A 95,322-nucleotide genomic window follows, 5' to 3' on the forward strand; every position below is an offset into this window, starting at 1 on the left:
AGGCTAAGAACGGTAATGATCTTACCGCCAGAACCTTCTAGAAAGTCAGTAAATTTTGTGAGCGCCGGATCAAAGGTATTGTCCGCGCCTGCATAGGCAGCCGTTGCACATAATAGGGCTACAGTTGCTGGAATAAGGTAATCGGATGCACGGCGGCGTGTTTGGGTGTTGGTATTAGTCATGGAAAATCACTTTCGCTTGAGAAACATGAAACAGCATGTGTTCGCTGTATGTTCTTTGTGCGTCAGTGATCCGCCTGTAGGAAAACAGGAAATGGAAAATTGTGGGTCTTCCAAACAAAAAGCGACAATTTGGAGGGAAGTTGGGTAGCGACGAGCAGCGGCTGCGCTCGTATGGTCCGGAACTGTTCAACACAGCACGACTGCTGCGCCAGACTGAACAGAAACTGGTTTCATTTGAACAGGAAATCTGAATCAGGTGATTCGCAATTTCCTATTTGTTCTTTATATGTTCTTTTCGTTTTCCTACAGGTGGGTGTTCAAGATATCAGGTGATTCGTTCCCTTAAAGACAGGATGAATGACATGACTGAAACCAATGGAATTTCCGAAGCACATATTAAAGCCGGCGTATCTATGCTGCTTAATCAGGCCGCCTCGACATCAGGCCGTTCTCAAGTGCGCATTGCAAGCGAGGCGGCAATAGACCGGGGCACGATGCGGCGCATCTTGGCGGGCAAACGCGAAGCCACGGTGAGCGAGGTCTTGCGTATACTATATGGTACGGGAGCATCGCCGCATGCCCATCTGCTTCTTTATCTCGCAGCAGATCAGGGCAGGGCTTCAAGCTGGTTGCAGACAGACCTCGCACTTTTCTTTGAAGAACTGGTCCGCAATCTGCCCAGTGCTTTGGAAACGCAACTCGGTGATCGCCTCCATGATGTGAAACCGCATTGGGCGGGCGGGACAGCGAAACGCGTCGCGCGATTGCTCGCTGAGCACATGGACGACCTAGCCCGAAAAGATGCACTTTTGGGTGATGGCCTTAATCGGACACATGGAGGCGGATATGCTTGATGTTGAGTTAAACAAAGCGGCACAATATCCGTCCGCGCGATTGCTACGTCTGAAAGATGTCCAGCACCGCGTGGGGTTAGGGCGATCTACAATCTATCGCTGGATGGATGAAGGGAAGTTTCCTCGGCCCCATCCAATAAGCAATCACAGCATCAGGTGGCTGGAGAGTGATGTCGATGACTGGATAAGCTCGAAGGTGGATGACAACCCTGATCGATGATGGGCTATGCCACAGACCGCAATTGAAAACCTATCTGCTGCCGATAAAATCATTTACAAAGGGACACGTTGAATATCGCCTTCTAGCACTGTCGTATTTTCGGGATACCGAAGGCTTGAAAGATGCAAGGTTCATGAAAAATTCTGATAATAGTCTCGAACCGGTGCTTTTCCTGAGTTCAAGCCGGCATCTCAATCACCAACGAAACCATTCACTCAAATACAGACCATCCAATAGCCTTTGTAAAATGTTCCAAGGCGATGGAACCCACCAACGACGTGCCGGCCTCATTCAGGCCCGGCGACCAAACTGTAACGGCACCGCGACCTGGCGCAATGGCAAGGATGCCGCCGCCAACACCACTTTTGCCGGGCAAACCGACGCGAAAAGCAAATTCTCCAGAATTATCGTAATGACCGCATGCCAGCATGACGGCGTTAATCTGCCTGCAGTGTTCCGCAGAAATAATTCGCTTGGAGGAAATTGGATCATTCCCGCCAAACGCAAGAAATAAGCCGCGCGCGCCAATTGACGACAGGACATGGAGATAGCGCATTGACTAAAATAAACGTCGAGGCTGGTCTCAACCGGATGGTTGAGATTTTTGAATGCCGCCATGAAATGCGCTAGGCTGCGGTTTCGGGAACCGGTTCCGGCCTCAGATTTTACGACATGGTCATTGATTGAAACAGACTTGTCGTTGGCGCGTCCTTTCATGAACTCTAGGATATCAACGATGGTGGCATTAGCAGATCTGCCATCTATCAATCGATCGGTTGTCGCAATCGCACCTGCGTTAATAAGCGGGTTGCGCGGTTTGCCGCATTCAGTTTCCAGTTGCACAATTGAATTGAATGGGGAACCTGATGGCTCCCTTCCAACAGAGTCCCATACAGCGTCACCGAGGCGTTCAAGGGCGAGTGTCAGGGTGAAAACTTTTGAAAGGGACTGAATTGAAAATAGCTCATCCGCATCGCCGGCACAGCAAAATTCGCCATTTGGCAAGGCAACGGCTATCCCGAATTTCGAAGGATCTACTTCAGCCAGAGCCGGTATATAATTGGCGACGCGCCCTTGACCGCAATAACGTCTTGCAAATGTAAAAGCAGCATCAATGTGGTTTTGGATTTCCTCAGACATTTATCTGCCTTTCTCTTGTCTTAGAGCCTTGCCAGATAAAGGACGTTTTCATCTATATAGCTATCGTCAATTTTAATTATCTTTTCGCAGCGATGCCAGGACAGTACATTAAATTACAAACGCAATGGAATGATTAATGCCATAGTTGCTGACGGCTGGGTGGCGCGTTCGCCATCTTAAACAATCATCTGCCCAGCAATCGCTTAATCATCAGGATTATTGCCTTTCGCATTGACGCATTGCTGTTCATGACGGTGGCAGTAATGTAGATGGCAGGCACTGGCTTTTTCGGTCAGATATTCGGCACGACGGTCAAAGTAATGACACTGATTCTGCTCCAGATATACGGTGTCGTCATGAGCGGAACCTATAACTGGAATCTGACCGATTCAGAGTTTTCGCAGCTGGCGTGAATTGTTGCCCTCGGCAGTGAGAAGCTTGCCCTGCCTTATCTGTTATTCTTTTCAGGCCAGTTTTTTAGTGGCCAATCGCCAAAATTCAGACCAGCTTGACGCGGATTGATGCAGCTGTCCTGCTGCTCTGTCATGCACACAGCATATTCTTTGCCATCGACGCTGACACGAGTCGCTTTTCCTTTGGCGTCCTTACTGACAATCTTCACACCGCTGTCGACCGTCTTGTCTGCTGTACTACCCGATTGTGCGGCTGCACCGGTTGCTGCTAATAACGATGCCATAATCACGGCGGTACAATATTTCAGTTCAATCATTTTTCGGCTCCTATTCACCATTGGATGTAACCGACAAAAGATAGGCTCATCGTAGAACCAAGAGTCTGCTCATCGATTGTTTTAGCTTCTAGCTAAAATATCGCCTCGAAGGCAATAAAATTTATGGAGACTAACATCCATCATGTGGAGAATGCCATTTAATACATGCTGATTGCTAGTTTTTCTTTACGGTGCTGATAAAATCGCAATTAACTTGGGTCGAATGCGTGGCAGTGTTTTATTCAGAAACGTTTTTTCCAGAAAATCGCCTCCTATTCCCGGCAACAAAAATTGTCGAAGATCAGACCAGTAAATAACATTTGTGCGTAATCTGACGGAGATTAAGTCAGATGCTGCAACCATACTGAACCGGCGAAGTAAGCGTTCAAGCTTGTGATAAGAAATTCCGATTCAATGGCTTCTGTAATTGCTGTTTAGGCAGAACAGTGAAACTATAGGTATTTTGCGTCATAGTCGGCTAAAAATTGGTATTATTCAGCGTTTTTGATAGCCGGTAGAAGAACGTTGACATAGGAATAGGGTATCTCAATTCCCAACTTGTCAAAGCGTTTCTTGATCAACTCAAACATATCAAATTTCAATTGTCTCGCCGCTTGACTGTCTCTGCACCGGATGCGCAAAGAGAAATCAATGCTCGAAGCACCCAAAGATGTTACAGAACACCTGATAACCTCCTCGGATAACTCATGCTGGCTTGCGACATCAAGAATAGCGCTTCGAGCAATATCTATGTCCTCGGAATAACCAATACTAATTGGAACGATGCAAATCACATGCTCTTCGATGGCGCTCAAATTAACCAGAACCTGTGTAGAAATTACGGAATTTGCAATCACAATTCGGCGGTTATCAAGTGTTGTTAGGATGGTGTAGCCAAGCGTTATCGATTCTACCGTTGCTATTTCAGCATTGGTTTCGCCGTTACTGTTCGGGGCAACAATTTGCATCCGGTCTCCTACACGAAACGGTTTGTACATCAGCAGACTAAACCCGGCTATCAGATTGCCAAGTGTACTTTGCGCGGCCATTCCAATCACCACTGACGCGATACTGGCACTCGCTAACAGAGCAGTGCCTAGGCTATTAAGCGCTGGAACCGTATGTGCGTAGTACATCAAAACGAGAATCCAGATCGCAAATCGTCCAAACTGTTTCATGAAATGCAAGGTGGTGAGGTCGGTCTGCTCTTGTCGCCTTATTATACGGCGCATAATGCGATTGAATAAGGACGATAATATGAGGCCGATGATCACAAATAGAGCCAAACTCAGGAGTGCCTGTTCCCAAGAGCCTATGTTAGCCGTAATTGTATTGAGTTCTTTTAGCATCTGGCATCCATAACCGGATCGGTAGCGAACTGAAAATAAATATTCTGCAACTTCATTAGTCACTCACAACATAATTGTTGAGTGGTTTTGGTGCGCTCTGCCTGATGCTGGTGACGCATCCTTGAAAAATGAACTTGGCCGCTTTGGTATAGCATAACGCTCCGGTCACCGCTATTTTGAAAGAACTATCCTCCATATGTCGCAAACTCGCGCTACGAATAATCGATCGGAGATTCTGTCCGGCTGGACACGACAAACAAGTCACATATAGAAAGTATCTTCCAATTTTACTGTTCAGCTGCAAATAGTCAGATTGTACTTCGATTTGCAGTTACGATTTAGTCAATTGACACTTCTTTTGATCAAAAGGACAATTTCTCATAGCTGACACACGTGGACAAGCTGGCCGCGATTTGACGCAGGGTCCAATTTTCACAACCTTGCTGCTCTTTGCGTTGCCGACGCTGGGATCATCTGTACTGCAATCGCTCAATGGTTCTATCAATGCCATCTGGATCGGCCGGTTTCTTGGCGAAGCGGCGCTGACGGCAACTTCCAACTCCAATCTGGTTATGTTTCTAATGCTCGGAACGGTGTTCGGATTTGGCATGGCCGCAACGATTTTGGTCGGTCAAGCGATCGGGCGCGGTAATATTGAAGATGCCCGCAGGGTCGTAGGTGTCGCTGCATTCTGGTTCTTTTTATTTCAATAGCAATAGCCGCTATCGGGTGGATATTTACGCCCGAGCTGCTCCATCTTCTCGACACACCAGCCCCGGCTGTCCCGCTTGCCACGGGCTATTTGCGGGTGATTTTCTTGGCGATCCCCTTCATGTTTTTCTCAATTTTCTGATGATGGCGCTACGCGGGGCAGGCGATTCCACTACGCCGCTCATATTTATGGCGCTTTCTGCTGTTATCGACACAGCGCTTAATCCAATTTTTATTCTTGGTCTTGGACCTGCACCTAAAATGGGCATTACTGGTTCGGCCACGGCAACATTCATCGCACAAGGCATGGCGCTGATAGGTATGATAGCTTATATTTATACTAAAGATTTGACGATCCGGCTGCGCGGAGCAGAGTTGCTGTATATCAGGCCGGTTAAAAACTATCGCTTAGCATAATCAAAAAAGGCTTCCCGATGGGGCTCCAGATGCTGGTCGTCTCCGGGTCAGCAGTTGTGATGATCGGATTTGTCAACGGTTACGGGATCAATACGGCCGCAGCATATGGCGTCACTGCTCAACTCTGGAGTTACATCCAGATGCCGGCCATGGCGCTCGGCGCTGCCGCCTCTGCCATGGCGGCGCAAAATATTGGCGCAGGCAAGTGGGATCGTGTTTCGGCGATTACCCGATCTGGAATAATGGCAAATATTGCTCTCACCGGATTTTGGTGGTGGTGATCTACTTCGCTGACCGGTTTGCACTCGGGCTTTTTCTTGATTCTTCAAGTCCCGCGATCCCCATAGCTGAACATATCAATAGCACCGTCAGTTGGAGCTTTATTCTCTTTGGGGTAATGATGGTGACGTTCGGAACCGTGCGCGCCACCGGGGCTGTAATCATGCCACTGCTGATTATCGCATTTTCGATGATCGTAGTGCGGATTGGCTTTACAGTTTTGATGAAGCCTCAGTGGGGCGCTGATGCTATTTGGTGGTCCTACCCGGTTAGTTCCGCATTTTCTATGGCAATGGCTCTTTGCTATTACCGGTTTGGTGGTTGGCGAAAATCTTCAATGTTTGCTCAACCAGACCGTACGCTAGAGCAGGAAGCCAGCGTTCCGGTTGAGCATGCGGCTGATGTTTCCAAACCAAGCTGGGTTGCAATCGACTAGCCTTGGTAGGTATATTCTGGCGTTTTTATTTTGATCGCGAGCACTATTTAATATCGACACACATATAGGATTTATGAGTGGATTTTATATCGTGAACCATCTCAAGGTTCATAATTATAAAATTGCGAGCAGCTGTAAGAACTCTAGTTCTAACGCTTCAATTGTGTCTCGCGATAGCCGCAATATGGTTTCTGCGGCTTGTTGTTATTCCAAGTCCTTCGCATGAAGATTAACGAAAGCGTTCCAAAAATGGGTCGGGATTAAAATCGTGTAATGGTACATCATCATTACCCCAATAACGGGTAATGGAATGGGCGTGAACATCTTCACCACCCATCTTCTCGAGAAGTTGTAGAATCTCCTTCTCTTGGTTATCATTTTGTACCCGGGCCCAAAGTAATAAACCGCCTGCGGCCAATTGCTCTTCCATGTATTTAGCATGGTGATCACCAATGGCATGAGCAAACAGCCCGCCAACGCCCGCTCCAGTGGCAGCGCCAGCCGCCGCAATCAGGGCGGCAAATCCAAGCGTGCCACCTGAGGCAACAACGGCCAATCCTGCGGCTATTCCGCCTATATAAGTTGGCAATCCTATAACTGCGGCTCTTCCTTCAGTTACGTCATGGCGACTTGCAAACAGGTTTTGCGGAACGCTCCGTTCATCCTCTAAATCGCCTGAAGAATTGTACAGATGCCCAAGTTTCTTCTTTACTGCATCATGGCTTGCAATCATCGATATATCGGCCCGGTCTACACCCTGCTCTTGAAGCGCATCCACCGCGTTTTCGAACTGATCAGCGTTAGTGAAACGTGATACAACTTCGCGTACGTCGTAAGTCTCAGTAGTTTCGTCAGGTTGCGTCATTTGGAATCTCCTGGCTTAGATTTTGGTCATATACCGGTGTTAAGACGATGGAATTGTATTGTGCGTGAAACGGTAAACGGCTTGGCAGTGACGGATTGCAATTATCGGAACATATTTGATCTTCGCATTAATCATTTTTTTGAGCATTTCATCCCACTTGATAGTGCCTTCTTTTATTACCTTTCCTTGAATTTCGTCAACAGATCTTTGTTTCAATTTTGTTCAAAATTTGAACTGGTTTCGAACTTTATGGCTGTTTCTTTCAACGACTACGCAATGATAAATGCTTCTAAACTTGCCGATAACCAGCGATAATCCGGTAATTTTACTTGTTTTCGAAAAGCTTGGCAAAAACCAGTATAGCCTATTTTCCGGTTCAATGCCAAAATCAGCCAACGAATCAGAGTATCTTCGCGGCCTAAAGGTGCGCCATTGAGAGCGATCGGAAGTTTAAGCGGAAAGGGATTTCATGGAAAAATTATAAAAATATCCGATGATTTTTGGAATATTCGCGGTACTTTTCGCATCGGCGGGATTGTCAATATTGGTAATCACTCTTCGCTAGTAAAGTTGGCAAACGGCCGATTTGTTTTTTAGATAGCTATGCATTTTCCGGCGAGGTAGCTGTTGAACTGAATAATATCACTGGAAATGGTAGCAAATTAGAGGCGGTTATTAATTTGCATCCATTCCATACCGTGCATGTTGAGGCAATGCATCGGCAATTTCCTAAAGCAAAAATGTATGGCACGGAAAGGCATCTCTCGAAATTTCCTGAATTGCCGTGGGAGACCATGCGATCAGAGGATCCCGCTTTGCATGCTCAATTTTCAGATGACTTTCAATTTTCCGTGCCAAAAGGTGTAGACTTTATTTCTGCCGATGAAAATGTGCATTTTTCATCGGTTCTTGCCTACCACCTCACTTCAAAAACTCTCCATGTTGACGACACCTATATGTACGCGCGATTACCAGCCTTGGCACGCCTGGCCGGCTTCTCCGATGTTACAAAATTTCATCCTACACTCGCCAAGGCGTTGGAGCCTCGCATGGGTGCAGCACAAGAATTTCGGAAATGGGCTGAAGCGCTGAATATTACTTGGGGCGAAGCCCGCAACTTATGCGCTGCGCACTTGGCCACACTTTCCGCAGAAAAAATAATGGCGCATCCGTCCAAGAGCGTCTGCGCGATGCCCTTCTTGATGTCGAAAGCACTCTAGCCAGTCATTATCGAAAGTACGGGTAGTGTCGCGGTTAAAACATCACCAAGATATTGAGCAGATATATCCTAGTTTCGCAATTAGCTGCTATCTGTTTTCAGAAAAAGCTACAAGGGCTGGGGGTGCAGACAGAATTTGTCAGATCTTAAGAGAACCTAGCAACCCATTGCTGCTTGCGCGCGGCCATTAGTTTAACCACCAACATGGCGGCTTGAAGAATATATTGAAACAGGCATGTTGAATGGAATTTCGAGCTGCAAGCTCTAAAAAAGCAGGACGCTTTATTACCATTTCGGCAATTTATGTAGTACCAGATCCTAACGATGGATTTCACGGTTTCGACAAAGCTACATCTGTCTAAAATGTAATTCAAAGGGAGCTGTAAGATAACTTTTTCCCCCTCGCATTGCTATTTGCACACATTGCCATTGTTTTAACAATTTCCCTTCGCATCCTTCTACGCGAAGACTTACGCCCGCCTGCTCGACTAGCTTGGTTGATGACCATTTTCGTCCTGCCCTATGCGGGAGCCCTGACATATTTCTTGTTTGGTGAAGCCCGGTTTGGAAAGAAGGTACAAAAAGACCGACGGAGCATAATTGCAGATATAATAGAGAAGGGGTTAGACTTAAACAAAATAATCCTAGAAAATAGGGCCGTCGTTGATCCAAAATTTCAGTTGCTAGCGCGCTACGCAACTTCCATCAATATGTTCACGCCTGTTGAAGGGAATAGCACATCGCTCATGCGTGATGCCCAAGATACAGTCGCACATTTGGTCGCAGATATAGACAATGCCAAGACGCATATACATGTCCTATATTACATTTGGTTAAAGGATGTGACTGGTACCACAGTGGCCGAAGCACTAATGCGAGCTTCGAGGCGAGGGGTCACATGCCGAGTTATGGTCGATGGGCTCGGATCGCGTGCCTTCATAAAGTCAAAACTATGGCAAGCAATGCAAGTATCTGGCGTAAGAACACAAGTCGTCCTGTCGGTTGCTCACCCTATTAAATCTGCTTTGTTCAGTAGAATTGACCTACGCAATCACCGAAAGATTACGGTTATCGACAATCAAATTACATATTGTGGCAGCCAGAATTGCGCTGACCCTGAGTTTCTTATCAAGGCTGAATACGCGCCGTGGGTCGATATTATGTTACGCATAACCGGCCCAGTAGTGGCGCAGAATCAGCTGCTATTTGCAACAGACTGGATGTATTATCATCCTGAAGACTCCCTTGAAGATTTTTCAAACCCTATACCCAAAGCAAACAAAGGCAGCTGTATCGCACAGGTTGTGGGAGATGGTCCAACTAGCAGGCACGGTGCATCGTCCCAATTATTTACTGCACTAGTAGGAAGCGCGCATGATACTTTGACAATATCAACACCATATTTTGTGCCCGATAGTGAAATTGTTTCGAGTTTATTGGCTGCTGCACATCGCGGTGTAAAGGTTTCGCTTATTTTCCCAGCTCGAAACGATTCATGGATCGTTGGAGCCGTTAGCCGCAGTTATTATAAAACATTATTATCGGCCGGAATAAGGATCTACGAGTATGTCCCCGGGTTATTGCACGCCAAAACCCTCACAATTGATAGTCAAATAACCGTAGTTGGATCAACAAATTTGGATTTACGAAGCTTTGATCTGAATTATGAAAATGATCTGCTGTGCTATTGCGCGCGCACCGCTGCTGCGGTTCAGGTGCGCCAAAATATATATATTGATGATTCAGATAGCATCACACTAGACTGCGTGGGGAGGTGGTCAATTTGGCGTCGGATTTGGCAAAACGCCATGGCAACACTGGGGCCAGTGCTATAAAATATTCTTAAATCATGTATTTTCGCCAAATACGTCTAGCACGATAATCACATCGCCATATGCATACGCGACGCCAAATTGCCCAGAATCCATACCGTTCCTAGCACAATGATCAGGATCACCAGCGTAGTAAACAATATCAGGTCCAAGTCTTCGCGCTTCTGGCGGCTACGGTCAATATGCAGGAAAAATCGCAAATGAACGATCAGTTGCGCGAGGCCTAAAACACCGACGAGTAGGAGTGTGTTACTGGGGGACAAACCTGCTTTGAGAGCGCCCCAGAAGGACAAAGATGTAAGCAAGATCGCGAGCGCGAAACCGATCAAATAAGTGCGCAAATCGCGATGATAAGGGGCACGTTTATCCATAGATCCAGCCTCCAAAATAAACGATTGAGAACATGCCTACCCAGATCAAGTCAAGGAAATGCCAAAATAGTGCAAAACGTATCAACCTCGTTTTGACTTTAGTAACCAATCCGAACCTTGATATCTGAAGCAGCAGTATAACTAGCCACAAGCAGCCCATTGAGACATGCAGCCCGTGGAGAGGGACAATTCCAAAGAAGGCCGACAGATAGCCACTGCGCGTTGGACCGCCGCCCTGGTCGATCATCGATTTGAAATCAAACACTTCAAGTGTGAGGAAAGTCAGGCCGAGCAGCAAGGTTATAAACAACCAAAACCGCAAGCGGCTGAGGCCAAGATTATATTTGAGTGCCAGTGACGCCATGCCTGCGGTTAGCGAACTCAACAATAGTACGCCAGTTTGCAAACCCAGTGATGTAAAGTTGAACAATTCCTTTGGACCAGGACCCCCGGCAGTTGCCCCGATCATTGTGATGTAGATCCCGAACATGACCCCGAACAGGACCAGATCGCTCATCAGAAAAACCCAGAACCCGAAAATGGTGGTTCCCGTTTCTTCGTCATCCATTTCCGGATGTGGGAGCAGGTTGAGGCCTGGGTGGAGATGCATATCTGGCTGTGTCATCTTAGCCCTCCAACTCGGTCTTGGCATAGCCTGATTAGCAGGAGCATATTCCTGATCGCGGTCTACTGGCGTGATGCTGTGGACCAAGGAGAGCCAAGCCTCATGATCCTTGCGGACCTCATCTGCCGGAATTACCCTCTCATTGTCGATGTCAAAGGACCACCAAATTACAGTTAGTATGATGGCGGTGGTGGTGAAAACGAGGAGCCACCAAATCCACCAAACGGCGGCGAACATCCATATCCCGCTCAGCACGCAGACGATGAAGCCTACCGCTGTGTTTTTGGGCAGTGTGATATCCTCATAGGCATCTTCGCTGGATTGGTATGCGCGGCCGGTAATTTTCGCATCAGCGAAATCATCCCGCTCCTGAACCTGAGGTATAATTGCGAAGTTATATTCCGGCGGCGGCGCGGCAATAGACCATTCCAGTGTGCGCGCGTCCCAGGGGTCACCTGCAGGCACGCGGTTTTGATCGCGTTCGGTAATTGAAACTTTTAGCTGTACTATAACGCTGATCAGCGCAGTTAAAATGCATATAGCCCCGATTGCCGCCACAATCATATAGGGGACGAAATCAGGATCAGTATAGCTAACGGAGCGTCGGGGCATACCCATTAATCCCACCACATAGAGTGGCATAAAGGTGAGAATGAAACCGACAAACCACAGATATACAGATCGCCGACCCCAACGATCATTGAGGCGGAAACCGAAGGCCTTTGGGAACCAGTAGTTATACCCTGCCAACAGGCCAAACAACACGCCTGGGATCAATACATTGTGAAAATGGGCAACAAGAAACAGTGAGTTGTGAACCTGAAAATCGACCGGTGGATTGGCCAGCTGCACCCCGGTCAGTCCGCCGATCACAAACAAGATAATAAACGCTATGCCATAGAGCATTGGAACCGAGAAACGCACCCTTCCGCGATACATGGTCGCCATCCAGTCATAGACTTTTATGCCAGTGGGAATAGCGATCAGCATCGAGGCAATACCAAAAGCAGCATTGATCAGCGCACTTTGCCCCATGGTGAAAAATGGTGCAGCCAGACAGTGAAAGACAGGACTGCAATGCTCATCGTTGCGATCACCAATGAGGGATAGCCATAAAGCCGCTTAGCTGAAAAAGTGGAAAAAATTTCAGAGAAAATACCGTAAGCGGGTAGCACCAGCAGGTAGACTTCGGGGTGACCGAAAAGCCAGAACAGGTTCGGGAAATTCATCATATTCCCGCCCAGATCATTGGTAAAAAAGTGGAAATCCATATAGCGATCAAGCGCAAGAAGGATCGCTGCAACGCTAAGCGGTGGCAATGCAAAAATCATTAGCAGCGACGAACAGATGACCGTCCAGCTAAACAATGGCAGGCGCATGAAAGTCATGCCAGGCGCCCGCATTTTATAGACCGTCGCGATGAAGTTTATCCCGGTTAGCGTCGTGCCGGTACCAGAGAAGACAATCGCCCATATCCAGTAATCCGGTCCGACGCCCGGATTGAATACTGCCCCGGTGAGAGGCGGCAGAGCAGACCATCCGCCAGTTGCAAACTCGCCGACCACCAGAGATACCATTAGCATCATTCCGCTGGCCACGGTCAGCCCCAAACTAATCTGGTTCATTACCGGGAAGGCGACGTCGCGAGAGCCTATTTGTAGCGGGAGCAAATAGTTGATCAGACCGGCCACAAAAGGCATGGCCACGAAGAAGATCATGATCGTGCCATGTGTGCTGAATAGTTGTGCAAAGTGGTCAGGTTCGAGAAAGCCCCCACTCAAACCAAAGGCCTGCTGAGAGCGCATAACAACGCCTTCGATCACGCCGCGCGTCATCATCACCAACGCAAAAGCGATATACATAATACCAATTTTTGTGATCGGTACTAGTCAACCAGTCACGCCACAATGGCCCCCACAGGCGGTAACGCGTCAGGATGAAGAGAACTGCCGCCGCGCCGACAACCACGATGCTTGCAGCTGCACTGGCAACAGCTTCATTGACGCTGGGGGACTCTATAAAAGCTGTGAAAGGCAGCGCGTCGATCGTTAAGCGCCCGAAGATGTCCTGATAAGTCATTTTGCTGCCTCCCCGTTCACAGAGGCACTAAATTCCTTGGTACCTGGCTGTTCGCTTCGAATTATGGGTTTACCATCATGGTATCGCATCACAACCTTGTGAAACAAGTTTGCATCCGGCAATGTGAAATAGACGACGCCATCAGGGACTTTATTATTTGCAAGCGTCGCATGTGCTTCAGCAGTGCTACCGCGCACTGCCAGTTTTGCATAAGCATCCTTGCTGAGTGGAATTCCTTCCGCTTTAACTTTGGCAACCCATGCATCAAATTCAGCAGGTTCCATCGATAGCGCTTTGAACTTCTGATCGACAAAGCCAGTGCCGTTATATTGCAGGTTTTCGCCTTCAAATTCGCCGGTCTGGTCCGCCATTACATGCAATTTTGTGGTCATACCCGCCATGGCATATATCTGTCCCGCCAAAGACGAAATGATGAAAGATTGCATCACCGTGTCTGACGTCAGCGTCATCGCGACCGGATGTTCGACCGGCATGGCCATTTCCCCGACTGTTGCGATGCCTAGGTCAGGATAAATGAACAGCCATTTCCAATCCAGTCCGATGACCTGCACATTGACCGTCGGATTAGAACTTTCAATCGGGCGATAGGGATCAAGATTGTGTGTTGAATGCCACAAATGCCACGACATGATACCGACCAATATCGCTGGCACACCCCACATCGTAATTTCCAGTGGCAGTGAAAAATCCCAAGTGGGTTTATAGTCCGGCCCCCTTCGATTTCGCCGGTATTTTATCAGAATCACCGGCAAAAGAACAAACACCGGGATAATTGCGATCATGGTCAGCGCCGTCACTCGAATAAAATGCGATTTCTGGTCCGCTGCAATCTGGCCGGTCGGATCCATAAAGCTGTCAGACTGGGCGTAAACCGGATCGGCGCTAAAGCCGTATAAAGCCAGGAGAGCATATACTGTCAGCAGTGTTAAGGTGGTAGCAGTTTTTGCTATCATGGATGTCCTCTCACGCATGGTTGGAACGCAACATATATTGGCATAGCACCCTACGTCACATTGGCAAAATCAGGCAGCTCAAACTCCTTAAACTCTTGCCATAATCCCGTTTGATCTTGCAAAAGTCAACACTCAAACTATGCTTTCAAAAGTTTTTGGCTATGCTGACCTACATAGCTGCACTTCGATTCTAGATAAGGTTTACTATGGCCCGTACCTTTTTTTCATCGTTAGCATTGGTGGCATTTTGGCGATCGCTTTGCTGCAGTTGCTATGGCCACCAATCCTATGGTTGTTGCTGCTGCTGGTTCCATTCATCCTGATCGGCACATATGATCTGACCATCGCTAAGCATAATGTATTGCACAATTATCCGGTCATTGGACATCTGCGGTATATGCTAGAATTCATCAGCCCGGAAATTCGCCAATATTTTATTGAAACCAACGAAAGCGGACGGCCATTTAACCGGATCACCCGCGATCTGATTGAAGCGCGCGCGAATGATGGCGACGACACCCTGCCGTTCGGTACGCAAAGCGATATTATGGATGTTGGCTATGCAAGAGCCAATCATTCACTCGCGCCGAAACAGGTGGCGGAGACCGAAGGGCGGGTGATGCTCGGGGGAGATGCTTGCAAGCAGCCATATTCTGCTTCGCGCCTCAATATATCCGCAATGAGCTTTGGCGCGCTAAGCAAAAATGCAATCCGGGCTCTTAATGCCGGTGCAAAACTCGGTGATTTCGCACATAATACCGGTGAGGGCGGTCTTAGCCCCTATCATTTGCAGGAAGGTGGTGATGTCTTCTGGCAGATCGGGACAGGTTATTTCGGGTGTCGCAATAAGGATGGCAATTTTGACGCCGCTAAGTTCAATGAAAATGCCAACAAACCCAATGTGAAGGCGATTGAAATCAAGCTCTCTCAAGGGGCAAAGCCATCGCATGGCGGCGTTTTACCCGCAGCCAAAGTGAATGAAGAAATTGCGCAAATCCGAGGAGTGGAACCACATAAAGATGTAATTTCTCCGCCTGCTCATACTGCGTTTACTACGCCGACAGGCTTGCTAGAGTTTGTCCAGCAATTGCGTGAGGAGACGGCTGGCAAGCCGATTGGTTTCAAGCTCTGTATTGGCAACCGCTCAGAGTTTCTGGCTATCTGCAAAGCAATGCTAGAAACTGGTATTCTCCCGGACTTCATTACTGTCGACGGTGCAGAAGGGGGAACTGGAGCGGCGCCAGTCGAATATTCTGACCGATTTGGAGTTCCGATAAATGAAGGGCTGACGTTCGTCCGCAACAGTTTGATTGGCGTTGGAAAACGGGACAAAATCCGTCTGATATCCAGTGGTAAAGTTGCAACGGGATTTGATATGATCGAGAAGATCTCACTCGGGGCAGATATGTGTAATTCTGCCCGGGCGATGCTATTTTCGATTGGCTGTATTCAGGCGCTGGCTTGTAACACCAATAAATGCCCGACTGGGATCACCACGCAGGACCCTTGCGCACTAAGGCAGTCAATGTTGAGCTCCGCAAATACCAAGTTGCCAATTATCATCGTCGCACGATGCAAAGCTTCACCGAAATGCTCGGCGCTATGGGTCACATTTCTGCAAGCGAGCTTACACCAGCAAGCATTAAGCGACGGATCGGCAACGAGCGAGAGCTAAGCTACGCTCAGCTTTATCCCAATCTCGATCAAGGTAGTTTGCTGGGCCAGGACATTCATCCTGAGTTTGCTGACGATTGGGTTCGTGCTTCGGCTGATCGATTTTAAGCTGGTGGCAATTAATCACAGCCGAAACCACTAAGATGGGAGCGAGATAATGAGCAAGAAAAATGTGTGCGAAGTATTGTTGGATATCCTTGCAAATGCCGGTGGACGGCAGATTTTCGGTGTAGTTGGTGACGCCCTAAATCCATTTCTCGAAGCAATGCGCGACGACGAGCGGTTTGAATGGAAAGGTATGCGACATGAAGAAAATGCAGCCTATGCTGCATATGCTCAGTCTCATTTGACTGGTGGGATTGGTATTTGCGCCGGAACAGTTGGTCCTGGCGCGCTGCACCTGATCAATGGTCTTTACAACGCTAAGCGCGAAGGAGCCGGTGTGATAGCGATTACCGGTCAGGTTGCCCATAAAGAACGTGGCACAGGATATCATCAAGAAGTCAATCTGGAGAAAATATTTGATGATGTCTGCGGTTATCAGGCGATCATCCATACACCAGAACAGATACCGCGCCTGGCACAGATTGCGGTGCAGCGCGCGCTATTGAATCGAGAAGTTGTTAGGATTGAGCTTCCCATTGATGTCTCTGAACAAGCAGTTCCAAGCCTACATCAGGTTCACGAGCTGGTGAGAACGCCGTCCACTTTGATCCCGCCAATTGTACAACTTGACCATGCAGCCGATCTCATCAATGACGGAAAGAAAATTGCCATCTTTGCTGGCGTTGGTTGCCGCGAGGCCAAGGATGATGTCATCGCTTTGTCAAAGCGTCTTCACGCCCCGATCACTCATACCCTAAAAGGCAAGGACATCTTCGACTATGACGATCCCAATGTCGTTGGAATGACGGGATTAATTGGCAATCCCGGCGGCTATCATGCAGTCAACGACTGCGATGTGCTGATCATGCTCGGGACGGACTTTCCTTATGAATGGTTCCTGCCAGAGAAAGCAAAGATCATTCAGGTTGATCGCAGCATCAAGCACCTTGGACGTCGTGCGCCGATTGCTGCCGGATTACTCGGAGATGTGAAAGCGACGCTCGATCTCCTATTGCCAAAATTGATCAAAAATCTGACCAGAAGTTCGTTGATAGTCAGGTCAAATTATGCGGCAAGTGGCTGGTCCATCAGGACAAGGAGGCCAGCGTCGACCGGGCGATGGAGCCTCTCCATCCACAAATATTTGCGCGTCAAATTTCCGAGCAAGCCGCAGATGATGCAGTGTTTGCGATGGACATTGGCGAATGCACAGTCTGGGTAGCGCGCCAGACTCGAATGCAAGGTGATCGGCGTATGGTCGGCTCCTTCAACCACTCGTCCTTGGGATCGGGATTACCATCGGCGTTAGGGGCTTCTGCACTTGATCCGACCCGTGAAGTTTGGGCATTTTGTGGCGATGGCGGGTTCGCGATGGCGATGCAGGATTTTCTTTCAGCTGTTCGCTATGACTGGCCTATAAAAGTGATTGTGTTCAACAATTCTACGCTTGGCTTTGTGAAGATGGAAATGGAGGTGGCGGGCTATGCGTTGAATCCCGCTGCTACTGATCTGATAAATCCCGACTTCGCTGAATTTGCCAAGATTTGCGGCGGAGACGGCGTGCGCGTTGAACATGCCAAAGACATTCCCGCAGCCATTGCCAAGGCCAAGTCCAGCACCAAACCGTTTATCATCGATGCTGTCGTGACCGATGGCGAACTGGTTATGCCGCCAAGCATACAGGCCGATATGGCTTGGGGTTTTGGTATGTCAAAACTAAAAGAGGGAATCCTGCTCACCAAGGGCGAGCATGTCCAATGGGATAATTGGGTCAAGGAGCTTAAAGCGAAGATTTAAACCTTAGGAGAAATATCTTATGTTAAAATCAATGATATTGGGATGTGCACTTTTAGCTGTTACTTCGCTACGCCTGTCCAAGCCGAGACTTCAGCTCAAGATGTATATGGTGATTGGGAGCTCGAGGGCGGCAAGCTGAAAATTCGAATTTCAGATTGCGGAAATAATACACCTTGCGGCGTTACTACCTGGATCGCGGGCGATGCAAACAACGAAATCCGCGATGTTCACAATCCTGATCCAGCATTGCGCGGTCGTCGCTTGATCGGCTTGCAAGTTCTGTATGGCTTTAGGGCCGAGGAAGGGAAGTGGATGTACGGTCAGGTCTACGATCCAAAGATTGGTGAAACTTTCAGAGCCACGCTAGAGCGGCAACCAAATGGCGTGCTTAAGATGGAAGGTTGTTTCGGCCCGTTTTGTAAAACTGAGATATGGTCCAAAATATAAATTTGGTCGAACAATTCAAAACTAGAACGTTTGCTGCGTACCAAAACTATTTCAAAGGAGATAAACATGACACTGCCTGATGAAACTACCGAAACGTATGAAGTTCGCGAAGTTGTATCCCGGTTCACAAATGCAACAGAATTTGAGGATGCAGTCGAAGCTGTTGAAAACCACGGCATTGACCGCGCAGATATCTCAATGATAGCCAGCCATGATGCTGTTCAAAAGAAATTGGGGCATCACTACTCCTCCCTATCACAAATAGAAGAAGACGGTTCCGTTCCGCAAACGTATTTGCCTCTCGCCACGACGTTGCGGAAGGCAAAGCGGCGGCCATTGGTTTGCCGACATATATCGGCGGCGCCGGTGCAGGCATTGCAGTCGTAGCAACCGGTGGCACCGTTGCTTTTGCAGCTTTAATCGCCGCGGCCGGCGCTGCGGCCGGCGCGGGGATCGGTGGACTAATCGCCCACGCTATCGGGAAGCACCATGCGGATTATATGGAAAAGCAATTGATCGATGGCGGATTGTTACTTTGGGTAAGAGTTAAGGATGACTCACAAGAAGCGGAAATTATAGAACTGTTGAATTCTCTTGGCGGAGAGGATGTACATGCCCACTCAATTACACGTTATTGGGGCACGAATGACGTTCCGTTACATGATTTTGACCCAGATCCATTTCTGGAACGCTTTCGATAGGCGAACTTATATCGGTAAGGAACAGAATTTGTTAAATTGGAGGAGTCATAATCCATAGTTTGTGACATTGTGTGCTGCAAATGTCATAGCAACTCTTAAAGCTGTTGCGACAAAAGGTGGTAGTTTTGAAATACATGACATTCATCGGTAAAAACACCGAATTTTAACCTGGTACAGCTGAGGATATGTGCTGGGCTTAGGTTCCAGCCTGGAATGTTTCAGCTATTGCCAGCAAGCCCAGGCATAACAGCCAATATACCATTGGTTATCATTTCAACCGCGATTGCGAGTAATATCATGCCCATTAGTCGTGTCATGATTACGCGCATAGTCTCAGTCAACACCTTGCCGAAATAGGATGCAAAAAGAGCACTGCGAAAAGCAGAAGCAGTATCGCGGCAATCACCAACGCGACCGGTGCCATCGCGCCACCACTTCCCGAATGACTCGTATAGATAATGATCGTTGCAATAGTGCCGGGTCCGACAATCATAGGAAATGTTATAGGATAAAATGCAAGGCCGGAAAGGTTGGCCATATCCTCTTTTTCCGCCTTCGAACCATGATGGGATGTCGACTCAGAACCATTGAGCATAGACCACGCAATATGGGCCAGCACCGCTCCACCAGCTATACGAAATTGATCAACGGTGACGCCAAAAAACTAATGATCTGTTGACCTGCCAATAGAATAACAGTGCACATTATCGCTGAAAAGATGACAATCTTTGTCGCCAAAACGCGCTGTTGCCCAACTGTAAACTCGGCAGTAAGTGCCAAGAAAATTGGCAAGTTTATAAACGGATTCATAATGGCAAAAAAGCGCCAAAGGCTTTTACAAGCGTTGCCTCATCCATCCGTATCCCCTTTCCCGATTAGCAGCCGTTATTTGATATACCTAATTCACGAATAGAATAATAGTCAAAGACGAAATGGATCGCCCGTTATCTTAGCAAACCGTACATAACAATTGATCATTGCTTTGAATCTGTGCCTCCCTTTTTCAAATTGTAACTGTAACGCTATTCCGCGATCGGTTTCTTGGCAATTGGTATAGCTCAACAAAGTATTTCCAGATGATAGAGGTTGGCTTGCAAGGTCAGGTATTCAGCCAATAAGGCGAATATTAAAAATAGTTCATAATCTCGAAACATGTCCGAAATGTTCCAATCTTTAGATGGGGGTCATATCTCCGGTCGATCATTATCTGACGGTCAGCCGGACAATCGGAATAACAAAATGTCAAAGGATTATCAATGAACAGGAAATTCGAACCCGGATATTTGGCTCTCTTTGCGTCCACCGCTATAGCTGGTGTGGCTGGATGGGGATTGTCCTCAATTGATGCGACGGATACTTCGAACATCGAATCGCAAATGTCTAGCGTCACAGGCAAGCAAGCCTCGCTCCAACCGATAAAGATGCAATCCAAATCTGGTAGCGTGGCTGATGTTGTTCAAGCGGTGCAACCTGCCGTTGTTTCGATTACGGTTGAACAAAAAACTCGAACTCTAGCTTTGGTTTCACCGGCCGGGGAGGCGGTTCTCTAGAAGATATGATGCGCCAATTTATGGGTCGCGGTAGCGGTCAACAACCGGTACCCCGTGAAAAATCCAAGGCTCTGGGATCAGGGTTTTGATTAGTAACGATGGATACATACTGACCAACAACCATGTCGTTGAAAATGGAAACAGATTCTTGATCGAATTTTCCGATCGCAGTGTTGTTGAAGCCAGTCTTGTAGGCGGCGATTCCGAAACAGATATCGCAGTTCTCAAAGTCCCCGCAAAACCGTCCATAAAACCGCTATCTCTGGCAGACTCCAATCAACTGCGCACAGGAGAAACTGTGATCGCTATCGGCAATCCATACGGTGTGGGTCAAACCGTCACTACAGGCATCGTGTCGGCTAAGGGAAGGTCGCTTGGGAACAGCAATTATGTCGACTATATCCAAACTGACGCTCCGATTAATCAGGGCAATTCCGGTGGCCCGCTATTGAACGCCGCTGGTCAAGTCATTGGAATTAACACGGCGATCTATTCTCCAAGTGGCGGGTCGGTCGGGATTGGCTTCGCGGTCCCCTCCAACACCGTCAAACGGATAGTTGGCCAGTTGAAGAAAAATGGCCGCGTCACAAGAGGCTATTTGGGTATTGGAATTCAGGATGTCACGCCCGCAATTGCTTCGTCGATGGATCTGGCAAAATCGGAAGGTGCCATTGTTACCGCCGTTAGCAAGGGCAGTCCATCTTTCGGAAAGCTGAAGCCTGGAGACATTATAACAAAATTTGACTCGATTCCCATTCGGACAGCTCGGGATTTGAGTAAGGCGGCGGCGTTTGCAGAAATTGGTGAATCTACAAAATATCGGTGATCCGCGGCGGCAAGAATGTAAACGTCAACCTCGCGCCGAGAAGGTTAGCTGGAAAAGTTGATAGCCCGGTATCTGTCGATGCATCAGGTGATAGCGGAAATTCTCCCACGCTCGGTGTGACCATTGCCCCGCTGGCCAATGCCAGACCAGAATTGGGCGGTGTCTCTGATCAACAAGGGGTTATGGTGACAAGCGTTGAGAATGACGGGCCAGCGGAACGTGCAGGAATTCGAGCAGGAGATATAATTGAACGGTTCAATCAGGCACTTGTAACCAGCCCTACGGACCTGGTGACTGCATTGAAGAACAGCAGAAAGAAAATCGTACCTGTGTTGGTTAATCGCCAAGGTGCCAAACAATTTATCACCATCAAATTGGGATAGACAATGGATCCGACCCTACCTCCATGAACATGGAGGTAGGGTTTTTCGACAAACTTCAAAAAACTGATAAGGTTGGTTATGAGTTACAAAATCCTAGTCATCGAAGACGACCATAAGACGTCAGACTATATTGCCAAAGGGTTGGGCGAAGAAGGTTATACTGTGGATCAGTCCACAAATGGCCAGGACGGATTGTTCATGGCATCCGGCGGCGCTTATGATGCTATAGTGCTGGATCGGATGCTCCCAAAGATGGATGGAATGGCCGTATTGAAGGCAGTGCGAGCGGCAGATATCAACACGCCAGTGATTATTTTGTCAGCCCTTGGAACGGCTGATGACCGGGTCGAAGGATTGCTGGCAGGATCCGATGACTATCTGACCAAACCATTTGCGTTTGCAGAATTGCTTGCTCGGTTGATGCTGATGATCCGAAAAGGTGGAGCCGAAAAGACAGAAACCATTCTTGAATGCGGAGACTTGAAACTTGATTTGTTGTCGCGAAAAGTGAGACGCGGGGATCATGAGATTGAATTGCAACCGAGGGAGTTTCGTTTGTTGGAGTATCTAATGCGACACGAAGATCAGGTAGTTACGCGCACTATGCTGCTTGAAGGCGTGTGGGACTATCATTTTGATCCGGGAACAAATGTGATTGATGTGCATATTAGTCGATTGAGGCGCAAAATTGATGATCAAGCTGACTTCAAACTGCTGCATACCGTTCGCGGGGCGGGATACCGGCTTGGTACAAATTAGAGCTGGCAAATGATATCAAGGCTTAACTCTTATTTTGGGTCGACGATCAATCGTCTCATAATGGCAGTTTTTTTGCGTTGGTGGTTCTTAGTGGTGCCGTGCTATTATATGTTAACAACGCCAGTCAGCGGACATTGGAGAGCGAGCAGCGGATGTTCGCCATGCAATTGCACGATAGCTTGTTAGTGCAGTATCGCAGTGGAGGACTAAACCGCCTCGCGGTTGAAATCGAAAAACGGCTGCAGCTCAGTCAAAACCGAGATTCAGTCATTTTGCTCATATTGCCAGATGGCAGAACAATAGCCGGAAATTTGACGTTTTCCGACGAAATTGGCCGGATTTCGGAATCCTGGGTGGTAAGAGATCTTTACCGTGTTGGGTCATCTAAATCCGAACCAATGGGTATTACAACAACCTCGCTCCCAGGTGGCGCGCGCTTGTTGACCGGGCACTTGCTGAGTGCCGGGCAACAGTTAAGCCGGATCAATCAAAATGCGATGATAACAGCTATCATCCTCGCAATCCCCATTTCGCTCGTTATCGCTTTCTTACTGGCGCGAATGATCAACAGGCGGTTATCCAAAATTGCTTCAATCACCAAAGCCATTGAGCGTGGCGATATGAAAAGCAGACTTCCAGTCGGAAAAGATGATGGTGTATTTGATCAGTTGAGTAACGGGATAAACCAGATGCTTGACAGGCTCGAAATTGTTGTATCAGAGCTTCGACTAATGACCGATGGACTGGCTCATGATTTGCGGTCGCCGGTTACCCGGTTGAAAGCAACTATCGACCAAGCGCTGGTTGAGACAACGGATGAAAATGCCGTCGATACACTTGAAAAATATCGGTCGAATCCGAACATCTTCTGAGCATGCTATCTACGGCGCTCCAGATAAGCCGGGCCGAGGCAGGGATCGGCAAAGACCGGTTCCAGAATGTTTCAATATCTCAATTGCTAATTGATTTGTCAGAAATATACGGGCCTTTGGCTGAAGAACAGGGTGTTGAAATCGTTGTTAGGGCTCCCAAAAATTTGAACGCCGAAATCCATCGGGAGCTAATCAATCAAGCTCTGGGCAATTTGATCGAAAACGCGCTGAAATATGCAAGTACGGCTGACGAAATAGTTCTAGATGCGGAAGCGACCGATGATGGATTTATATTGATCGTTTCCGATAATGGTAGCGGTATCCCAGACGAACAAATGGCTAAGGCGTTAAAACGATTTGGCAGACTTGATCCCGCTAGGCAGGAAAGCGGTTCAGGGCTGGGACTATCATTGGTGGAAGCGGTTGCGAAACTACACGGCGGCGGTCTGCTGCTAAAGCAGAATGCTCCTGGATTGAAAGTGGAAATATTCCTAAAAAATGCCGACAATAACTTCGGTTAGTCGCAACTCATCTGGGTTGCAGATAACGATGCAGTCCGCATAGAATTGTTACAAATTTTTAACCGTTGGCCCACTTCATGGTCATCATGAATCGCATAAAAGAAAAAAGTGACGCGAACATTGGGTTAAAATTCGTTTCATAGCATAGCCACGATGTCTTTGAGGGCACTCCTCCCTTCCAAAGGATTGTCAGCCCCTGAAATGGCAGTCCTGCTCGAAGGCATCGTGGTTCTATGTGCACTTTTCGGATTCTTAAAACTTGTCGTGCGTTTTTACGCCGTGCTCAGGAGCAGCCTGATTTGGGAAACTCGCGCACGCGTCCGTCGTTAGCGGAATTGATTGCAAGCTCGCTTCTCCAACCTTGGCTCCGCGTAGAAAAATTAATGACCATTCATAAAAAAATACGCCGGTTTTGTAGCCAGCGCTAAAAGCCTTGTTTAAACATTCGTCAATCAACCGATAGAGAATGAAAGCTAGATGCCAGTCAATTTAAATGAACCCGTTTTCGCGAACAAAGGTTCGATTGCAAAAATCAGCAAGGAACCCAGAAAGCGTCTAACAAAATGCCAAATTACGATATCAACATATACCTTAGTCTAAAGAACTTGCATCCTTTTCACCGCCATTGATTTGAGTAGGCAATGACGCGGCGCGACATATGTCAATTTGGCGTATTGTTTAAAGGTGATATTTCACTCGCTAGAGTGTCTATTTCAACTTTGTATTTCGATCTTTCGGAGTCTGAAATCTGTCCGCTTATTTTAGAGAGTACCTTTTGTAACAGCGAAACGAGCGCTTCGGCTGCACCATAAGTGTCGCCGGCAAGCGTGGCTGATTGAGCGGAGTCAAAGTCTTGCATAAGAAGCTGAGCATCTTCAACTGAAACAAACCCCGAAAGCATAGATATTGAAGAGCGCAGAGGTTGAAGGTCCATTGGTTGATCGCCAGACCCACCTTCCATTGCATTGTGAACAAGACGGAATGCGCGATTGATAATCTGCCCTCCGATAACTTGCTGAGGATTGCCGGATTCTTCAGAGCCATCTGGAGCCTTAACGGTAATCGTGCTTACTTCCCCTTGGGGGCTTATCTCGGCTTGATAGTTATATTTCTTACTCGGAAAAGAGGCGGAAAACCCGTTCTCAGATTTCGAAAATTTTAACTTCCCCGAATTGCCCGATGCTAACTTTTCTGCCGCTTCAAGAACTTTCAAGGGGGGCTGCACGTCTTGGGAGGATGAGCTTGCATCAACATCAGCTGGATTTGGGTTTTCTGAAGTGCAGGCAAGCAAAAGTAAAGTTGGGCAGGCAACTAGCGCTACAACCCGCAGTTTTCGAAAAGATATAAGGCGCATATTAACTCCTATTGAAAAATTTCAGCACTGAGTATGCCAACTTGAATAATCTACCAATTTCGATTGCGTAACTCTCGAAGACGGGACGGCCAGCAAATAACTGATCGCATCTCCCAATTCAATCCGGCACTGCGAGATTGAAAATCTCGGTACCCGATCATTTTTAAATAGAACTATTGTACAGTCTCGCTATCTTCAATTTCTTTGTGGGCGGAAGCGAATGCGTCGCGAACCCACTTTTCGTGAGCGCTCTCTAAGTTCGTCCGCAGAACATCACCTCCATGTTTTGCAAGCTTTTCGATAACACGATCAGAAATAGTATTCGGTACCATTATGAATAGCGCTGCCTGCTCAGGTTTGAGCATCGAGGCAATGTCTTTCATGAATTTGTTGCTAATACCGTAATCCGACAATGCATTCGCCAACGCGCCGGAGGCGGCGCCTGCTAGAACGCCAATTATCGGCGCAAAAAGACTAAGCCGATAAGTAGCCCCCAAAATGCTCCGCCGCTAGTAGCTGCCGTCCACCTGTTGACCATTTGGTTGAGCTTTACTTTGCCTTTATCGTCCACGTGGGCAACAACAGCATCCGATACTTCTACAAGATACTCTTGAGACATCTGAAAAAGGTCAAGGCGGGCCTCCTCCGCTGTATTCTCGTTGTCATACCCAATTACAATAAGTTCTGACATTGTTTCTACCTCTGATTTAATTCCGCAGTTTGTAGCAGGATTCGCGGTATGAATACTCCAACATCCACCAAAGGCAATTATAATTCGACGCAATTATGATCGGCTTTGGGCAGCTTCAACCGCGTCATCTTTCGACCGAATCGGGAGAACTTTCTAAGGAAAACAGCAGATTATGCTGAATCCAATCAATTCATTACAATCGAATATTACAATTAATTAATGTGCGATCCAACTCTACGTCAGGTTTCCGAGGCTAAAAGAACGGTATGGCAAGGATATCAGGGTCGATATCCACTTGTCATTACTAGGTCACGATCCCTTCGAGAGAGATCCTCCCTTCCTATGGTCTGGATCATCCCCCCGATGAGACAGCCCTACTCGGAGGGGTCGTGATTACAAGCAACCGCCTCTGGAGCTTGAAACTGATCTGGATTGCATTGTGCGGTCCAGGTATAGCTGGTTCACCATGACCGTAAGAAGGGCCGAAAGCTGGCCTAAGGTTTACTACCAAACTTAGAAAATTAAATTGGCACGGGCATTTCGCATCCTATCATCCGGACAGATTATATGTTCGGGTTTTGATTTTGCTATATGCAAATTCAATTAGGAACGATGCTAGGATCATTCCGGCCAATATCCAAAGGTGGTACCGCGTGTCTTCGACGCGCCAGACCTGCCATATCAATGCTCCAAAAGCGACAGCAGTGGCAATCATTCCTACTAAGGAAATCCATGCCCGGCTTTCCATTTCTTTTGCTTTGCGGACGGCAACCAGATTGACCGCAAAGAAAATCAGCAGAAACCCTGCACTTCCCATCGTTGCAATGGCGTTAAGCGGTAAGAAATTGACCAAGGCCAATGCACAAACCGCGTACAAAAACATGCCTTCAAGTGGTTGCCCACGAATATTACGTTCCAGTTCTCGCGGAAGTTCACCGGATTTCGCGATCGTGTAAGTTAGCCTGCCTGCCCCGTAATAGGTGGCATTAATCGCCGATGAGGTTGCCAGCAGAGCGGCTATCGTCACTATGATTCCAAACGGCCCCATAATACTATGTGCTGCGAATGACAGCGCTGAATCAGAATTCGCCGAGATTTGATCGAATGAAAGATGGCCCAAAACAACGATCGCAATTAGGACATAAAGTACGATGGCAATCAGAACGCCGCCTACATAGGCAATGGGCAAAGTCCGTTTTGGATTTTTGATATCTTTCCCCGCGTTGGCAATAAGTTCAAAGCCTTCATAGTTTAAGAAAATGATCATTGCTCCTGCCAATATTTCGATGGGAGGGGCGTAATCTGCCGGTGCCATCTGGCCCCAATCCAGCGGCATTGCGAGACCAACAACTATGAAAATTAGCAACAGTGCCATCTTACCTATGTTGAAGATATTCTCCGATCGTACGACGAGATCCGCACCAAAAGTATTCACAACCGCCAATGCGATCAACAACCCACTGGCAAAAACCTGGATGGGCAAAGCAAGGTGGTCCGGCGCCAACAAAGTCGCCGCATAGCTACCGAACGCATAAGAATAGACTGCAAGCAAGACCATGTAACTCATGGAGAGCAGAATATTGATCGCGCCAGAAAATAGACCGGGTCCGAAACCGCGCAGTAGAAATTCCACCGTACCCCCAGAACTGGGATATTTGAGTGTTAGGCGCAAATAGGAATAGCTCGTCAGAAGGGCTACAATACCTGCGACAATAAAGGCAACTGGCGCAGCGCCTTTGGTTAACTGGACGGTCAAGCCGGTGACAGCAAAAATACCCCCGCCAACCATCCCGCCAATGCCAATGGACAGCGCAGTCAAAGTACCGATTTTCGAAATCTCTGTTTTGTCATTCTGGCCCGTTCGTAAATAATAAGATTCAGATGTAGAACGCTTCCACATTGCTAATGCATAGAAGGAATTGCAGCATGATTTCAACAGTGAGCGAATTGGCGGTGTCCTATTATGCGCATTCGCTACGTTCAATGGAACACTTTCAGACTAACGACGGAAGAGGGCCTCGAGCTGCCATAAATGTCTTGTTGGACGGCATGTATGCCTGCTTTGGCGCCGAAAATGTAGGCAAAACGAAAATCTATAACGCTTGCTTCGCCCTATTGCCCAGGGATTGACCTAATGGTAATTTGAGCGCGGCCGAACTGTACATATTCCAGATGAAATTGTTAAAATCATGGACGTAGTGCGCGATTGTCAGTTTTTAGTTACTGCCTAGGTTTTGGGCCAAGAGGCCATGTAGGAAGGATAATTTATGCTACCCCCAAGAATAACATTGCCGCTGGCTCACCGGTTACTCGGAAGCGATTCAAAGGCCCTCGACAGTGAAGAAAAAGAGTCGTTGAAGGCATCGCTGAGCGCAAACCGATTAGTGCGGATGCTGGCGAATTGGCTGAGCAGCGAGACGGTTTCTGGGATAGGTCTGCCGATAAGGTCGCAAAAGTCGGAGGGTCTTGGCCCTTCATCTTCGGCTTTTTTATCTTTCTTATGGCGTGGGTTGGAACGAATTCCATCTTTCTCGCCAAATCAAGTTCTGCATTCGATCCATATCCCTACATTTTTCTTAATCTGGTTCTTTCCATGCTAGCTGCGATTCAGGCGCCGATCATTATGATGAGCCAGAACCGCCAAGCAGAAAAGGACAGGATCGCTGCATCGCACGATTACGAAGTCAATTTACGGTCCGAAATTGAGATATTGAGTGTACAGGAAAAATTGGACATCTTGCGGAATGAGCAACACGTGACTTTGCTTGATCAACAGCAGGAAATTCTGGCATTGCTTCGCGACATAAAAGGTCGCGATGCATAGCGGAATTTCGGATTGTCGGCATATTGTGTATTGGGTAACCTCGTAGAGAGGCGGCCGGTCTGCTTGAATATATCCGCGTAGGCTATCGGTGAGGGTAAACGCGCCGTGCGTCGAGGTTCGATAAAAGCAACTTTTAGCAAAGAATACAGCAATGGCGCTGATAGCCTTTCTTGCTCAGAATTTGCGGCCAAGCTATATCATTTTTATCATGCCTTAGAGTGCGACGCGTGAGTACGAGGCAATAGCGACGAAAAAACGCTGGATCATTGCTGAGATTTGAGCATAATTATGTGAAGCGGCAAACAAGGAATAATACCATGGCTAACGAAAAAGACTTACCACACTCACCTGGTCCAGCTGGTGGATGGGGATCGATGACCGGTATTGCTGAGACGTTCGGAGAGACTTGGCCTACGCCCACCGCTCTTGACAGTTTACGGCGTTTGAACAAACCAAAGGGTGTAATGTGCAGCAGTTGTGCTTGGCCTAAACCTGTCAACTATTCCGCGTTCGAATTCTGCGAAAATGGTGCCAAAGCTACCTTATGGGAACTGACAAGTGCTCGTTGTCGCCCGGAATTCTGGAACGATCATACGGTAACAGAACTGCGCGATTGGAAGGATCACGATCTGGAAAAGACCGGCCGTCTAACACACCCGATGAAATATGATTCCGATAGCGACCGATATATAGCGGTTAGTTGGGACGAGGCGTTCACCGAAATCGGCGAAACGCTCAAACCGCTCGATCCGGAAGCTGTTGTTTTTATGCTTCAGGCCATGCTGGTCTCGAGGCATCCTATCTTTATGCCTTATATGCGAGGTTTTTTGGCAATAACAATCTGCCACAGAGTTCAAATATGTGCCACGAAACCACTTCGGTTGGTCTCACTAAGGTTATCGGCTCCCCGGTTGGAACAATCGTATGGGAAGACCTTGAAGAGACCGATTGTTTCTTCTTTTTGGCCAGAATCCCGGAACCAATAGCCCCCGCTTCCTGCACCCCCTGCAGGAAGCCAAAAAGCGCGGTGCCGCAATCGTCACCTTTAACCCCATTATTGAACAAGGTCTGGTATCTTTCGTTAACCCACAAAGCCCACTGGATATGCTAACGGGCAATGAAACAAAAATTTCAGATCAATATCATCAACTAAAGTCTGGCGGCGATGTAGCCGCCATAATGGGCCTCTGTAAGGTTGTTTTGGCAGCTGACGATCTCGCAGTTGCAAACCGTGAAAAGCGGATTCTTGACACTGAATTTATCGAACAACACACAATTGGATTTGACGCCTTTCTGGATACGGTGCGGGCTACAAAATGGGCCGACATAGAAAAAGAGAGCGGGCTGACACGTGCCGCGTTAGAAGAAGCTGGTGAGACCTATATTAAGGCTGAGAGAGTGATTGGCGTTTATGGGATGGGGCTAACACAGCACACTCATGGGGCTCTTAATATTGCGATGTTGGTCAATCTGTTACTGATGCGCGGAAACATCGGACGGCCAGGTGCGGGGTGCTGTCCGGTACGCGGCCATAGCAATGTGCAGGGCCAACGGACAGTTGGAATTGCCGAAAAAGCACATTTGGTGCCCCTGGAGAAGTTGGAGGCGCTGTTTGATTTCAAACCCCCGACCAAGGATGGGATGAATGTGGTCGAAGCGGCCGAAGGGCTATTTGCTGGCAAGGTCAAGGCGTTCATCTGTTTGGGCGGGAACCTGATGCGGGCAATGCCTGATCTTGACCGGATGGAGAAACATTGGCCGGAGCAGGACTTGACCGTAATGATATCCACCAAACTCAATCGTAGCCATTTGTTTCCAGCCAAGAAGGCGTTCATCCTTCCATGCCTGACCAGGACTGAGATCGATGAGCAGAGCGGCGGCAAACAAGCGGTTACCACTGAGGATAGTTTCTCCATGATCAACGGTTCGGTTGGTCACCGCGAACCCGCATCACCGGATCTTAAAAGTGAACTAGCTATTGTGACGGGGATGGCGAAAGCCTCACTTACACCCAACCCTAAGGTAAAATGGGACGAATGGACAGCAGATTACAGTCTGGTACGGGACCTTATTGAAGCAACCTATCCAACTGATTTTCGGGATTTCAATAAACGAATGTTCGACGCTGGCGGGTTTTACCGGGGCAATGGCGCCCATGAACGTATCTGGAAAACTGAGAGCGGCAGGGCTGTATTTACCGATCCAGGCCGACTTAACTCTCTCGGCTTTAGCGATGCGCCTGATCGCTACCGTCTACTAACGATGCGATCCAATGACCAATTCAATACTACGATCTACGGCTATTCTGATCGTTTTCGCGGGATCGAAGGTACACGCGATGTTCTGCTGATGAACGAAAAAGATATTGCTGAGGCAGGTTTACGGATGGCCAGTTGGTTCGGCTTACAACAGATATAGACGACGGCGAGGATCGCAGTTTAGGCGGTTTAAAATTGACGGCATATAAAATTCCGCGCGGGACGGTCGCCTCTTACTACCCGGAATGCAATGTGCTGGTTCCAATTACCCATCATGATCAGTTATCAAAAACGCCGGGATCAAAATCTGTCCCTGTACGGATCGAAGCTGATTTAGCAGAATGACCCACCGTTCAATGCCCGCGATAGTAGTCCTGGTGACACCACAGAGGTCATTCTTGTTGTTCAAAAGTGCCTTGGGACACGGCGCGCTGAAAGACGGTAATGCCTATTGCTAATCGCGAACGCGCAGATGGGGCGTTCGATCAGTTGAGCGAGGCTTCGGATTAGGATTATGAGGCAACCATATGTTAAATGACATGATCAATATCTGCCCCCTCGGTAGAATCTTTTTCGGTCTGCTGTCGTTGGCATGTGGAGCCAAGCACATGAATTACACGGCTCTGTATTTAGAATGAAACTTATGCCAGCTGAAAATGATAGCGCAAAATCAAAGTGTAGGCAGCGCGGGGGGTGGAGGTCGTTTGGTTTAGGAATATGTTCAAATTTGGCTAGAGGTGAAATTTGGTCGCACTGCGCAAGTGTGGGCTTTTTCGGATTTTTATCTATCTTTCCCTTGATGGCAGTTTTCGTGCTCGTTTATGGTCTCGCTTTTTCTGCGCCGGAAATAGAGGCGCATATAGCCGCGTTCAGACCCTTCCTGCCAACCAACGTTTATTCGGTGCTTGCAGCTCGATTAAAAGACCTTTCGGCTTATCCAGTCTCGCATATGACAGCAGGATTGATTATAACGTCCTTGGTTTCACTTTATATGGGATCGCGTGGCACTAAATATACCATTTTCCTTATCAAAGTAGTGTATCATGAGTCTGCCAATCGTAGCTTCTTTCGCGAAATAATCGTGGCATTGATAGTGACATTGGGGGCTTTGCTCGTCCTCAGTATCGCACTCGCAGGATTGGCGATCGCCCCGTTGTTGACTCAGCACTTTCCATTTCCAGATGCTATCAAAACTGCAATATTCTGGGGGCGGTGGCCGATACTCGCCTGCATGATATTTGTTAGCATCATTATTCTCTATAATGCTGCATCTGTAAACGGCGCGCGTCCATTTCGGGCGCATGCTGCCGGAGCAGCCCTTGCCGCTGTTCTTTGGCTCATTCTTTCCGTCGGATTTTCTTACTACGTTTCTAATTTTGGCCGCTATAGCTTTATTTTTGGAACGCTTTCAGCGGCGGTCGTGCTCATGTTATGGATCTATTATTGCTCTATTATTATTGCACTTGGTGCTGCTGTGAATTACCAACTTGAGACCGAATCAAGGTGAATTTTTAGCTCAATCCCATATCGCCCTAGAGTTTTAATGTGCCTTAAGAGCAAACGATTAATGAACGGACGAAGCGCCGATGGCCAACGCAACTGGCGCATTATTTACGATCCTGACTTGGTTTGTTAACTTGTGTAGCTTTTTAGACTTCTATCAAGTCTGTGGCTCTCTAATTTTTAGGTATCTAGCAAGGTGAATTAGGCAATACTGGATAAGAGTAAGGACTGGTTAAAAATGAGGATTTGAAAGAATCTAAATATTTTAAGCGATTGCCATCCAAAGTTGCAACTTGTGCGCTTCTTCGATTATGCATTTTTGCTCAATTTTTAACTATTTACTTTACGAAAATAATTTTGCTGCCTAAATTTTGTTTAGCTTTAGAGACCTTAGATTAGGATTTACCAATCGCATTACCTCTGACGTCTTTTGACAAGGCATTTCGAAGGCTGATTGACCTTGCTAAACCAATCGGTACAGAAATTTTGCCATTGGAGCGAACCGGAAGGCGCCGCTTAGCTGATCCAGTAACGGCACTTGTTGATTCACCCGCAAGCGATTTATCGGCTATGGACGGTTACGCTGTCAAAGAGCTGAAAAACCTTAGCTGGCATATTACAGGAGATAGTTATGCAGGTGAGGCTGATCCCCCGCCACTCAATTCGGGTGAATGCCGATATGTAACGACAGGAGCCAGAATTCCGGAAAATTGTCAGTCAGTTATTCCGCATGAATTAGTTGAAATCCTGCGAGATAAAGTTTCACTCAGTGGGCGGCGCCCGCAAAATCTCATATTAGACGGAAGGGAGAAGAATTTAAGGTTGGTGATCTAGTTGTGGAGATTGGTACCATCATCACACCCCAAGTAATGGTTGCTTTAGCAGCGTGTGACGTCCGGGAGGCTAAAATATGGAAAAGAGCCCGATTATCGGTTATTGCAACGGGTAAAGAATTAGTTCCCCCTGGAGAAGCGAGCATAACGCCAAATAGCATTCCTGACAGTTTATCAGAAGCTTTGTTATTGCTTGGGCGACAGTGGGGGGCGATACCCATGGCTAGCGTCCGCGTTGACGATGACCTGTCAATTGTTGAAGCCCAAGCCAGAATTGCTATAGCCAATAGCGACATTGTGGCGGTTATTGGTGGTGCTTCGGCAGGCAAGCGGGATTACGCGAAGAAAGCATTTCGCAAAGCAGGTACACAACTCATATGGGAAGGCGTGTCAATGAAGCCTGGTAAACCTGTATGGATGGGCAAATCAGGATCTACATTCGTGTTAGGACTTCCGGGAAACCCGACTGCGGCAATAACGACCGCACGATTATTTTTAGTGCCTTTGCTCAAAATATTGGGCGGAACGCACAAATCCAATGCGTTATGCTGGTCTGAAATACCACTTGCTGAAGATTTTGAGTATAATTCTGATAGATTGGCTTTTCTGTCCGCTATTTTTCGTGACGGAAAGGTATCAATAGAGAAAGATCAACGCTCTTCGGGTCAGATCAGACTGTTAACAAGCGATGGTTTAGTCCGGGTTGAACCTGGATCCGGTCTAATAACGGAGGGAACAGGAGTGCCTTTTCTTGCTTGGTAAAAAAACCTTTCAGTTTTGGGAGCCGTGCTCGCTGGAGGACAGGCAGTTCGCTTCGGTCGGGATAAGCTTTCTGCGGAACTTAATGGAGCGACTTTCTTGCAATTAGCACATCGTGCTGTTTTGGAGCAGGTAGATGAAGCGGTAATTTGCGGGCGAAAAGTGAGTAATGAAATTGCAATTGTAGATTGGCCATCTTCAAGGCTTGGTCCACTTGGAGGATTATGTGCGGCGATGAGATATGCAGTAAATGCTCGATTAGATTATGTCTTGAGCATACCAGCCGACACTTATCCAGTTCCGAAAGATCTGATTAATTTGCTGTCGGGTGAAACGCCTGCAGTATTCTATAATCATTGGCTATTTGGTTTTTGGCCTAGCGCTTACTTTCCTGCTTTGGAGAGCTACCTAAATATTGGACAAAGATCCGTAAAAGGTTGGCTTCGTAAAACCGCGCCCCGGCTCGTTGATGATTCCCTGTTTAATCTGACAAATGTGAATACTGTGTCGGACTTAAACGCACTTAAAGTAAGTTTGAATGGCATCGATGTCTGAAGATAAAACCTCTCTAAGCGACGAAACTGAGAACCAACCACCTTCAGGGACAGAGTTTATGGCTACATCTGTTTTGACTTTCGGTGACGGCACATTAAAGAAAATTGAACGCTGTGTCCCGGTCGAATGCCCAATTGCATTGGAATATAACGGTATTGGCTACGCCGTAATGATGGGAACGCCGACCGATTTGCAAGATTTCGTAATCGGCTTTACAGTTTCCGAAGGCCTAGCCCCCGCTCACGATATTAGCGATCCTGTCATCTTTGAAACTGACGGTGGATATGTAGTCCGCTGTAATCTCCCGTCCGAATCACTTCCGAAAATACTAGCTCGTGCCAGGACGCGTGTTTCTGAAAGTGGTTGCGGGATCTGCGGGATTGATTCGATTGCTGCCGCTCTCGCGCCCCTGCCAAATGTGTCAAACCCACCTCAAGTCACTCCTAACTCCGTCCATCAGGCTTTGGAAGCTCTTTACGATCATCAACATATGGCGCGCGCCACCGGTGCCAGTCATGCAGCGGCTTGGTGCTCAGCGCATGGAGCAATATTATGTGTCAGGGAAGACGTTGGCAGGCATAATGCTTTTGATAAGCTGATTGGCTCCGTCTCACAATCTTCCCTCAATCTCCGGGAAGGGTTTGCTTTACTGTCAGCCCGTTGCAGTCAAGAATTGGTGGAAAAAGCCATCCGGGCCGGCATAACTATCTTGGTGACAATTAGCGCACCGTCAAGTCTTGCCATAACACGAGCGCAGGAAGCCGGACTTACTCTTATCGCACTTGCGCGGAGCGATACAGCGTTAATACTTAACGACCCTCACAGTTTGTTCACTTAGGTATGAAGTGAGAAAATTGCTGCGTTCCCTAAACCACATCCACTAATCAAATTTCAATATGGAAATCGTTAGAACACATTGCGATCTTACTGAATTTTCAAAATTAGCATTGGATTTTTGTAAGTTTGAACAACCTGAAGCCCACCGTCTCTATTAGCATTTTCAGTTACGGTTCATGCTCAGCTGGGATCCAATAGCCTTATCTGCAATTGCGTCTCTAAATGTTCTGAACCTATCAAATCGCTTTCCCCTTTTGCCCCGCATGATCAATAAAGTATCCGAGATATTTTTTCTAGGATCTGTGTCACTTGGGCGTGGGTATCCTCGGTCAGTCGCAAATAGGTCACGCGCTTGTCGTGGTGACTTGGTACACGATTGATATACCCTCTTTTCACTAAGACGCCGATATATCGGAGTGCGGTCGTTTTTGGAAACAACATACCCAACGTAATATTTGACACTGTGACTTTCCGGCCTTTGCTTTCGGATGTGTAGAGACTGACCAGAATAGACCAAGCGTGATCTCCCAAAGATGCCAAGTCCTCTCCCATGATCGATTGCCTTGATTGAAATATTTCATCCAATTTATTCGCGATGGTACATGGTAGTGGACGCGAAATAGAGTGTCTTGTTTCTGCCGGTAAGGATGACACCAAATGCCGAACACCATCAGCAAACTGCCTTAGCGCTTCTACCTCTTTTTGCTTATTGATTTGACTGGCGCGAAGGTCCTCCAATATTGAGAATGATGGTTTGGCAGCAGTTTGCGACATTTCGTAGTCCATATTCTTGTTGTTGCTTCCAACTATTATCGTAGCAGCGGAAGCTAATATAGGGAGCGGCTAGTCAAATGAGTGCCGTCTGGCCAATAATGCTTTCTGATAAGATCATTGAATTTCCAAATACAAATTATCTATTTGACAAGTAAGGGCTTTTAGAAATTTGATATGGCGAAACTGTCAAATGGCACAAAGCTTCTGTTTGTGTTAATGGCAAGTAGTTTATCAATATAACGGGGCATCTGGCTATATGGACAAACGAGCCTTAGATTTGACGTACAAGGACTTGCAGACTTTTCTCGCGGTGGCTGAGGCTTCGAGTTTCAGCGATGCGGCAGAAAACCTGAATATATCCCAACCCTCGATCAGCAACCGGATGAAGGTGCTGGAAGAGAAAATTCAGCGGCAGCTCATCATTCGGGATACCAGATCGGTTTCGCTGACACACGAGGGAGAGAGATTCAAGGAATACGCCACCAAAGCAATATCAGCATTGTCGGAGCTGTATGACGAGTTTCACGTAAAAGGAAAGAAAAGAGCGAGCAAAGTCACGGTGGTTGCACCGATGTTTGGTTCCGTTTTGATTCCGCCGCGGATCGCTACCTTTCAAGATAAGCATATCGGAATAAAGATTATTTTGACAGTTGCGTCAGGGGATGAGACGATCGATCTGGTCGCCAAGGGCAAATGTGATATGGGGATAATTGCAGAACATACGCTCCCTCCGGAACTTTACTTCGAACCGCTGTTATCAGAGCAGTGTCAAGTGATCGCTCCTATCGATCACCCATTGCTCGATCAGCGCACTGTCGAAATGGCAGATCTGCTAAAATATCCAATTTTGAGTCCAGATGTGCATATTGTGCTGCGAAATATGATTATCTTGGAAGCAGAAAAATTAGGAGTTGAACCCATATTCGTTCCGGGGGCTTTTGAGGTTGGGAATTTTGTGACTGTACTGGCGATGGTTCAAGCAGGCCTCGGGATTTGCATTTATCCGACCAAAATTATCCCGGAACAGTTTCTTTCAGTAGTCGGTTGCAGCGATATTGCTGACTGCAATATTGAACGGGTATATGGGTTAATATTACCGCAAAACCACCAGTTATCATCTGCAGCAAATTTGTTTGCCAATGAACTTAGAAGTTTGAAAACCCTATGACGGGCGCGCGATAATAATCAGTTTTCGCCGCTAGCCAAAAAATATCCTTCTACAATTGATTGAACATCCCATAAAAATTTTAACCCATCGACCTTTTATCCGTGCTAATGTGAGATATTACAAAAAGGTCGCAAATTGACAAAACCGGTACCAGAGAACTTTGATTATACTCGGGCAGTAGACGAACTTACGCTATTGCTGCAGCATGTATTGCAGGCGCTCGATGAAATGGAAATGGATCGCGCCGCGATCAGTGTCAATGAAGCGGTGGTTCATCTTGCCGCACTGAAAAAGACACTCGAAAGTAGTGACGACACCAAAGCCGTTTCGGCCGCTGCATTCCAGATAATTGAACAGATCACAGTAGGATTGCCAATTCCCAAAAATGTCGATTTTGGTTGATTGCTCTCAAAATTGGCGAAACCGCAGAGGCGATTATCTCGCTTCAACTGACTGATTTTTGAAATAGTCGAGTAGATTGTCAACTGAATAAGAAACCAGATATCGCCTCATTGCGCTGCGCGTCGTTGTGGACGTTTGCACGATTGTTTTGTCGTGAGGGATCGATATCAGTAAGGTCTGGAACTATATTGAAGTAGAATAATGCAGACGCCGACTAAGAGTTCAAACCGAAGGTTTCTTCAGAATTCGATATATAGCGTCGTAAATCTGACTTTGCTGATCGAAAATCGCCTTATTCATATCAGCATGGGACAGGCCGCCTTTGATCACTGTAGCGCGTACAGCATTCCCACTAGCCTTGAGCGCCATCTCAAACTCTTTGGCGCTAGCGATTGCGTCGGGCCGAGTTTGGGTAGCGTATAAGTAAAAGGGCGAATAGTCTCCGTTTCTAATCACTTGTAGTGTTGGCGAAGCGGCTTTCAGCCCGCGGCGACTTTTTCCAAAGGTGTAATATTTCTGCTGGTTGATCCAGCGCGAAAGCTTCCCGGATCTTGGCAATGTTAGATTATAGGATGCAGAATCAATCGCAAATATCGCTTTGTAATGACTTTTGGCAGCTCTATGAGTCGTTGAATTGCGATTTTCTATCTCTGCCATAGCTACCAGATGAGCGCCTGCTGAATGTCCCACTATAACCATATTCTGCGGATCACCGCCGTAACGCGATATATTTTTTGAAAGCCAATCGGCAGCGGTTCTGAGATCATTTATATTATCAGGAAACTTATTTTGAGGCCCCAATCTATAGTTCAGTGCTGCGACAATGATGCCTTTGCTGCGATATGCTTGCACATCCTCAAGCTCCAGCCGATTCTTGTTCCCCCGTGTCCAGGCACCGCCATGGACATAAACTAGCACCGGAATTGATGCATGTTTTGGCGTTGCGCTCTGGGGCAAATATAGATCGAGCTTTTGACGATCAGCACTGCGATCTCCAGCATAAGGCAGATCTTTGAAGGTAACGGAATTATTGCGGAGGTCGGCAGCAAACGCTGGGGTTAAGGCGAATGTCACAAACACCAGATAAAAGACAAATAGTCCCACTGTTCTATGTTCTGTTCTAAGGCCATTTTTCATACAGACCGACTCCAAAAGCGGTAAACTTATTCGTGAACTCTGATAATTGTGCAATTAACGGAGCATGACCGATTGGCACGACGTCAACGATTTTCATTCGTTTCGATTCAGTTTTTAATCTGGCGGCGCGCGCCTCTATCGAAGACTGCTAGCAACCGTTTTCGGGATATTGCGTCCGTTCGCAGTTACACAACTACTTAACGCAATCCGCGAGCCAACAAGTATTCGAACTTTGGATCGGCAGCAATTGTCAGTCACACATCAAACTTTCACGCAAGGGGGTTTTTCCAGTAGCCTAAAAAGTTGGTGTTTTCTCATTTGCTACCCGTAATGCTACCCAAGTTGCATATATTGCAACTTAAAATTCCTGGGGCGTAGAAAATTGTTTATTTTCAACATATTATGGTGAGCCCTGCTGGGTTCGAACCAGCGACCTACTGATTAAAAGTCAGTTGCTCTACCGACTGAGCTAAGGGCCCCTCATATGGCCGGTGCAGTGCGCCAGCGTCGGAAGCGCTTCCCTAGGGGCGCTTTGTTTCGTGGTCAAGCCGCTTTGGCGCTTTTTTCCCTGTTTTCTGGGTCGCCGGTTGCGGGCGTCAAGTTGCGCCATTGTCCGGCCGGTCAGGGGATCGCGCCAGTCGCCCGCGATTTCTGCGGCGGGGCGCAGGACAAAGCTGCGTTCGCGCATCAGCGGATGGGGGATGACGAGGTCCGGTTCAGCGCTGGCAAAGGCGCCGCCGCTCCACAAGATGATGTCCAGATCGAGCACCCGCCGGGACCAGGCCTGGCCGCGGCGACGGCCGAATTCTGATTCGATGCGCTTGAGCAGAGCCAGCAGGGTAGGGGGAGCCAGTCCCGTTTCGATGATCGCGGCGGCATTGGCATAGCTGCGCTGGGACGGACCCAACGGTCGCGAGCCGATGGTCGACGAGGTCTCGAGCAGCGTCAGGCCCCGCGCGGCCAGGTGCTGCCCTGCCGCGGCTATGACGGCGCGTGGCGGTCCAAGGCGCTGGTGGCGCTGGTTCGAGCCGAGAGCGATTAGATAGAGCATGGCGGCAATCTGGCTCCTGTGCGATGCCCGAAGGACGCGGCCGGAACAAATGGTTCCAAGCGGGCGGATCGGCTGCTATCATGAAATGAATGCAATGGAAATCAAGGAGAAGCTTCGTGGGTCAGCAACATATCGGTTTGTCGGGCATGGTTTTGTTGTCGCTTGCGGCTGCCGGGTGCAGCCAGGAAGGCATATCTCCCGGCGAAGTCAGCGGCAATGTCGCGCGGGCGGAGCTGGCCGGAGCGGACGGCACGCCATATGGCGAAGTGATTGTCGCCCAGGGTGACAATGGCCTGCTCGTCAATATCCGGGCAGAAGGCATGTCGCCGGGACCGCACGGCGTGCATATCCACCAGACCGGAAAATGCGAGGGGCCCGACTTCAAATCTGCAGGGGGGCACTGGAATCCCTCGGCCAAACAGCATGGCTTCGATAATCCGCAAGGCGCGCACGCGGGAGATTTCTTCAATCTGGACATTGGTGCCGACGGCACCGGTGCGCTGGAGGCGACGATATCGGGCGCCTCGCTGAGCGAAGGCGAGGACGCGTTGCTCGATGCCGATGGCGCGGCATTTGTTGTACATGAGGGTGCCGACGACCTGAAGACCGATCCGTCCGGCGAAAGCGGCGGCCGGCTGGCTTGCGGCGTCTTTGTTGGTGGCCGCTGACTCCGGCTTTCTGTCAGTAAAATATAGAGTGGTTTGATGAGTCAGTCTGTCCTGTTCGTATGCCTCGGCAATATTTGCCGCTCGCCGCTCGCCGAAGCGGCATTGCGGCAGGAATGCCTGCGTCTGGAACCGAATATCATCGTCGATTCTGCCGGCACCGGAGACTGGCATGTCGGGCAGCCGCCGGACGAGCGGGCGCAGGCCGTGGCGGCGCAAAATGGGGTGGATATCGGCCATTTGCGGGCGCGCCAGGTGAAAGCGTCGGATTTCCGCGATTTCGATCATATCATCGCGCTCGACAACCAGAATTTGCGCGATCTGGAGGCCCTGCGGCCGGCCAGGGCGGTTTCGCAGCTTTCGCTGCTCTTCGACCATGTTGCGGGCCGGGCGGGCGAAGATGTCGCGGACCCTTATTATGGCAGCGAACGTGATTTTGAACAGACCTGGGCAGAAGTGACCGAAGCGGCCCGCAATATCCGCCAGTGGCTGGCCGCCGGCTGAGGATCCGGGCGAGGCGGGAGAATGTTACCAGCGCGGCGCGGTAGTCCTGTGCCGGAGTGGAACAGGGTGGGAAACGGGGTTTGGCGCCGTTTGTCGCGCGGTATAAGATATTGTCGATAATTTGCCGGGGCAATAGATGCCATCTATCGAATCCGTCGGGAATATTTTGGCGAGCCATGGCGGTTTCCCTTGAAAAAGGCGCGTTCTTACCCGATATTGAAAGCTGTAGAGCCGGTTTGTCGGCTCGCTAATTTGAGGAGTATGCAATTATGGCTTGGCAAGATCCAAGAACAACCTTCGGGCAGGCCCCTGTGGGCACCGCTCCACAGACGCAGGTCGCGTTTGATGCCGGCCTGCGCAGCTACATGCTCAAAGTCTATAATTATATGGCCAGCGGCGTGTTGCTCACCGGCATTGTCGCGATGCTGTTCGCCAGCTCCGGTCTCGCGCAGGACATCATGTTCGGCGGCGGGCCGCTGAAATGGGTGATCATGCTGTCGCCGCTTGCGATTGTTTTCGCGATGAGCTTCGGGCAGAATAAATTCTCGACCTTCACGCTGCAGGCGATGTTCTGGGGCTTTGCCGCTCTGATGGGCATGTCCATGTCGACCATCTTCCTGGTCTATACGGGCGCATCGATCGCGCAGACCTTCTTTGCCACTGCAGCCGCCTTTCTCGGGCTGAGCCTCTATGGTTACACGACCAAGAAGGACCTGTCCGGCTGGGGCAGCTTCCTGATCATGGGCGTGGTCGGTATCCTGGTCGCGATGGTGATCAACATCTTCCTGCAGTCGTCGATGATGCAACTCGTGATCAGCGCGATTGGCGTGCTGGTTTTCGCGGGCCTCACGGCTTATGATACGCAGCGGATCAAGAGCATGTATGCCTATGTCGCCGGAACCGACATGGTCGGCAAGACCGTGGTCCTGAGCGCACTCAGCCTCTATCTGGACTTCATCAACATGTTCCAGTTCCTGCTCTATTTCATGGGCGGCCGCGAATAGGGCCATTTGGCACAGCAATGATTATCGGGAAGGCCCGGCAGGAAACTGTCGGGCCTTTTCTTTTGGCGCTTCGTCGAGATTTACGCGCAAATGCTGGACATTCATCAGCGTGAATCATAAGGAAACGGCAGTTGTTCCGGGAGAAGATTACAATGCCGCGTTTGAAGGATATGCGTCTTATATTGGTAGCTGGCGGACTGGCTTTGCTTGCTGCCTGCCAAACGCCGCCGCCACCGCCACCGCCGCCGCCCGCGCCGGTTGTCCAGCCGCAATATACGCCGCGCGCGCCGACCCCGCCCTTTGGCGCAAGCCATCTTTCGATCGTGCCGGCGCTCCGCGCCGACGGGTTGCGCGAGACTATCAATCGCGATCTCGGACCGCTGGAAACCTTGTGGCACGTCCGCGCTGCCCTTAACGTTGCCGCGCTCAGCTGCACCGGACCGCTCTACGATCGTCTGGTTGACGATTATAATGCGTTCATCAAGAACAACAGCGCGTCGCTGCGCAACGCCAACAACGCGATTATCAGGAAATTCCAGCGCGATGTCGGCAGCGGTTACAAGACCGAGCATGACCGTCACCAGACGCAGCTCTATAATTACTGGTCCTTCTCGCCGCTGCGCCGGCCTTTCTGTGACCAGGCGGTGCAGATCAGCCAGCGCGCGATCGTCACCAAGTCGGCCGACCTCAACCTGTTCGCGGAACAGGCCTTGCCCGAACTGGAAAAGCCGTTCACCGATTTCTATCTCGCTTTCGAGGAATATGAGCGCGACCTTCAGGCCTGGCAGGTCCAATATGGCGATCCGACAGCCGTAGCCGAACAGCCGGCAATCGATCAGCCGGTTCTCGAACAACCATTACTCGATTACGAGCAGCCGGCTCCCGGCGAGTGAATTTCCGATAGGCGACGAGAAAAAGGCCGGAGGGACGCCCTCTCCGGCCTCTTTCTTTGCCCTTTCAAGAGCGGTCAGCCATTTTCGGCAATCAGCCGCTCGTCGATCGCCTTGGCCGCATTATAAGCGGCCCGATCCGTCAGTCGCGCGGCATAAGCGACAAAACTGTCCCGAGCGGGCAGGGTGCCGAATTGGGTTCCCCAAATGACCTGCGCTCCGACATAGACGTCGGCCATGGTGAAGCGCGAACCGCAGACATAGTCATCCGCCCGGAATTTGGCCTCCAGCACGTCGACCACGCGGTCATAATTGCCATAGCCGGCGGTCATCTCCTTATCCTGTGCCACTTCAAAGCCGAGAGACTTGTTGGTGATCGCCGCTTCGACCGGCCCCGCCGCAAAGAACAGCCAGCGATAATAGTCGGCCCGTTCCGCTGCAGCCGGCGCGAGACCGGCGTCCGGGAAGGCTTCTGCCAGATAAGCACAGATAGCCGGGCCTTCGGTCACGACCTTGCCCTCATGCTGGATCGCCGGCACCTTGCCCATCGGATTGATCTTCAGATAATCCTCGGCCTTCATCGACGTGCCATATTCGAGCAGCACCTGCTCATAATCCGCACCCGCTTCGTGCAACGCCCAGCGCGCAATCTGGCCGCGCGACATCGGGTTGGTGTAAAAGCTGATAGTGGACATGTCTCTCTCCCTCGTTTTGGATGGCCTTGTAACAGAAGGTCGCGTCACACGGGAGAGCGTCGATGATCAAGCATTTCTTTCTGATTTCGAAAAAGCCGCATGTTTCGGCAGCGGAATTCCGCGACTATTACGAGACAAGGCATGCGCCGCTGATCAAGCGGTTGCTGCCGATGTTTGCGCATTACGAGCGCCATTATCTCGACCGGTCGCAAAGCCGGATCGATGCCACGCAGGACGATCCCGGTTTTGATGTGATCACCGAAATCCATTTTGCCAGCCAGAGCGATTATGACGCGTTTCTGGCAAGGCTGTCCGACCCAGCGGTGATCGCAGAAATCCGCGCCGACGAAGCCAATTTCCTGATCAGCGAGGCGACGCGGTCGTTGAGAATCGACAGCAGCAGCTAGATATTCGGCGACCGGACCCATATTGCAGCGCGAATGGCATGATAAAAGCGGGCCTGCTGCCAGACGGTGACCCGATATTGAGACAGCAAACGCGCCGGCGGGCGGTGTTCCCATATCCTCAGCCAAGATAAGTTAGGGGCCGCCGTTCCACCGGCTTTTTGCGAACAACGCCTTGTTTTTACTATTCATCCTAATAAGGTACGTGAAAATAAGGGGCAAGTCACAGTAATGAAGCAATTCTATTTGGCGCTGATCGGCGCTGTCTATTTGATATCCGGAACAGCCGCGACCGCATCCGCCGATCTCCGTTTCGAACAGCCGGAAGCATGGGTGGAATCCGCCGATCTCGACCAGGTCCTGCGGGAAAATCCGGAGAGCGAAGCGATATTGGTGATTCTGGATTTCCAGCGCCAACTGGAACACGGCAAGGTCTCGACTTACCAGGATGTCGCCGTGCGCATTGATTCGACCAGGACCATGTCGAACATGCTGTCGCTTTTGAGCCCGAGCTGGCATCCGGACCAGGGCGATCTGATCGTCCATCGCTACGAGATTGTCCGGGGTTCCGAGATCATCGACCTGACCGGAATCGAGAATATATTCGACGTCATCCGTCGGGAAAAAATCTGGAGCGGCAACAGATCAACGGCATGCTGACCGCCATTTCGCAGATCGAGGATCTGCAACTGGGTGACATTGTGCGGCTGAGCTACACCGTCACCTCGGCCAATGAAGCGCTGGCCGGGCGCGTACAGGCATCAAGCGGTTTCGCTTCGGAGGATGTCAAAGTCGATTTCGTCCGTCAGCGGGTCCGCTGGCCGAACAAGATGGACGTCAAATGGCGTGGCTCCAAGGCGGAAATCGAGCCGGTGAAAACAAGCGAGGGGGCTGGACCAATCTGGAAATCGACTATCGGTCCAGCGAACCGGATGTCGAAATTCCGAAAAATGCACCCATGCGATTCAGGGATCGCAATCTGTTCGAGGTTGCCAGCTTTGCGTCGTGGAAGGACGTCTCGCGGGTCAACGCGGCCCTCTATCCCCGCAACGACGGCATCGTGAAGGGCGGCGCCCTGGATCAGGAAATCCGGGCGATTGCCGACCAGACCCGGGACAAGAAGCAACGGACTGCGCTGGCGCTGCGGCTGGTTCAGGACAAAATCCGCTATCTCTATAACGGCATGGGATTCGGCAATTACAGCCCGCAGAAGCCGGAGGAGACCTGGAAACTGCGCTATGGTGACTGCAAGGCAAAGACCTATTTGTTGCTCGCGATCCTGCGCCGCCTCGACATCAAGGCCGTGCCGATGCTGGTCCACACCAGCCAGCGCGATATCGTCAAGGAGCGGCTGCCCTCATTCCAGGCGTTCAATCATATCATCGTCAAGGCAGAGATCGACGGAACCGTCTACTGGCTCGATGGCACCGGAAGCGGCACGCGTATCGACGATATGGTCAATTCTCCGACCCATCGTTACGGACTGCCGAGCGTCAGCAATGGTGCGGAGCTCGAGGAAATTCCAATCCGCCGGCCGGGTCGGCCCTATCAGTCGGTCATCGTCACCTATGACGTTTCGGCCGGCACCGATCTGCCCGCCCCCTTTGAACTGCAGGCCACGCTTCGCGACAGCGACGCGGCGGCACTGAAAGACGCCATTGCACAATTGTCGGAAGAGAAGGTGAAGGAACTGCGCGAGAAAACCGCGCTGGATTATGTGCTCGACGGGCTCGTCTACGAAACCAGCTTTACCTTTGATGAGGACGAGGAAACTGGATATCTTACGGCTAGGGGACTGTCCTATCTCGACTGGGATATCAAGACCGACCGGCACCGGCACGAATTGTGGAGCGTATCCGACAATTTCAAGGTCCAGAAGACCCGCGATGAAGAGGAATTGCGCAGCTTGCCGGTGAATTTGAGCTATCCGGTCTATTTCCAGTATCAGACCAATTATATCCTGCCCGACCGATATGCCACCGCCTCGCTCGATGGCCTGGCGGAGGATAGTTCGCAAGTCGCCGGCTTCCAGTTCAGCCGCTCGGTGCACAAGAATGGCAACAGGATTGTTTCCAAGGAAGAATATCATACCGGCCGTTGGGAATTGCCGGCGGAGGAATTCGAGACCGAACGGCGGAAACTGGCGCGCCTCAACCGGGAAAATGTGAAAATCATTCTTCCGGAAGACCGGGTGTTGCCGTGGCGGGAAGTCGAGGATTTCAAGCTTTCGGCGCAAGCTGCCATTCACCGCGAGGCGTTTGACCGGCATGTCGCCAACGCCAAGAATGATGATGACGCTGCCTTGATCAACCGCGCCTATTTCCATCAGATCCTGGGGGAATATGACAAGGCCATTGCCGATGTCGAGAGCGCCTTGGCGATCAATTCCGATGCCGAAAATTATAAATGGCTCGGCGACCTGCAACTCGGCTCCAATCCGGCGGCTGCCATCGCCGCCTATTCCGAGGCCGTCGCCATCAAGCCGGCCTATTTCGACGCCTTGCTCGATCTGATCAGACTGCATGTGCGAATGGAGGATTTTGACAAGGCCCATGCGGTTCTGGAGCGGGCCAAGGACGCAGGCCTGACCGAAACCAGCGTCGATAGCATCCATATCGAGATATTGCAGGCCGAAGGCAAATTCGACCAGGCGCTGCAAATCATCGACGACCTGGTCGAGGAAGAGCCCGATAATGCCAGCTATCTTGCCGATCGCTGTCTGTTGCGGGCGATGGAAAAACCGATCTCGATATGGCGCTGGCGGATTGCACCAATATGATCGAACTGGCCGAACGCAGCTCCTATTATCATTTCATCCGCGCCCTGGTCTATTACCAGCGCGGTGAATATCAGCTGGCGATCGACGATCTCGGCAAATCGATCAAGGTCAGCGATCGCCGGGGCTATGTCTATCAGCTCCGGTCGCGCGCGCATCGCAAGCTGGGGCAGATCGAAGCGGCCGAAGATGACGAAAAGACCGCGCGGTTCCGCTACAAATATGCGGGCTGGTACTGGGGGCATTTTTCGGATGACTCGCCTGCGGTACGCTGACGGGCCTGATGGAGGACTTGGCGAGATGCCCGCTCCTGCTTCCTAGCCATCCAGTGCGACAACCGGCTCGAAGCCGCCGAAGATCATCCGTTTTCCATCGAAAGGCATCGGATTTTTACCGGGTCCATTCGCGGATCGGCTTGCTCCGGATTTTCCATCATCGCCTCCAGTTTCGCCATGCCGGCGTCACGGGTCGCCTTGTCCGGCCACTCGATCCAGGACAGAACGACGCTTTCATCGTCGCTCGCCTTCACCGCCTTGCGAAAGTCGGTGCTGCTGCCATCGGGTATGTCGTCGCCCCAGCATTCGATCACTCTTGTAGCGCCCATTTCGACGAACATGCTGTCGGCATCGCTGGCATGATTGATAAATTTCTGTTTGTTGGCAGTCGGGACCGCGATCACAAATCCGTCAATATAGCTCATTTTTCTCTCTCCTTTGGTGAAGCCCGGGTCAGGCCATCTGCGGTTGGTGCCCGGCGAATGTTTCCGTCTGTGCCTTCAGGGCGCGCTGGAACGCCGGACGCTGCTCGCCGCGTTGCTGGTAGGCGGCAAGCCGGGGAAAGCCTGCCAATATGTCGGTGTGCCTCAGATTGCGGAGCACCGTCACCATCATGATGTCCGCAATGGTAAATCGGCCGGTCAGCCAGTCTTTGTCACCGAGCGCGTCGGACAGGCTCTGCAGTCGCGCTTCGGCCAGTTCTACCGCGGCCGGACGGGCCGCCTTGGCCCAGTCCTTGTCGGCGTGGAAAATATCATAGGAGACGATCGTGGACAGGGTCGGCTCGACGCTGTTCAGCGCCGCGATCAGCCATGCCGTGCTGTTCCAGCGTTCCCGGCTATCGTTCGGCAGCAGCCGTTCGTCCTGTTCGCCAAGATAGAGCAGGATCGCGCCACTTTCGAACAGGATGACATTGCCGTCGTCAAAGGCCGGAACCTGGCCAAAGGGCTGCCACTGGCGATATTCGGCATCGCGCGGCTGCATCGCGTCGAGCAGGCTGGTGTCATAGGGACGGTCTATTTCCTCGAGTGCCCAGCGGATACGGATATCGCGGACCATGCCCTGGGCGAAATCGGGCACCCACCGGAAGGCGGAAATCCTTATATTGGGTTCGGAACTGGCGGGCATTGTTCTCTCTCCTTTGAGTTAGCTATTCATTTTCGAGCGGTGGGGAGGGGGCTGTCAGCAATCCCCGCCTCCATCTGTCGAGCATGGAAATCCGGTTGAAATGGACACCGGCCGTCTCCTAATTCTCGCAAAGCGTGGCCAACTGGTCTGCACAGGCTTTCCAGCCTTCCTCGAAACCCATTTCCCTGTGTTGGGCTTCTGCCTCCTTTGTCCAGTGGCGTGCGGTGGCGGTGTAGCGGGTGCCGCCATTGTCCGCTTCGATCTCCCAAATCCCGAGCATGAACGGGCCAGCCGGTTCGAGGTCACCGACAATCGCGTCGGTCAAGGCAAAGCGCCGACCCTCTTCCCAGGCCAATACCAGACCGGGGTGGGGATGAACCTCGCCGTCGGGGCCATACATGGTGCAGTTCGACACGCCACCAGCCCGACGTTCGAGCGTCTCGAATTCCGCACGCCAGGGTTTCGGGCACCACCATTGCTCGATATGGTCGGTCATCATATTCCAGACCTTGTCCGGTGGAGCCGCAATATGGCGGGTTATCGATAGTTCATGATGGCTCTCTTGTTCCGTGGTCATATCCTGTCTCCTCGATCAGTCGCGTTCCGGCGCACCGCCGGGGAAAAAATGTCTGTAGGGCCGTGCCTCGTCGACCGCCCGCTTGACCGTCGGTCGTGCCAGCAGGCGGGACCGATAGGCCTTGAGCCGTTCCAGCCCATTCGGGATCGGATGCACCCAGTCGGCATAGAAAAGCGATGGCGCGGCGGCGCAATCGGCCATGGTGAACGCATCCCCGACCGCCCATTGATCGCCCAGATGCGCGTCGAGCCAGGCATAGCTTTTGTCGAGAATTACACGGCCTTTGTCGGTTTCTGACGGATCGGCGCGCCCCAGCCGTACTTCGACCACGCGCTGCATCGCGTTCATCACATAATTGTCGAAAAACCTGTCAAACATCCGCGTTTCGACACCTGCCATCCCGTCCGGGATCAGCCTCGGCTCGGGATGGATGAGTTCCAGATATTCGATAACGGCCGTCGCTTCGAAGATGGTCCGCTCGCCGTCCGCCAGCAGCGGAAACTTGCCGGTTGGCGAACGTCGGGCGAATTCCGCGCCATTGCTCTGATGGTTATCGTCAAGTTGCCGGAATGCAAAGGGGATGCCCTTCTCCCACAAGGGGATCAGCGCTTTCCATGTGTAGGAGGAGAAGGGATGACCAAAAAGCTCGATCACGAGGCATCACCCCGCACGGCCGCCTTAATCTTGGCAATGTCGATTTTCTGCATCGGCATCATCGCCTCGAACGCGCGTTTGGCGACATCGCCACCTTGCGCCATTGCCTCGGTCAGGACTCGCGGGGTGATCTGCCAGTTGACCCCCCATTTGTCCTTGCACCAGCCGCACTGGCTTTCGGTGCCGCCATTTTCGACGATCGCGTTCCAGTAGCGGTCGGTTTCTGCCTGCGTGTCGGTATGGACGACAAAGGAAAAAGCCTCGCTTTGCGGAAAGGCCGGGCCGCCATTCAACCCGAGACAGGAGAGGCCCAGAACGGTAAAGTCTACCGTCAGCTCTTCACCCTTTTGCCTCCCGGAAAATCGCCGGGCGCGTGCTGGACCGCGCCGACGGCGCTATCCGGGAAAGTCGCAGCGTAAAATTCTGCTGCCGCCCTGGCGTCCTTGTCGAACCACAGGCAGATCGTTGCCTTGGACATGATAATTCTCCTCTCCTGCGCAGTGTTAGCCAGCGAGCTGTTCCACCCCATCGCCCGCAGCTTCCATCGCCGCATCCATGTCCATCCACATCGCCTCCCACACATGCCCGTCGGGATCGGCGAGATTGCGGTTGTACATCCAGCCACGGTCCTGTTCCGGATTGATATCGGCGGTGCCGCCGCTGGCTGCCGCGGATTCGTTCATCCGGTCGACCGCGTCCCGGCTGTCGCACGAAATCGCCAGCATCACTTCGCTCGACGTCGATGGCGGGATCGGGCGGTCTGTGAAGCTGCGCCACTTGTCGTGGGTCAGCAGCATCACGTGGATCGCCTCGCTCCACACCATGCAGGCGGCGGTCTCGTCGGTAAATTGCGGATTATTGGAAAAGCCAAGGGCCTCGTAAAATGTCATCGAGGCGGCTAGGTTGGCAACCGGCAGATTTACAAAAATCATTCGGGTGTGTGCGGCAGTCATCCTTCTCTCCCTCGACTCGGAATTTGACAATCTTGCCACTCTAGTTATAAAAACAACTATGGAGTTTGAAAAATAACTAAGTCGCGAAAAACAGACCGGAAAAGATGGTATGATGACGCCTGCGGCACGGCTTTTGCGCTGGAGCTGATTGGCGAGCGTTGGGCGATCCTGATCATGCGCGAACTGATGTTCGGGCCACGCCGCTTCGGTGAATTGCGCCGCGACCTGCCGGGGGTGAGCGCCAATATCCTGACGCAGCGGCTGAACCAGCTGGAGCAGAACCGGATCCTGCGGAAACGCAAATTGCCGCCGCCCGCTTCGGTGCAGGTTTATGAACTCACCGAATGGGGGACAGAAGCCGAGGAACTGGTCCAGATGCTTGGCCGCTGGGCAACCCGTCATCCGGGCCATGACCCCAGCCTGCCGCTCAGCGCCGCCTCAATCATGATGTCATTCCGCACCATGTTCGCACCGGAGCGGGCAGGGGATATGGACGCGCGCATCGGCTTCCGGCTGGGCAGTGACGCATTTGTTGTCCATATCCACGACGGGATTCTCGATACGGCCCGCACGGAGCCGGAGGACGTAGACCTGCTGTTCGAGGGACCGCCGCCCGGGCTGGCGGCCGCGGTCTATGGCGGCGAGAAACTCCCTGATCTGGAGCAGACCGGGATATTGTCGGTGAGCGGTGACCGGCAGCTGGCGGACAGCTTCATCACGCTGTTCCCGCTACCCGAGAAATTGCCGGACTGGGGTCAGGATAATTAAAAACGGCGTGGGGTTTCCACGCCGTTTTCGATATTGGTCCGGGCCCGTGCCCTGCGCAAGCGCGAATTATTTCGCCTTGCTGTCGGCGGTTTTCTTCGCCGGCTTTTTCTTTTTCTTCGCCTTCGGGGCCGCTGCGGTGATTTCGAAGGTCAGGGCATTGTCCTTCAAATGCACCTTGACCTCGCCGCCGTTCTTGAGCTTGCCGAACAGCAGTTCCTCGGCCAGTGGCTGCTTGATCTTCTCCTGGATCAGGCGGCCCATCGGACGGGCGCCGTAGAGCTTGTCATAGCCGCGCTCGGTGAGCCATGCCTGGGCATCGTCATCCAGCGTGATATGGACATTCTGGTCGGCCAGCTGCAACTCGAGTTCGAGAATGAACTTCTCGACGACCCGCGACACCACTTCGGTCGGCAGATAGGCGAACGGAACAATCGCATCCAGACGGTTGCGGAATTCCGGGGTGAACATTTTCTTCACCGCCTCGTCGCCGGCATCTTCCTTGGACATATTGCCGAAGCCGATGCCTTCCTTGGCCATGTCGGACGCGCCGGCATTGGTCGTCATGATCAGCACGACATTGCGGAAATCAACCGTTTTGCCATGATGGTCGGTCAGCTTGCCGTTATCCATCACCTGCAACAATATGTTGAACAGGTCGGGATGTGCTTTCTCGATTTCGTCGAGCAACAACACGCAATGCGGGTTCTGGTCGATGGCATCGGTCAGCAGACCGCCCTGGTCATAGCCGACATAGCCCGGAGGCGCGCCGATCAGGCGGGAAACGCTGTGGCGTTCCATATATTCCGACATGTCGAAACGCTTGAGCGGAATGCCCATGATCGATGCCAGCTGCTTGGCGACTTCGGTCTTGCCGACGCCGGTCGGGCCGCTGAACAGATAATTGCCGATCGGCTTTTCCGCTTCGCGCAGGCCGGCACGCGACAGCTTGATCGCGCTCGACAGTTTCTGGATCGCCTCGTCCTGGCCAAAGACCACGCGCTTGAGATCCTTCTCCAGATTCTCGAGCGTTTTCTTGTCGTCCTTGGACACGGATTTGGGCGGGATGCGCGCCATCGTCGCGATCACGGCCTCGATATCCTTGGTCGTGATCATTTTCTTGCGGCGCGAAGGCGGCAACAGCATCTGCATCGCGCCGACTTCGTCGATCACGTCGATCGCCTTGTCCGGCAGCTTGCGGTCGTTGATATAGCGGGCCGACAGTTCAACCGCCGATTTGAGCGCATCCGGCGAATAGCGGACCTTGTGATGGTCTTCGAAAGCACCGCGCAGGCCGGCGAGGATCTTGATCGTATCCTCGACCGACGGCTCGTTGATATCGATCTTCTGGAAGCGCCGAAGCAGCGCGCGGTCCTTCTCGAAATGGTTGCGGAATTCCTTGTAAGTGGTTGATCCGATGCAACGAATGACGCCGCCGGAAAGCGCCGGCTTCAGCAGGTTCGAAGCATCCATCGCGCCACCACTGGTGGCACCTGCACCGATAACGGTGTGAATTTCGTCAATAAACAGGATCGCGTCCGGCATTTTTCCAACTCGGAAACAACCTGCTTCAGCCGCTCTTCGAAATCGCCGCGATAGCGGGTTCCGGCGAGCAGCGAGCCCATGTCGAGCGAATAGATGACGGCCGGAAGCAAGACTTCGGGCACATTGCCCTGTACGATCCGCAGCGCCAGACCCTCGGCAATCGCCGTTTTGCCGACACCGGGTTCACCCACATAGAGCGGATTATTCTTCGAACGCCGGCACAGGATCTGCACCGTCCGGTCGACTTCCGCCTGCCGCCCGATTAGCGGATCGATCCGGCCCTCCGAGGCTTTCAGGTTCAGATTGACGGTAAACTGGTCGAGCGCCGTCTCTTTCTTGTTCTTGTCTTTCTTGTCCTCTTCGCCTTCGATGCCGGACAATTCGGCCGGTTCGGGCGTGCTGCCACCCTTGCCGACACCATGGCTGATGAAGCTGACCGCATCGAGCCGGCTCATGTCCTGCTGCTGCAGGAAATAGACGGCATAGCTTTCCCGCTCGGAGAAGAGCGCGACCAGCACATTGGCGCCGGTGACTTCATCCTTGCCGGAAGACTGGACATGCAGGATCGCGCGCTGGACAACGCGCTGGAATCCGGATGTGGGGGAGGGGTCGATGGCTTTTTCGACCTTCAGCGAATCCAGTTCGCTGTCGAGATAGAGAATGACGGCATCTTCCAGTTCGCCCAGATCGACACCGCAGGCGTTCATCACCTGGGAAGCATCGCCATCGTCAACCAGTGCGAGAAGAAGATGCTCGAGAGTCGCATATTCATGATTGCGATCAGCGGCATTTTTCAGCGCCTGATGCAGGGTTTTCTCGAGCGATTCCGCGAATGATGGCATGTATTTTACTCCAAATTTGGGACGGTTTTGCCGCCCCGCTTGCCGAAACAGATGCTGTTCATCCGGTTCCGGGCTTTAACCAATTGCTTGCACTCTAGATCGTGAGCCGCGCCCCAAAGGTCAAGGGCGCCCTGCCTCCGATCTGCAATCATCCGGCCAAAGCTGCCAGTTTTTCGTCCCTCTTCTCCTATACGGTCCAAAATGAAACGTCTGAACCCGACTATTAGTAAACAAGGTTAACAAATGCTTTAGCGAAAGCCAGCCTTTATCACTTTTTGAACAGATTTTCCGCGCTTGCGCGATGGCTCACGGCGAAGTTTTTCTTCGCTTCGCAACGGCTTATTTCCGATTTCATCAGGGAAATCCGTTCATCCAGCTCGTCCACCGACAAGGGATCCAGATCCTGTTTGACCAAAAGGGCCACCGGATCATTGGCATTGCGCGGTAAATTCTCGTCATCATCCATGAATCGACATGCCTCCTGCATCGCAATGTTGACCGCCCGCGCTTTGCTGTCAATAAGGACCGGAAATAAGGGAGGTCGCAAATTTCCTGGGGGACATTCAATGCCTGTATCTGAACTGTTGCAAAAAGAGATGACCGCCATCGCGATCAGCGAGCCCGGCGGACCGGAAGTCCTGAAATCGGTGACCGTAGAGGTCCCGCAGCCCAAGGCGGGCGAAGTGTTGATCCGCGTGGCGGCTGCCGGCGTGAACCGCCCCGATGTTGTCCAGCGCATGGGACTCTATCCGGTGCCGCCCGGCGCATCGCCGCTGCCCGGTCTCGAAGTGTCGGGAACCGTAGTCGCCCTCGGCGAGAATGTCGGGCCGGAGTGGATCGGCCGCAGAATTTGCGCGCTGACCAACGGCGGAGGCTACGCCGAATATTGCGTTGCACCCGTGGGACAATGTCTCGACGTGCCCGACAGCCTGACCATGGAGGAAGCGGCGGCGCTGCCGGAGACCCTGTTCACCGTATGGGGCAATCTGTTCAACCGCGGCTTTGCCCGTGAAGATGAAACCGTACTGGTCCACGGCGGCACCAGCGGCATCGGCACCATGTCGATCATGCTCGGCAAGCTGTTCGGCCTGAAGGTCATCGTCACTTGCGGCAGCGACCAGAAATGCACCGCCGCCAAGCAGATCGGTGCCGATCATGCGATCAATTACAAGAGCCAGGACTTTGTCGAGGAGATCAGGAAGATCACCGACGGGCAGGGCGTTGAAATCGTCCTCGACATGGTCGCCGGCGATTATGTCGCGCGCAATTTGCAATGTTTGAAGGAAGACGGCCGCCATGTGACCATCGCGGTACAGGGCGGGCTGCAGGCGACGATCAACATGGCCCATGTCATGATGAAACGGCTGACCCTGACCGGTTCGACGCTGCGGCCGCAGTCGGCCGAGCGCAAGGCGCTGATGGCAGATGAAATCTACCGCTATGTCTGGCCGGATGTCGAGGCGGGCAAGTTGAAGCCGGTGATGGACGAGAGCTTTCCGCTCGCCGACGCCGCCAAGGCGCACGCTCATATGGAAGCGGGCGACCATATCGGCAAGATCGTCCTGAAGGTCGAATAGAAGCGGCAATCGGGATGATATGGGGATGACCGGGGAGCCTGACTTTCATGGCGCCAAGGTCGCCCTGTTCATCGACGATCTTATCCTGGTCTATCGCCGCGACAACAGGCCGGACATTCCCTTTCCCGATATGCTCGATCTGCCTGGCGGCGGCCGCGAGAATGGCGAGAGCGGGGCGGAATGCGTCGCGCGCGAAACACGGGAAGAATTCGGCATAAGCATCGCGGTCGACTGCTTCGAGCCGGTTCAATCCTATCCGAACTGGCGCGGCTCGGGTCATCAGGCCCTGTTCTTCGTCTGCCGCCTGTCGCGGGGGATATTGGACGACATTATATTCGGTGAGGAGGGGCAGGGCTGGACCACCATGCCGGTCACCGAATTTCTGGCGAGCGATCAGGCTGTTCCGCATCTCCAGACCCAGGTGCGATTATATCTCGATACCTGACTTTTCCGTCACCAAAGCTTCATAAAAGCGGGACTTTGCTGTAACAATCCGCTGCTAGGGCCGGGCCCATGGAATAGTCTCCATGGGAGTTTTATGGCCAAATATTTCCCCCCTTTCAGCAAAGCCGATATTCCACTGCTCGATGTCGACCGCTATGAAGCGCGGCTGAAGCGCAAGCCGCGGGTGGCGGCGCGCGACCGCACCCGCTACCGGACGATCTGGATATCCGATATCCATCTCGGGACACGCGGCTGCAACGCCGACCTGCTGATCGACTTTCTCGACCATGTCGACAGCGACACGCTCTATCTCGTCGGCGATATCATCGACGGCTGGCGGCTGAAGAAGAAATTCTTCTGGCCCGACGGTCATAATGACATCATCTGGCGGATATTGAAGCGGGCACGGCGCGGCACGCGCATTGTCTATATTCCCGGCAATCATGACGAGATGTTCCGCCAGTTTACCGGGCTGAATTTTGGCGGTGTCGAGATCCGGCGGTCGGCGATCCACGAAACCGCCGATGGCCGCCGGCTGCTGGTGTTGCACGGCGATGAATTTGACACGGTGATGCTCGCCCACCGCTGGCTCGCGGTTATCGGCGATGCCGCCTATGTCACCTTGATGCGGGTGAACTGGCTGGTCAACAATGTCCGCAACTGGCTGGACCTGCCGTATTGGTCGCTCTCCAAAATGGCCAAGCACAAGGTCAAGAATGCGGTCGAATTCATTGGCCGCTACGAGGAGACGGTGGCCAAGGCGGCGGAGAGTCGCGGCGTCGACGGCGTGGTCTGCGGCCATATCCACACCGCCGAGCATCGCGTGATCAAGGGTATCGAATATTATAATGACGGCGACTGGGTCGAAGGCTGCACCGCGCTGGTCGAATGCGACGACGGCAATATGCAGATCCTGCACTGGGCCGACGAGATCAAGGCGCGCAAGGAGCGACAGGCACAGCCGGCCAAGCTGGTATCAGTTGATGGCGGCATGGACCGGGCAGCGTGAAGATCGCGCTGGTAACCGACGCCTGGCACCCCCAGGTCAATGGCGTGGTGCGGACTCTGGACACGGTGATCGGGCTGCTGCGCGAGCGCGGGCACGAGATACTGGTGATATCGCCCGACCAGTATCGCTCGGTCGCCGCGCCGAGCTATCCGGAAATCCGGCTGGCATTCGCGCGGGCCTCCACCATCGGAAAGCGCATCGAGGCTTTTGGAGCGGACGCGGTTCATCTGGCGACCGAAGGGCCGCTATGCGTCCAGGCCCGCCGCTGGTGCCGCCGAAAAGGGCAGCCTTTCACAACGGCTTATCATACACAGTTCCCGGAATATCTCGCTCGGCGCACAAGATTGTCGCCGCGTGTCTTCTGGCCCTATATCCGCTGGTTTCACCGGGGATCGGAAGCGATCATGGTCTCGACCCAAAGCGTCCGGGAGCAATTGGTCGGCGAGAGGCTGTCGCATATCCACCACTGGAGCCGCGGCGTCGATCTGGAGAATTTCCGTCCCGATGCGCCGCCTCCGCAAGATTATGCCCGGCTCGCGCGGCCAATCCAGCTCTATGTCGGCCGGGTGGCGATCGAGAAGAATATCGAGGCCTTTCTCGACAGCCAGCAGCCGGGCACCAAAGTCGTGGTCGGCGACGGTCCGGCGCTGGAAGGATTGCAGGCGCGCTATCCCGGCGTGCATTTCGCCGGCAGGAAAACGGGCCGGGAACTGGCCGGCTATTATGCCGGGGCGGACGTCTTTGTCTTTCCCAGCAAGACCGATACATTCGGACTGGTCATCATCGAGGCGCTCGCCTGCGGCACGCCGGTAGCGGCCTTTCCGGTAACCGGACCGGTCGACATATTGACGGCGGAAAGCGGTGCCATGGATGATGATCTGGACGTCGCGATCCGCCGCGCACTGGCAAGCGATGCGGCAGATTGTATCGCCCTTGGTGCGCGATACAGCTGGGATGCCAGTGCCAGCCAGTTTCTGGGCGGCCTGGTATTGCAGGACCGGCGTCCGGGTTGGCACATGTCCCGCAGGATCCTCGCAAAGGCAATATTTGCGCGGGTTTAGCCAAATATCTTGCCGACTCCCTCCGGATAACCTACATAGGTTCCCAACAGGCCGTCTCCGCAAGGGGGCGGCCCTTTATTTTTATAGTATCGCTGGCACATTAGCGCCAGTTATCAGAAGGATGCCATCATGGCCGAACAAGCAACCCCTCTTATGCCGCATGCAACCGCAAGCTGGCTTGTGGACAATACGGCGCTCAGCTTTGACCAGATCGCCGAATTTTGCGGTATCCACATCCTCGAAGTTAACGCGATGGCGGATGATCTCGCCAGCTCCAAATATACCGGACGCGATCCGGTCCAGGCGCACGAACTGACCCACGAGGAAATCGAGAAAGCAGAGAAGGACCCGGATTACCGCATGGTTATCCAGAAAGGTCCGGAGCAGGTACGCCGCACCAAGGGTCCCCGCTATACGCCGGTGTCCAAGCGCCAGGACAAGCCCGATGGGATTGCCTGGCTGCTCCGCAACCACCCGGAAATTTCCGATGCGCAGGTTGGTAAGCTGATCGGCACCACCCGGACCACGATCAGCGCAATCCGCGATCGCGAGCACTGGAATATCGCCAATATTTCGCCGAAAGATCCGGTGACCCTGGGCCTCTGCTCGCAGCGAGAGCTCGATGCCGTGGTTGCCAAGGCCGCCAAAAAGGCCGGTATCGAGCCGGAAATGACCGATGACAGCAAATTGGGCGGCGACAAGCAGGCGCTGATCGCCGAACTGCACGAGGAACGCGCACAGGCGGCCCGCGATGCGGAAGCGGCCCTGTCGGGTGAAAGCGAAGAAGAAGCGGCGCCGGTCGAGCATACCGCCGAAACGCTGTTCAAGGACCGCTGAGCCGCAGGCTTCCTGCCGGGACCGGCATGATAATCGAACAGGGTGATTGCCAGCGCGGGAGCGCTGGCTTTTCCCGTTCATGTGGCGGTGGTCGCTGTCTGCGGCCCTATCAATAATCGTGTTTAACTATCCGGTTAAACTGTCTTGCGCTTCTGCTGGCCATGGGTCTATGGCTGGTCCATGGATGCACCCCGGAAACCGCCTGCCTATGATGCAATGCTCGCCGATCACGGCTTTGACCCGATTGAGTCGGACGGTCTGACCTATCCGCTCGGCGATTATGAACCGAAATTCGGCGAATATTTTGAACTGATGCCCGGCATTGGCTGGACCCGTACGCCGGTGCCCGGTCCGCTGGGCCATATCAACAACTGGATATTGGCCGACCGGCACGAAGATGGCAGCGCCGGTTTTGCGATAGCCGATACCGGACTGTTCATGCCGCAGGTGATCGACGCCTGGAAACATCTGTTCGAGGAAGGCGCGCTGCACGGACAGAGCGCGACCAAGATCATCGTCACCCATTATCATCCCGACCATGTCGCTGCGCCGGCTGGCTGGCCAACCGGTTCAAGGCGCCCCTGCACATGAACCGGACCGAATGGCTGCTGACCCGCATGCTGCTCGCCGACAAGCGCGACGGCGTGCCGCAGGAGGCGCTCGACGAGTGGCAATTCTGCGGCTGGGAACAGCATCTGATCGACGATTTCGCAAAAAAGGGCTGGGGCCGTTTCGCCCGCGCCGTTTCCGACCTGCCGATCGGCCATATCCGCATGGAAGAGGGCACCAGGCTCAAAACCGGCGACCATGAATGGCGGGTGATGATCGGCAACGGCCATACGCCCGAACATGCCTGCCTGATCGATGACAGCGCCAAGGTGATGATCTCCGGCGACCAGATATTGCCGCGCATCACCTCCAATATCTCGACCATGCTCAGCGAACCGACCAGTGATCCACTCGGCGAATGGCTGGCGAGTATCGCGCATTTCCGCGCCGAACTGGACAATGAACTGCTCGTGCTGCCCGCCCATGGCCGCCCGTTTCTCGGCGCGCACCAGCGGCTCGACGCGCTGGCCGAACGGCATAACGAGGCGCTCGACGATCTCGAGCAGGGCCTGCGCGAAAGCCCCAAGCGCGTGGTCGACAGCTTCCCCTATCTGTTCCGCCGCCCGATCACGCCCGACGTCATCGGCATGGCCAGCGGCGAGGCAATGGCAACGCTTCGCCATCTGCTATATACCGGCCGCGCCCGGCTCGAGATGAAAGACGGCACTGCCTGGTACAGCGCCGTTTGAACCGGATCAGCTGACGATAGACTTGGCATCGACCGGCGGCTCGACTTCGCCGCTGGTGCAGTGCAACGCATAGCCGCGCAGGAAGATGGCCAGCGCAACCAGACAGATGATCCCGGCCAGCCCGAACGGCGCGCCGGGCAGATAATAGACGCTGCCCGCCACGGTGAAGGCGGCGAAGACGGCGGCGAACAGGGGCGGACCGACCACCGAGGCAATGCTCTGCAGGCTGGCGACGGCACCTTGCAGCTCGCCCTGTGTCTCGTCGGACACGGCGTTGCTCATCAGGCCGTTGAGCGAAGGCTGGAACAGCCCCTGCATGGACCCGACCGGAATGGCGATGAAGATCAGCCAGGCGTGCCCCGATCCGGCCAGAACATAGAATATGCAGCTGACCGCCATGCCGATTGCCCCGACCAGCGCGGAATTGCGCTCGCCAATGCGCGGCACCAGCACGCGGATCAGGAAGCCCTGGACAAATGCGGCACCGAGCCCGACCGCGGCGAAGGACAGGCCGACATATAATTCGCTCCAGCCAAAGGCCTCGATCAGGTAGAAGGCGAATATGATCGGGAAGACAACATGCGCCGTCATCCATACGGTCAGCGCGCCAGCATACCAGAAAACGACCTTGTTCTGGCCGCTGAGCGCTTTCAGGGCCACGAACGCATTGGCACGGGCCAGTCGGAACGGCCGCCGTTTTTCCGCCGGCAGGCTTTCCTTCAGCAGAAAAAAGCCGAAGACCAGATTGAGCGCGGCCAGCGCGCTGGCACCGAAAAAGGGCAGGCGGGTGCCATATTCACCCAATATGCCGCCGACCGCCGGACCGATGATGAAACCCAGTCCGAAGGCCGCGCCGATCAGTCCGAAATTCTGCGCCCGTTTTCGGGCGGGGAAATGTCGGCGATATAAGCATAGGCGGTGCTGAAGCTGGCGCCCATGATCCCGGCGATGATCCGCGCGGCGAACAGCCACAATATCGAGGAGGCAAATCCCATCAGCATATAGGCGATGGCATAGCCGCCGAGCGCGCCGAGCAGCACCGGTCGCCGGCCAAAGCGGTCGGACAGGTTGCCGATGACCGGGCCAAAGACAAATTGCATCGCGGCGTAGGCAAAGGCGAGCCAGCCGGCATAGACCGCCGCATCGGAAATTGTGTCTCCGGTGATGCTGGTGATCAGTTTCGGCAGGACCGGCATGATGATGCCGAAGCCCAGCATATCGATCAGTACGACGAGAAAAACGAAGACCAGTGACGACCTGGCGGCGGGCAGGGGAGTGGATTCGCTCATGGGTTTTTCCCCTACACCCGGATCCACCGGAAAGGGAGCCATTTAGCCGAGCAATTTTCATTGTCAGTTCAGCCGGCATCACTTACATGAATGTCAATGACTGAAACCCACTCTGACCAGACGCCGATCTGGAAATCGCACTATAATCATCCCACGCCCTGGGACCAGTTCTATCCGCCCCTGACGATGCCCGGAATGTTCTTCCGCTCCGCCGGGCGGCGCGGGGACGCGAATCTGCTCGATTTCATGGGCCGCAAATATAGCTATGGCGAAGTGGCCGCCGGCGTGGTCCGTGTCGCCAAGGGGCTGCAGGAGATGGGCGTCGGCAAGGGCGACCGGATCGGCCTGTTCCTGCCCAATGTGCCCCATTATGTCAGTGCCTATTACGGCGCGATGGCAATCGGCGCGACGGTGGTCAACTTTTCGCCGCTCTATACGGTCGAGGAGCTCAACCACCAGGTCGAGGACAGCGGTACCAAAATCCTGTTCACGCTCTCGGCCACTGCATTATTCCCGACCGCCTATCAGGTGCTCGAGCAATCGAGCCTCGAACGGCTGGTAGTGGGCAGCATTGCCGGCGCGCTGCCGGCGGGCAAGGCGCTTTTCTATTCGCTGTTCCGCCGCAAGGAGAGCAGCCCGCAGCCCGATGATGACCGGATCACCACCTTTTCCGACCTGATCGACAATGACGGCGTCTACAAGGCGCCCAATATCCGCCCGGACAAGGATATTGCGCTGCTGCAATATACCGGCGGCACCACCGGAACGCCCAAGGGCGCGATGTGCAGCCACCAGAATCTGACCGCCAACGCGCGGCAGATCAACAATATCGATCCTTTCATCGACGAGACCGACCGGCTGATGGGCGTGCTGCCTTTCTTCCATGTCTTCGCCAATAGCGCGGTACTCAACCGCACGGTGGCGCGGGGTGGCGAAATCGTCATGCTTCCGCGCTTTGACGCAAAGCAGACATTGAAGGCGATCACCCGGACCAAGATCACCGCCATGCCGGGCGTGCCGACCATGTACCAGGCACTGCTCGACCATCCCGATATCGACAAAACCGATTTCTCGTCGCTCAAGGTCTGCGTCTCCGGCGGCGCGCCACTGCCGATGGAACTGAAAACAAAATTCGAGGCGAAAACCGGCGCCAAGCTGGTCGAGGGCTATGGCCTGACCGAAAGCTGCGGCGTGGTCAGCGCCAATCCCTATGAAGGACTCAATAAACCCGGCACGATCGGCCAGCCGGTTCCGGGAACCCTCGTCAAACTAGTCGACAAGGCCGATCCGACGAAGCCGGCTCCGGACGGCGAACCGGGGGAATTGATCTTCTCCGGTCCGCAGGTGATGCAGGGCTACTGGAACCTCCCGGAGGAGGACGAGAATGTATTTGTCGACGGTTTCCTGAGGACCGGCGATGTTGCGACCATCGACGAGGACGGCTATATCAAGATTGTCGATCGTCTGAAGGACATGATCGCCGTCGGCGGGTTCAAGGTTTTTCCGAGCCAGGTCGAGGAAGTGCTCTACAAGCATGAAGCGGTCAAGGAGGCGCTGGTGATCGGCGTTCCCGACGCCTATCGCGGGGAAAGTCCCAAGGCCTATGTCGCGCTGGAACCGGACGGCACAGTCAGCGGAGAAGAGCTGAAAGACTGGCTGAATCCGCAGCTTGGCAAGCATGAACGGGTGGTCGGTGTCGTGATCCGTGACAGTCTTCCCAAGACCATGATCGGCAAGCTCGATCGCAAGGCGCTACGGACCGAGGAACTGGACTAGGGTCGCTGCACCGGCCGGCGATTATCCGGTCGTGGAGCGCAGTTTTTCGGCTTTTTTCGAAACGAACACCTGTGCTTTGGCGGTATAGTTCTTGACGGCGTAAAGCTGTTTGTCCGCCGCTTCGAGCAGGCTGTTGGCAGTCCTCCCGTCAACCGGCCATGTCGCGATGCCGATACTTGCCCGGACCCGGATGATATGCTCCTGGACGACGCAGGGGGGAACCAGTGCGGCCAGCAGATGATCCGCGCAAGCCGTGTCCGAAATGGTCGAGTCAGGCGATAGCAATATCGCAAATTCATCGCCGCCCATCCGCGCGACAATACCGTTGTCGCCGCAGGTCTGGCGCAGGCGCTGGGCCACTTCGACGAGCAACTGGTCACCGACCGCGTGGCCGAACTGGTCATTGACCGGTTTGAACGCGTCGAGATCGAGCAGTGCGACGGTGAATGTCCGCTCGGGATCTTCCTCTTCGATCTGGCGGGCGAGATTTTCGGCCAGTACCCGGCGGTTGAAAAGGCCGGTCAGCGGATCGGTATGCGCCAGCTCGCTCATGTCGTTCTGCAACACCAGCATGTGGATGAATTGGTCATTCTGTTGCGTGATCAGCCGGTACAGAAAGGTCGTTACCATGATCAGGCTGCCCGCCGCAGACCAGGCGAGGGGGTCACCCGACAGCAGCATGATGATCGTGATCGGCATGATACCGATGATGATGTTGAGGATGGCTGCCAGCCGGATCGTCGCCAATGTATAGATGGTCGTCAGCGAACCCATGGCGAGGGTGAAGGGATAGAAAAGCTTCATGTCATCGGGTGCGTTGACATAGCTGAGCACGCACCAGATGCTGACAAGACCGCAAATCGTGGCGGAGAAGAAGGTTGCCTCGGCGATGAACTGCCGCGCCAGATCGGGACTGCCCGACGCATTGCGATCCTTGATCAGCGAGATGAAGCCGATCAGGCAACAGCTGCCCATGGCGAGCGGCATCCCGTAGCGGATCCATGGCTCAGCCCCGACGCTCGAAGCGTAAAGCACGAAGGGAATGGTCAGGAACATCGCGAGGAAGAGCGCGCGCGACTGGCTCTGCAGGCGCGTGGCGCTCAATATCGCAAACTCGTCTCGGACAGCTTCCGGGATCGGCGGTATAAGGCGCTGGATAAACTGTCGAATGGCTGACTGCATCCCGCGTTGCTAACGGCTAAATGTAAACGTCGCGTTAAGGGTGCTGACCGGTGTCGCCTATCAGCTTACAAGGGGCGTGCAGCAGATCCGGAAACCCCCGTTTACGTCAAATTAACCACGAATGTTTTACATGATCCGGTCTGAAATCCAACGGGGGGGTCATCATGTCCTTTGAAAATGCAAGCTCGATCATCGCAAGCCACACTATCACGGGGGAGGCGGTGAAGCGCGGCGCCAGCGACCCCAGCCTGCCGCAGAATGACTCGCCGGAGCAGCGCGCGCAGCGCCGGGCACAGATCAATGCGACATCGACGCAATATCAGTGGACGACCGATATCGCCAGCCTGCCTGGCGTGCCCCTGGCCACGCATGTTCCGCCCGACGACCAGCCGTCGATCGAATGGTGGTTCAAGGTGCTCGAAGTCAGCATCGCCATACTCGAGAACGTCAAGGCGGTGCTGCTGAAACCGATCTATTCCGGTCTCGACGACGCGGCGAAGACAATCATTGACGACGCGCTGGCCGATGCCGGCGAGATCAGGTCGAAGGTAGAAGCCCTGCGCGAAAAACACCGTGTGGCCAAAGCCGGCCCCGGCCTCGAAAGCAGCATCGAGGAAGCGGTACAGGGCGCGGATATCGAGGAACTGAAATCGCATGACAGCGCCCTGCGCGACATTCTCACCGTGATCATCGATGTGCTGAAGGCCGAAGAGGCCGCGCATACCCGTTCGATCGAGGCCTATCGCGATCTGTACCAGACGCTGCCGGTGCCCGGCATCGCCTATACATTCCAGGACGATGACCAATTTGCCCGCTTGCGGGTGGCCGGACCCAATCCGATGCTATTGCAGGGCATCGACCGGATACCCGACAATTTCCCGGTGACGGCAGCGCAATATGCTTCCGTCATGGGGGACGATACTCTTGCCAGGGCGCTTGCCGATGGCCGGGTTTTCCTGTGTGATTACACGGACCTGGAGGTGCTTGTTGCGGGTGTCTGGAAAGGCCATGCGAAATATGTCTACCGGCCGATGGCTTTGTTCGCCGTGCCGCCGGGCGGATCGTCGCTCAAGGTGGTCGCGATCCAGTGCGGTCAGGACAATAGCCAGTATCCGGTGATGACACCCTCGGTTGCCGCGTCGGAAAAATGGGGCTGGGAAATGGCAAAATTTGTCGTCCAGGTCGCCGACTGCAACTATCACGAACTGTTCGTCCATCTGGCCGGCACCCATCTGGTCAGCGAGGCCATTGCCGTGGCGACCCGGCGCAATCTCGCCAATGTCCATCCGCTCTGGTCGTTGCTGGTGCCGCATTTCGAAGGCACATTGTTCATCAATAATCTGGCGGTCGAAACGCTGATCAACAAGGGCGGCCCGATCGACGATTTCTTTGGCGGAACGATCGAATCGAGCCAGCTTGCCGCCGTCCAGGCGCGTCTGGCCTTCGACTTCTACCAGAAAATGACGCCGGTGGATTTTGCCGAGCGGAAGGTTGCCGATCCGGCGATCCTGCCGGACTATCCCTATCGCGATGATGCCTTGCTGGTCTGGGATGCTATCCACGACTGGGCCTCGCAATATATCAACATCTATTACAGCGATGACGAGGCGGTGACCGCTGACAGCGAACTGGCGCTCTGGGCTTCCTCGATCGCGTCGGAGGGCCATATCGTCGGTTTCCGGCCGATTACATCGCGCGCCCAGTTGATTGATGTCTGCACAATGATCATTTTTACTGCGAGCGCCCAGCATGCCGCGGTCAATTTTCCGCAACGCACGCTGATGTCCTTTGCGCCGGCGGTAACCGGCGCGGGCTGGACCGCCGCCCCGACCGATCAAACGGGCCATGACAAGGGAGAATGGGTCGAATATATGCCGCCCATGTCCTTGGGATTGCTGCAATTATCTTCGCTCGAACTGCTGGGTTCGGTCTATTACCGTCCGCTCGGCGACTATCGCACCAACCGCTTTCCCTACAAGCCTTGGTTCCAGGATCCGGTGATTACCGACGACGAAGGGCCGCTGGCGCGGTTCCAGGCCGGATTGCGGGCCGTGGAGGCGCGGATCATCGCGCGCAACCAGCGGCGGATGCATCCCTATGTCTATCTCCAGCCCAGCCAGATTCCGACGAGCACCAATATCTAGCTGCGGCAATTTCCAACAGGGGGGCGCGCGGTCCGGATCAGTCCGGGCTGCGCGCTGCCAAAATGCGCTTGTTTCGTTTCTCTACCGCCAGAAATGCCTTGAAAACACCCAGATTCGGGTCGGTTTTGCCGCTTTTGCCCAGATTTTCGAGCTGTTCGTAGAACCAGAAAATGACCGCGAAGCTGCGACCGCCTTGACCATCTGGAAGCGCATGAGAAAGCCCAGCCAGCCGGGGAGCAGGTGCAGCCTGTCCTCGAACCGCGGCAATGCTTCCAAGTCTTCCAATAAACGTTTCGGCGCGTCGGTCATGACGCACATCGGGCGGCCCAGGCCGATCAGGTCGGCGGCACCGCTGGAAAGCGCGGATTCCATCGCTTTGCGGGTCCGGAACCCGCCGGTCACCATCAGCGGCACCTTGACCGCATCCTGCATCGCCTTGGCAAAATCGACGAAATAGGCTTCGCGCGCCTTGGTCGACGGCGCGACATTCTGCTCCTCTTTCTCCTCGATTCCGTCGGACCCCATCAGCGCGGGCTGTTCATAGGTGCCACCAGAGATTTCCACCAGATCGACGCTGGCTTCCTCCAGCCAGCGGAGCACTTGCAAACTGTCCTCGAAATTGAACCCGCCCTTCTGGAAATCAGCGCTGTTCAGCTTCACCGAGATCGGGAAATCCGGCCCGACCGCAGCGCGGGTCTTGGCCACCACCGCCAGCAGGAACCGCGCCCGGTTTTCCAGACTGCCGCCATATGCGTCGGTTCTCTGGTTGGACCGGGGGCTCAGGAAGCTGCTCAGCAGATAGCCGTGGGCGGCGTGGATCTGCGCGCCCGTAAAGCCGGCTGCCTGACAGGTTTTGGCGGCCAGGGCGAAGCGGTCGACCAGATCTTCAATCTCTTCAATCGTCAGCGCCACCGGCTCGCCAAACTGGCCTCCGGGCAGGCCCAGCTTGACCGCCGAGGGGGCCTTGGGATGTTTGTTGACATTGCTCTGTGTCTGTCGCCCGGCGTGGCTGATCTGTGCCCAGAAATGATTGCCATTGCGCGTTGCCGCCTGTGCCCATCCGGTGAGTGCTGCCATCATGGCGTCATCCGCCGGCCGGTCGATGACCACATTGCCCGGTCGCTCCAGATGGTCGCGGTCAACCTGGATATTGCCGCTGAGCAGCATCCCGGCGCCGCCGTCAGACCACAGGCCGTACAATCGTTCCAGTTCTCTGGTCGGCACGCCGTCCGGCGTTGCCATGCCTTCGGTCATCGCAGCTTGGCGAGCCGGTTGGGCAGGGTGGCTCCACAGGGAAGCGACAGCGGATCGGAAAGCGACATGGTCATGATAGGGCCCCGGATTTGGATTGCGTTTGAAAACTGATTCTGTCCCATGCGGAAATATTTGGCAAGCGGAACCGCATATTTCCGACATAATGTGCTGGAAAACCGATTATTTGGCTTTTCGAATAAATAGCGTATAGTGTTGTCGAAGGATCGTGCGGGGGCAAACTTCGACGATGGCCGGAGATGAAATTCTGAGGGGAATGGAAATGGTCGCAACAGCGTCTCGAAAATCGGTAAGCAAACATCATGCGCGTCAGGACGTGCAGCATCAGAGCGTCCGCTGGGACAAGAAGATGAGCAACAACTGCGCCGCAGCATTGCTGGTCTATACCATATTGCAGATATTCGTCGTTTTGCGCTTCATCGAGACCAAAGGCATGTCGATCGCTCCCTATTTCGGCCTGATCCTCCTCGTCGCCGTTATCATCCCCTTTTGCCGCAATTTCGAAAAGCGCTGGTCGGACATGAGCAGCAGCGGCCTGACCGAGCAAAGCCTCGCGGCAAAATTTCGCGCGGACCAGTCGCTCCTATGGCTGCTGGCTGTGGGCCTGCCGTTTCTATTCGTCGGCCTGATCGCCGGATTTGGCGCGATCCTGTGACAAGCGCGCTGATATAGTCAGTCGGCAAGAACCGGCGATAGTTTGCACATCATTTGACACCGGATCGTTGACCTTGCTGGGTGCCGCACCTATGTCCAGCCTATGTTGAAACCTTCCGAAGCGCAGGACCGCGCCGACGCCCTCATTTCCCAAGCCAAAAAGCCGGCGCCGATGCCGCGGACGCGATTTACGTATGCGATGCGGCAACCCAGGTGCAGATGCGCCTCGGCAATCTGGAAGATGTCGAGCGTTCCGAAGGCGAGGAAATCGGCCTCAGGGTGTTTGTCGGCAAACGTTCGGCGACCGTATCCTCTTCCGACATGGACCCGCAGACCCTGTCCGATCTGGTCGGGCGTGCTCTCGACATGGCCAAAGAGGCGCCGGAAGACCAATATGCCGGTCTCGCGCCCGAAGAATTGCTGCTGAAAACCGAACCCCATGCGATCGAGGGTGATGACGGACAGGACCCCGATCCCGAATTTCTGCGCGAACTGGCGCTGAAAGCGGAAGATGCCGCTCGTGCGGTCAAGGGTGTCACCAATAGCGAAGGCGGCGGCGCGAGTGCTGGCCGCAGCATTGTTGCGCTGGCCACCAGCCATGGCTTCTCCGGTGCCTATTCGACCAGCGGCTACAGCCTGTCCGCCAGCGTCATCGCCGGCGAAGGCGATGGCATGGAACGCGACTATGCCTATGACAGCGTGCGTTTTCTCGAAGATCTCGACGCGGCCGAGGATATTGGCCGCGAAGCCGGAGAACGCGCCGTTTCGCGGCTCAATCCGGTCAGCTTCAAATCGGGTGCGATGCCCGTTGTTTACGATCCTCGCGTCGGCAACAGCCTGCTCGGTCATTTCATCGGTGCCATTTCGGGCAGCGCCATCGCCCGCAAAACCAGTTTTCTGCTCGATGCGCTCGATAGCCAGGTGTTCGACAGTTCCGTGTCGATCATCGACTGTCCGCATCGCAAGCGCGGTCTCCGCTCCAAGGCCTTTGACGGCGAGGGATTGCCCACTGCGAAAACCAGGCTGATCGACAGTGGCCGGTTGACCCAGTGGATCATGGAAAGCGCGTCCGCGCGCCAGCTTGGACTGCAACCCACCGGCCATGCATCGCGCGGCGTCGGCGGCGCGCCAGGCGTCTCCGTGACCAATCTGCATATGGGCAATGGCTCGGTCAGCAAGGCGGAACTGATCAAGGATATCAAACATGGTGTCTATATCACCGAACTGATCGGCATGGGCGTCAATCCGGTGACCGGCGATTATAGTCGCGGCGCCGGCGGTTTCCTGATCACCGACGGCGAAATCGGGCCGCCGGTCTCCGAAATCACCATCGCCGGCAATCTCAAAGACATGTTCAGAAGCCTGATCGCCGCAGACGATCTGGAATATCGCTACGCCGGCAATGTCCCGACATTGCGAACCGACAGCATGACCGTGGCGGGTGGCTGAGCAAATCCACTAGTGGCGGATCTGCAGGATCACGCCTATCGGACCAGAAGCGCTGCCGCCACCCGCGCGACCAACGGAGACACTCTTGGCTGACATTGATTTTGACCGGGTTATCGCGATCGCCAAGGAAGGCGGGGCGCTGGCCATGCGGCACTGGGCTCTGGGCAAGAAAGAAGCCAATATCTGGGAGAAATCCCCCGGTCAGATTGTTAGCGATGCCGATCTCGCGGTTGACAGCTTCCTGCGCGCAGAGCTGGAAAAGCTGGTGCCATCCGCCGGCTGGCTGTCCGAGGAAACCCATATCGATCACAGCGGTGCCGGCGATGAATTGACCTGGGTGGTCGACCCGATAGACGGCACCAAGGATTATGTCGCCGGCAAGACCGGCTGGTGCGTATCGATTGCCCTCGTCCAGAATGATGCGCCGATATTCGGGGTGCTCGATGCGCCGGCGATGCAGGAGACCTGGGTCGCCAGGGCCGGCAGCCATACCGAGGTCAATGGCCGAAAGCTGGTCGCCAGCTTGCGGTCCCAATATGACGGTTGCCGCATCCCCGCCGAGAGCCTGCCGCCGGACATGAAGTTCACCATTGTGCCAAAGCCGAACAGCATCGCGCTGCGCATGGCGATGGTCGCGGATGACCGGGCCGACGTCGTCGCCTCGACGCGCTGGGGCCATGAGTGGGATATCGCCGCCGCTCATGTTATCGCCACCGAAGCAGGGGCCAGCGTCACCGATGCGCTGGGCGAGCCGCTGGTCTATAACGGCACCCACGGCAAGGCGCTCGGAGTATTATGCTGTTCGCAAAACCTCTATCAGGAGGCGGTACAGCGGATTGGCAAATATGTCACCGAAAATGGTGCCAGCCACTAGGCCAGACTGGTAATTCGGGCTCTCGTCCACAGGCCCTGGCGGTCGCGCCGGGCCGAATTGACCAGTGCCTGACCAAAGGCTTTCACGATCCAGCCCAGTTTCTTGCCTTTGCTCGTATAGATGCGGCGCTCGAGAGACGCACCATTGCTCTGGCTGATCGCTCGGGCAATATCCCCGTAGATGCCTGCCGCGGCCAGCACCGCCCAGCGCGACCGGAACGGCAGGCTGGTTGCGCCGACGCGCGCGGACGCTTCATATTCACCGGCCAGATCGCAGAGCCGGTTCACCAGACCAACCAGTGCATCCCGCTGCGCCGGGTCCAGTATATGGTCCGGATCAATGCCGGCTTGCGCGAGCCAGTTTTTCGGCAGATAGCAGCGGCCGGCCTGCGCGTCCTCGGCCACGTCGCGGGCGATATTGGCGAGTTGGAACGCCAGTCCCAGATCGCAGGCGCGGTCCAGAACCTCTTGATCCCGAGCCGACACGCCCATCACCACCGCCATCATGCAACCGACCGCGCCGGCGACATGATAGCAATATTGGAACAGGTCCTCTTCCGTGGCCGGCCGCCATCCGCGGGCATCCAGCGCGAAGCCGTCGATCATGTCATCGGCAAAATATTTGGGAATATGACATTCCTGCGCGACCACCCCAAAGGCGTCGAACGGCGGATTGCCGGTCTGCTCGCCGCCATGGGCGCGGGTGGTCATCATCCGCATTGCCGCGATCGTCTTGACCGGCTTGTGCACGGTCGACATGCCATGGCCATGGTCCTGGCCATCGGCCAGATCGTCGCAGGCGCGGCACCAGTAATAGAGCAGCCACGCCCGTTCGCGGGTCTGTTTCGAAAACAGCTTCGAGGCCCGGGCAAAGGACTTCGATCCGCGCTCGATGCTGCTTCTGGCGTGCAGGACAAGGTTGGCGCGATTCATGACGGCAACGAGGGGAGAGCCGCTGGCGCCGGGCCGGTCAAAGCGCGCCTGGTGAGGAAAACCGTCTTTCGACCGGCTCAGGACGAACGGACGCGTAATTCACGCCATATCCTCCAGCATCAGCTCTGCGGTCGCCTTGGCGCTGCCCACCACGCCGGGAATGCCCGCGCCCGGATGGTCCCCGCGCCGACAAAATAGAGATTGTCGATGATATCATCGCGGTTGTGCACCCGGAACCAGGCGCTCTGGGTGAGCAGCGGCTCGAGACTGAAGGCGCTGCCGAGATGGGCATTGAGATCACTGCCGAAATCCTGCGGCGTATAATGGAAGCTGGTGACAATCCGGTCGTGGATATCGGGGATCAGGCGGTGGCCGATTTCGTCGAGAATTCGCTTCTCGTAGATCGGACCCATCTCCTCCCAGTCGATCGGCAGCTTGCCCTGATGCGGCACTGGCGCCAGGACATAGAAGGTGCTGTGCCCCTCGGGCGCATTTCCGGATCGGTGACCGTCGGATGGTGGAGATAGAGCGAGAAGTCGCTGGGCAGCACGCCATTGTCGTAAATATCGTCGAGCAGGCCTTTGTAGCGCGGCCCGAACAGGATCATATGGTGCGGTATGCCCGGCCAGCTGCCCTTCACGCCAAAATGGACGACGAACAGCGATGGCGAATATTTTTCTTCTGCAGCTTCGCGGTCACGGTCCTACTGCGATGTTTGTGACCGAGCAGATCGCGATAGCTGTGCATCACATCGGCGTTCGAGGCGACCGCATCAAAGCGCTCGCTCCAGCCCGATTTGCAGGTGACGCCGGAGGCGCGGTCACCGATCGTATCAATCTTGGTCACCGGATCGTCGAGCCGGATCACCCCGCCGATCCGTTCGAAATGCTTGACCATCGCGGTGACCAGCATATTGGTGCCGCCCTTGGCAAACCAGACGCCGCCGAGCCGTTCCAGCTTGTGGATCAGGCCGTAGATCGCGCTGGTCTTCATCGGATTGCCGCCGACCAGCAGCGACTGGAAAGACAGGAATTCGCGCAGTTTTTCGTTTTTCACAAAGCTGGAGACTTTGGAATAGACCGAGCGATAGGCCTCATATTTCATCAGGGCAGGGGCCGCCTTGATCATCGACTTGAAATCGAGAAACGCCTTGGTGCCCAGCTTGACATAGCCTTCCTCGTAAAGCCCGCCGCTATATTCGAGGAATTTCTTGTACCCCTCGACATCATCCGGTTCGATCGCCGCGATATTGGCGTAAAGCTGCTGCGGATCGTTGACATAGTCGAAATTGGTGCCGTCCGGCCAGTTGAGCCGGTAGAAGGGCGATACCGGCATCAGTTCGATATCTTTTGCCATGTCATGGCCGGTCAGGTCCCATAGCTGCGAAAGACACTCGGGATCGGTGATGACAGTCGGTCCGCCGTCAAAGATAAAGCCTTCCTTCTCCCAATAATAAGCGCGGCCGCCCGGCTTGTCGCGGCCTTCCAATATGGTCGTCTGGATTCCTGCCGACTGTAACCGGATGGCGAGTGCCAGGCCGCCGAAACCGGAACCGATTACGGCGGCTTTTTGAACAATTCGTTCTGGGATTTTGCAACTTCACTCATCGAATAATCAAACTCATCTATATTTCAGCAAAAGCGGGATTGCGCGGGAAACGGGAATGGGCGGTTTGCCGGTCAACAGGCTGATCTGATCCATCTTGGTCGACTTTCCGGCATAGAAACGGGCGAGCAATTGCTCGTCTTTGGCATAGGTATGTTCCAGTGTCTTGTAACGGTTATCCAGGTCAGCGCCAAGAAACAGGAAGGCGCATAGCAGCCGGTAGAATTTCCCATTTTCCAGTGCTCCGTCGCCAGGTCGCGCAGCATCTTGTCGAGAGAGCTCTGGTTGATCTCTGGCATTTCTGCAATCAACATCGCGGTCTTTACCGCCATCGGCAGCGAGTAACTGGTGATCGGCTGGATCAGCGCCGCCCGTGCCCCGGCACGTGCATCAAGCTCCCCGTTGGCCTTCCAGAAAGCATCAAAATCGCCGCCGTAAATGACCGGAAGCTGGCCTTTTTCTTCGCTCAGTACTGCTTCGATGTCCCATCCTTTGGCGCCAGCATAGGCGGCAATCCGATCATGCGAGGCCGCGCTGTCAAGGTCCGGGCCGTCAGCGTAATACGTGTCTTCGACAAAAACCTCGGTGTCACTGAACGGCAGGCAATAGATGAAGCGATAGCCGTCGATCTGTTCGACCGTCGCGTCCATGATCACAGGCCGTTCCAGCCCGTGGGGCTTGCCCAGCTTCAGCATCTGACCGAAAAATTTCTGCCATCCGGTCTCCAGCGCCGAAATATCGCCGCCGCCGCGGACATCCAGCACCGCTCCCGCAGATATTGTAGAGCCGTCGGCCAGCTGGACCCTTCTGCTTTCGACTGTCTCGGCTCGCTGGCCCGTGATCAAAGATTCCGGCGGCAATCGCTTCCGCAATTCGCTGTCGAGATTGGCCGATTCTATCGAGAAATAGCCATTGTTCAGCCGGCGGTTATATTTCGGGAAATGCACGTCATAGCTGTCCCACTGGCGCGAGATCAGCGGATCGATCAGCCAGCGATGCTCCGGCTCGATGTCGCTTTGGAAAAAGGACCAGATATGGTTGCCGCCGAACCGGTTATCCGCCTCGATCAGCGCGATTTTCAGCTCCGGCCGCAATTTTGCCAGAGCGAGCGCAATCAGTCCGCCCGCCAGCCCGCCGCCAGCAATGGCCAGATCATATTGGAGGGAGGAAGGCGCTTTCATCGGCATTACCGAGCCTTAGCTGAAGGGGGAAGCAGGGGAAAGCCTGTCTGAAAGCCGGTAGTAATGATAATCTATTATCGCTTGCTCCCAGCCAGTACGCGCCATATTCCGGTGCCATGAACCATGCGCTTCCCGTGCTGATCTCTGCCATTGCGATGACGCTCATCGTCGGCGGGCGCTATCTGTTGACTAGCGGCTTATTTGCATGGCTGACGGGCCGGGTGCGGCCGGGCCATTATCAACAGCTGAAGCCCCAGATCGGCCGTGAAATCCGCTGGTCGCTGCTGTCTGCTGCGATTTATGGCGTGCCGGCCGGAATCGTCGCCTGGGGTTGGCAGAACGAGGGCTGGACCAAAATCTATACCGACCCCGGCGCCTATCCACTATGGTATCTGCCGCTGTCCTTCTTTCTTTATCTGTTCCTACACGACACATGGTTCTACTGGACCCACCGGCTGTTCCACAGGCCGCAATGGTTCAGGGTCGCCCATGCGGTCCACCATGACAGCCGGCCACCAACCGCCTGGGCGGCGATGAGCTTTCATCCGGTCGAAGCGATCAGCGGAGCAGTCGTCATCCCGGCTCTGGTAATCGCGATCCCGATTCACGTCGGCGTTTTGGGTTTGGTATTGCTCACCATGACGGTTATGGGCGTATCCAATCATATGGGATGGGAAATGTTTCCGCACTGGCTGGTGCGCGGGCGATTGGGCCAGTGGCTGATCACCGCGACCCACCATGAGAAACATCATGAGGCATATCGAGGTAATTATGGGTTATATTTTCGCTTCTGGGACAGGATTTGCGGCACCGACATCGGGCTTGCGGACATCGGGAGCAGTTTTGGTGCTGCTGCTCGGGGCAAGCGCGACGGCGAGTGAAGCGCCGGCCGCGGTCGCACCGGCCATCTCTGCCTCGATCGATCTGGAAATCAGCGGTCTCCGCTCGGAGAAAGGCAATGTGCTTGTCTGCCTGAGCGCCAATCCGAAATATTTTCCCGACTGCAGCGAGGACAAGCAGGCCCGCAAGCTCAAGGTTTCCGCCGGCAAGGCCGAAGCCATCCAGATCGCCGACGTGAAGCCGGGAACCTATGCCGTGGCGCTGGTTCATGACGAAAATGCCAATGGCAAAATGGACCTGCGGCTGTTCCTGCCGCGCGAGGGTTTCGGCTTTTCCCGCAATCCCAAAATCGGCATGGGGCCGCCGAAATTCAAATCGGCGCAATTCACCATCGGCACCGATGACGCGCGTTATGCGGTGCGGATGAAATATATCCTGTAATCGGCGGGAAATTAACCGTTACCTAGGACTCTCGCGGCATTCTGCCACGACAGGCTAGGAGTTGCGTATAATGTATCAGTCCAGACAAGCGTTTTTCAACCAGAATGACGGGGGCGAACAGTCGCGCCTGTCGGAAATTCTCGGTGCCTTTTCCTACGCGCTGGATCTGACCGAGGGGCAGCCCGCCGGCCACAGTATCCGCTGTTGCTGGATCGGCACGCAAATCGCGATGGCGCTGGGCTTGAAAGGCGACAGTTTGCGCGATGTCTATTATGCAGTGCTGCTCAAGGATCTCGGTTGCAGCAGCAACGCGGCTCGGGTCAGCGAACTGTTCGTCGGTGACGACAGGAAACTGAAACAGGGCTTCAAACTGGTCGGTTCCCGTCCCGAGGATCTGGGCGAATATCTGGCCGTCGCGGTCGGCGTCGATGCGGCAGCCGATGTACGCGAGCGGGCGCTCGGCAATCTCGCCGAAAATGGCGGTGCGATCATGACCGAAATGATGGAGACCCGTTGCGAGCGCGGGGCCGATATCGCCCGGCAATTGCGCTTTTCCGAAGATGTTGCCGAGGCGATTTCGCATCTCGACGAACATTGGGATGGCGGCGGCCTGCCGCTTGGCATCGCCGGTTCCGATATCCATCTCGGCGGCCGCATTGCGCTCCTGGCGCAGGTTGCCGATGTTTTCTACAGCGCCAGGGGCAGGGCCGCCGCGCTGGCCGAAATCCGCAATCGCGCCGGAAGCTGGCTTGACCCGCAGCTCTGCGCGCTGTTCGAGAAACTGTCCGAAGCGAGCGGCTTCTGGGACGAACTGGCGCTCGACGATCTGCCCGAACAATTATGGGCGCTTGAGCCGGCTGCCCAGGATATCGTGGTCGACGAGGATTATCTCGACGACATCAGCGCGGCCTTCGGACAGGTGATCGATGCCAAAAGCCCGTTTACCGCCGGTCACAGCAAGCGGGTCGGACTGATCGCCGACAGGATTGCCGAAAAACTCGGGCTGGACGATCATCGCCGCCGGGTGCTGCGCCGGGCCGCAACCCTGCACGACGTCGGGAAACTGGGCGTCAGCAGCGCTATTCTGGAAAACCGGGCAAGCTGGATGCAGAGGAGTGGCAGGCCATGCAGGACCATGCCGAACATACCACCAATATCCTGAGCCAGATCGGCGTGATGAGCGACATGGCCATGATCGCCGGATCGCATCACGAACGGCTCGATGGCAAAGGTTATCCGCTGGGTCTGGACGAACGCAGCATCGCGATGGAATCGCGGATCATCACGGTTGCGGATATCTATGACGCGCTGACCGCGGACCGACCCTATCGCGCCGCCATGCCGCCGGAAAAGGCCATGGCGATATTGCAGGATGAAGTGGGCAAAGCAGTGGACGGGCAATGTTTCAGCGCGCTGCAGGCTGTCATCGAAAAGGGGCTGGCGGAATAGCGACGCGTTGCCAAAAGGGATTGGCCTCCTATATCGGGAGGGAACCGTTATCCGGTCCGCGCGTTGAATCATCGCGCAACCAACAGGGAACCAGTCTTGAAACATTCGAATATCTTCCGCCATGCCGCCTTGCTCACTCTTGGGCTCGGCCTGTCTTCCCCGCTTCTGGCTCAGGACGAGCCAGCCTCGGCACCGGTTGAGAAATCGGTATTCGACGGCGACTATCTGACGGCGGGTATCGGCGTCGCGGTGGGTTCCAGCTACGAGGGATCGGACAATTATACCGTCTCGCCCCTGCCGGTGGTGCTGGGCAGCTTCGGCGGTGTCGATTTTCAGCCGCGCGGTCCCGGTATCGCGCTGGATTTCATTCCCGATCGCGATGGTGCAAAGGTCGACTTCATCTTTGGCCCCGTAGTGCGCGCGCGCTTTGACCGGCACAATTCCATCGAAGACGAGGTGGTCAAGTCGCTCGGCAAGCTCGACTTTGCGGTCGAGGTCGGACCTTTTGCCGGCGTTCAGGTCAATCGCCTGCTCAATCCCTATGACTCGCTGACGGCGCAGGTTGATGTGCGCTGGGATGTGGCGGGTGCGCATGACGGCATGGTCGTCTTCCCCAGCCTGACCTATTTCACGCCGCTCAGCCGCGGTATCGCCACCAGCATTTCGATCAACGCGGAATATGTCGACGATGATTATGCCGACTATTATTTCAGCATATCCCCGACCGGTTCGGCGGCCAGTGGCCTGCCGACCTTCGCGGCCGAAAGCGGCTGGAAAAATGTCGGCGCGACGATGCTGACCGCGGTCGATCTGGACGGCGACGTCACCAACGGCGGTTTCAGCATGATCTTCCTCGGCGGCTATTCCCGCATGCTCGGCGACCCGAAACGGTCTCCGGTGACCTCGATCCGCGGCAGCGCCAACCAGTTTTTCGGCGCGATCGGCGTGGGATATACGTTCTAGCAGACCCGCAAACGGGGCGGCCCGTTGACGGGCCGCCTGTTCAATCCGCCTTCGGTTTTTCCCCGCGACCGCTTTCCGGAGCCGCTGCCTTGGCTGCGGCCGGGCTATCATCCTTTTGTCCGACCGGGGCGCCGCTTTGGCCGGTTTCTCCTCCAGCGCGGTTTTGGCGGGAGCCTCCGCAGTGGATTCCTGCGTGACCTTGGTCGCCCCCGATACCAGATTTTCCAGCGAGGATCCGTCCAGGCCCAGTTCCTTCATCAGGCCATCGATGACCGGCGCCTGGGCGCGATAGGAGAGGGCGGCAGAAACCGCATCGGTTGCCAGATTTCCGCTGCTTCCATTGCCGGCTCCGCCCTTGCTGGCGACACCATTGCCGCCGCTGCCATTCTGGTTGATCCCGTCGAGCTGGACGATCTTGATCGAGTCGATTGCCTCCATCGGCTTGGCCGATTCCCGGATGACTTCTGGCAAGACCTTGAGCAAGGCCATTTTGGTCTGCAGCGAGATTTGATCGGAGGACAATATATTTGCCGCTTCGTTGATCGCGCGTTGTCCGGCCGCTTCGACCTCGAAACGCACCCGCGCGGCTTCGGCGCGAAGCTTCTCCGATTCTGCTTCGCCTTCGGCATCTAGGCGCATGGCGGCGGCCCGGTTCCCGGCGGCTTCCTTTTCCGCTTCGGCCTGGACCTTCACGCCAATCGCCTGACGCTCGGCCTGTTTCGACGCCTCGATCAGTTCGATACGCTTGTCGCGGTCGGCGATTTCGGTTTCCCGTGCGCTGGTGACCTGTTCCTCGGCGGCGACGGCCTTGGCGCGGGCCGCGTCGGCTTCCGCCTTGGCCTGGCTTTCCTCGCGCGACTTGTTCTGGATCGCGATCTGCTGCTCCTGACGGGCGATTTCGATCGCCTGGGTCTGGGCGATCCGCGCCTCTTCGACAGCCCGGTCGGCCTCGATCTGGCTGCTGTCGACCTGCTGTTTCGCCTTGATCTGGGCGTCCTTGGCGTCGCGATCGCGACCGGCCTGTTCCTTGGCCACTTCCGATGCCTGGATGGCCCGGCGAACCTCGACCTCGCGCTCCTGCTCGAGCCGGGCAAATTCATTGTCCCGGCTGATTTCGAAAGAGCGCTGGTCGGCCTGGAGATTCTTCGTCTCGATCTGCACGCGGGTATCCTGCTCGATATCGTTGCGCGCTTTCTTGCGCAGTTCGATCTGCTCGGTCAGCTTGGTCAGGCCCTCGGCGTCAAAGGCGTTATTGGCGTTGAAATGTTCGATGCTGGTCTGGTCCAGCCCGGTGAGCGAGACCGATTCCAGTTCCAGGCCGTTCATCGCCAGATCGCTAGACGAGGCCTGTTGTACCTTTTGAACGAAATCGGCGCGCTGTTCGTGCAATTCATTCATGGTCATGCCCGCGGCGACCGAACGAAGCGCGTCGACGAACTTGCCCTCGACCAGATCCTTCAGCATCTCCGGCTGCATCGTCCGCAGGCCGAGAGTCTGGGCCGCCATTGCCAGCGACTGGGCATCCTGACGGACGCGCACGTAAAATTCCGCCTTCACATCGATCCGCAGGCGATCCAGCGTGATCAGCGCGTCGACATTGTTGCGCTCGACCGCCAGCCGCACGGTGTTCATGTTCACTGGCATGGTTTCATGGAAGACCGGGAACACCATGGCGCCGCCGTTCATTACCACTTTCTCGCCGCCGAAACCGGTCCGGACGAAAGCGATTTCCTTCGACGCGCGCTTGTACAGGCGGGTGAGGATCAGCGCGAAGATGAGCAAACCGACCAGGGGAGCGCCAGCATAAATTGCGATCTGGCTTACATTTTCAAGCATATATTCTCTCTTTCTTTCGACGATGCTCGTTGATCCGGCATCGGTTGTTCTTCTTCATCTTCTGTCCGGCCCGGCTGGATGCCGTCCGGTCTGTCAATTTTCGTTCAGCCAATGGGTACCCACGGCAACGGCTTTGAAGATATCGCCCTCGCGCCGCACCAGCAGCACTTCTTCTCCAGCGACGAATATTCCGTCATCATGATCCGGTTCGACCATCAGCGCGTGGCCGTGGCCGTGGCGGTCCCTGACCTTGGCGCGGGCCGGATAGCCGGGCTTGGCCGTGCCGATGTCGATGATGGCGCGGCGCCCGGTCAGATCGTCGATCGACACCGCTGTCGTCTCGTCCCCGGGAATGATCCTGGCCAGAGGCCTAGACAGCAGGCCGGTCAGTGGCAGCGCCACAAGCAGCGCGCCGAGTCCGGCCAGAAGCGGCGGCAACAGGCCGCCGGTGAGGGACTGGATGAACTGTTGCCCGGCAAATCCGGTCAGGCCGAAGAGCATCAGGAACAGCACCAGCAGGATCATGAACGGCAATCGTCCCCACCCAAGGAAAGAGAGCAGCCCGCCCGCGACCCCGGTGCCGTCGACATCGGCGTCCAGATCGACATCGCTGTCGAACCCGCCAAAGCCGATTAGCTGCAAGATACCAAGGGCGACCATCAGGACCAGGGCTGCCGCGAAAACGATGTTTTCGTCTGCTAGCCAAAAGTCGATCACCGTCATGCCCCCTGAATAAATTCCCTAATATGTCGAGCATTGGATAGAATATTCCGGATTCGGTCAATGTAAATCGGCCTCCATTTGCCGCTTTTGCCAATATTGCAGTGGCTCTCGACAGAAGCGATTATCGCGCCTAATATCGCTCCATTCCCCGGGGAGTCGTTTGACTGAGAGGGGCGCGTAACGTCGCCCGACCCGCAGAACCTGATCCGGCCCCTTAATCGGGCTTACCGGCGTAGGGAGGGAGCGGTTATTTGGGCATCCCGGATACGCTCTTTCTCCATCAGGACAGAAGGAGAGACGCGATGGGCAGTGCAGGCAATATTACCGGTTGGATCACCCTATTTTTGGTCTTTACGGTCTCGCCGCCGGTGTCGGCGAATTTCGCAATCCCGGCTTCTGGGGACGGATGGTGCGCGAAGTGCAGGCGAGCAGCGCGCTGCAATTTCTGACCGGCTTCATCACCCTGATTCTCGGCGCGACCATCTATCTGGTCAATCCCTTTGATCCCGGCGACTGGCTGTCGATCCTGATCAGCGTGATCGGCGGCTGGATCGTGATCGAGGGCATGCTGATCCTCGCCGTCGGCGACTGGTTCATGGATTTTGCCGCCCGCCTGATGGGCAAGGGCGGACGCGCCTGGGCGGTCCTCGCCATCATATTCGGCCTCGCGGCCGCCTTCGCCGGTTTCGTCCGGCTTCAAGTTTAACCTTCAAAGAAAGCAATAATCTATGGCTGATCTTCCAGCAAAGACCGAAATTGGCGTAACCACCGGCCCGATCAGCGGCTCCAAGAAAGTCCATGTCGCGGCGCATAGCGGCAGCGGTATTCGGGTGGCGATGCGCGAGATCCAGCTCGAGGGCGGCGAAGCGCCGGTCCGCGTCTATGACACCAGCGGGCCTTATACCGATCCCGAAGCGCTGATCGACATCAAAACCGGCCTCAACGAATTGCGCAGCCCGTGGATCCGCGCGCGCGGCGATGTCGAGGAAGTCGACCAGCGCGAGGTCAAGCCGGAAGACAATGGCCAGCTCGGCCCCGACCGCTCCGGCGGCGTCGCGCCCTTCCCCAATGTCCGCCGCAAGGTGCTGCGCGCCAAGCCGGGCGCGAACGTTTCCCAGATGCATTATGCGCGCCAGGGCATCATCACTCCCGAAATGGAATATGTCGCCGAGCGCGAAAATCTCGGGCGCGAGCGGCTCAAGGAATATAAGCGCGACGGCGAAAGCTTTGGCGCGTCGATCCCCGACTATGTCACGCCGGAATTTGTCCGCGACGAAATCGCACGGGGCAGGGCGATCATCCCGAACAATATCAACCACCCGGAAAGCGAGCCGATGGCGATCGGGCGCAATTTCCTCGTCAAGATCAACGCCAATATCGGCAATAGCGCGGTCGCGTCGGACGTCGCATCGGAAGTCGACAAGATGGTCTGGTCGATCCGCTGGGGCGCCGACACGGTCATGGATCTCTCCACCGGCCGCAACATTCACGACACCCGCGAATGGATCATCCGCAACAGCCCCGTGCCGATCGGCACCGTGCCCATCTATCAGGCGCTGGAAAAAGTCGGCGGCGTTGCCGAGGACCTGACCTGGGAAATCTTCCGCGATACGCTGATCGAGCAAGCCGAGCAGGGCGTCGACTATTTCACCATCCACGCCGGCGTTCGTCTGCCTTATGTGCCGATGGCCGCCAAGCGCGTCACCGGCATTGTTTCGCGCGGCGGATCGATCATGGCGAAATGGTGCCTCGCCCATCACAAGGAAAGCTTCCTCTACGAACATTTCGACGACATCACCGAGATCATGAAGGCCTATGACATTGCCTACAGCCTCGGCGACGGCCTGCGCCCCGGCTCGATTGCCGACGCCAATGACGAAGCGCAATTCTCCGAACTCTACACGCTCGGCGAACTGACCCACCGCGCGTGGAAATCCGACGTACAGGTGATGATCGAAGGCCCCGGCCATGTGCCGATGCACAAGATCAAGGAGAATATGGAAAAGCAGCTCGAAGTCTGCGGCGAGGCGCCTTTCTACACGCTCGGCCCCCTAACCACCGACATTGCGCCCGGCTATGACCATATCACCAGCGGCATCGGCGCCGCCCAGATCGGCTGGTATGGCACGGCGATGCTCTGCTATGTCACGCCCAAGGAACATCTCGGCCTCCCCGATCGCGACGATGTGAAAGTCGGCGTTGTCACCTATAAACTGGCCGCCCACGCCGCCGATCTCGCCAAGGGCCATCCCGCGGCGCAGGTCCGCGACGACGCGCTGTCAAAGGCCCGCTTCGAGTTCCGCTGGCGCGACCAGTTCAACCTCAGCCTCGACCCCGAAACCGCGATGCAATATCACGACCAGACACTCCCCGCAGAAGGCGCGAAAACCGCGCATTTCTGCTCGATGTGCGGGCCAAAATTCTGCAGCATGAAAATCTCGCAAGAGGTGCGCGATTTCGCGTCCAAGCAGAACCAGAGCGCCGAAGGCTTCATCGCCTCGGAGAAACTGGGTGCCGACACCGCCGCGGCGAGCAAAGCCGCAGCGGAAGAAGGCATGCGTGAGATGGCGAAGGTCTACAAGGACAAGGGAGACCGCTTGTATCTGCCCGAGGATGAGGTGAGCGAGCCGGCGGAGTGATCAGCCGGACATGCGGGCTGGTTTTGTGCTCCGTGGCACTGGCCGGCTGCGCCGCACGAATGGCCGACGTAAATTGGAGCCTTGCCGGCCGCGACTTTAGCGCCGGAGAAGCGGTCGCCCCGATGGTCTTCGACCGGAAGGACGCTTCCCGTTGTGCGGGGCTGTGGATGCTGCATGGCGATGCGGTGGATGATGGCGCGTTTTCGATGGAAGTCCACCGCGCCTTTCCGGAAGAATTGCGGCTGCCCTACGCGATCAATGCCGTCCAATTTTTGGCGAAGACGGGTTGAACGAACTGGCCTATCGCGAAGCCGCCGATCTGGCCGAGTCACAATTGCGCAAGGCTCTGGCTGGTGACGGGGAAGCATTCCGGCTCTATTTCGAAGCCCTCGGCCGCTGTTCCACCAAACCGGAGGCGGTTGGTGACGAAGCCGGACATGCGATAGATGCGCCTGCGGACGGCTAGCTTGGGCGCGCCATAAAACTGCCAGTCATCCCGAACCTATCCCCGTCGTCATCCTGAACTCGTTTCAGGACCTCGGGCGGCAGCGCACAATCTCACGGGATCCTGAACCGAGTTCAGGATGACGAGGTGATGTTATGTCCCGCTCGACGCCCGACCGCTTGACTACCGCCCTCGGAAAAGCGCAGGATAAGCCCCTGCAACGGCCCGCTTTTTCAAAGCATCGAGTCGCGACATACAGAGGGGGAAACAATATGCAAAAATTTTGGATGGTCCTGCCACTGCTGGCCATGGCCGCACCGTTGCAGGCGAAGAACGCGAAAGATGTCTTCATGCCGGAAGACCCCGAAGCAGCGGCCTTCCAGTCAGCGGTCGGTTTTGCCGATGCGGTGATCGCCGGGGATAAGGTCTATCTGTCCGGCGTGATTGTCACGCCACAGCCCGGCGAGAGTGACCTGAAACCCGCCTTCACCCGCGCCTTCGACCGCATCGGCCGGACACTGGAGCGGGCCGGAGTAAGCTGGGACGATGTCGTCGACCTGACCAGCTATCACACCGACCTGCAGGGCTCGATCAACGAAATGGTCGAAGTAAAGAACCGCTACATCAAGGCGCCATTCCCGGCGTGGACCGCGATCGGCATCAGCGCGCTCTACGAGGCGGACGGTGTGGTCGAGATCAAGGTCGTGGCGCAGCGGACAATGGACGGGGAGTGACCCGCTGCGGTCCATCCTCTTTAGAGGAGGGGTTGGGGTGGAGGATATCGAATGCTGGATATCTCGGTCCTGAAAATATCGCGCGAAGACACGAAGGCGCTAAGATAGATTTGGCTGAGAATACAAGGCCGCTATGACCGGAAAACCATGGACCGCGAAGCTGGTGACGTGATCAAAAAGATGCAGGAGTTAAAGTCGGTTTGAATTTTGACAGTTTGTTGTACACCTGTCTAGATATTGTAGAGTATATTTCGAAGCGTTACTATAAATAGTGAACCGATAGGGGCTTGAATAATGGGCTGGCGAGGAACTCTTCGAGCAATGGAAGCAGCGTCACGCCGCGCTAATCGCGAAGCGGAGCGAAATTGGAAAGCTGAGCAGAAGGCGATGATGGTCGCTGATGCGGAAGATGCAGTTTCTGAATGGCGAGAACATCTTCAGAATATCGTTTCGTTGCATGTAAATCCGAACGACGATGTCGACTGTCAATCTCTCCAAAAAGGGTGGAGCCTCTGAAGCCAGTGCGCGAAAGCACGAATGAGGACGCTGCTCTGGCGAAACTTGATCAATTCCGCCCTCGGCTATTTGACTTTCTGCTAGGCGGAGCGGAAAAGCGTCGACAGCGGCTTGCTGACGCGGTTGCCGATGCGCGAACGCTAGACGAAGTCGAGTTTAAAAAGCGCGTTAGTCAGCATCAGGAGGATCATTCTGATTGGCAGGCTGATAAAGAACTAGCGGAGCGCTTGTTGGCTGGTGATATCTCTGCCCAGAAAGACGTGATCAGCGAAATGACGTCGTGGAGTGATGAGGGCTTGATAGGGACCCGCCTTTCGTTCTCCATATCAGACAGCTTTCTACACGCTGTTGCACATGTGCACGGTGATGATGTTGTTCCGACCTATCGCCGTAAGCAACTCCAAAGCGGCAAACTGTCAGAGACCAAAATGCCTGCCGGTGAGCGACATGAGCTATATCAAGACTACGTTTGCAGTGTTGCACTGAAGGTCGCTGGTGACCTTTTTAGTGTTCTTCCTCGCGATGAGGTTTTTGTTACTTGCACCGCGAGCATGCTTGATAAGTCTACCGGCCACATGGCGGACACTCCAGTACTTTCGGTCCAGTTTGTGCGTCCCACTTTTAACAATTTGAGGCTGTCAGCAATTGACCCTTCGGATTCGATGACAAATTTCAACCATGTGATGGAGTTCAAGCGCACGAAGGGGTTTGCAGCAATTAACCCGCTTAAGCCCATTGCGGATGATTAGCTTTCCCGCATCACGCAACCTTCTCCCCACCCACGAGTACCCCCAACATGAAGCAAACCTTCACCCTAATTTCCCTCGCGCTCCTGGCGGCCTGTTCATCGCAGTCCTCCTCCGATCCCAAGCCGGCCGTGGAAGAGACTGTTTTTGTGACACCCGCAACGCCGGTGGTTCCGGAGAAGGCTGCCCCCGCACCCGCTCCCGGGCCGTCGGCAACCACCCTTACGCTCGCCGGCCTGGGTGATCTTCGTATTGGACAGGCGGTTCCCGCGGGCAGTCGCTGGGCGCAGATTTCCGAGGGCTGTCACGTCCTCTCCTCGCCCGATTATCCCGACGCCTATGCGATTGTCGAAGGCGGCACGCTGCGGCGCATTTCGATCAGCAAGGGTTCCAGGGTAAAGCTGGCCGAGGGCATTGGTCCCGGGGCGAGCGAGGCTGTGGTGAAGCAATATTTCTCCTTCAAGGCCACGCCGCATAAATATGGCGATCCGCCCGCCAAATATCTGACCGCGCCCAATGCCGCCAGCGGCGCATCCGCGCTGCGGTTCGAGATTGGCAGCGATGGAACGGTCAGCCAGATCCATGTCGGTACGATGCCGGTGCTTGGTTATGTCGAGGGCTGTGCGTAACCCCTCTCCGTTATAAAGACCCGTTCGCCCTGAGCCTGTCGAAGGGCGGGGCGTCTGCAGGGCCAGGTTAGCTGGTCCCACCCGTGCTTCGACAAGCTCAGCACGAACGGAATGAATGGGGCATGTGCAGGTGCGTTCTCTCCCCCGTTCGCCCTGAGCCTGTCGAAGGGCAGGCGTCTGCAAAGCCACGTTAGCTGGTCCCACCTGTGCTTCGACAAGCTCAGCACGAACGGATTGGACGGGGCACGTGCAGGTGCGTTCTCTCCCCCGTTCGCCCTGAGCTTGTCGAAGGGCGGGGCGTCTGCAGGGCAACGTTAGCTAGTCCCACCCGTGCTTCGACAGGCTCAGCACGAACGGATCGGGTGCCGCGCGTTTCCATTGTCCCCGCCCGAACCAAACCACCCGCAGACTCCCCACCCACAAAAAAGCCGCCCCATCAGGGACGGCTTTTCCGGGTGGCACTGCTGCTCGGGAGGGAGAGGGAGGAGGGGCAGTGCCGGGTTCAGGGAGGGGTGGGATCAGACCTTGTCGCCCAGAGCGCCCTTGACGGAGCCCTTGACTTGCTGGGCCTTGCCCTTGGTTTCCTGAGCCGCGCCTTTGGCACGGGTCTCGGGGTCATTGCTGTTCTGTTTGGCCTTGCCAACGGCTTCGTTCACATTGCCTTTTACTTTGTCTACGAGTTCGCCCATTTTCATGGTCCTTCTGTTTGGCCGGCTGTCCGGCCCTTGGGGGATGCAGGCGTTGTTGCCTGCACAGTCTATCTATGCACGAACGGCCTGATCGTTCCCGCGGCCATCACGGGTCGGCGCTCAATCGAAACGGTCTGGCGCTATGCTGGACTGGACGACGAAAAAGGTGCAGAATGATGACAATATCCGGGAAGTTTGGAGGAGCGGATCATGACCCAGGGATCGCTTGACGCTGCATTGGATGCTACCGAATAAACCATGCCAACGATTTTGCGCATCAAGGGTTACCGGTTCTACTTTTACAGCCATGAACCGAACGAACCGCCGCATATCCACGCCGATAAAGGTGGTCGCTCGCTGAAGGCATGGCTGGATCCGGTCGCACTGGCGCGCAATATCGGCTTCCGTCCGCACGAGATTAATGGCATATTGAAGCTGGTCGAGGAAAACCGCCCGGCGCTTTTGGAGGCATGGCATGAATATTTCAGCTAAAATCACCGATGAACGCGTCGCGGACGTGCGGTGCAGCGATGACAGCCTCATCGTCGATCTGATGGATGGCCGCAGCATATCGGTTCCTTTGGCCTGGTATCCGCGTTTGTTCGGCGCAACGCTGGAGCAACGCAGCAATTGGGAAATCGCTGGCGGTGGCTATGGGATATATTGGCCCGATATCGACGAGGACCTGAGCACCGAAGGCCTGCTCAGGGGAGCGCCCGCGCCGAAACTGGCCTGACGCAAAGCCAACAGAAACCGGCGGAGTTATAAGATTGAGCGATCCAGCAGCAGGGAAACCGAAATACCGCGTCCCTTCGTCGAACGGACGGGGCTGCAATATCTGGAGGACAGCCATGGCTATGCGCGGCTGCTGATGCCGCTGGCGGGGAACGGGAACCATGTCGGCGTGCTCTATATGGGCGCCTATACCGTGCTGGCCGAAGCGGTCGCCGCGCTGCCGGGAATTTCCTTCCTCGACACGGAACGGCATTTCCCGATCCTGAAAGATATTTACGTCGATTTCCACAGGCCCGCCGCCAGCGATGTCACCGCCGAATACCGGCTGTCGGACAGCGAGATCAAAGGCCTGCTCGCCGATCTCGAGCGCAAGGGCAGCGCCACCTATATCGCCGAATTCCCTATGCACGATGCCGACGGCGCGCATGTCGCCACCGGCAAGGTGACGGTGAAGCTATTGTCGCACGGCTGGAACAAATAGCCGGTTTCACGCGGCGAGGGCTTGGCTCTCCGGCTCCGGCGCCGGGTGGCCCCGAGCAGGGCCATCGTCGCGACGATCGCCAGCTCCAGCCAGAATATCTTCGGGTTCGCGGTCATGAAGTTCGGGAACAGAGCCGCCTGGATGGTCAAGTAGAGGTTGGTCATCGCGAGGCCCCATGACTTGCGTCATAGATGGCCGATGCTTTGACAGCCCCGTCTTATTCGTTATGGTTCTTATTTGGTCTTCGCTGCCTTGTTGCAGCGAAGACGCCAACCCGGGGGGGTGTTCAGTGACGAAAGAAACCGGACAGGGTGATCCTGACGAAGCGGACGGGGGCGGTGAAAAGCCGCGTATCGACTATAAAAAGATACTCAACAGAGGCAAGTCCTTGCTCGGCAGCACCGCGTGGCTGTCCTCGCTGGCCCTGATCGTGGCCGCCATCAGCCTGACCTTCCTGGTCTATAATGACAAGATTTGCGGCATCGACAGGCTCGGCAAGGACGGAATCGACAAGATCCAGTTCCGGGCTCCCGACAGCCAGTGCAACAGTGCGCCGCTGGCACCCGATCCGGTCGATCGCGATCCGTCCCGCCTCCGCGGGGGTGGCGGCGGCATTGTCGCGCCGGTACAGCCCGAGGTCAGCGCCCTGAGCCTGAGCCGGGAGCTGAAGCAGATCGTCGCCGAGGTGCGCGAAAGCAATGGCCTGACCGGTGACGCGCTGCTGACGACGGCGGCGCGGGCGGAGATCGAGGACCGGATCAGCGAGAACGACCTGCTGGCCGACCTGCGGGAGAAAGCCCGGCTGCGCGAGGGGTTGTTCGTCAATTATGGCACGCCGCGCAAGACCACGGTCCCCGGTGATCCGCAACCGGTCGGTTGTCAGGTCTATGCGAAGAAAAAGGATGCCGGGAAATGGCTGGTGATCGAGGGGCCCAATGGCAACGAGATCGTGCGCTATGCCAATGACTCGCTGCCGGAAGAAATCGGCGGCCGCCCGGTGGTGACCGAAGTGCAGGTGAACGGCAAAGACGCGGTGCGGCTCAACATTGACCTGACCGGCGTCGAGGATAATTATACCGTCGTCTATGCCCGGGAAGCGAGCGAAGTGGAGCGCAACAAGCGGAAATGCTGAAGCGCTGACGGGCGGGGCGCAGCGGCGGGCCTACCAGCCAGCGCCAGCGCCATCCGGTTCCACAGGTTGATCGTGGCAATGGCGAGCGCCAGTTCCGCCTGCTCTTCCGTGTCGAAATCCGGGTCACAGCCTCGGGTGCTGCCGTCGCTTCGGGTAGCCTCGTCAGTGCCTCCGCCCACAGCAACGCCGCGCTTTCGCGCTCGCTGAACCGGCCGCTGGCCTGCCAGTCGGCAAGCGCGTCGATCCGTTCCGTTGTTTCCCCGCAAGCCCGCAGCGCCGCCTTGTGCCGGCTGATGCAATAATGGCAGCCATTGATCTGCGACACGCGCAGCCGCACCAGTTCGAGCAGCGCCATTCCCAGTGACGAGCCATCGACGGTCTTTTCGCAGGACAGCAATTGGCCCAGCGCCGTCTCCGCCACGCCGCCGGCCAGCAGGCCGCCGCTCATGCCGCGTTCCGGAAGGGCAGGGCGTCGAGCGCTGCGATCCCCGGCCCGCCAATCTGCTGCATCAGCGAAGCGAGGTCGTAGAAAAATTCCTCCGCCACCATCAGCCCGTCGCGGAAGCGCACAAACACGGTGAACGGCTGCTCGATCTGCCTGCCGCTCGGCGCGATGCCGAGAAATTCACCGATATGCGCGCCCCGCCAGACCGCCTGCGCGACATAGACATCATCGCCCTGCCAGAAGCTGATCTGCCCCGGCGCGCGCTCCACGGTCACGTCAAAGGCCTGCCAATGCTGCCGGTAATGCGCCTCCGCCCCGGCATGGCCGGTCCAGGTCTGCTGCGTCGCATGGTCGTAAAATTCGCAATCCGGGTGCAGTGTCGCCAGCGTCCTCGCCAGATCATGCGCATTTTCGGCGGCCAGATGGCGCCCCAGCATCGGCAAATTGCTGCTCATATCATTCTCCTCTTGCGTGACCGGCTCATCGCTATATTATCAGAACCCTGATATATAATCATCAGAACACTGATGAATGTCAAGCCAAGAAAGGCAGCGCCATGGACAGTTCCGAAATTCCCGCGATAGGCGAGGGCAAGCGCGGCACCGACGGGCATATCGCCTATCTGCTGCGCCAGGCCTCGGCGGCGGTGCGGCAACGGCTGGAGCAGGGCTTTGCCGCGCACAAGATCACGCTGCCGCAATTTACCCTGTTGACCATGCTCAAAGCCTATCCCGGCCTGTCCGGCGCGGAGCTGGCGCGGCTCGCCATGCTGACGCCGCAGACGGTCAATGTGATCACTGCCAATCTGCTCAAGCGCGGCGCGATTCAGCGCGTCCGCTCGGGGGAAGACAAAAGAATCTTCGTGCTCAGCCTGACCGAACAGGCGCCCGCGATCTCTCCGCATGCCGCGCTATTGCCGATACCGTCGAGCGGCAATTGCTGGCCGGCACCGGCGCCGCCGACGAAGCGGTGATCCGCCGCTGGCTGGTGTCGGTGGCGCTGGCCGGAGACGGACAGGAATAGCGGGCGTTGACCGCTTTTTAACCATCCCCGCCTATCTTGGCAGCGGTCACAGACAGCGGGAGAGGCAAATGGCTTTGGTCAGCCAGCCATTCAGCGATGATATGCTGGACGCGCTTGCCGCGGCCTATCCGCTTGCCCCGCGCCATCTGCAGCACCGGATCGCCGACCATCCACTGCTCGAGCTCGACGCGCTGGCCGCACTCGCTCGCCGCCTGCGCCCGGAATCAATCGAATTCAACGCCGCCACCGACCTGCCGCTCGGCATAAGCAACGACGAGACGCCCTATACCGGCCTCGACGTGCACGAGACGATCAACCGAATCGAAAGCTGCGGCTCCTGGGTCTTGCTCAAGACCATCGACCAGGACCCGGCCTATGCCGAACTGATGCACGATGTGCTCGCCGCAATCGAACCGGTGGTCGAGCCGCGCACCGGCAAGATGATGCGGCTCGAGGGTTTTATCTTCATCTCCTCGCCGCGCGCGGTGACGCCGCTGCATTTTGACCCGGACTATAATATCCTGTTCCAGCGCGTGGCAGCAAGACGATGACCTTCTTCCCGCCCGGCGACCGGGAAATGATCAGCGACCGCTTCTTCGAGCAATATTTCAACGGTGGCCCGCGCAACCTGCCATGGCGGGAAGAATGGGCCGAGCGCGGCCAGCCGATCACCGTCACCCCGGGCGAGGCCATCTACGTGCCGATCCTCGGCCCGCACTGGGTCAAGGTCCATGACGAAGTCTCGGTCTCGCTATCGCTGACCTGGCGCAGCGAATGGAGCTTCCACCACGCCGACGCCTGCCGCTTCAACAGCCGCCTGCGCAGACTGGGCCTGCGCCCCTCCTCGCCGCAACTCTACCCGGCGGACAACCGCCTGAAAAGCTACAGCCAGCGCGCGATTGCGCGGGCGGAACGGATGATGGGGCGCGGGTAGGGGAGAGGCGCGGGGGTGAGGCAAAGAAATCCGTTCGCCCTGAGCCTGTCGAAGGGCCGGCGTCTATGAGGCGGGTTTGGTGTTCATCCCACCCATGCTTCGACAAGCTCAGCACGAACGGAGTGGTTGAGGCAAGAACAGGCGCATCCACCCACCCCCGTTCGTCCTGAGCCTGTCGAAGGACCCGGCACGAACCGGACAGGAGTATCTATTCCCCCTCCGCCTCGATCATCGCAAACAGTTCCGCCCCGGTCAGCATCTCGCTGTCCCCGGAAAAGCTGTAATAAGCCGGCTTCTCGTCGATAAACACCTGCCGCCGCAAGCTGAGATCGGCCTTGTCGGTCGCGTCGTCGAACAGCCCGGCGCAGACCATATGCTCGCCCGAACCCTTCAGGCGATAGAAGAGATGCGAGCCGCAATCCCCGCAAAAGGCCCGCTCCGCCCATTGCGACGAGCTGTAGACGGTCATCCGCTCCGCCCCGCCGATCAGCACATCCGTCCCGCAATCAATCTCGACAAACGGCCCGCCACCCCAGCGCCGGCACATCCGGCAATGACAGGCATCGACATGGCTGGCGGCCTGAGTGGAGGTGATGGTGATGGCGCCGCAAAGGCAGTGGCCCTGGCGTTGGGTTGGTTGGGGGGTGGTCATGGTTTTGCCTCCTTCCATTTTGGGCCCATAGGGATAAGCTCACTGCTCAGGTATTTGGCTTGAATTTCTTTAGTTTTTCGAATTCCTGCACATCATTTACGATGCCTATTAGAAATTCCACCCACTTTTCTGAATAAGTATAATCTCTATGTGCCGAATGGTAATGGCAGAATTCTTTTTTGCAATCCGCAGGATTCTTTGCTTTTGTTCGCGGTCGCGCACCATATTTTTTCCAAGCGAGCATATGATGGCGATTATTGAAGTTAGTTCCGGTGGCTTCCGAAACGCGCTGCATCACTACGCTTGGTTTATGAGGCCAAAGATCATCGCCAACCACTTGTTTGGTCAACACAGTTGTAACGTTTTCAGATGACTTGTTATTCTCGGTGAAAACAATATTGGATTCGCCTTTTGAGGCCTTTTCAAAGGCATAATTCACTTTAAATTTGTAACTGATCCCTTCCTTCCCGGTCTCACCGACCGACTCCGATATGGAATTGTCAATGGCCTCAATTTCCGGACTCGTATCGTATTTGTGCAATTGCGCCAGATCGTCAGTGTTCATTTTTCCGAACTGGAGTGAGACTGAGAGGACGTCCTTGAGGCCGAGCATTTCGCCAAATAGCTCTCGTATGGCTCGATCAAAGTTGAGACAATTCGATTGAAATAGACTCCAAAAATTCCTTCCAATTGAATTGAGGATTTTGTGTTCTACTTCGTCTCGCAGTGTTTTAATCGCGATTAAGTTTTAATGGTGTCTTGGTTCAGAGGACAGTCGTCTCGAGCAATCATTTGACTCAACAGAAGGCTGTTACCATGTTCATCAATGACTGATATTTCTTGCCTCTCATAGAATTCGTGTAACAAGTATGTCCAAGCAATTTGGCTCAGCACCGGAAACGTTTCGATGTTGAACAACAAAGCTGGATTGTTGAAAAGTTGCACCGCAGCTATCATCGCTTCTCGTGATCTGAACAACCTTTCGTCGCCAATAGGTGAAAGTCCAGTTTTAAGATCTACTAGGGATTTCTCGTATTTGAACCGTGCAATTTCGTGATCTGTCGAAGGTTCATCATTCCAATCAGATGAACCAGCTAAGCGACCGAAATTTACCGTCGGTTTACGACCGATGTTGATTAAGTGATGAACATCCTGATTTTTTCACCATCAGCAATCAAACGTTTCGCAATACGTCTTTCTCGGTCCGTCAGAGCTGGAGTTTTCATTTTCGTTTCATCAATCTACACGCCAATTCTTGCTCTCCCCATCGTGTGGCAAAACTGTCTGAGATTTCGAACCAGCTCCCATCATTGCCGGTTCCATGATTTGCACCCATACAGGAACATTGGCACTCATGGCCTTTGGCTTTCATACAAGCATCTGCACATTTTTCTTGTTCTCGATAAGGTTGAATTACGTACAGCTTCCCATATTTCAAAAGTGCGCGTTGGACAAAATCGTTGAACCAAGCTTTGGGTATTTCCCAATGCTTTGCAGAGGAGAACCATGTTGGACTGTTCTTTTTCTCTCCCCTTAACCAAGACCGATTGTCGTTGGAGTATGGTAACCGGATTCGTGGTGATTGTCCTTTTCCACCCCGCCTAATAACAACTGGTATCGTTTGTTGATTCCAAATCGTTTTCAATTTCTCTTGATCCAGTGACATAGTTAAGCTGTATCACAAAATTCCGTCTATTGTTAAATTAAACTATCTCTGTTCTTGATAAGTTCCGAAACATCATCATCGCTTCGATAGCCTTTGCTGCACAAATGGATCGTTTTCACTGGCCTCTACCTCAGCGAGATATTGAGCATCGGCTTCTGCCAAGCTTGCAAACCTCGTAGTTTCAGGGCTGCGTAGTGTTCCAATTACATACGCTCTGTCAGCTATTGTAGCACCATCTCTCAAAATGACTTCCGTTAGTGTGACTCCTTGCGCAGTTCGCAAAATATTTCGTTCAGTGCTCATTTCTAAAATTCCTATTATACTGCCCGCTGATGATCAGCGTTTTCAAGATCTAGATACAATCTACAGAGTATCCCTCACAACCCCAACTCCTTTGCAATCATCCCCTCCCCAAAATAAGCCCGCTCGCAAATTATCCTATCCGTCCCCGGCGCAAACTCGAAACTCGCCGCCATCCGCACGCGGAAACTCTTGCCGGTCGGCTCGATCACCCGCTCGCCGATGGTCAGCGGGCCGAGATGGGTGCCGGTCAGCCAGAATTCGACCAGCACGACATGCTCGCCCGCCGCGCCGATCGCGATCACTTCATTGGCCTGGTCGGGGAAGGCGTGCGCGACATGGCGAAATAGGCGCGCACCGCTTCCTCGCCGTCAAACACGGTGCCATTGCCGTATAATTCATAGCGCGGATGCGCGAACGTATCGATCACCGCATCCCATTCATGGGTGATCTCCAACGCCATATGATCGCGCACGACCTGCAGCCGCGATTGTTCCAGGTCGGTCATATTTTCGCTCTCCCTTTTTGTTGGCGGGAGTGTCGCGCAGCGGGGAGGGGAATGCAATGCTCGTCATCCTGAACTTGTTTACCTTCGGTGGCCTGTGGCTCAGGACCCCGTCCGGCAAGCGCGCAGTCGAGGGAGGTCCTGAAACGAGTTCAGGATGACGAAGGGGGACGCACATTGGTCATCCTGAGCCACGGATCAATGTGGCCAACTTGTGTCGGGACTCGAGGAACAATTCCAGCCCCTCCTCTTCAGAGGAGGGGATTCAGGGGTGGTGGCGATGCGTCAGCATCGCTCGCGTCAGCGGACAGGGGGGGCGGCGGTTGATATCTCTGATTGTGGGGAATTGTGCTTTGTCTTGAGACACACCACCTACCTTCTAAAAGGAGGGGCTTAACACGGGTAATACCCATCCAAAAATCCGCTTTCCTACATCACCCCATATATGCCTTAATCCCCGCCATGTCCTACTCC

General features: G+C 54.4%; 103 protein-coding genes, 1 tRNA gene, 14 pseudogenes and 1 riboswitch. Of the genes and pseudogenes, 72 read left to right on the forward strand and 46 right to left on the reverse strand.

The features are described from left to right. Nucleotides 1-182, reverse strand: a pseudogene (locus C8024_RS20020) (hypothetical protein); the annotation flags it as partial. 362 nt (nt 183-544) lie between these two features. On the opposite strand from C8024_RS20020, the gene C8024_RS05860 reads away from it, so the two are divergent. Beyond that, on the forward strand, nt 545-1,036 hold the full coding sequence (locus C8024_RS05860) for a hypothetical protein (RefSeq protein ID WP_173203435.1): 492 nt from the start codon (nt 545-547) through the stop codon (nt 1,034-1,036). After that, on the forward strand, nt 1,029-1,256 hold the full coding sequence (locus tag C8024_RS05865; protein ID WP_254305612.1) for an AlpA family transcriptional regulator: 228 nt from the start codon (nt 1,029-1,031) through the stop codon (nt 1,254-1,256). Before C8024_RS05860 ends, C8024_RS05865 begins: the two co-directional genes overlap by 8 nt. A 211-nt stretch (nt 1,257-1,467) precedes the next feature. Here C8024_RS05865 and C8024_RS23010 read toward each other — a convergent pair. Further along, nucleotides 1,468-2,396: pseudogene (locus tag C8024_RS23010) on the reverse strand (glutaminase). Nucleotides 2,397-2,665: 269 nt separating this feature from the next. Between C8024_RS23010 and C8024_RS05875 the strand changes: the two are divergent. After that, nucleotides 2,666-2,809, forward strand: a complete 144-nt coding sequence (locus tag C8024_RS05875) for a hypothetical protein (RefSeq protein ID WP_173203439.1) — start codon at nt 2,666-2,668, stop codon at nt 2,807-2,809. 35 nt (nt 2,810-2,844) lie between these two features. Here the strand turns inward: C8024_RS05875 and C8024_RS05880 are convergent, their stop codons facing one another. Then, nucleotides 2,845-3,126, reverse strand: coding sequence for a hypothetical protein (locus tag C8024_RS05880; RefSeq protein ID WP_173203441.1), 282 nt, complete (start codon nt 3,124-3,126; stop codon nt 2,845-2,847). A 491-nt stretch (nt 3,127-3,617) separates the two neighbouring features. After that, the gene (locus tag C8024_RS05885; RefSeq protein WP_173203443.1) at nt 3,618-4,475 is read right to left on the reverse strand and encodes a mechanosensitive ion channel family protein; all 858 of its coding nucleotides are present in this window, start codon (nt 4,473-4,475) and stop codon (nt 3,618-3,620) included. A 455-nt stretch (nt 4,476-4,930) separates the two neighbouring features. Here C8024_RS05885 and C8024_RS21040 point away from each other — a divergent pair. The 4 genes and pseudogenes from C8024_RS21040 to C8024_RS21055 all read left to right on the forward strand — a co-directional run bounded on the left by C8024_RS21040 (nt 4,931) and on the right by C8024_RS21055 (nt 6,318). Then, nucleotides 4,931-5,328, forward strand: a pseudogene (locus C8024_RS21040) (MATE family efflux transporter). Nucleotides 5,329-5,330: 2 nt separating this feature from the next. Further along, nucleotides 5,331-5,603 (forward strand): polysaccharide biosynthesis C-terminal domain-containing protein, encoded by a 273-nt coding sequence (locus C8024_RS21045; protein WP_254305622.1) that lies wholly within the window; start codon nt 5,331-5,333, stop codon nt 5,601-5,603. Between the two features lie 29 nt (nt 5,604-5,632). Then, nucleotides 5,633-5,884, forward strand: a complete 252-nt coding sequence (locus C8024_RS21050) for an MATE family efflux transporter (protein ID WP_254305613.1) — start codon at nt 5,633-5,635, stop codon at nt 5,882-5,884. After that, nucleotides 5,875-6,318: a hypothetical protein gene (locus C8024_RS21055; RefSeq protein ID WP_254305614.1), complete on the forward strand. Its 444-nt coding sequence runs from the start codon at nt 5,875-5,877 to the stop codon at nt 6,316-6,318. Before C8024_RS21050 ends, C8024_RS21055 begins: the two co-directional genes overlap by 10 nt. Before the next feature lie 229 nt (nt 6,319-6,547). On the opposite strand, the gene C8024_RS05895 is transcribed toward C8024_RS21055, so the two are convergent. After that, nucleotides 6,548-7,183 (reverse strand): hypothetical protein, encoded by a 636-nt coding sequence (locus C8024_RS05895; protein ID WP_173203445.1) that lies wholly within the window; start codon nt 7,181-7,183, stop codon nt 6,548-6,550. A 713-nt stretch (nt 7,184-7,896) separates the two neighbouring features. Here C8024_RS05895 and C8024_RS20025 point away from each other — a divergent pair. Together C8024_RS20025 and cls are read left to right on the forward strand one after the other, a co-directional pair. Beyond that, nucleotides 7,897-8,403, forward strand: coding sequence for a hypothetical protein (locus C8024_RS20025; RefSeq protein ID WP_217272022.1), 507 nt, complete (start codon nt 7,897-7,899; stop codon nt 8,401-8,403). Nucleotides 8,404-8,809: 406 nt separating this feature from the next. Next, a complete protein-coding gene (cls, locus tag C8024_RS05905) occupies nt 8,810-10,237 on the forward strand; it encodes a cardiolipin synthase (protein WP_173203448.1) in 1,428 nt (475 codons plus the stop codon). Between the two features lie 47 nt (nt 10,238-10,284). On the opposite strand, the gene cyoD is transcribed toward cls, so the two are convergent. From cyoD to C8024_RS05925, 5 genes and pseudogenes are all read right to left on the reverse strand, one after another. After that, entirely contained in the window at nt 10,285-10,605 is a 321-nt protein-coding gene (cyoD, locus tag C8024_RS05910; RefSeq protein WP_173203450.1) for a cytochrome o ubiquinol oxidase subunit IV, read from the reverse strand. Beyond that, nucleotides 10,598-11,848, reverse strand: a complete 1,251-nt coding sequence (locus C8024_RS23015) for a cytochrome c oxidase subunit 3 (protein WP_367947187.1) — start codon at nt 11,846-11,848, stop codon at nt 10,598-10,600. Before C8024_RS23015 ends, cyoD begins: the two co-directional genes overlap by 8 nt. After that, nucleotides 11,828-13,092 (reverse strand): annotated as a pseudogene (locus C8024_RS05920) (cbb3-type cytochrome c oxidase subunit I); the annotation flags it as partial. The pseudogene C8024_RS05920 and the gene C8024_RS23015, both read right to left, overlap by 21 nt. Then, complete coding sequence (locus C8024_RS23020) at nt 12,986-13,309, reverse strand: hypothetical protein (RefSeq protein ID WP_367947181.1); 324 nt, start codon at nt 13,307-13,309, stop codon at nt 12,986-12,988. The gene C8024_RS23020 and the pseudogene C8024_RS05920, both read right to left, overlap by 107 nt. Further along, on the reverse strand, nt 13,306-14,283 hold the full coding sequence (locus tag C8024_RS05925) for a ubiquinol oxidase subunit II (protein ID WP_173203452.1): 978 nt from the start codon (nt 14,281-14,283) through the stop codon (nt 13,306-13,308). The genes C8024_RS23020 and C8024_RS05925 overlap by 4 nt, the downstream gene beginning before the upstream one ends. A gap of 139 nt (nt 14,284-14,422) precedes the next feature. On the opposite strand from C8024_RS05925, the gene C8024_RS05930 reads away from it, so the two are divergent. From C8024_RS05930 to C8024_RS05955, 6 genes are all read left to right on the forward strand, one after another. After that, nucleotides 14,423-15,958, forward strand: coding sequence for an FMN-binding glutamate synthase family protein (locus tag C8024_RS05930; RefSeq protein ID WP_217272023.1), 1,536 nt, complete (start codon nt 14,423-14,425; stop codon nt 15,956-15,958). A gap of 156 nt (nt 15,959-16,114) precedes the next feature. Then, nucleotides 16,115-17,284 (forward strand): thiamine pyrophosphate-binding protein, encoded by a 1,170-nt coding sequence (locus C8024_RS05935; protein ID WP_173203454.1) that lies wholly within the window; start codon nt 16,115-16,117, stop codon nt 17,282-17,284. A gap of 32 nt (nt 17,285-17,316) precedes the next feature. Further along, on the forward strand, nt 17,317-17,859 hold the full coding sequence (locus C8024_RS05940; RefSeq protein WP_254305615.1) for a thiamine pyrophosphate-dependent enzyme: 543 nt from the start codon (nt 17,317-17,319) through the stop codon (nt 17,857-17,859). Nucleotides 17,860-17,901: 42 nt separating this feature from the next. Then, entirely contained in the window at nt 17,902-18,306 is a 405-nt protein-coding gene (locus C8024_RS05945; RefSeq protein ID WP_173203459.1) for a DUF2147 domain-containing protein, read from the forward strand. Between the two features lie 66 nt (nt 18,307-18,372). Continuing rightward, entirely contained in the window at nt 18,373-18,693 is a 321-nt protein-coding gene (locus tag C8024_RS05950; protein WP_173203460.1) for a hypothetical protein, read from the forward strand. Further along, nucleotides 18,648-19,007 carry a hypothetical protein gene (locus tag C8024_RS05955; protein WP_173203462.1) on the forward strand — a complete coding sequence of 120 codons (360 nt, stop codon included), beginning with the start codon at nt 18,648-18,650 and terminating at the stop codon, nt 19,005-19,007. The genes C8024_RS05950 and C8024_RS05955 overlap by 46 nt, the downstream gene beginning before the upstream one ends. Nucleotides 19,008-19,225: 218 nt before the next feature. Here the strand turns inward: C8024_RS05955 and C8024_RS23025 are convergent. Further along, a pseudogene (locus tag C8024_RS23025) lies at nt 19,226-19,817 on the reverse strand (MarC family protein). 446 nt (nt 19,818-20,263) lie between these two features. Between C8024_RS23025 and C8024_RS05965 the strand changes: the two are divergent. The 6 genes from C8024_RS05965 to C8024_RS05990 all read left to right on the forward strand — a co-directional run bounded on the left by C8024_RS05965 (nt 20,264) and on the right by C8024_RS05990 (nt 23,918). Beyond that, nucleotides 20,264-20,557 (forward strand): hypothetical protein, encoded by a 294-nt coding sequence (locus C8024_RS05965; RefSeq protein ID WP_173203464.1) that lies wholly within the window; start codon nt 20,264-20,266, stop codon nt 20,555-20,557. A gap of 76 nt (nt 20,558-20,633) precedes the next feature. Continuing rightward, on the forward strand, nt 20,634-21,383 hold the full coding sequence (locus C8024_RS23030; RefSeq protein WP_367947188.1) for a S1C family serine protease: 750 nt from the start codon (nt 20,634-20,636) through the stop codon (nt 21,381-21,383). Then, nucleotides 21,380-21,766, forward strand: coding sequence for a PDZ domain-containing protein (locus C8024_RS21060; RefSeq protein WP_173203468.1), 387 nt, complete (start codon nt 21,380-21,382; stop codon nt 21,764-21,766). Before C8024_RS23030 ends, C8024_RS21060 begins: the two co-directional genes overlap by 4 nt. Before the next feature lie 78 nt (nt 21,767-21,844). Further along, nucleotides 21,845-22,525: a response regulator transcription factor gene (locus tag C8024_RS05980; RefSeq protein ID WP_173203470.1), complete on the forward strand. Its 681-nt coding sequence runs from the start codon at nt 21,845-21,847 to the stop codon at nt 22,523-22,525. A gap of 152 nt (nt 22,526-22,677) precedes the next feature. Then, nucleotides 22,678-23,397 carry a HAMP domain-containing protein gene (locus C8024_RS05985; protein ID WP_173203472.1) on the forward strand — a complete coding sequence of 240 codons (720 nt, stop codon included), beginning with the start codon at nt 22,678-22,680 and terminating at the stop codon, nt 23,395-23,397. A gap of 2 nt (nt 23,398-23,399) precedes the next feature. Then, nucleotides 23,400-23,918: a HAMP domain-containing sensor histidine kinase gene (locus tag C8024_RS05990; protein WP_173203474.1), complete on the forward strand. Its 519-nt coding sequence runs from the start codon at nt 23,400-23,402 to the stop codon at nt 23,916-23,918. 661 nt (nt 23,919-24,579) lie between these two features. On the opposite strand, the gene C8024_RS05995 is transcribed toward C8024_RS05990, so the two are convergent. The 4 genes from C8024_RS05995 to C8024_RS06005 form a co-directional block, all read right to left on the reverse strand. Further along, nucleotides 24,580-25,272: a hypothetical protein gene (locus tag C8024_RS05995; RefSeq protein ID WP_173203475.1), complete on the reverse strand. Its 693-nt coding sequence runs from the start codon at nt 25,270-25,272 to the stop codon at nt 24,580-24,582. A gap of 173 nt (nt 25,273-25,445) precedes the next feature. Further along, on the reverse strand, nt 25,446-25,769 hold the full coding sequence (locus C8024_RS20045; RefSeq protein ID WP_217272027.1) for a DUF1269 domain-containing protein: 324 nt from the start codon (nt 25,767-25,769) through the stop codon (nt 25,446-25,448). Then, nucleotides 25,730-25,963 carry a DUF1269 domain-containing protein gene (locus C8024_RS20050; protein WP_217272044.1) on the reverse strand — a complete coding sequence of 78 codons (234 nt, stop codon included), beginning with the start codon at nt 25,961-25,963 and terminating at the stop codon, nt 25,730-25,732. Before C8024_RS20050 ends, C8024_RS20045 begins: the two co-directional genes overlap by 40 nt. 550 nt (nt 25,964-26,513) lie before the next feature. Continuing rightward, a complete protein-coding gene (locus C8024_RS06005; protein ID WP_173203477.1) occupies nt 26,514-27,863 on the reverse strand; it encodes an APC family permease in 1,350 nt (449 codons plus the stop codon). Between the two features lie 501 nt (nt 27,864-28,364). Between C8024_RS06005 and C8024_RS06010 the strand changes: the two genes are divergently transcribed. The 7 genes and pseudogenes from C8024_RS06010 to fdhD all read left to right on the forward strand — a co-directional run bounded on the left by C8024_RS06010 (nt 28,365) and on the right by fdhD (nt 35,533). After that, complete coding sequence (locus C8024_RS06010) at nt 28,365-28,787, forward strand: DUF1003 domain-containing protein (RefSeq protein ID WP_254305616.1); 423 nt, start codon at nt 28,365-28,367, stop codon at nt 28,785-28,787. A 317-nt stretch (nt 28,788-29,104) separates the two neighbouring features. Then, nucleotides 29,105-31,390, forward strand: a pseudogene (locus C8024_RS06015) (FdhF/YdeP family oxidoreductase). A 298-nt stretch (nt 31,391-31,688) separates the two neighbouring features. Continuing rightward, on the forward strand, nt 31,689-32,552 hold the full coding sequence (locus C8024_RS06020; protein WP_254305625.1) for a YihY/virulence factor BrkB family protein: 864 nt from the start codon (nt 31,689-31,691) through the stop codon (nt 32,550-32,552). 416 nt (nt 32,553-32,968) lie between these two features. Then, nucleotides 32,969-33,382 carry a hypothetical protein gene (locus tag C8024_RS23035; RefSeq protein ID WP_217272041.1) on the forward strand — a complete coding sequence of 138 codons (414 nt, stop codon included), beginning with the start codon at nt 32,969-32,971 and terminating at the stop codon, nt 33,380-33,382. A 2-nt stretch (nt 33,383-33,384) separates the two neighbouring features. Next, a complete protein-coding gene (locus C8024_RS06030; protein ID WP_173203481.1) occupies nt 33,385-34,143 on the forward strand; it encodes a molybdopterin-binding protein in 759 nt (252 codons plus the stop codon). Between the two features lie 24 nt (nt 34,144-34,167). Then, nucleotides 34,168-34,695 carry a molybdenum cofactor guanylyltransferase gene (locus C8024_RS06035; protein WP_367947189.1) on the forward strand — a complete coding sequence of 176 codons (528 nt, stop codon included), beginning with the start codon at nt 34,168-34,170 and terminating at the stop codon, nt 34,693-34,695. Next, nucleotides 34,688-35,533, forward strand: a complete 846-nt coding sequence (fdhD, locus tag C8024_RS06040) for a formate dehydrogenase accessory sulfurtransferase FdhD (protein WP_254305617.1) — start codon at nt 34,688-34,690, stop codon at nt 35,531-35,533. Before C8024_RS06035 ends, fdhD begins: the two co-directional genes overlap by 8 nt. A 266-nt stretch (nt 35,534-35,799) precedes the next feature. On the opposite strand, the gene C8024_RS06045 is transcribed toward fdhD, so the two are convergent. Beyond that, a complete protein-coding gene (locus tag C8024_RS06045; protein WP_173203485.1) occupies nt 35,800-36,318 on the reverse strand; it encodes a winged helix DNA-binding protein in 519 nt (172 codons plus the stop codon). Nucleotides 36,319-36,562: 244 nt separating this feature from the next. Here C8024_RS06045 and C8024_RS06050 point away from each other — a divergent pair, with 244 nt between their 5' ends. After that, nucleotides 36,563-37,474: a LysR family transcriptional regulator gene (locus C8024_RS06050; protein WP_217272028.1), complete on the forward strand. Its 912-nt coding sequence runs from the start codon at nt 36,563-36,565 to the stop codon at nt 37,472-37,474. Between the two features lie 135 nt (nt 37,475-37,609). Next, entirely contained in the window at nt 37,610-37,876 is a 267-nt protein-coding gene (locus C8024_RS06055) for a hypothetical protein (protein ID WP_173203489.1), read from the forward strand. A gap of 222 nt (nt 37,877-38,098) precedes the next feature. Here the strand turns inward: C8024_RS06055 and C8024_RS06060 are convergent, their stop codons facing one another. The 3 genes from C8024_RS06060 to folK form a co-directional block, all read right to left on the reverse strand. Beyond that, a complete protein-coding gene (locus C8024_RS06060; protein WP_173203491.1) occupies nt 38,099-39,013 on the reverse strand; it encodes an alpha/beta hydrolase in 915 nt (304 codons plus the stop codon). Between the two features lie 403 nt (nt 39,014-39,416). Next, a tRNA-Lys gene (locus C8024_RS06065) sits at nt 39,417-39,492 on the reverse strand. Next, on the reverse strand, nt 39,483-40,064 hold the full coding sequence (folK, locus tag C8024_RS06070; RefSeq protein WP_173203493.1) for a 2-amino-4-hydroxy-6-hydroxymethyldihydropteridine diphosphokinase: 582 nt from the start codon (nt 40,062-40,064) through the stop codon (nt 39,483-39,485). Before folK ends, C8024_RS06065 begins: the two co-directional genes overlap by 10 nt. A 116-nt stretch (nt 40,065-40,180) precedes the next feature. On the opposite strand from folK, the gene C8024_RS06075 reads away from it, so the two are divergent. The 4 genes from C8024_RS06075 (at nt 40,181) to C8024_RS06090 (ending at nt 43,130) form a co-directional block, all read left to right on the forward strand. Further along, nucleotides 40,181-40,732 (forward strand): superoxide dismutase family protein, encoded by a 552-nt coding sequence (locus tag C8024_RS06075; protein ID WP_240616727.1) that lies wholly within the window; start codon nt 40,181-40,183, stop codon nt 40,730-40,732. 36 nt (nt 40,733-40,768) lie between these two features. After that, nucleotides 40,769-41,233 carry a low molecular weight protein-tyrosine-phosphatase gene (locus C8024_RS06080; protein WP_173203495.1) on the forward strand — a complete coding sequence of 155 codons (465 nt, stop codon included), beginning with the start codon at nt 40,769-40,771 and terminating at the stop codon, nt 41,231-41,233. A 269-nt stretch (nt 41,234-41,502) separates the two neighbouring features. Then, the gene (locus C8024_RS06085) at nt 41,503-42,237 is read left to right on the forward strand and encodes a Bax inhibitor-1/YccA family protein (protein ID WP_173203497.1); all 735 of its coding nucleotides are present in this window, start codon (nt 41,503-41,505) and stop codon (nt 42,235-42,237) included. Nucleotides 42,238-42,407: 170 nt separating this feature from the next. Beyond that, nucleotides 42,408-43,130, forward strand: coding sequence for a hypothetical protein (locus tag C8024_RS06090; RefSeq protein WP_173203499.1), 723 nt, complete (start codon nt 42,408-42,410; stop codon nt 43,128-43,130). Between the two features lie 74 nt (nt 43,131-43,204). On the opposite strand, the gene C8024_RS06095 is transcribed toward C8024_RS06090, so the two are convergent. Beyond that, nucleotides 43,205-43,822: a glutathione S-transferase family protein gene (locus C8024_RS06095; RefSeq protein WP_173203501.1), complete on the reverse strand. Its 618-nt coding sequence runs from the start codon at nt 43,820-43,822 to the stop codon at nt 43,205-43,207. 62 nt (nt 43,823-43,884) lie between these two features. Between C8024_RS06095 and C8024_RS06100 the strand changes: the two genes are divergently transcribed. From C8024_RS06100 to C8024_RS06120, 5 genes and pseudogenes are all read left to right on the forward strand, one after another. After that, a complete protein-coding gene (locus tag C8024_RS06100) occupies nt 43,885-44,229 on the forward strand; it encodes an EthD domain-containing protein (RefSeq protein ID WP_100094449.1) in 345 nt (114 codons plus the stop codon). A gap of 228 nt (nt 44,230-44,457) precedes the next feature. Next, nucleotides 44,458-44,886, forward strand: coding sequence for a hypothetical protein (locus tag C8024_RS06105; protein ID WP_173203503.1), 429 nt, complete (start codon nt 44,458-44,460; stop codon nt 44,884-44,886). Beyond that, nucleotides 44,880-45,056 (forward strand): annotated as a pseudogene (locus C8024_RS23040) (hypothetical protein); the annotation flags it as partial. The gene C8024_RS06105 and the pseudogene C8024_RS23040, both read left to right, overlap by 7 nt. Before the next feature lie 11 nt (nt 45,057-45,067). Further along, entirely contained in the window at nt 45,068-47,005 is a 1,938-nt protein-coding gene (locus tag C8024_RS06115; protein WP_254305618.1) for a tetratricopeptide repeat protein, read from the forward strand. Continuing rightward, a complete protein-coding gene (locus C8024_RS06120) occupies nt 46,978-47,277 on the forward strand; it encodes a hypothetical protein (RefSeq protein WP_173203510.1) in 300 nt (99 codons plus the stop codon). Before C8024_RS06115 ends, C8024_RS06120 begins: the two co-directional genes overlap by 28 nt. 42 nt (nt 47,278-47,319) lie before the next feature. Here the strand turns inward: C8024_RS06120 and C8024_RS06125 are convergent. The 6 genes and pseudogenes from C8024_RS06125 to C8024_RS06150 all read right to left on the reverse strand — a co-directional run bounded on the left by C8024_RS06125 (nt 47,320) and on the right by C8024_RS06150 (nt 50,589). Then, a pseudogene (locus C8024_RS06125) lies at nt 47,320-47,702 on the reverse strand (DUF1428 domain-containing protein). Nucleotides 47,703-47,730: 28 nt separating this feature from the next. Continuing rightward, nucleotides 47,731-48,405, reverse strand: a complete 675-nt coding sequence (locus C8024_RS06130; RefSeq protein ID WP_173203512.1) for a glutathione S-transferase family protein — start codon at nt 48,403-48,405, stop codon at nt 47,731-47,733. A 118-nt stretch (nt 48,406-48,523) separates the two neighbouring features. Then, nucleotides 48,524-48,982 carry an SRPBCC domain-containing protein gene (locus tag C8024_RS06135; protein ID WP_173203514.1) on the reverse strand — a complete coding sequence of 153 codons (459 nt, stop codon included), beginning with the start codon at nt 48,980-48,982 and terminating at the stop codon, nt 48,524-48,526. A gap of 15 nt (nt 48,983-48,997) precedes the next feature. Further along, nucleotides 48,998-49,636: a glutathione S-transferase family protein gene (locus tag C8024_RS06140; protein WP_367947182.1), complete on the reverse strand. Its 639-nt coding sequence runs from the start codon at nt 49,634-49,636 to the stop codon at nt 48,998-49,000. Beyond that, nucleotides 49,633-50,219: pseudogene (locus C8024_RS06145) on the reverse strand (VOC family protein). Before C8024_RS06145 ends, C8024_RS06140 begins: the two are co-directional and overlap by 4 nt. After that, nucleotides 50,140-50,589, reverse strand: coding sequence for a VOC family protein (locus tag C8024_RS06150; RefSeq protein ID WP_217272029.1), 450 nt, complete (start codon nt 50,587-50,589; stop codon nt 50,140-50,142). The pseudogene C8024_RS06145 and the gene C8024_RS06150 overlap by 80 nt, the downstream one beginning before the upstream one ends. Before the next feature lie 147 nt (nt 50,590-50,736). On the opposite strand from C8024_RS06150, the gene C8024_RS06155 reads away from it, so the two are divergent. Beyond that, the gene (locus C8024_RS06155; RefSeq protein WP_367947190.1) at nt 50,737-51,357 is read left to right on the forward strand and encodes a winged helix-turn-helix transcriptional regulator; all 621 of its coding nucleotides are present in this window, start codon (nt 50,737-50,739) and stop codon (nt 51,355-51,357) included. 66 nt (nt 51,358-51,423) lie between these two features. Here C8024_RS06155 and clpA read toward each other — a convergent pair. Continuing rightward, nucleotides 51,424-53,741: pseudogene (gene clpA, locus C8024_RS06160) on the reverse strand (ATP-dependent Clp protease ATP-binding subunit ClpA). 268 nt (nt 53,742-54,009) lie between these two features. After that, nucleotides 54,010-54,207: a DUF1192 domain-containing protein gene (locus tag C8024_RS06165; RefSeq protein WP_173203600.1), complete on the reverse strand. Its 198-nt coding sequence runs from the start codon at nt 54,205-54,207 to the stop codon at nt 54,010-54,012. A 130-nt stretch (nt 54,208-54,337) separates the two neighbouring features. Here C8024_RS06165 and C8024_RS06170 point away from each other — a divergent pair, with 130 nt between their 5' ends. From C8024_RS06170 to C8024_RS06200, 7 genes are all read left to right on the forward strand, one after another. Then, nucleotides 54,338-55,318, forward strand: a complete 981-nt coding sequence (locus tag C8024_RS06170; RefSeq protein ID WP_173203516.1) for an NAD(P)H-quinone oxidoreductase — start codon at nt 54,338-54,340, stop codon at nt 55,316-55,318. A gap of 25 nt (nt 55,319-55,343) precedes the next feature. After that, on the forward strand, nt 55,344-55,763 hold the full coding sequence (locus C8024_RS06175) for an NUDIX hydrolase (protein ID WP_173203518.1): 420 nt from the start codon (nt 55,344-55,346) through the stop codon (nt 55,761-55,763). Nucleotides 55,764-55,856: 93 nt separating this feature from the next. Further along, entirely contained in the window at nt 55,857-56,771 is a 915-nt protein-coding gene (locus C8024_RS06180; protein WP_173203520.1) for a UDP-2,3-diacylglucosamine diphosphatase, read from the forward strand. Beyond that, on the forward strand, nt 56,768-57,832 hold the full coding sequence (locus C8024_RS06185; protein WP_173203522.1) for a glycosyltransferase family 1 protein: 1,065 nt from the start codon (nt 56,768-56,770) through the stop codon (nt 57,830-57,832). Before C8024_RS06180 ends, C8024_RS06185 begins: the two co-directional genes overlap by 4 nt. 153 nt (nt 57,833-57,985) lie before the next feature. After that, entirely contained in the window at nt 57,986-58,669 is a 684-nt protein-coding gene (locus tag C8024_RS06190; protein ID WP_100095639.1) for a DUF1013 domain-containing protein, read from the forward strand. A gap of 180 nt (nt 58,670-58,849) precedes the next feature. Next, nucleotides 58,850-59,260, forward strand: a complete 411-nt coding sequence (locus C8024_RS06195; protein WP_173203524.1) for a hypothetical protein — start codon at nt 58,850-58,852, stop codon at nt 59,258-59,260. Next, a complete protein-coding gene (locus tag C8024_RS06200; RefSeq protein ID WP_173203533.1) occupies nt 59,257-59,967 on the forward strand; it encodes an MBL fold metallo-hydrolase in 711 nt (236 codons plus the stop codon). Before C8024_RS06195 ends, C8024_RS06200 begins: the two co-directional genes overlap by 4 nt. 6 nt (nt 59,968-59,973) lie before the next feature. Here C8024_RS06200 and C8024_RS06205 read toward each other — a convergent pair whose 3' ends face one another. Both C8024_RS06205 and C8024_RS20055 read right to left on the reverse strand, forming a co-directional pair. Then, complete coding sequence (locus C8024_RS06205; RefSeq protein ID WP_367947183.1) at nt 59,974-60,771, reverse strand: MFS transporter; 798 nt, start codon at nt 60,769-60,771, stop codon at nt 59,974-59,976. A gap of 53 nt (nt 60,772-60,824) precedes the next feature. Continuing rightward, complete coding sequence (locus tag C8024_RS20055) at nt 60,825-61,256, reverse strand: MFS transporter (RefSeq protein ID WP_217272032.1); 432 nt, start codon at nt 61,254-61,256, stop codon at nt 60,825-60,827. A 96-nt stretch (nt 61,257-61,352) separates the two neighbouring features. On the opposite strand from C8024_RS20055, the gene C8024_RS06210 reads away from it, so the two are divergent. Continuing rightward, complete coding sequence (locus C8024_RS06210; protein WP_173203535.1) at nt 61,353-63,032, forward strand: long-chain fatty acid--CoA ligase; 1,680 nt, start codon at nt 61,353-61,355, stop codon at nt 63,030-63,032. 21 nt (nt 63,033-63,053) lie between these two features. Here C8024_RS06210 and C8024_RS06215 read toward each other — a convergent pair whose 3' ends face one another. Further along, nucleotides 63,054-64,136, reverse strand: coding sequence for a GGDEF domain-containing protein (locus tag C8024_RS06215; RefSeq protein ID WP_173203542.1), 1,083 nt, complete (start codon nt 64,134-64,136; stop codon nt 63,054-63,056). Between the two features lie 242 nt (nt 64,137-64,378). On the opposite strand from C8024_RS06215, the gene C8024_RS06220 reads away from it, so the two are divergent. After that, nucleotides 64,379-66,358: a lipoxygenase family protein gene (locus C8024_RS06220; protein WP_173203544.1), complete on the forward strand. Its 1,980-nt coding sequence runs from the start codon at nt 64,379-64,381 to the stop codon at nt 66,356-66,358. Between the two features lie 81 nt (nt 66,359-66,439). Here the strand turns inward: C8024_RS06220 and C8024_RS06225 are convergent, their stop codons facing one another. After that, nucleotides 66,440-67,612 carry an NADH:flavin oxidoreductase/NADH oxidase family protein gene (locus C8024_RS06225; protein ID WP_217272033.1) on the reverse strand — a complete coding sequence of 391 codons (1,173 nt, stop codon included), beginning with the start codon at nt 67,610-67,612 and terminating at the stop codon, nt 66,440-66,442. Between the two features lie 280 nt (nt 67,613-67,892). Here C8024_RS06225 and C8024_RS06230 point away from each other — a divergent pair, with 280 nt between their 5' ends. The 3 genes and pseudogenes from C8024_RS06230 to C8024_RS06240 all read left to right on the forward strand — a co-directional run bounded on the left by C8024_RS06230 (nt 67,893) and on the right by C8024_RS06240 (nt 70,607). Further along, nucleotides 67,893-68,285 carry a hypothetical protein gene (locus C8024_RS06230; RefSeq protein ID WP_217272034.1) on the forward strand — a complete coding sequence of 131 codons (393 nt, stop codon included), beginning with the start codon at nt 67,893-67,895 and terminating at the stop codon, nt 68,283-68,285. Between the two features lie 102 nt (nt 68,286-68,387). Next, nucleotides 68,388-69,733 (forward strand): annotated as a pseudogene (locus C8024_RS06235) (TldD/PmbA family protein). An 85-nt stretch (nt 69,734-69,818) separates the two neighbouring features. Beyond that, nucleotides 69,819-70,607: a 3'(2'),5'-bisphosphate nucleotidase CysQ gene (locus C8024_RS06240; RefSeq protein WP_173203546.1), complete on the forward strand. Its 789-nt coding sequence runs from the start codon at nt 69,819-69,821 to the stop codon at nt 70,605-70,607. On the opposite strand, the gene C8024_RS06245 is transcribed toward C8024_RS06240, so the two are convergent. From C8024_RS06245 to crtY, 4 genes and pseudogenes are all read right to left on the reverse strand, one after another. Further along, nucleotides 70,604-71,539: a phytoene/squalene synthase family protein gene (locus C8024_RS06245; protein ID WP_173203548.1), complete on the reverse strand. Its 936-nt coding sequence runs from the start codon at nt 71,537-71,539 to the stop codon at nt 70,604-70,606. The two genes, C8024_RS06240 and C8024_RS06245, sit on opposite strands and share 4 nt — an antisense overlap. A 99-nt stretch (nt 71,540-71,638) precedes the next feature. Further along, nucleotides 71,639-73,117: pseudogene (locus C8024_RS06250) on the reverse strand (phytoene desaturase). 42 nt (nt 73,118-73,159) lie between these two features. Beyond that, complete coding sequence (locus tag C8024_RS23045) at nt 73,160-73,384, reverse strand: lycopene cyclase family protein (RefSeq protein WP_367947191.1); 225 nt, start codon at nt 73,382-73,384, stop codon at nt 73,160-73,162. A gap of 2 nt (nt 73,385-73,386) precedes the next feature. Then, nucleotides 73,387-74,331, reverse strand: a pseudogene (gene crtY, locus C8024_RS06255) (lycopene beta-cyclase CrtY); the annotation flags it as partial. A 110-nt stretch (nt 74,332-74,441) separates the two neighbouring features. Here crtY and C8024_RS06260 point away from each other — a divergent pair. The 5 genes from C8024_RS06260 to C8024_RS06275 all read left to right on the forward strand — a co-directional run bounded on the left by C8024_RS06260 (nt 74,442) and on the right by C8024_RS06275 (nt 78,018). Beyond that, nucleotides 74,442-75,206, forward strand: coding sequence for a sterol desaturase family protein (locus tag C8024_RS06260; RefSeq protein WP_173203550.1), 765 nt, complete (start codon nt 74,442-74,444; stop codon nt 75,204-75,206). Next, a complete protein-coding gene (locus C8024_RS06265; RefSeq protein WP_367947184.1) occupies nt 75,172-75,606 on the forward strand; it encodes a DUF2141 domain-containing protein in 435 nt (144 codons plus the stop codon). The genes C8024_RS06260 and C8024_RS06265 overlap by 35 nt, the downstream gene beginning before the upstream one ends. Before the next feature lie 70 nt (nt 75,607-75,676). Further along, entirely contained in the window at nt 75,677-76,768 is a 1,092-nt protein-coding gene (locus tag C8024_RS06270) for an HD-GYP domain-containing protein (protein WP_217272035.1), read from the forward strand. After that, a complete protein-coding gene (locus tag C8024_RS23050; protein WP_217272036.1) occupies nt 76,732-77,055 on the forward strand; it encodes an HD domain-containing phosphohydrolase in 324 nt (107 codons plus the stop codon). Before C8024_RS06270 ends, C8024_RS23050 begins: the two co-directional genes overlap by 37 nt. 249 nt (nt 77,056-77,304) lie before the next feature. Beyond that, nucleotides 77,305-78,018 carry a MipA/OmpV family protein gene (locus C8024_RS06275; RefSeq protein ID WP_367947192.1) on the forward strand — a complete coding sequence of 238 codons (714 nt, stop codon included), beginning with the start codon at nt 77,305-77,307 and terminating at the stop codon, nt 78,016-78,018. 204 nt (nt 78,019-78,222) lie between these two features. On the opposite strand, the pseudogene C8024_RS06280 reads toward C8024_RS06275, so the two are convergent. Then, nucleotides 78,223-79,854: pseudogene (locus tag C8024_RS06280) on the reverse strand (flotillin family protein); the annotation flags it as partial. A 93-nt stretch (nt 79,855-79,947) separates the two neighbouring features. Beyond that, nucleotides 79,948-80,577, reverse strand: coding sequence for a YqiJ family protein (locus tag C8024_RS06285; RefSeq protein WP_173203552.1), 630 nt, complete (start codon nt 80,575-80,577; stop codon nt 79,948-79,950). Nucleotides 80,578-80,716: 139 nt separating this feature from the next. Next, nucleotides 80,717-80,833, forward strand: a riboswitch (TPP riboswitch). A 72-nt stretch (nt 80,834-80,905) separates the two neighbouring features. Between C8024_RS06285 and C8024_RS06290 the strand changes: the two genes are divergently transcribed. The 8 genes from C8024_RS06290 (at nt 80,906) to C8024_RS06325 (ending at nt 86,286) form a co-directional block, all read left to right on the forward strand. Continuing rightward, a complete protein-coding gene (locus C8024_RS06290; RefSeq protein WP_173203553.1) occupies nt 80,906-81,283 on the forward strand; it encodes a hypothetical protein in 378 nt (125 codons plus the stop codon). Between the two features lie 22 nt (nt 81,284-81,305). Continuing rightward, complete coding sequence (gene thiC, locus C8024_RS06295) at nt 81,306-83,216, forward strand: phosphomethylpyrimidine synthase ThiC (RefSeq protein WP_173203554.1); 1,911 nt, start codon at nt 81,306-81,308, stop codon at nt 83,214-83,216. Between the two features lie 59 nt (nt 83,217-83,275). Beyond that, nucleotides 83,276-83,506 carry a hypothetical protein gene (locus C8024_RS06300; protein ID WP_173203555.1) on the forward strand — a complete coding sequence of 77 codons (231 nt, stop codon included), beginning with the start codon at nt 83,276-83,278 and terminating at the stop codon, nt 83,504-83,506. After that, nucleotides 83,503-83,682 (forward strand): hypothetical protein, encoded by a 180-nt coding sequence (locus tag C8024_RS06305; RefSeq protein WP_173203556.1) that lies wholly within the window; start codon nt 83,503-83,505, stop codon nt 83,680-83,682. The genes C8024_RS06300 and C8024_RS06305 overlap by 4 nt, the downstream gene beginning before the upstream one ends. Nucleotides 83,683-83,933: 251 nt before the next feature. Beyond that, complete coding sequence (locus C8024_RS06310; protein WP_173203557.1) at nt 83,934-84,395, forward strand: RidA family protein; 462 nt, start codon at nt 83,934-83,936, stop codon at nt 84,393-84,395. A 321-nt stretch (nt 84,396-84,716) separates the two neighbouring features. Beyond that, the gene (locus C8024_RS06315; RefSeq protein WP_173203559.1) at nt 84,717-84,911 is read left to right on the forward strand and encodes a hypothetical protein; all 195 of its coding nucleotides are present in this window, start codon (nt 84,717-84,719) and stop codon (nt 84,909-84,911) included. Between the two features lie 5 nt (nt 84,912-84,916). Continuing rightward, nucleotides 84,917-85,660, forward strand: coding sequence for a hypothetical protein (locus C8024_RS06320; protein WP_173203561.1), 744 nt, complete (start codon nt 84,917-84,919; stop codon nt 85,658-85,660). A 146-nt stretch (nt 85,661-85,806) separates the two neighbouring features. Next, the gene (locus C8024_RS06325; RefSeq protein WP_367947185.1) at nt 85,807-86,286 is read left to right on the forward strand and encodes a hypothetical protein; all 480 of its coding nucleotides are present in this window, start codon (nt 85,807-85,809) and stop codon (nt 86,284-86,286) included. A gap of 518 nt (nt 86,287-86,804) precedes the next feature. Here the strand turns inward: C8024_RS06325 and C8024_RS06330 are convergent. Beyond that, complete coding sequence (locus C8024_RS06330; RefSeq protein WP_100095644.1) at nt 86,805-86,975, reverse strand: CsbD family protein; 171 nt, start codon at nt 86,973-86,975, stop codon at nt 86,805-86,807. Between the two features lie 258 nt (nt 86,976-87,233). Here C8024_RS06330 and C8024_RS06335 point away from each other — a divergent pair, with 258 nt between their 5' ends. The 4 genes from C8024_RS06335 to C8024_RS06350 all read left to right on the forward strand — a co-directional run bounded on the left by C8024_RS06335 (nt 87,234) and on the right by C8024_RS06350 (nt 89,323). Next, nucleotides 87,234-87,467 carry a DUF4160 domain-containing protein gene (locus C8024_RS06335; RefSeq protein ID WP_173203565.1) on the forward strand — a complete coding sequence of 78 codons (234 nt, stop codon included), beginning with the start codon at nt 87,234-87,236 and terminating at the stop codon, nt 87,465-87,467. After that, the gene (locus C8024_RS06340; protein WP_173203567.1) at nt 87,451-87,711 is read left to right on the forward strand and encodes a DUF2442 domain-containing protein; all 261 of its coding nucleotides are present in this window, start codon (nt 87,451-87,453) and stop codon (nt 87,709-87,711) included. The genes C8024_RS06335 and C8024_RS06340 overlap by 17 nt, the downstream gene beginning before the upstream one ends. 63 nt (nt 87,712-87,774) lie before the next feature. Next, on the forward strand, nt 87,775-88,191 hold the full coding sequence (locus C8024_RS06345; protein WP_367947193.1) for a PaaI family thioesterase: 417 nt from the start codon (nt 87,775-87,777) through the stop codon (nt 88,189-88,191). Between the two features lie 289 nt (nt 88,192-88,480). Then, the gene (locus tag C8024_RS06350) at nt 88,481-89,323 is read left to right on the forward strand and encodes a hypothetical protein (RefSeq protein WP_173203569.1); all 843 of its coding nucleotides are present in this window, start codon (nt 88,481-88,483) and stop codon (nt 89,321-89,323) included. Here the strand turns inward: C8024_RS06350 and C8024_RS06355 are convergent. Both C8024_RS06355 and C8024_RS06360 read right to left on the reverse strand, forming a co-directional pair. Next, entirely contained in the window at nt 89,232-89,771 is a 540-nt protein-coding gene (locus C8024_RS06355) for a carboxymuconolactone decarboxylase family protein (RefSeq protein ID WP_173203571.1), read from the reverse strand. The genes C8024_RS06350 and C8024_RS06355 overlap by 92 nt on opposite strands. Further along, nucleotides 89,768-90,223 (reverse strand): ester cyclase, encoded by a 456-nt coding sequence (locus C8024_RS06360; RefSeq protein WP_173203573.1) that lies wholly within the window; start codon nt 90,221-90,223, stop codon nt 89,768-89,770. Before C8024_RS06360 ends, C8024_RS06355 begins: the two co-directional genes overlap by 4 nt. 101 nt (nt 90,224-90,324) lie before the next feature. Here C8024_RS06360 and C8024_RS06365 point away from each other — a divergent pair, with 101 nt between their 5' ends. The 3 genes from C8024_RS06365 to C8024_RS06375 all read left to right on the forward strand — a co-directional run bounded on the left by C8024_RS06365 (nt 90,325) and on the right by C8024_RS06375 (nt 91,725). Continuing rightward, entirely contained in the window at nt 90,325-90,741 is a 417-nt protein-coding gene (locus C8024_RS06365; RefSeq protein ID WP_217272037.1) for a MarR family winged helix-turn-helix transcriptional regulator, read from the forward strand. A 118-nt stretch (nt 90,742-90,859) separates the two neighbouring features. After that, complete coding sequence (locus tag C8024_RS06370; RefSeq protein WP_173203575.1) at nt 90,860-91,342, forward strand: hypothetical protein; 483 nt, start codon at nt 90,860-90,862, stop codon at nt 91,340-91,342. Continuing rightward, a complete protein-coding gene (locus C8024_RS06375) occupies nt 91,339-91,725 on the forward strand; it encodes a hypothetical protein (protein WP_173203577.1) in 387 nt (128 codons plus the stop codon). The genes C8024_RS06370 and C8024_RS06375 overlap by 4 nt, the downstream gene beginning before the upstream one ends. Before the next feature lie 208 nt (nt 91,726-91,933). Here the strand turns inward: C8024_RS06375 and C8024_RS06380 are convergent, their stop codons facing one another. The 5 genes from C8024_RS06380 to C8024_RS21070 form a co-directional block, all read right to left on the reverse strand. Further along, on the reverse strand, nt 91,934-92,377 hold the full coding sequence (locus tag C8024_RS06380) for a GFA family protein (RefSeq protein ID WP_173203579.1): 444 nt from the start codon (nt 92,375-92,377) through the stop codon (nt 91,934-91,936). Nucleotides 92,378-92,423: 46 nt separating this feature from the next. Beyond that, nucleotides 92,424-93,119, reverse strand: a complete 696-nt coding sequence (locus tag C8024_RS06385) for a DUF3644 domain-containing protein (RefSeq protein WP_367947194.1) — start codon at nt 93,117-93,119, stop codon at nt 92,424-92,426. After that, a complete protein-coding gene (locus C8024_RS23055) occupies nt 93,119-93,355 on the reverse strand; it encodes a DUF3644 domain-containing protein (protein WP_367947186.1) in 237 nt (78 codons plus the stop codon). The genes C8024_RS06385 and C8024_RS23055 overlap by 1 nt, the downstream gene beginning before the upstream one ends. Nucleotides 93,356-94,420: 1,065 nt before the next feature. Continuing rightward, on the reverse strand, nt 94,421-94,648 hold the full coding sequence (locus tag C8024_RS21065) for a hypothetical protein (RefSeq protein ID WP_254305619.1): 228 nt from the start codon (nt 94,646-94,648) through the stop codon (nt 94,421-94,423). Beyond that, nucleotides 94,645-94,851: a hypothetical protein gene (locus tag C8024_RS21070; RefSeq protein WP_254305620.1), complete on the reverse strand. Its 207-nt coding sequence runs from the start codon at nt 94,849-94,851 to the stop codon at nt 94,645-94,647. The genes C8024_RS21065 and C8024_RS21070 overlap by 4 nt, the downstream gene beginning before the upstream one ends. Nucleotides 94,852-95,322: the final 471 nt, after the last annotated feature.

This window comes from Sphingopyxis sp. BSNA05, assembly GCF_013265645.1.
In the GTDB taxonomy this organism is placed as follows: Bacteria; Pseudomonadota; Alphaproteobacteria; order Sphingomonadales; family Sphingomonadaceae; genus Parasphingorhabdus.

Coding starts and splice junctions, on each gene's coding strand:
- C8024_RS21045 (WP_254305622.1), top strand. CDS start 5,331: ATGGCGCTACGCGGGGCAGGCGATTCCACTACGCCGCTCATATTTATG.
- C8024_RS20055 (WP_217272032.1), bottom strand. CDS start 61,256: ATGAGCGAATCCACTCCCCTGCCCGCCGCCAGGTCGTCACTGGTCTTC.
- C8024_RS06115 (WP_254305618.1), top strand. CDS start 45,068: ATGGCGTGGCTCCAAGGCGGAAATCGAGCCGGTGAAAACAAGCGAGGG.
- C8024_RS05880 (WP_173203441.1), bottom strand. CDS start 3,126: ATGATTGAACTGAAATATTGTACCGCCGTGATTATGGCATCGTTATTA.
- C8024_RS05965 (WP_173203464.1), top strand. CDS start 20,264: ATGAACAGGAAATTCGAACCCGGATATTTGGCTCTCTTTGCGTCCACC.
- C8024_RS06365 (WP_217272037.1), top strand. CDS start 90,325: ATGGACAGTTCCGAAATTCCCGCGATAGGCGAGGGCAAGCGCGGCACC.
- C8024_RS06225 (WP_217272033.1), bottom strand. CDS start 67,612: ATGACCGAAGGCATGGCAACGCCGGACGGCGTGCCGACCAGAGAACTG.
- C8024_RS05940 (WP_254305615.1), top strand. CDS start 17,317: ATGGTCGGCTCCTTCAACCACTCGTCCTTGGGATCGGGATTACCATCG.
- C8024_RS05875 (WP_173203439.1), top strand. CDS start 2,666: ATGGCAGGCACTGGCTTTTTCGGTCAGATATTCGGCACGACGGTCAAA.
- folK (WP_173203493.1), bottom strand. CDS start 40,064: ATGCTCTATCTAATCGCTCTCGGCTCGAACCAGCGCCACCAGCGCCTT.
- C8024_RS06310 (WP_173203557.1), top strand. CDS start 83,934: ATGCAAAAATTTTGGATGGTCCTGCCACTGCTGGCCATGGCCGCACCG.
- C8024_RS06120 (WP_173203510.1), top strand. CDS start 46,978: ATGGCGCTGGCGGATTGCACCAATATGATCGAACTGGCCGAACGCAGC.
- fdhD (WP_254305617.1), top strand. CDS start 34,688: ATGTCTGAAGATAAAACCTCTCTAAGCGACGAAACTGAGAACCAACCA.
- C8024_RS06105 (WP_173203503.1), top strand. CDS start 44,458: ATGAAGCAATTCTATTTGGCGCTGATCGGCGCTGTCTATTTGATATCC.
- C8024_RS06360 (WP_173203573.1), bottom strand. CDS start 90,223: ATGAGCAGCAATTTGCCGATGCTGGGGCGCCATCTGGCCGCCGAAAAT.
- C8024_RS06085 (WP_173203497.1), top strand. CDS start 41,503: ATGGCTTGGCAAGATCCAAGAACAACCTTCGGGCAGGCCCCTGTGGGC.
- C8024_RS05980 (WP_173203470.1), top strand. CDS start 21,845: ATGAGTTACAAAATCCTAGTCATCGAAGACGACCATAAGACGTCAGAC.
- C8024_RS06260 (WP_173203550.1), top strand. CDS start 74,442: ATGAACCATGCGCTTCCCGTGCTGATCTCTGCCATTGCGATGACGCTC.
- C8024_RS06100 (WP_100094449.1), top strand. CDS start 43,885: ATGATCAAGCATTTCTTTCTGATTTCGAAAAAGCCGCATGTTTCGGCA.
- cyoD (WP_173203450.1), bottom strand. CDS start 10,605: ATGGATAAACGTGCCCCTTATCATCGCGATTTGCGCACTTATTTGATC.
- C8024_RS05995 (WP_173203475.1), bottom strand. CDS start 25,272: ATGCGCCTTATATCTTTTCGAAAACTGCGGGTTGTAGCGCTAGTTGCC.
- C8024_RS20025 (WP_217272022.1), top strand. CDS start 7,897: ATGCATCGGCAATTTCCTAAAGCAAAAATGTATGGCACGGAAAGGCAT.
- C8024_RS06050 (WP_217272028.1), top strand. CDS start 36,563: ATGGACAAACGAGCCTTAGATTTGACGTACAAGGACTTGCAGACTTTT.
- C8024_RS06095 (WP_173203501.1), bottom strand. CDS start 43,822: ATGTCCACTATCAGCTTTTACACCAACCCGATGTCGCGCGGCCAGATT.
- C8024_RS05950 (WP_173203460.1), top strand. CDS start 18,373: ATGACACTGCCTGATGAAACTACCGAAACGTATGAAGTTCGCGAAGTT.
- C8024_RS06340 (WP_173203567.1), top strand. CDS start 87,451: ATGAATATTTCAGCTAAAATCACCGATGAACGCGTCGCGGACGTGCGG.
- C8024_RS06245 (WP_173203548.1), bottom strand. CDS start 71,539: ATGAATCGCGCCAACCTTGTCCTGCACGCCAGAAGCAGCATCGAGCGC.
- C8024_RS06220 (WP_173203544.1), top strand. CDS start 64,379: ATGTCCTTTGAAAATGCAAGCTCGATCATCGCAAGCCACACTATCACG.
- C8024_RS06335 (WP_173203565.1), top strand. CDS start 87,234: ATGCCAACGATTTTGCGCATCAAGGGTTACCGGTTCTACTTTTACAGC.
- C8024_RS06315 (WP_173203559.1), top strand. CDS start 84,717: ATGGAAGCAGCGTCACGCCGCGCTAATCGCGAAGCGGAGCGAAATTGG.
- C8024_RS06170 (WP_173203516.1), top strand. CDS start 54,338: ATGACCGCCATCGCGATCAGCGAGCCCGGCGGACCGGAAGTCCTGAAA.
- C8024_RS06270 (WP_217272035.1), top strand. CDS start 75,677: ATGTATCAGTCCAGACAAGCGTTTTTCAACCAGAATGACGGGGGCGAA.
- C8024_RS06090 (WP_173203499.1), top strand. CDS start 42,408: ATGCGTCTTATATTGGTAGCTGGCGGACTGGCTTTGCTTGCTGCCTGC.
- C8024_RS05925 (WP_173203452.1), bottom strand. CDS start 14,283: ATGATAGCAAAAACTGCTACCACCTTAACACTGCTGACAGTATATGCT.
- C8024_RS06150 (WP_217272029.1), bottom strand. CDS start 50,589: ATGACTGCCGCACACACCCGAATGATTTTTGTAAATCTGCCGGTTGCC.
- C8024_RS06020 (WP_254305625.1), top strand. CDS start 31,689: ATGCCAGCTGAAAATGATAGCGCAAAATCAAAGTGTAGGCAGCGCGGG.
- C8024_RS23020 (WP_367947181.1), bottom strand. CDS start 13,309: ATGACTTATCAGGACATCTTCGGGCGCTTAACGATCGACGCGCTGCCT.
- C8024_RS05885 (WP_173203443.1), bottom strand. CDS start 4,475: ATGCTAAAAGAACTCAATACAATTACGGCTAACATAGGCTCTTGGGAA.
- C8024_RS05985 (WP_173203472.1), top strand. CDS start 22,678: ATGTTCGCCATGCAATTGCACGATAGCTTGTTAGTGCAGTATCGCAGT.
- C8024_RS06230 (WP_217272034.1), top strand. CDS start 67,893: ATGGTCGCAACAGCGTCTCGAAAATCGGTAAGCAAACATCATGCGCGT.
- C8024_RS06330 (WP_100095644.1), bottom strand. CDS start 86,975: ATGGGCGAACTCGTAGACAAAGTAAAAGGCAATGTGAACGAAGCCGTT.
- C8024_RS06190 (WP_100095639.1), top strand. CDS start 57,986: ATGCCGCATGCAACCGCAAGCTGGCTTGTGGACAATACGGCGCTCAGC.
- C8024_RS06130 (WP_173203512.1), bottom strand. CDS start 48,405: ATGCCCGCCAGTTCCGAACCCAATATAAGGATTTCCGCCTTCCGGTGG.
- C8024_RS06195 (WP_173203524.1), top strand. CDS start 58,850: ATGGATGCACCCCGGAAACCGCCTGCCTATGATGCAATGCTCGCCGAT.
- C8024_RS05860 (WP_173203435.1), top strand. CDS start 545: ATGACTGAAACCAATGGAATTTCCGAAGCACATATTAAAGCCGGCGTA.
- C8024_RS06135 (WP_173203514.1), bottom strand. CDS start 48,982: ATGACCACGGAACAAGAGAGCCATCATGAACTATCGATAACCCGCCAT.
- C8024_RS06300 (WP_173203555.1), top strand. CDS start 83,276: ATGGCCGACGTAAATTGGAGCCTTGCCGGCCGCGACTTTAGCGCCGGA.
- C8024_RS05895 (WP_173203445.1), bottom strand. CDS start 7,183: ATGACGCAACCTGACGAAACTACTGAGACTTACGACGTACGCGAAGTT.
- C8024_RS23015 (WP_367947187.1), bottom strand. CDS start 11,848: ATGGGTATGCCCCGACGCTCCGTTAGCTATACTGATCCTGATTTCGTC.
- C8024_RS06045 (WP_173203485.1), bottom strand. CDS start 36,318: ATGGACTACGAAATGTCGCAAACTGCTGCCAAACCATCATTCTCAATA.
- C8024_RS05945 (WP_173203459.1), top strand. CDS start 17,902: ATGTGCACTTTTAGCTGTTACTTCGCTACGCCTGTCCAAGCCGAGACT.
- C8024_RS06380 (WP_173203579.1), bottom strand. CDS start 92,377: ATGACCACCCCCCAACCAACCCAACGCCAGGGCCACTGCCTTTGCGGC.
- C8024_RS06210 (WP_173203535.1), top strand. CDS start 61,353: ATGACTGAAACCCACTCTGACCAGACGCCGATCTGGAAATCGCACTAT.
- C8024_RS06060 (WP_173203491.1), bottom strand. CDS start 39,013: ATGAAAAATGGCCTTAGAACAGAACATAGAACAGTGGGACTATTTGTC.
- C8024_RS06200 (WP_173203533.1), top strand. CDS start 59,257: ATGAACCGGACCGAATGGCTGCTGACCCGCATGCTGCTCGCCGACAAG.
- C8024_RS06375 (WP_173203577.1), top strand. CDS start 91,339: ATGACCTTCTTCCCGCCCGGCGACCGGGAAATGATCAGCGACCGCTTC.
- C8024_RS20050 (WP_217272044.1), bottom strand. CDS start 25,963: ATGTCAGAACTTATTGTAATTGGGTATGACAACGAGAATACAGCGGAG.
- C8024_RS23050 (WP_217272036.1), top strand. CDS start 76,732: ATGCAGGACCATGCCGAACATACCACCAATATCCTGAGCCAGATCGGC.
- C8024_RS06175 (WP_173203518.1), top strand. CDS start 55,344: ATGACCGGGGAGCCTGACTTTCATGGCGCCAAGGTCGCCCTGTTCATC.
- C8024_RS06080 (WP_173203495.1), top strand. CDS start 40,769: ATGAGTCAGTCTGTCCTGTTCGTATGCCTCGGCAATATTTGCCGCTCG.
- C8024_RS06165 (WP_173203600.1), bottom strand. CDS start 54,207: ATGGATGATGACGAGAATTTACCGCGCAATGCCAATGATCCGGTGGCC.
- C8024_RS05930 (WP_217272023.1), top strand. CDS start 14,423: ATGCTTTCAAAAGTTTTTGGCTATGCTGACCTACATAGCTGCACTTCG.
- C8024_RS05865 (WP_254305612.1), top strand. CDS start 1,029: ATGCTTGATGTTGAGTTAAACAAAGCGGCACAATATCCGTCCGCGCGA.
- C8024_RS06180 (WP_173203520.1), top strand. CDS start 55,857: ATGGCCAAATATTTCCCCCCTTTCAGCAAAGCCGATATTCCACTGCTC.
- C8024_RS06370 (WP_173203575.1), top strand. CDS start 90,860: ATGGCTTTGGTCAGCCAGCCATTCAGCGATGATATGCTGGACGCGCTT.
- C8024_RS06285 (WP_173203552.1), bottom strand. CDS start 80,577: ATGACGGTGATCGACTTTTGGCTAGCAGACGAAAACATCGTTTTCGCG.
- C8024_RS05990 (WP_173203474.1), top strand. CDS start 23,400: ATGCTATCTACGGCGCTCCAGATAAGCCGGGCCGAGGCAGGGATCGGC.
- C8024_RS21050 (WP_254305613.1), top strand. CDS start 5,633: ATGCTGGTCGTCTCCGGGTCAGCAGTTGTGATGATCGGATTTGTCAAC.
- thiC (WP_173203554.1), top strand. CDS start 81,306: ATGGCTGATCTTCCAGCAAAGACCGAAATTGGCGTAACCACCGGCCCG.
- C8024_RS05935 (WP_173203454.1), top strand. CDS start 16,115: ATGAGCAAGAAAAATGTGTGCGAAGTATTGTTGGATATCCTTGCAAAT.
- C8024_RS06005 (WP_173203477.1), bottom strand. CDS start 27,863: ATGTGGAAGCGTTCTACATCTGAATCTTATTATTTACGAACGGGCCAG.
- C8024_RS06355 (WP_173203571.1), bottom strand. CDS start 89,771: ATGAGCGGCGGCCTGCTGGCCGGCGGCGTGGCGGAGACGGCGCTGGGC.
- C8024_RS21070 (WP_254305620.1), bottom strand. CDS start 94,851: ATGACCGACCTGGAACAATCGCGGCTGCAGGTCGTGCGCGATCATATG.